The 113161-nt window shown below is 68.4% G+C and carries 110 protein-coding genes, 1 tRNA gene and 1 other RNA gene (2 of these 112 only partly in view); 57 read left to right on the top strand and 55 right to left on the bottom strand.

Annotated elements, in window-relative coordinates; genetic code table 11:
- The 3 genes in view from ACIOVG_RS13045 to ACIOVG_RS13035 are tightly spaced (at most 29 nt apart) and all read left to right on the top strand, a layout consistent with a single transcriptional unit that may run on beyond the window.
- A protein-coding gene (locus ACIOVG_RS13045; protein WP_400874016.1) for a biotin transporter BioY crosses the window boundary here: on the top strand, positions 1–92 show its final stretch. 496 nt of this gene lie to the left of the window's left edge; 92 of the gene's 588 nt are visible here — the last part of the coding sequence; its start codon lies beyond the left edge, outside the window; it ends in the stop codon at positions 90–92.
- Complete coding sequence (locus ACIOVG_RS13040) at positions 82–777, top strand: energy-coupling factor ABC transporter ATP-binding protein (RefSeq protein ID WP_400874013.1); 696 nt, start codon at positions 82–84, stop codon at positions 775–777. The genes ACIOVG_RS13045 and ACIOVG_RS13040 overlap by 11 nt, the downstream gene beginning before the upstream one ends.
- 29 nt (positions 778–806) lie before the next feature.
- A complete protein-coding gene (locus tag ACIOVG_RS13035; RefSeq protein WP_400874010.1) occupies positions 807–1367 on the top strand; it encodes a CbiQ family ECF transporter T component in 561 nt (186 codons plus the stop codon).
- An 11-nt stretch (positions 1368–1378) separates the two neighbouring features.
- On the opposite strand, the gene ACIOVG_RS13030 is transcribed toward ACIOVG_RS13035, so the two are convergent.
- The 4 genes from ACIOVG_RS13030 to ACIOVG_RS13015 form a co-directional block, all read right to left on the bottom strand.
- Entirely contained in the window at positions 1379–2674 is a 1296-nt protein-coding gene (locus ACIOVG_RS13030) for an acyltransferase (RefSeq protein WP_400874007.1), read from the bottom strand.
- A 98-nt stretch (positions 2675–2772) separates the two neighbouring features.
- Positions 2773–3444: a response regulator gene (locus ACIOVG_RS13025; RefSeq protein WP_400874005.1), complete on the bottom strand. Its 672-nt coding sequence runs from the start codon at positions 3442–3444 to the stop codon at positions 2773–2775.
- Positions 3441–4724 carry a sensor histidine kinase gene (locus tag ACIOVG_RS13020; protein WP_400874002.1) on the bottom strand — a complete coding sequence of 428 codons (1284 nt, stop codon included), beginning with the start codon at positions 4722–4724 and terminating at the stop codon, positions 3441–3443. Before ACIOVG_RS13020 ends, ACIOVG_RS13025 begins: the two co-directional genes overlap by 4 nt.
- Before the next feature lie 5 nt (positions 4725–4729).
- On the bottom strand, positions 4730–5347 hold the full coding sequence (locus tag ACIOVG_RS13015) for a DedA family protein (protein ID WP_400873999.1): 618 nt from the start codon (positions 5345–5347) through the stop codon (positions 4730–4732).
- 172 nt (positions 5348–5519) lie between these two features.
- Here ACIOVG_RS13015 and ACIOVG_RS13010 point away from each other — a divergent pair, with 172 nt between their 5' ends.
- Positions 5520–7118, top strand: a complete 1599-nt coding sequence (locus ACIOVG_RS13010) for an ABC-F family ATP-binding cassette domain-containing protein (protein WP_247630296.1) — start codon at positions 5520–5522, stop codon at positions 7116–7118.
- A 31-nt stretch (positions 7119–7149) separates the two neighbouring features.
- A complete protein-coding gene (locus ACIOVG_RS13005; RefSeq protein ID WP_400873995.1) occupies positions 7150–7734 on the top strand; it encodes a pyridoxamine 5'-phosphate oxidase family protein in 585 nt (194 codons plus the stop codon).
- Positions 7735–7758: 24 nt separating this feature from the next.
- On the opposite strand, the gene ACIOVG_RS13000 is transcribed toward ACIOVG_RS13005, so the two are convergent.
- The 4 genes from ACIOVG_RS13000 to ACIOVG_RS12985 are packed head-to-tail and all read right to left on the bottom strand — an operon-like array spanning position 7759 to position 9851.
- On the bottom strand, positions 7759–8574 hold the full coding sequence (locus ACIOVG_RS13000; protein ID WP_400873992.1) for an SURF1 family protein: 816 nt from the start codon (positions 8572–8574) through the stop codon (positions 7759–7761).
- Positions 8571–8765, bottom strand: a complete 195-nt coding sequence (locus ACIOVG_RS12995) for a hypothetical protein (protein WP_247630294.1) — start codon at positions 8763–8765, stop codon at positions 8571–8573. The genes ACIOVG_RS13000 and ACIOVG_RS12995 overlap by 4 nt, the downstream gene beginning before the upstream one ends.
- Positions 8762–9112 carry a DUF3099 domain-containing protein gene (locus tag ACIOVG_RS12990; protein WP_400873988.1) on the bottom strand — a complete coding sequence of 117 codons (351 nt, stop codon included), beginning with the start codon at positions 9110–9112 and terminating at the stop codon, positions 8762–8764. The genes ACIOVG_RS12995 and ACIOVG_RS12990 overlap by 4 nt, the downstream gene beginning before the upstream one ends.
- A gap of 52 nt (positions 9113–9164) precedes the next feature.
- The gene (locus tag ACIOVG_RS12985) at positions 9165–9851 is read right to left on the bottom strand and encodes a DUF4190 domain-containing protein (protein WP_400873985.1); all 687 of its coding nucleotides are present in this window, start codon (positions 9849–9851) and stop codon (positions 9165–9167) included.
- Positions 9852–9993: 142 nt separating this feature from the next.
- Here ACIOVG_RS12985 and ACIOVG_RS12980 point away from each other — a divergent pair, with 142 nt between their 5' ends.
- Positions 9994–10704: a beta-ketoacyl-ACP reductase gene (locus ACIOVG_RS12980; protein ID WP_400873982.1), complete on the top strand. Its 711-nt coding sequence runs from the start codon at positions 9994–9996 to the stop codon at positions 10702–10704.
- Positions 10705–10767: 63 nt separating this feature from the next.
- Here ACIOVG_RS12980 and ACIOVG_RS12975 read toward each other — a convergent pair whose 3' ends face one another.
- The 4 genes from ACIOVG_RS12975 to ACIOVG_RS12960 all read right to left on the bottom strand — a co-directional run bounded on the left by ACIOVG_RS12975 (position 10768) and on the right by ACIOVG_RS12960 (position 14418).
- Positions 10768–11463 carry an alpha/beta fold hydrolase gene (locus ACIOVG_RS12975; protein WP_400873980.1) on the bottom strand — a complete coding sequence of 232 codons (696 nt, stop codon included), beginning with the start codon at positions 11461–11463 and terminating at the stop codon, positions 10768–10770.
- A gap of 118 nt (positions 11464–11581) precedes the next feature.
- Positions 11582–12409, bottom strand: a complete 828-nt coding sequence (locus ACIOVG_RS12970) for a MerR family transcriptional regulator (RefSeq protein ID WP_400873977.1) — start codon at positions 12407–12409, stop codon at positions 11582–11584.
- 67 nt (positions 12410–12476) lie between these two features.
- Positions 12477–13112: a phosphoserine phosphatase SerB gene (serB, locus tag ACIOVG_RS12965; RefSeq protein ID WP_400873974.1), complete on the bottom strand. Its 636-nt coding sequence runs from the start codon at positions 13110–13112 to the stop codon at positions 12477–12479.
- Positions 13113–13176: 64 nt separating this feature from the next.
- Positions 13177–14418: a glucose-1-phosphate adenylyltransferase gene (locus ACIOVG_RS12960; protein ID WP_400873971.1), complete on the bottom strand. Its 1242-nt coding sequence runs from the start codon at positions 14416–14418 to the stop codon at positions 13177–13179.
- 46 nt (positions 14419–14464) lie between these two features.
- On the opposite strand from ACIOVG_RS12960, the gene glgA reads away from it, so the two are divergent.
- From glgA to ACIOVG_RS12945, 3 genes are all read left to right on the top strand, one after another.
- The gene (gene glgA, locus ACIOVG_RS12955) at positions 14465–15649 is read left to right on the top strand and encodes a glycogen synthase (RefSeq protein WP_400873968.1); all 1185 of its coding nucleotides are present in this window, start codon (positions 14465–14467) and stop codon (positions 15647–15649) included.
- Positions 15650–15666: 17 nt separating this feature from the next.
- Complete coding sequence (locus ACIOVG_RS12950; RefSeq protein ID WP_400873966.1) at positions 15667–16452, top strand: ABC transporter ATP-binding protein; 786 nt, start codon at positions 15667–15669, stop codon at positions 16450–16452.
- Positions 16453–16562: 110 nt separating this feature from the next.
- On the top strand, positions 16563–16820 hold the full coding sequence (locus ACIOVG_RS12945; protein ID WP_400873964.1) for a type B 50S ribosomal protein L31: 258 nt from the start codon (positions 16563–16565) through the stop codon (positions 16818–16820).
- 248 nt (positions 16821–17068) lie between these two features.
- Here the strand turns inward: ACIOVG_RS12945 and ACIOVG_RS12940 are convergent, their stop codons facing one another.
- From ACIOVG_RS12940 to ACIOVG_RS12930, 3 genes are read right to left on the bottom strand one after another with little or no spacing between them, the layout of a single operon-like run.
- Positions 17069–17353, bottom strand: coding sequence for a hypothetical protein (locus ACIOVG_RS12940; RefSeq protein WP_400873962.1), 285 nt, complete (start codon positions 17351–17353; stop codon positions 17069–17071).
- A gap of 56 nt (positions 17354–17409) precedes the next feature.
- On the bottom strand, positions 17410–18657 hold the full coding sequence (locus ACIOVG_RS12935) for an alpha/beta fold hydrolase (RefSeq protein ID WP_400873960.1): 1248 nt from the start codon (positions 18655–18657) through the stop codon (positions 17410–17412).
- A 46-nt stretch (positions 18658–18703) separates the two neighbouring features.
- Positions 18704–20716: a DUF262 domain-containing protein gene (locus ACIOVG_RS12930; RefSeq protein WP_400873958.1), complete on the bottom strand. Its 2013-nt coding sequence runs from the start codon at positions 20714–20716 to the stop codon at positions 18704–18706.
- Positions 20717–20891: 175 nt separating this feature from the next.
- On the opposite strand from ACIOVG_RS12930, the gene ACIOVG_RS12925 reads away from it, so the two are divergent.
- Together ACIOVG_RS12925 and ACIOVG_RS12920 are read left to right on the top strand one after the other, a co-directional pair.
- Positions 20892–21665, top strand: a complete 774-nt coding sequence (locus ACIOVG_RS12925; protein ID WP_400873955.1) for a hypothetical protein — start codon at positions 20892–20894, stop codon at positions 21663–21665.
- A 207-nt stretch (positions 21666–21872) separates the two neighbouring features.
- Positions 21873–22376, top strand: coding sequence for a DUF3145 domain-containing protein (locus tag ACIOVG_RS12920; RefSeq protein ID WP_400873952.1), 504 nt, complete (start codon positions 21873–21875; stop codon positions 22374–22376).
- 161 nt (positions 22377–22537) lie between these two features.
- Here ACIOVG_RS12920 and ACIOVG_RS12915 read toward each other — a convergent pair whose 3' ends face one another.
- Positions 22538–23941, bottom strand: a complete 1404-nt coding sequence (locus ACIOVG_RS12915; RefSeq protein WP_400873949.1) for a PLP-dependent aminotransferase family protein — start codon at positions 23939–23941, stop codon at positions 22538–22540.
- A 95-nt stretch (positions 23942–24036) separates the two neighbouring features.
- On the opposite strand from ACIOVG_RS12915, the gene ACIOVG_RS12910 reads away from it, so the two are divergent.
- A complete protein-coding gene (locus ACIOVG_RS12910) occupies positions 24037–24702 on the top strand; it encodes a YitT family protein (RefSeq protein ID WP_400873946.1) in 666 nt (221 codons plus the stop codon).
- A gap of 62 nt (positions 24703–24764) precedes the next feature.
- On the opposite strand, the gene ACIOVG_RS12905 is transcribed toward ACIOVG_RS12910, so the two are convergent.
- The 6 genes from ACIOVG_RS12905 to aceE all read right to left on the bottom strand — a co-directional run bounded on the left by ACIOVG_RS12905 (position 24765) and on the right by aceE (position 32391).
- Positions 24765–26003, bottom strand: coding sequence for a beta-ketoacyl-[acyl-carrier-protein] synthase family protein (locus tag ACIOVG_RS12905; RefSeq protein WP_400873943.1), 1239 nt, complete (start codon positions 26001–26003; stop codon positions 24765–24767).
- 94 nt (positions 26004–26097) lie between these two features.
- Positions 26098–26346, bottom strand: a complete 249-nt coding sequence (locus ACIOVG_RS12900) for an acyl carrier protein (protein ID WP_017830435.1) — start codon at positions 26344–26346, stop codon at positions 26098–26100.
- Positions 26347–26414: 68 nt separating this feature from the next.
- Complete coding sequence (locus ACIOVG_RS12895) at positions 26415–27416, bottom strand: beta-ketoacyl-ACP synthase III (protein ID WP_400873940.1); 1002 nt, start codon at positions 27414–27416, stop codon at positions 26415–26417.
- Positions 27413–28333, bottom strand: a complete 921-nt coding sequence (locus tag ACIOVG_RS12890) for an ACP S-malonyltransferase (RefSeq protein WP_400873937.1) — start codon at positions 28331–28333, stop codon at positions 27413–27415. The genes ACIOVG_RS12895 and ACIOVG_RS12890 overlap by 4 nt, the downstream gene beginning before the upstream one ends.
- A gap of 97 nt (positions 28334–28430) precedes the next feature.
- Positions 28431–29633: a PucR family transcriptional regulator gene (locus tag ACIOVG_RS12885; protein ID WP_400873934.1), complete on the bottom strand. Its 1203-nt coding sequence runs from the start codon at positions 29631–29633 to the stop codon at positions 28431–28433.
- Positions 29634–29664: 31 nt separating this feature from the next.
- Entirely contained in the window at positions 29665–32391 is a 2727-nt protein-coding gene (gene aceE, locus ACIOVG_RS12880; protein ID WP_400873931.1) for a pyruvate dehydrogenase (acetyl-transferring), homodimeric type, read from the bottom strand.
- Positions 32392–32545: 154 nt separating this feature from the next.
- Between aceE and ACIOVG_RS12875 the strand changes: the two genes are divergently transcribed.
- Positions 32546–32618, top strand: a tRNA-Val gene (locus ACIOVG_RS12875).
- A 43-nt stretch (positions 32619–32661) separates the two neighbouring features.
- Here ACIOVG_RS12875 and ACIOVG_RS12870 read toward each other — a convergent pair.
- The 6 genes from ACIOVG_RS12870 to ACIOVG_RS12845 form a co-directional block, all read right to left on the bottom strand.
- A complete protein-coding gene (locus tag ACIOVG_RS12870) occupies positions 32662–33324 on the bottom strand; it encodes a response regulator (protein ID WP_400873928.1) in 663 nt (220 codons plus the stop codon).
- The gene (locus ACIOVG_RS12865) at positions 33321–34514 is read right to left on the bottom strand and encodes a sensor histidine kinase (RefSeq protein ID WP_400873925.1); all 1194 of its coding nucleotides are present in this window, start codon (positions 34512–34514) and stop codon (positions 33321–33323) included. Before ACIOVG_RS12865 ends, ACIOVG_RS12870 begins: the two co-directional genes overlap by 4 nt.
- 16 nt (positions 34515–34530) lie before the next feature.
- On the bottom strand, positions 34531–35337 hold the full coding sequence (locus ACIOVG_RS12860) for an ABC transporter permease (RefSeq protein WP_400873922.1): 807 nt from the start codon (positions 35335–35337) through the stop codon (positions 34531–34533).
- Between the two features lie 22 nt (positions 35338–35359).
- Positions 35360–36268 carry an ABC transporter ATP-binding protein gene (locus ACIOVG_RS12855; protein WP_400873919.1) on the bottom strand — a complete coding sequence of 303 codons (909 nt, stop codon included), beginning with the start codon at positions 36266–36268 and terminating at the stop codon, positions 35360–35362.
- A gap of 128 nt (positions 36269–36396) precedes the next feature.
- Complete coding sequence (locus ACIOVG_RS12850) at positions 36397–37737, bottom strand: FtsX-like permease family protein (protein ID WP_400873916.1); 1341 nt, start codon at positions 37735–37737, stop codon at positions 36397–36399.
- A complete protein-coding gene (locus tag ACIOVG_RS12845; protein WP_400873913.1) occupies positions 37734–38465 on the bottom strand; it encodes an ABC transporter ATP-binding protein in 732 nt (243 codons plus the stop codon). Before ACIOVG_RS12845 ends, ACIOVG_RS12850 begins: the two co-directional genes overlap by 4 nt.
- A gap of 111 nt (positions 38466–38576) precedes the next feature.
- Here ACIOVG_RS12845 and ACIOVG_RS12840 point away from each other — a divergent pair, with 111 nt between their 5' ends.
- The 4 genes from ACIOVG_RS12840 (at position 38577) to ACIOVG_RS12825 (ending at position 41490) form a co-directional block, all read left to right on the top strand.
- Positions 38577–39002, top strand: a complete 426-nt coding sequence (locus ACIOVG_RS12840; protein WP_400874786.1) for a DUF1003 domain-containing protein — start codon at positions 38577–38579, stop codon at positions 39000–39002.
- Positions 38999–39715, top strand: a complete 717-nt coding sequence (locus ACIOVG_RS12835; RefSeq protein ID WP_400873910.1) for a VIT family protein — start codon at positions 38999–39001, stop codon at positions 39713–39715. Before ACIOVG_RS12840 ends, ACIOVG_RS12835 begins: the two co-directional genes overlap by 4 nt.
- 526 nt (positions 39716–40241) lie before the next feature.
- Entirely contained in the window at positions 40242–40487 is a 246-nt protein-coding gene (locus ACIOVG_RS12830; protein WP_400873907.1) for a hypothetical protein, read from the top strand.
- Between the two features lie 49 nt (positions 40488–40536).
- Complete coding sequence (locus ACIOVG_RS12825) at positions 40537–41490, top strand: L-lactate dehydrogenase (protein ID WP_400873904.1); 954 nt, start codon at positions 40537–40539, stop codon at positions 41488–41490.
- Positions 41491–41515: 25 nt separating this feature from the next.
- Here the strand turns inward: ACIOVG_RS12825 and ACIOVG_RS12820 are convergent, their stop codons facing one another.
- On the bottom strand, positions 41516–42280 hold the full coding sequence (locus ACIOVG_RS12820; RefSeq protein ID WP_400873901.1) for an SDR family oxidoreductase: 765 nt from the start codon (positions 42278–42280) through the stop codon (positions 41516–41518).
- A gap of 100 nt (positions 42281–42380) precedes the next feature.
- Between ACIOVG_RS12820 and ACIOVG_RS12815 the strand changes: the two genes are divergently transcribed.
- Complete coding sequence (locus ACIOVG_RS12815; RefSeq protein ID WP_400873898.1) at positions 42381–43217, top strand: helix-turn-helix transcriptional regulator; 837 nt, start codon at positions 42381–42383, stop codon at positions 43215–43217.
- A 12-nt stretch (positions 43218–43229) separates the two neighbouring features.
- Here the strand turns inward: ACIOVG_RS12815 and ACIOVG_RS12810 are convergent, their stop codons facing one another.
- Positions 43230–44078: an aldo/keto reductase gene (locus tag ACIOVG_RS12810; protein ID WP_400873895.1), complete on the bottom strand. Its 849-nt coding sequence runs from the start codon at positions 44076–44078 to the stop codon at positions 43230–43232.
- 41 nt (positions 44079–44119) lie between these two features.
- On the opposite strand from ACIOVG_RS12810, the gene ACIOVG_RS12805 reads away from it, so the two are divergent.
- From ACIOVG_RS12805 to ACIOVG_RS12785, 5 genes are all read left to right on the top strand, one after another.
- Positions 44120–44542, top strand: coding sequence for a YchJ family protein (locus tag ACIOVG_RS12805; protein WP_400873892.1), 423 nt, complete (start codon positions 44120–44122; stop codon positions 44540–44542).
- 35 nt (positions 44543–44577) lie between these two features.
- Entirely contained in the window at positions 44578–45315 is a 738-nt protein-coding gene (locus ACIOVG_RS12800) for a zinc ribbon domain-containing protein (RefSeq protein WP_400873889.1), read from the top strand.
- 22 nt (positions 45316–45337) lie between these two features.
- The gene (locus tag ACIOVG_RS12795; RefSeq protein ID WP_400873886.1) at positions 45338–47035 is read left to right on the top strand and encodes a bifunctional 3'-5' exonuclease/DNA polymerase; all 1698 of its coding nucleotides are present in this window, start codon (positions 45338–45340) and stop codon (positions 47033–47035) included.
- 25 nt (positions 47036–47060) lie between these two features.
- Positions 47061–47443, top strand: an RNA gene (gene rnpB, locus ACIOVG_RS12790) — RNase P RNA component class A.
- Between the two features lie 209 nt (positions 47444–47652).
- Complete coding sequence (locus ACIOVG_RS12785) at positions 47653–47880, top strand: hypothetical protein (RefSeq protein ID WP_400873883.1); 228 nt, start codon at positions 47653–47655, stop codon at positions 47878–47880.
- Between the two features lie 232 nt (positions 47881–48112).
- Here the strand turns inward: ACIOVG_RS12785 and ppgK are convergent, their stop codons facing one another.
- Positions 48113–48859, bottom strand: coding sequence for a polyphosphate--glucose phosphotransferase (gene ppgK, locus ACIOVG_RS12780; protein WP_400873880.1), 747 nt, complete (start codon positions 48857–48859; stop codon positions 48113–48115).
- Between the two features lie 69 nt (positions 48860–48928).
- Between ppgK and ACIOVG_RS12775 the strand changes: the two genes are divergently transcribed.
- The 4 genes from ACIOVG_RS12775 to ACIOVG_RS12760 are packed head-to-tail and all read left to right on the top strand — an operon-like array spanning position 48929 to position 54438.
- A complete protein-coding gene (locus ACIOVG_RS12775; RefSeq protein ID WP_400873877.1) occupies positions 48929–49141 on the top strand; it encodes an SPOR domain-containing protein in 213 nt (70 codons plus the stop codon).
- Positions 49142–49143: 2 nt separating this feature from the next.
- Positions 49144–50481 (top strand): type I glutamate--ammonia ligase, encoded by a 1338-nt coding sequence (glnA, locus tag ACIOVG_RS12770; RefSeq protein ID WP_400873874.1) that lies wholly within the window; start codon positions 49144–49146, stop codon positions 50479–50481.
- Positions 50482–50488: 7 nt separating this feature from the next.
- Positions 50489–53467, top strand: coding sequence for a bifunctional [glutamine synthetase] adenylyltransferase/[glutamine synthetase]-adenylyl-L-tyrosine phosphorylase (locus tag ACIOVG_RS12765; protein WP_400873871.1), 2979 nt, complete (start codon positions 50489–50491; stop codon positions 53465–53467).
- A gap of 50 nt (positions 53468–53517) precedes the next feature.
- Positions 53518–54438: a diacylglycerol/lipid kinase family protein gene (locus ACIOVG_RS12760; protein WP_400873869.1), complete on the top strand. Its 921-nt coding sequence runs from the start codon at positions 53518–53520 to the stop codon at positions 54436–54438.
- A gap of 19 nt (positions 54439–54457) precedes the next feature.
- Here ACIOVG_RS12760 and ACIOVG_RS12755 read toward each other — a convergent pair whose 3' ends face one another.
- Positions 54458–55606: an AI-2E family transporter gene (locus tag ACIOVG_RS12755; protein WP_400873866.1), complete on the bottom strand. Its 1149-nt coding sequence runs from the start codon at positions 55604–55606 to the stop codon at positions 54458–54460.
- A 289-nt stretch (positions 55607–55895) separates the two neighbouring features.
- Between ACIOVG_RS12755 and ACIOVG_RS12750 the strand changes: the two genes are divergently transcribed.
- Both ACIOVG_RS12750 and ACIOVG_RS12745 read left to right on the top strand, forming a co-directional pair.
- The gene (locus ACIOVG_RS12750) at positions 55896–56711 is read left to right on the top strand and encodes a helix-turn-helix domain-containing protein (protein ID WP_400873863.1); all 816 of its coding nucleotides are present in this window, start codon (positions 55896–55898) and stop codon (positions 56709–56711) included.
- Positions 56712–57011: 300 nt separating this feature from the next.
- Positions 57012–57614, top strand: coding sequence for a hypothetical protein (locus ACIOVG_RS12745; RefSeq protein WP_400873860.1), 603 nt, complete (start codon positions 57012–57014; stop codon positions 57612–57614).
- A gap of 74 nt (positions 57615–57688) precedes the next feature.
- On the opposite strand, the gene ACIOVG_RS12740 is transcribed toward ACIOVG_RS12745, so the two are convergent.
- The gene (locus tag ACIOVG_RS12740) at positions 57689–58177 is read right to left on the bottom strand and encodes a pyridoxamine 5'-phosphate oxidase family protein (RefSeq protein WP_400873857.1); all 489 of its coding nucleotides are present in this window, start codon (positions 58175–58177) and stop codon (positions 57689–57691) included.
- A 108-nt stretch (positions 58178–58285) separates the two neighbouring features.
- On the bottom strand, positions 58286–59764 hold the full coding sequence (locus tag ACIOVG_RS12735) for a LuxR C-terminal-related transcriptional regulator (protein WP_400873854.1): 1479 nt from the start codon (positions 59762–59764) through the stop codon (positions 58286–58288).
- A gap of 186 nt (positions 59765–59950) precedes the next feature.
- On the opposite strand from ACIOVG_RS12735, the gene ACIOVG_RS12730 reads away from it, so the two are divergent.
- The 8 genes from ACIOVG_RS12730 to ACIOVG_RS12695 all read left to right on the top strand — a co-directional run bounded on the left by ACIOVG_RS12730 (position 59951) and on the right by ACIOVG_RS12695 (position 66578).
- Complete coding sequence (locus ACIOVG_RS12730; RefSeq protein WP_400873851.1) at positions 59951–60325, top strand: PLDc N-terminal domain-containing protein; 375 nt, start codon at positions 59951–59953, stop codon at positions 60323–60325.
- Positions 60322–60759, top strand: coding sequence for a DUF6325 family protein (locus tag ACIOVG_RS12725; protein WP_400873848.1), 438 nt, complete (start codon positions 60322–60324; stop codon positions 60757–60759). Before ACIOVG_RS12730 ends, ACIOVG_RS12725 begins: the two co-directional genes overlap by 4 nt.
- A gap of 1 nt (position 60760) precedes the next feature.
- Positions 60761–61087, top strand: coding sequence for an SHOCT domain-containing protein (locus ACIOVG_RS12720; protein ID WP_400873845.1), 327 nt, complete (start codon positions 60761–60763; stop codon positions 61085–61087).
- Positions 61088–61128: 41 nt separating this feature from the next.
- Complete coding sequence (locus tag ACIOVG_RS12715; RefSeq protein ID WP_400873842.1) at positions 61129–62070, top strand: DUF1214 domain-containing protein; 942 nt, start codon at positions 61129–61131, stop codon at positions 62068–62070.
- Positions 62071–62075: 5 nt separating this feature from the next.
- A complete protein-coding gene (locus ACIOVG_RS12710) occupies positions 62076–63464 on the top strand; it encodes a hypothetical protein (protein WP_400873839.1) in 1389 nt (462 codons plus the stop codon).
- 89 nt (positions 63465–63553) lie between these two features.
- A complete protein-coding gene (locus tag ACIOVG_RS12705) occupies positions 63554–65245 on the top strand; it encodes a SulP family inorganic anion transporter (protein ID WP_400873836.1) in 1692 nt (563 codons plus the stop codon).
- Positions 65242–66054: a tyrosine-protein phosphatase gene (locus ACIOVG_RS12700; protein WP_400873834.1), complete on the top strand. Its 813-nt coding sequence runs from the start codon at positions 65242–65244 to the stop codon at positions 66052–66054. The genes ACIOVG_RS12705 and ACIOVG_RS12700 overlap by 4 nt, the downstream gene beginning before the upstream one ends.
- A gap of 95 nt (positions 66055–66149) precedes the next feature.
- Entirely contained in the window at positions 66150–66578 is a 429-nt protein-coding gene (locus tag ACIOVG_RS12695; protein ID WP_400873831.1) for a DUF6855 family protein, read from the top strand.
- A gap of 312 nt (positions 66579–66890) precedes the next feature.
- On the opposite strand, the gene glnA (ACIOVG_RS12690) is transcribed toward ACIOVG_RS12695, so the two are convergent.
- A complete protein-coding gene (gene glnA / locus ACIOVG_RS12690; protein ID WP_400873828.1) occupies positions 66891–68315 on the bottom strand; it encodes a type I glutamate--ammonia ligase in 1425 nt (474 codons plus the stop codon).
- 147 nt (positions 68316–68462) lie between these two features.
- Here glnA (ACIOVG_RS12690) and ACIOVG_RS12685 point away from each other — a divergent pair, with 147 nt between their 5' ends.
- Positions 68463–68873 carry an RDD family protein gene (locus ACIOVG_RS12685; RefSeq protein ID WP_400874783.1) on the top strand — a complete coding sequence of 137 codons (411 nt, stop codon included), beginning with the start codon at positions 68463–68465 and terminating at the stop codon, positions 68871–68873.
- A gap of 13 nt (positions 68874–68886) precedes the next feature.
- Here the strand turns inward: ACIOVG_RS12685 and ACIOVG_RS12680 are convergent, their stop codons facing one another.
- Positions 68887–69366, bottom strand: coding sequence for a RimK/LysX family protein (locus ACIOVG_RS12680; protein ID WP_308194300.1), 480 nt, complete (start codon positions 69364–69366; stop codon positions 68887–68889).
- A 25-nt stretch (positions 69367–69391) separates the two neighbouring features.
- On the opposite strand from ACIOVG_RS12680, the gene ACIOVG_RS12675 reads away from it, so the two are divergent.
- A complete protein-coding gene (locus ACIOVG_RS12675; RefSeq protein WP_247630245.1) occupies positions 69392–70579 on the top strand; it encodes a RimK family alpha-L-glutamate ligase in 1188 nt (395 codons plus the stop codon).
- 65 nt (positions 70580–70644) lie between these two features.
- Here ACIOVG_RS12675 and ACIOVG_RS12670 read toward each other — a convergent pair whose 3' ends face one another.
- Positions 70645–71355 (bottom strand): DUF4191 family protein, encoded by a 711-nt coding sequence (locus ACIOVG_RS12670; RefSeq protein ID WP_400873824.1) that lies wholly within the window; start codon positions 71353–71355, stop codon positions 70645–70647.
- A 175-nt stretch (positions 71356–71530) separates the two neighbouring features.
- On the opposite strand from ACIOVG_RS12670, the gene ACIOVG_RS12665 reads away from it, so the two are divergent.
- Entirely contained in the window at positions 71531–73030 is a 1500-nt protein-coding gene (locus tag ACIOVG_RS12665; RefSeq protein WP_400873821.1) for a hypothetical protein, read from the top strand.
- 9 nt (positions 73031–73039) lie between these two features.
- Here ACIOVG_RS12665 and sucB read toward each other — a convergent pair whose 3' ends face one another.
- The 3 genes from sucB to ACIOVG_RS12650 form a co-directional block, all read right to left on the bottom strand.
- Positions 73040–74755 carry a 2-oxoglutarate dehydrogenase, E2 component, dihydrolipoamide succinyltransferase gene (gene sucB, locus ACIOVG_RS12660; protein WP_400873818.1) on the bottom strand — a complete coding sequence of 572 codons (1716 nt, stop codon included), beginning with the start codon at positions 74753–74755 and terminating at the stop codon, positions 73040–73042.
- 67 nt (positions 74756–74822) lie between these two features.
- Complete coding sequence (lpdA, locus tag ACIOVG_RS12655; RefSeq protein ID WP_400873815.1) at positions 74823–76196, bottom strand: dihydrolipoyl dehydrogenase; 1374 nt, start codon at positions 76194–76196, stop codon at positions 74823–74825.
- Between the two features lie 3 nt (positions 76197–76199).
- Positions 76200–77672: a leucyl aminopeptidase gene (locus tag ACIOVG_RS12650; protein WP_400873813.1), complete on the bottom strand. Its 1473-nt coding sequence runs from the start codon at positions 77670–77672 to the stop codon at positions 76200–76202.
- A 113-nt stretch (positions 77673–77785) separates the two neighbouring features.
- On the opposite strand from ACIOVG_RS12650, the gene ACIOVG_RS12645 reads away from it, so the two are divergent.
- The 3 genes from ACIOVG_RS12645 to ACIOVG_RS12635 all read left to right on the top strand — a co-directional run bounded on the left by ACIOVG_RS12645 (position 77786) and on the right by ACIOVG_RS12635 (position 80827).
- Positions 77786–78727 (top strand): proteasome assembly chaperone family protein, encoded by a 942-nt coding sequence (locus ACIOVG_RS12645; RefSeq protein WP_400873811.1) that lies wholly within the window; start codon positions 77786–77788, stop codon positions 78725–78727.
- 166 nt (positions 78728–78893) lie between these two features.
- Positions 78894–80135, top strand: a complete 1242-nt coding sequence (locus ACIOVG_RS12640; RefSeq protein WP_400873808.1) for an RNA polymerase sigma factor — start codon at positions 78894–78896, stop codon at positions 80133–80135.
- Positions 80135–80827: a coenzyme F420-0:L-glutamate ligase gene (locus tag ACIOVG_RS12635; protein WP_400873805.1), complete on the top strand. Its 693-nt coding sequence runs from the start codon at positions 80135–80137 to the stop codon at positions 80825–80827. The genes ACIOVG_RS12640 and ACIOVG_RS12635 overlap by 1 nt, the downstream gene beginning before the upstream one ends.
- Positions 80828–80889: 62 nt before the next feature.
- On the opposite strand, the gene ACIOVG_RS12630 is transcribed toward ACIOVG_RS12635, so the two are convergent.
- Positions 80890–81906 carry a sugar-transfer associated ATP-grasp domain-containing protein gene (locus ACIOVG_RS12630; protein ID WP_400873802.1) on the bottom strand — a complete coding sequence of 339 codons (1017 nt, stop codon included), beginning with the start codon at positions 81904–81906 and terminating at the stop codon, positions 80890–80892.
- A gap of 83 nt (positions 81907–81989) precedes the next feature.
- Between ACIOVG_RS12630 and ACIOVG_RS12625 the strand changes: the two genes are divergently transcribed.
- Positions 81990–82694 (top strand): alanine racemase, encoded by a 705-nt coding sequence (locus ACIOVG_RS12625; RefSeq protein ID WP_400873799.1) that lies wholly within the window; start codon positions 81990–81992, stop codon positions 82692–82694.
- Positions 82691–83731 carry an alanine racemase gene (locus ACIOVG_RS12620; RefSeq protein WP_400873797.1) on the top strand — a complete coding sequence of 347 codons (1041 nt, stop codon included), beginning with the start codon at positions 82691–82693 and terminating at the stop codon, positions 83729–83731. Before ACIOVG_RS12625 ends, ACIOVG_RS12620 begins: the two co-directional genes overlap by 4 nt.
- Positions 83732–83805: 74 nt before the next feature.
- Here ACIOVG_RS12620 and ACIOVG_RS12615 read toward each other — a convergent pair whose 3' ends face one another.
- A complete protein-coding gene (locus ACIOVG_RS12615; protein WP_400873794.1) occupies positions 83806–84024 on the bottom strand; it encodes a hypothetical protein in 219 nt (72 codons plus the stop codon).
- A 181-nt stretch (positions 84025–84205) separates the two neighbouring features.
- Between ACIOVG_RS12615 and ACIOVG_RS12610 the strand changes: the two genes are divergently transcribed.
- Entirely contained in the window at positions 84206–86284 is a 2079-nt protein-coding gene (locus tag ACIOVG_RS12610) for a type IIA DNA topoisomerase subunit B (RefSeq protein ID WP_400873791.1), read from the top strand.
- Between the two features lie 69 nt (positions 86285–86353).
- Here ACIOVG_RS12610 and ACIOVG_RS12605 read toward each other — a convergent pair whose 3' ends face one another.
- Entirely contained in the window at positions 86354–88795 is a 2442-nt protein-coding gene (locus tag ACIOVG_RS12605; protein ID WP_400873788.1) for a DNA topoisomerase (ATP-hydrolyzing) subunit A, read from the bottom strand.
- 44 nt (positions 88796–88839) lie between these two features.
- Here ACIOVG_RS12605 and ACIOVG_RS12600 point away from each other — a divergent pair, with 44 nt between their 5' ends.
- Positions 88840–89961, top strand: a complete 1122-nt coding sequence (locus ACIOVG_RS12600; protein ID WP_400873785.1) for an alkaline phosphatase family protein — start codon at positions 88840–88842, stop codon at positions 89959–89961.
- 71 nt (positions 89962–90032) lie between these two features.
- On the opposite strand, the gene sepH is transcribed toward ACIOVG_RS12600, so the two are convergent.
- Positions 90033–91082 (bottom strand): septation protein SepH, encoded by a 1050-nt coding sequence (gene sepH / locus ACIOVG_RS12595; RefSeq protein ID WP_400873782.1) that lies wholly within the window; start codon positions 91080–91082, stop codon positions 90033–90035.
- 198 nt (positions 91083–91280) lie between these two features.
- Here sepH and ACIOVG_RS12590 point away from each other — a divergent pair, with 198 nt between their 5' ends.
- The gene (locus ACIOVG_RS12590; protein WP_141871913.1) at positions 91281–91574 is read left to right on the top strand and encodes a DUF4193 domain-containing protein; all 294 of its coding nucleotides are present in this window, start codon (positions 91281–91283) and stop codon (positions 91572–91574) included.
- 95 nt (positions 91575–91669) lie between these two features.
- On the opposite strand, the gene ACIOVG_RS12585 is transcribed toward ACIOVG_RS12590, so the two are convergent.
- Positions 91670–92134: a DUF3093 domain-containing protein gene (locus tag ACIOVG_RS12585; protein WP_400873779.1), complete on the bottom strand. Its 465-nt coding sequence runs from the start codon at positions 92132–92134 to the stop codon at positions 91670–91672.
- A 12-nt stretch (positions 92135–92146) separates the two neighbouring features.
- On the opposite strand from ACIOVG_RS12585, the gene dut reads away from it, so the two are divergent.
- The 5 genes from dut (at position 92147) to dxs (ending at position 98995) form a co-directional block, all read left to right on the top strand.
- Complete coding sequence (gene dut / locus ACIOVG_RS12580; protein WP_188895184.1) at positions 92147–92599, top strand: dUTP diphosphatase; 453 nt, start codon at positions 92147–92149, stop codon at positions 92597–92599.
- Positions 92592–93179, top strand: a complete 588-nt coding sequence (locus ACIOVG_RS12575) for a DUF3710 domain-containing protein (protein ID WP_400873776.1) — start codon at positions 92592–92594, stop codon at positions 93177–93179. Before dut ends, ACIOVG_RS12575 begins: the two co-directional genes overlap by 8 nt.
- On the top strand, positions 93176–93910 hold the full coding sequence (locus ACIOVG_RS12570) for a DUF3159 domain-containing protein (RefSeq protein ID WP_400873773.1): 735 nt from the start codon (positions 93176–93178) through the stop codon (positions 93908–93910). The genes ACIOVG_RS12575 and ACIOVG_RS12570 overlap by 4 nt, the downstream gene beginning before the upstream one ends.
- Before the next feature lie 153 nt (positions 93911–94063).
- On the top strand, positions 94064–96898 hold the full coding sequence (locus ACIOVG_RS12565; protein ID WP_400873770.1) for an aconitate hydratase: 2835 nt from the start codon (positions 94064–94066) through the stop codon (positions 96896–96898).
- 156 nt (positions 96899–97054) lie between these two features.
- Positions 97055–98995 carry a 1-deoxy-D-xylulose-5-phosphate synthase gene (gene dxs, locus ACIOVG_RS12560; protein WP_400873767.1) on the top strand — a complete coding sequence of 647 codons (1941 nt, stop codon included), beginning with the start codon at positions 97055–97057 and terminating at the stop codon, positions 98993–98995.
- Positions 98996–99001: 6 nt separating this feature from the next.
- Here the strand turns inward: dxs and ACIOVG_RS12555 are convergent, their stop codons facing one another.
- The 6 genes from ACIOVG_RS12555 to ACIOVG_RS12530 all read right to left on the bottom strand — a co-directional run bounded on the left by ACIOVG_RS12555 (position 99002) and on the right by ACIOVG_RS12530 (position 103649).
- Positions 99002–99493, bottom strand: coding sequence for a hypothetical protein (locus ACIOVG_RS12555; protein ID WP_400873764.1), 492 nt, complete (start codon positions 99491–99493; stop codon positions 99002–99004).
- Complete coding sequence (locus ACIOVG_RS12550; protein ID WP_400873761.1) at positions 99490–100080, bottom strand: hypothetical protein; 591 nt, start codon at positions 100078–100080, stop codon at positions 99490–99492. Before ACIOVG_RS12550 ends, ACIOVG_RS12555 begins: the two co-directional genes overlap by 4 nt.
- Positions 100077–100751: a TetR/AcrR family transcriptional regulator gene (locus tag ACIOVG_RS12545; RefSeq protein WP_400873758.1), complete on the bottom strand. Its 675-nt coding sequence runs from the start codon at positions 100749–100751 to the stop codon at positions 100077–100079. Before ACIOVG_RS12545 ends, ACIOVG_RS12550 begins: the two co-directional genes overlap by 4 nt.
- 45 nt (positions 100752–100796) lie before the next feature.
- A complete protein-coding gene (locus ACIOVG_RS12540; protein ID WP_400873755.1) occupies positions 100797–101492 on the bottom strand; it encodes an SPFH domain-containing protein in 696 nt (231 codons plus the stop codon).
- Between the two features lie 91 nt (positions 101493–101583).
- The gene (locus ACIOVG_RS12535; RefSeq protein WP_400873752.1) at positions 101584–103056 is read right to left on the bottom strand and encodes a glycerol-3-phosphate dehydrogenase/oxidase; all 1473 of its coding nucleotides are present in this window, start codon (positions 103054–103056) and stop codon (positions 101584–101586) included.
- Positions 103053–103649 carry a TetR/AcrR family transcriptional regulator gene (locus ACIOVG_RS12530; protein ID WP_400873750.1) on the bottom strand — a complete coding sequence of 199 codons (597 nt, stop codon included), beginning with the start codon at positions 103647–103649 and terminating at the stop codon, positions 103053–103055. The genes ACIOVG_RS12535 and ACIOVG_RS12530 overlap by 4 nt, the downstream gene beginning before the upstream one ends.
- 20 nt (positions 103650–103669) lie before the next feature.
- Between ACIOVG_RS12530 and ACIOVG_RS12525 the strand changes: the two genes are divergently transcribed.
- Genes ACIOVG_RS12525 through ACIOVG_RS12515 form a run of 3 tightly spaced genes read left to right on the top strand, consistent with a single transcriptional unit; the run spans position 103670 to position 107842 of the window.
- Positions 103670–105304: an FAD-binding oxidoreductase gene (locus tag ACIOVG_RS12525; protein ID WP_400873747.1), complete on the top strand. Its 1635-nt coding sequence runs from the start codon at positions 103670–103672 to the stop codon at positions 105302–105304.
- 1 nt (position 105305) lies between these two features.
- The gene (locus ACIOVG_RS12520) at positions 105306–106214 is read left to right on the top strand and encodes a diacylglycerol/lipid kinase family protein (protein WP_400873744.1); all 909 of its coding nucleotides are present in this window, start codon (positions 105306–105308) and stop codon (positions 106212–106214) included.
- Complete coding sequence (locus ACIOVG_RS12515; protein ID WP_400873742.1) at positions 106211–107842, top strand: FAD-dependent oxidoreductase; 1632 nt, start codon at positions 106211–106213, stop codon at positions 107840–107842. Before ACIOVG_RS12520 ends, ACIOVG_RS12515 begins: the two co-directional genes overlap by 4 nt.
- 63 nt (positions 107843–107905) lie before the next feature.
- On the opposite strand, the gene ACIOVG_RS12510 is transcribed toward ACIOVG_RS12515, so the two are convergent.
- The 4 genes from ACIOVG_RS12510 to ACIOVG_RS12495 form a co-directional block, all read right to left on the bottom strand.
- Complete coding sequence (locus ACIOVG_RS12510; RefSeq protein ID WP_400874780.1) at positions 107906–110050, bottom strand: 3-hydroxyacyl-CoA dehydrogenase NAD-binding domain-containing protein; 2145 nt, start codon at positions 110048–110050, stop codon at positions 107906–107908.
- Positions 110051–110058: 8 nt separating this feature from the next.
- Positions 110059–111264: a thiolase family protein gene (locus ACIOVG_RS12505; protein ID WP_400873739.1), complete on the bottom strand. Its 1206-nt coding sequence runs from the start codon at positions 111262–111264 to the stop codon at positions 110059–110061.
- Positions 111265–111337: 73 nt separating this feature from the next.
- On the bottom strand, positions 111338–112531 hold the full coding sequence (locus tag ACIOVG_RS12500; RefSeq protein ID WP_400873736.1) for a ribonuclease D: 1194 nt from the start codon (positions 112529–112531) through the stop codon (positions 111338–111340).
- Positions 112524–113105, bottom strand: coding sequence for a DUF3000 domain-containing protein (locus tag ACIOVG_RS12495; RefSeq protein ID WP_400873733.1), 582 nt, complete (start codon positions 113103–113105; stop codon positions 112524–112526). Before ACIOVG_RS12495 ends, ACIOVG_RS12500 begins: the two co-directional genes overlap by 8 nt.
- A 25-nt stretch (positions 113106–113130) precedes the next feature.
- Between ACIOVG_RS12495 and ACIOVG_RS12490 the strand changes: the two genes are divergently transcribed.
- Positions 113131–113161, top strand: the 5' portion of a protein-coding gene (locus ACIOVG_RS12490) for an alpha/beta hydrolase family protein (protein ID WP_400873730.1). 1124 nt of this gene lie beyond the right edge of the window; only the first 31 of its 1155 coding nucleotides appear in the window; its start codon is at positions 113131–113133; its stop codon lies off the right edge, out of view.

Genomic DNA, 113161 nt, shown 5'->3' with positions numbered 1-113161 from the left:
CCACCGCACTCACCCTCGCCCTGCGTCGCGCCTACCCGCCGGCATTCGGTGTGCGATCGGTCGCGGCGCAGCCCTCGGTCCGTGTCGGCTGACATCGAACGGCAGAGGTCGGTCTCGGTCGAGCGGGTGGGTGTGGAGATCGACGGCCGGACGATCCTGACCGACGTCTCCGTCGAGCTCACCGCAGCGCGCACGGCCGTGATCGGGGCCAACGGCTCGGGGAAGTCGACGTTCGCACGGCTGCTGAACGGCCTCACTGCGCCGACCGCAGGACGGGTGCGGGTGCACGGGCTCGACAGTGTGCGCGACCGCTCCGAGGTGCGACGGCGTGTGGGGTTCGTCTTCACTAATCCCGATGCGCAGATCCTGATGCCCACGCCCGCGGAGGACCTCGCGCTCTCGTTGCGGGGGCGTCCGAAGGCGGAGGCAGCCGCGAAGGTCGTGGAGACCCTGGCGGAGCACGGCCTGAGTGCGCATGCGGACGTGCCGGCGTCGACTCTCTCCGGCGGTCAGAAGCAGATGCTCGCACTGGCATCCGTGCTGATCACCGAACCGGACCTGGTGGTCGCCGATGAGCCCACGACGCTGCTCGACCTCGCGCACACGCGCAGAGTGGGGGAGCTGCTCCTGTCTCAGCCCGCGCAGGTCGTGCTGGTCACGCACGACCTCGAGCTCGCCGCCCGGTGCGATGTCGCGCTGCTGTTCGAGGCCGGGCGGCTGGTGCGGCAGGGCGAGCCTGCCGAGGTGATCGACGGCTATCGCCGCGGGTGTGCATGATCCAGCTCTATCGCCCAGGGGTGAGCGTCATGCACCGCATGCCCGCCGGGTTCAAGCTCGTGGCGCTGGCGATCTCGGCGTTGCTGCTCTCGCTCGTGCCGCAGACCGCGGCGACGATCGGCGTCGTGCTGATCGCTGTCGGCGTTCTCTACCTGACCGCGGGCTTCGGCGTGCGAGTGATCGCGACCGAACTGTGGCGTCTCCGCTGGCTCGCGCTGGTGCTCGGGGTGGCGCTGGCGGTGTTCATCTCGCCGCTGACGGCGTGGATCAGCACGGGTCGGGTAATGGCTCTGCTGCTGCTGGCGAGTCTGCTCACGTTCACCACACGTATGGCGGACCTGCTGGACGTCCTGCACCGGGTGCTGCGTCCCGCGCGCCGGCTCGGAGTCGACACCGATGCCGTGGCCATGACACTGTCGCTCACGATCACGATGATCCCCATCATCGCGGGGTTCGCCGGTCAGATCCGTGACGCACAGCGTGCCCGCGGCGTGCGCCTGGGGGTGCGGGCGGCCGTTCCGCTCCTGGTCCGTGCACTCCGTCACGCCGACGACGTGAGTGACGCGCTGCTCGCCCGCGGCCTCGGCTGACCGCAGGGCGGTCAGCCGACGGCGGAGCGCGCCGCCGAGGAGCGCGTCTGCGCGAGCCGAAGAGCCGGCAGCACCAGCGCGAGGGCGATCGCCGCGGTTGCGACTGACGTGCCGAGCACGAGCAGGAGGAGGACTCCGAGCAGACCCAGGAGCACCGCGGTCCCGACGCGGGCGGACGAGGTCGAGCAGTCGGGCGCGGGCAGCCTCTCGAAGCGCGCGGTGGACACGGCGACCAGCGCGGTCAGGCCCAGCGCGAGGGCCAGCCAGAGCGGGCGCGCGGCCCACCAGTCCAGGGTGCCGAGCGCCGGCAGGCCGTGGCCGCCGATCAACGCGGACATGGCGGTGATGCCCGCCATCACCAGCAGCACGGGCATGTGCCACAGATAGATGCTCATCGTGCGCGGCGTCACGAACGCGGTGAGTGCGGACGGCACCGGACGTCGGCTGATCCTCTCCAACCGGTCGCGCAGCAGGGACAGGGCACTCGTGTGCACGACACCGACCAGCAGCAGCGCGGCGGTCGGCGGGTTGATGTTCGCGATCAGGTCGGGGGAGTAGATGCCCGTGACGAACGTGAGGATGAGCACTCCGAGCGCGATGAGTCCTGCTACGGCGCGCGTGCGGCGTGACAGGGCATCGATCCGGCCGTCGGCGAGGAAGAAGCCGAGCTGCTGGAGCGCCATCCAGACGAAGGCGAGGTTCAGGAAGCCCACCGCATCGATGCCGATGGTCGCGCGGAGTCCGTCGACGGTGATCGCGGCGAAGGCGAGCAGCCCGATCGTGCGCAGCGGAGCGCGATCGTGCGCGGAGGCGAGGGCGGGGAGCAGCGCCTGGCACATCAGGAAGACAGCGAGGAACCAGAGCGGCTGCCCGTAGCGGAAGCCGGCGATGGCGAGCAGGTCGGCAGGAACGCCGAGCACGGTGAGCACCGCGAGCGCGAGGGCCACGACCCCGATCGTGACGGCGGCGGGGCGCAGCAGTCGATGCAGGCGGGCGGCGACGAACGATCGGGCGCTCCCGCCCCGCTCGCGCGCGCGGCGGTAGGCGATGAGCCCGGAGAAGCCGCCGATCACGAAGAACAACGGCATGACCTGCAGCGCCCAGCTGAGGGGCGTGATCCACGCGGAGCCTTCGCTGGCGTTCGCGAAGACCGGGCCTCCGTCGGTCACGGTGACCCCGACCATGATCGCGTGGAGGAGCACGACTCCGATCACGCAGAGCGCGCGGACGAAATCGATGCCGGTGTCGCGGATACCTCGCGACGGCGGTGACGGAGCGGCGGTGAACGGCGCCGGGGCGATGGTCATGAGTCCTCCTGGGGAACGGTGTCCCCGGAGACTATGGAGCCGGTGATGGTCGGGACATCACCCTCGGGTGCTGTCCCGACCCCCTACCGTGGAGGGAGTCAGGATGAGGGTTCGACCAGTCCGGTGTCGTAGGCCAAGATGACCGCGTGCACGCGATCGCGCAGCTGCAGCTTCGCGAGCACCTTGCCGACGTGCGTCTTCACGGTCTGCTCCGCGATGAACAGGTCGGCGGCGATCTCGGTGTTGGATCTGCCGCGTCCGATCAGCACCAGCACCTCGCGTTCGCGATCGGTCAGCTCGGCCAGGGCCGTGGTCGATCGGTTCCCCTGCGGGCGGCGTCCCGCGAACTGCTCGATCATCCGCCGGGTGACGCTCGGGGCAAGGAGCGCGTCACCTGCAGCGACGACACGCACCGCATGGACGAGCTCCTCCGGGAGTGCGTCCTTCAGCAGGAACCCGCTCGCGCCGGCCGCGAGGGCGTCGTACACGTAGTCGTCGATGTCGAAGGTCGTGAGCATCAGGATCCGGGGCACGTGGGCGGCCGGATACGACGGGCCGAGGATGCGGCGCGTCGCCTCGATGCCGTCCAGCTCCGGCATCCGCACATCCATCAGGATGACGTCGGGGTCGACGCGCGCTGAGAGCGTGACGGCCTCAGCGCCTGTCGCCGCCTGGCCGACGACGTGGATGCCCTCGTGGGCGTCGAGGAGTGCGGCGAAGCCTGCGCGCACCATGGCCTGGTCGTCGGCGATGAGGACGCTGATCGTCACGTGTTCTCCTTGTCGGTGGCGCGCAGGTCCGCCCCGGGGTCGTCTGGGAGGGGAGTCGAGGGAGCGGATGTCAGCGGGAGCACGGCATCGACGGTCCAGGCGCCATCGTGGTCGGGTCCCGCGCGGAGGCTGCCGCCGAGGAGCTCGGCTCGCTCCCGCATCCCGCGCAGGCCGTAACCGCCGCTCTGGTCGCTCGGAGTCTCCGGCGAGGCCTCGTTGTGCACACGGATGCGGATCGCGGCCGGATCGGCGTGCACCCGTACGGTGACGCGCGCACCCGGGGAATGCCTGACCGCATTGCTCAGCGCCTCCTGCACGATCCGGTAGGCGGCGATCTGCACGGCCGCATCGGCTCCGGCGACGGCATGGCCGCCCTCGATGGCGAGCCCGACGTCCACGCCGGCGCGACGGATGCTGTCGACCAGGCGGGGGATGTCATCGACACCGTGCTGCGGGGCGAGCTCCGCCGTCTGGTCCTCCGTGCGCAGCACACCCAGCATCCGTCGCATCTCGGCGAGCGAGGTGCGCGCCGTGGCAGCGATGTCGTCGAACTCGGACGCGGCCACGTCGCCGATCTCGGGCAGCCGATAGCGCGCCGTCGACGCCTGAACCTGGATCACGGACATGCTGTGGGCGACCACGTCGTGCAACTCGCGGGCGATGCGGGTGCGTTCCTCGACGAGGGCGCGACGGGACTCCTCGAGGGCGCTGTGCTCGCGCTCACGCGTCAGCTCGGCACCGAGGCGGATGCGTCCGGCCGCCAGCGCGGCGATCAGATACATGGCGACCGAGACCGAGGAGGTCACGATCAGATCGGCGGTCGCGCTCCCGGACGAGCCGGCGCCGGCGACCATGTCTGGACGCAGCAACGGGGCGATGAGGGAGGCGATCACGCCGATGATCAGCGTGTAGGCGCCGAGCCGTGCGCCGTGGATGAAGGTGACGACGCCGACCAGCAGCACGAACGTCAGCAGAGCCGGCACCGACCACGGCCAGGGAGCCGAGATCGCGAGAGAGGCGTCGACGGTCAACGGGAGCAGGAATGCAGCGACGCCAAACATCGCGACCGCCGTCCGTGGCCGGGTGAGCGAGAGCAGGGGCGCGGCGCACACGGCTGCGCCGAGGATGAAGGATAGCGGGAGCGGTGTGCCAGACAGCGTGGTCTGCAGCGGGACGAGCGTCGCGAACAGCGCGATCGTCACTGCGCACAGCGCGCCGAGTGCCGCGGTGCGTCGTGTGATCCACGGGGTGCGCGGTGCGCGCGGTCGGCGACGGGCCATGTCTGTCATCCTGCCAGTTGGAGGGCGGCGACGCGGCGGCGCCGAGCGGCGGCGACCCGGTCGATCACGAGACCGACGAGCAGCGCGATCGCGATGCCCAGTCCTGCGCTCAGCAGCGGCTGCCCCGTGGCCCAGGAGCCGGCGAGCAGCCCGATCGCCAGACTGAACGCGCTCCAGCTGAGGCCGCCGATGAGACTGAGCGGCACGAAGCGGCGCCACGCGAACCCGAGGGCGCCCGCCGACATGTTCACGGCCACGCGGCCGACCGGAATGTATCGGGCGCCCAGGATCAGCACGGCGCTGCGGTGCTGGAGCGCGCGCTGCGCCGAGTCGAACACCGTGACGACGCGCGGCCTACGCATCCAGGCGAAACGTGTCGTGCCCACGCTGCGGCCGATCAGGAACGCGATGTTGTCTCCGATCGCGGCGCCGAGAGCGGCGACGGCACCGAGCAGGAGGAGATCTGCGCCCCCGGTCGACGCCGCGACGGCGGCGGCCGCGACCAGGACGGTCTCACTCGGGACAGGAGGGAAGAAGCCGTCGAGGATCGTCACCCCGAACAGGACCAGGTACAGCCAGGGGGAGGCGACGGCCTGCATGATGAGCTCATTGATGACATCCACCCCTGAACGCTACGGAGAGGGCGCCGGACGGAGCATCCCTCTCGGGTATCGGCGTCCTCACTCTGCGGGTTGATCTTGCTGAGTGCACGGTCGGTCCGCGCCCAGCCCGACCCGCTTATACTGGGAGGCTGGCCCCTCGGCCGACTTCCACCCGAAAGAACGGACATCCGCTGTGCTCGCCGTGCACGACCTCGAGATCCGCGTGGGCGCACGCCTGCTCATGGAGAACGTCTCGTTCCGCGTCGCCGATGGCGACAAGATCGGGCTCGTCGGTCGCAACGGCGCCGGGAAGACGACTCTGACCAAGGTGCTCGCGGGAGACCTGCTCCCCGCAGACGGAACCGTCACGCGTTCGGGTGAGCTGGGGTACCTGCCGCAGGACCCGCGCTCCGGAAACCCGGAAGATCTCGCACGCACGCGCATCCTGGACGCCCGCGGCCTGGGCCAGCTGAACCTCGGCATGACCGAAGCCTCGCTCGACATGGGATCGGATGATCCCGCCGTCGCCGCGAAGGCGATGAAGCGTTACGCACAGCTGACCGAGCAGTTCGAGGCGCAGGGCGGATACGCCGCGGAGGCGCAGGCGGCCTCGATCGCGCACAACCTCTCGCTGCCCGACCGCATCCTCGATCAGCCGCTCTCCACTCTCTCGGGCGGGCAGCGTCGCCGAATCGAACTCGCGCGCATCCTGTTCTCGGACGCGCAGACGATGATCCTCGATGAGCCGACCAACCACCTCGACGCAGACAGCGTCGTGTGGCTGCGCGAGTTCCTGAAGGGCTACAAGGGTGGGCTGATCGTGATCAGCCACGATGTGGAGCTCGTCGGCGAGACCGTGAACCGTGTGTTCTACCTCGACGCCAACCGCCAGGTGATCGACACGTACAACATGAACTGGAAGAACTACCTGCGCCAGCGGGTGGCCGACGAAGAGCGGCGCAAGAAGGAGCGCGCCAACGTCGAGAAGAAGGCGACGACGCTGCAGCTGCAGGCCGCCCGCTTCGGCGCGAAGGCCTCGAAGGCGGCCGCCGCCCATCAGATGGTCGCCCGTGCCGAGAAGATGCTGGCCGGTCTCGATGACGTGCGTCAGGAGGATCGCGTCGCGAAGCTGCGGTTCCCGAAGCCCGCTCCCTGCGGCAAGACGCCGATGATGGCATCCGGTCTGTCGAAGTCCTACGGTTCGCTGGAGATCTTCACCGACGTCGACCTCGCGATCGACCGCGGATCCAAGGTCGTCGTGCTCGGACTCAACGGTGCCGGCAAGACCACGTTGCTGCGGATGCTCGCCGGCGTCGATCAGCCCGACACGGGGCAGCTCGAGCCGGGGCACGGCCTCAAGGTCGGCTACTACGCCCAGGAGCACGAGAACCTCGATGTGAACCGTTCGGTGCTGGAGAACATGGTCTCCGCCGCCCCGCACATCACCGAGACCGAGGCGCGCAAGGTGCTGGGGTCGTTCCTGTTCACCGGCGACGACGTGCTCAAGCCCGCCGGGGTGCTCTCCGGTGGGGAGAAGACGCGTCTGTCGCTCGCGACGCTGGTCGTCTCGTCCGCGAACCTGCTGCTCCTCGACGAGCCCACGAACAACCTCGACCCCGCGTCCCGCGAGGAGATCCTGGGCGCGCTGGCGCACTACGAGGGGGCCGTCGTCCTGGTCTCGCACGACCCGGGTGCCGTGCAGTCGCTCAACCCCGAGCGCGTGCTGATCCTGCCCGACGGTGTCGAGGACATCTGGAGCCAGGAGTACCAGGATCTGATCGAGCTCGCCTGACCCCTCATCCTCTCGTGGCATAGTCGAGAGGGTGACGCCTGACGAACCGAATCCCGCCGCTGTTCCGATCAACGACTGGTTGCGGGGGAGGCATGCCCTCACGGGCGTCGCCCCCGAGTGGGATCTCGACGCGCTGCCCGACGATCCCCGCGCATTGTTCGCGACGTGGGTGCAGGGCGCGGCGGACGCGGGCGTCGCGGAGCCGCATACCGTCACTCTGGCGACCGTGGATGCCGATGGCGTCCCCGATGCGCGCACGCTGATCCTGAAACGGGTCGACGACCAGGGGTGGGCGTTCGCGAGCACGAGGTCCTCCCGCAAGGGGCGGCAGCTGGCGGACGCACCGGCCGCAGCCCTGAACTTCTGGTGGCAGCCGCAGGTGCGTGCCGTGCGCGTGCGGGGGCGCGTAAGGGAAGCGCCGGCAGCGGAGAGCGCCGCTGACCTCGCCGCCCGCTCGGCTGCGGCGCGCGCGGACGTGGCCGACGGCGACTGGGTGCTGTGGCGTGTCGTCCCGAGCCGCATCGAGTTCTGGCAGGGGTCGCGGGATCGCCGCCACACGCGTGTGGTCTATGTGCCGCACGAGGACGGGTGGACGCCCACGATCAATCGCGACTGATCACCACGGCTGCTGCGGGGCGGATCAGACGTTCGCGTCGAGGAGTTCGTCCTCGACGTCGGCGTCCTTGTCGCGGCGACGCGACTTCTTCACCGGTGCCGGCACGCCCTCGACCTCTTCGCGATGCTTCACGATCTCGGTGCGGATGATGTACCCGATGAAGACGAAGCCCATGATGGCGAACAGGATCCACTGGATCGCGTACGACAGGTGAGGCCCCGGGTCGTCGGTGGGGGACGAGAAACCGCCCAGAGCGTTCGCCGCTGCGGGATCCTCACTGATCAGCTGTCCGTAGGCGCCGGTGATCACGTCGCCGTCGACGAGCTTCGCGACCGTCGGGAGGTTGATCGTGGGTACCTGGCCCTCAGGGGCACCCCGACCCGAAGCGGGGAGCTGCTCGCTCGGACGCAGCCGGACGATGACCTCCGCCTCGCCGGACGGGGGGCTCGCCACCGAGTCGGGGGAGTCGCCGTCGCCGGGTGGGACCCAGCCGCGGTCGACGATGAACACACGGCCGTCGGCGTCTCGGAAGGGAACCAGCACCTCGAAGGCGCTCGTTCCGCCGTGCGGCCGGTTGCGCACCAGGAGTTGCTGATCCGTCAGGTACTCGCCGCGAAGGATCACCGGGTGCCACTCGTCGCCGGGGGACAGCTCCCCGTCGGCCCCGATGAGATCGGCGAGGGGCACGGGATCGGCGTCGTAGTTCTGCTCCACGAGCGCGATCTGCTCGGAGCGCGTCTCGTTGCGGTCGAACTGCCAGTTCGACAGGAACACACACGCGATGGCGAAACCGATCGCGATGAGCACGTACACGCACCACCGCATCATCCGTCGACTCATGCAGGAACGCCTTCTCGTACGGCGACGGGGAAGTCTCGTGCGGCGAGGTAGTCATGCAGGAATGCGACATGCTCATCGCACGCGAGCCAGATCTTCTCGCGGTCGACAGGGTGGATGCGGGGGTTGCGCCACACGACATGGTGCGTCGCCGCGTTCCGGCAACCGGCACGCGAGCATTCGATCTCGGTCACGACTCGTCCCGCCGGCTCTCGTCGATGCGGAACACCGCGGGGCCCGCCTCATCGAGCGGCGCGACGACGGGGCGCGGCGCCTCGACCTCCCGCATGGGGGACTCCGCCGTCGTCTCGGTGCTGTCGCTGCCGGCATTCGCGAACACCACTGCGATGTAGGGGAGCACGGCCGCGGCGATCGCGAAGATCCAGGTATACCAGCCGTACGGCTGGACGAACACCATCAGTCCGAAGCAGATGATGCGGATCGTCATGGTGAGGGCGTAGCGGCGCACTCGATGGTCGCCCTCGGCCTGCGGCGACTGCGGCAGGGAGGTGACAGCGGGAACGGCGCGCTTGCTCTTCACGATGCCTCCAGCCTACGCCGGTGCCGGCCTCGCGGCGTGCCGATGAGGATGTTCAGGAGTTGTAGAGGAAGGGCAGTGTGAAAGCCCCGAAGGCCACGAAGCCGATGATCGTCATGACGACTCCCAGCGCGAGGAAGCCCAGCATGATGTAGCCGATGATGAGGCCGGCGAATGCCACGCCCCGGCCCCCGATCGCGGGGTTGTTCCTGGTCTGCTTCAGAGCCATGTGCCCGGTGATCACGGCGGCGATCGCGGCGAGCATCGGAAACGCGAGCCAGCTGAAGACGACGCTCACGATCGCGCAGATGAGCGAGGAGATTGCGAGTCCGCTCGTCGGGCGGGCAGGGGCGACCGGATATGCCGGTGACCCGTACGCCGGGTACGGGCCGGGCTGCGCGCCGGGTGCACTGTAGCCGGGCTGCGCGCCGGGTGCACTGTAGCCGGGCTGCTGCGGTGCGCTCGGGTACCCGGGAGCGGTCGGATAGGCGGCCGCGCCGTATGTCGGTGCGGCTGGGGCCTGTCCGTACGTGGGTGCGGCGCCGGGGTAGGCCTGGATGGGCGCGGGAGCGGCGGGCGGTGCTGTCGTCGGGTACACCGGCGCCGCAGCGGGAGTGGCGGGTGCCGCGGGATACGCGGGCGGTGCTGCCGGGTAGGCGGCGGGAGGCGCGGGCGGAGCAGGGGGAGCCGGCGGAGCGAGCGGCTGCTCGCCTGCGGAGGAGGGAGTGCTGTCGTCGCTCATGGTGGTGCCCTTTCGTCCCGTTCAGCGTTTCAGCACGGCACGTATCTGTCAAACCTCTCGCAGGGCACTGAGCGGGGGACGGGTGGATAGGATCGTTGTCGGCTCTTCCGCCGCCCCTCAAGCCAGATCAGGAGTGTCCCCCATGAGTGCTCAGCGCGTCGTCCTCGTCACCGGAGGCAACCGCGGCATCGGCCGCGCGATCGCGGAGCGCTTCGTGCGTGACGGCTACCGTGTCGCCGTCACGGCGCGCAGCGGCGAAGGGCCGGAGGGGACGCTGACCGTGCGCGCTGATGTCACAGACGCCGCCGCGCTCGATGCGGCGTTCACCGAGGTGGAGCAGCAGCTCGGCCCGGTCGAGATCGTGGTCGCGAACGCGGGAATCACCAAGGACACGCTCCTGCTCCGGATGACCGAGGACGACTTCGACAGCGTGGTCGCGACGAACCTGGGCGGTACGTTCCGTGTGGTCAAGCGTGCGTCGAAGGGCATGCTGCGCGCCCGTTTCGGACGTGTCATCCTCATCTCCAGCGTCGTCGGCCTCTACGGCTCCGCCGGTCAGGTCAACTACTCGGCCTCCAAGAGCGCTCTCGTCGGTTTCGCCCGCTCGCTGACCCGTGAGCTCGGCGGACGAGGGATCACCGCGAATGTCGTGGCCCCCGGATTCATCGAGACCGACATGACGGCGGAGCTGCCGGAAGAGACCCAGAAGCAGTACAAGGCCAACATCCCGGCTGGGCGTTTCGCCACTCCGGACGAGGTCGCGGGTGTCGTGACCTGGCTCGCCGGTGACGATGCCGGTTACATCTCCGGCGCGGTCATCCCCGTCGACGGTGGTCTCGGCATGGGACACTGACCCCGCGCCAGCGCCGTATCACCGCAGCCGGACACCGGCGTCTCAGCGCCGGAGAGCGGTGCCTCAGCGTGCGACAGCGGCGTTGAGGAGCTCGGTCAGCCGCGAGGGCACGGAGAACTGCGGCCAGTGCGCTGACCCGATGCGGACGACCTCCGCGTCGGTGATGGCATGGAACTCAGCCGCGAACGGTTCCCACTGATCGATCTCGGCTGTGAACGCGTCCTGATCGAGCCCGCCCATGAGCAGTGTCACCGGCACGTCGTAGCGTGCGCGGTTCTCCAGTGCGATCGGATCCGTCGGCACACGTGCGGGCACGCTGGACGTCAACGGTGCCGTACGCTCGCGGGTCTTGCGGTCGAGGTCGTGCACGTCTTCGTCGGGGAAGTGGTCCCAGCCGGGGAACGGGACGACACCGTCGTGCACGGGGAACTCGCTGATGTCGAACCCGGGAGGCGGAGGCGCCGTGTCGACGAAGATCACGCGCGCGACACGGTCGGGGCGTGCATCGGCGACGCCCCACGCCACGTTACCGCCGCCGCTGTGTCCGACCACGACACAGGCATCGGGCAGGGAGTCGACGACCTGAACCGCAGCATCGACCCAGTCGGCGATGCCGATGTCGGCGGACTCGGAAGCCGGGGCTCCGACGCCCGGCATCGTCAGAGGGTGCACGCGATGCCCCGCGGCTTCGAGCCCGGGGATCACCTCGTCCCAACTGGATGCGTCGAGCCAGAGTCCGGGGATCAGGATGATGTCCATGAGTAGACGGTAGCCCGGCCCTCCGACATTCGCGAGGGCGCGTGACGAGGGTCTGCGGGCCGACCGTCGCACGACGGCCGGCCCGCAGGAAGGCACCCGCTGAGCCGGGGAGCCGGCCTCAGGCGAGCGGCACGCAGACCTCGGTCAGCAGGCCGTCCTCATCGGCTTCCGAGGGAGTGACCAGATACCGGTTGAAGGCCTTGCCCGCGAGCGTCCCGTCGCTTCCTACGGACAGGCCATCGGCGATGAGACGGGCGCCGATCCTGTCGTGCGCCTCGGTGATCTGACCGTACGATCCCTCCACGCGAGCGACGAGGCAGTCGCGCTCGGGCAGCTCATGCACCTCGAGCGGCGACGCGGCAGGAGTTCCCGGCGCGACCGGGAAGAAGATCGACAGATCCACGTCGCGTTCGGTGAACTGCTCGTCGTGCTCGATCACGCCGCACGGGCCGAGGGGGGTGATCGAGCCGGTATCGAGCAGCGGCAGCATCCGGTCCCACAGCAGATGCTCATCGGCATAGGTCGGAACGGTGCCGCGGAGAGCGACGACGGTCATGGCGGGGATGGTGGTCCGGTGGATGGTGATCGACATGGTGTTGTCTCCTGGTTCGAGCAATCGATTGATGAGGGTTACCCGTCCCTGGGCTGCGCGCTGCTCCTCGACGAGGCTCTCGCGCTGCAGTCGCAACGCGTGGAGCCAAGCCGGGGTGCCGCGGGCGGCGAGGAGCGCGCCGATGGCGGAGACGCCGAACCCGACATCGCGGAGGTTGCGGATGTCGATCGCATCGACCAGCTGGTCCACGGAGTACCTGCGGTACCCGCTGGCGGGGTCGATGTCGGCGGGCACCAGCACGCCGTGCGCGTCGTAGTGGCGCAGCATCCGCACCGACAGTCGACTCAGGGAACTGAATCGACCGATCGTCATGAGGTTCCAGGTCTCGGCCATGAACCCATGCTCGCGCCTGACACCGTGTGAGAGTCAACTCCTGGTCGCGCGCGTCGCGCGACCAGGACTATGGCAGCAGCGGGATGACCTGCGACAGGTCCTGCGGACCGATGACGAGGCTTGCGGCCGCGCGCACGGCCGGCTTCGCGTTGAACGCGAGTCCCAGGCCGGCGACGGCCATCATGGCGAGGTCGTTCGCGCCGTCTCCGATCGCGATCGTGGCGTGGGCGGGGACGCCGAGCTCCGCCGCCCACTCCTGCAGCGATGCCGCCTTGGCCGCGCCGTCGACGATCGGTCCGTCGACCTCACCGCTCAGGGCGCCGTCCGCCACCTGCAGGCGATTCGCCCGCCATCGGTCGACGCCGAGATCGGGAGCGACGGAATCGAGGATCTCGTGGAACCCGCCCGACACAACGCCCACGACTCCGCCGCGTTCGTGCACAGCCGCCGTGAGCTCTCGCACGCCGGGGGTGGGTTCGATCCGGCCGAGCACCCGGGCGAACGCCTCCACCGGGACACCGCGCAGGGCGCCGACGCGCGAGCGCAGGCTGGTGGAGAAGTCGACCTCGCCGCGCATCGCCGCCTCCGTGGCGGCCTGCACCTCGTCGCGCCGTCCCGCCTCATCGGCGAGCAACTCGATCACCTCGTTGCGGATGAGGGTGGAATCGGCATCGAGGACGACGAGGAAGCGCGCAGCAGTCACGCGAATGAGCCTAGCGACCGCACCGGCCTGCGAGAGACCGCGTGACGCGCGAGCGCTCGAATCCTCAGCGCTCGATGAACACGCCCTTGCCGACCACCGTGATGCCCGACTCGGTGACGGTGAAGCCCCGGGCCAGATCACGTTCACGATCGACGCCGACGGTCGCCCCATCGGCCAGCACGACGTTCTTGTCGAGGATCGCCCTGTGCACGCGCGACCCTGCCCCCACCTGCACGTGATCGAAGACCACGGAGTCCGTGATCGTCGATCCGCCACCGGCGAGCGTCCAAGGGCCGACGACGCTGCGCTCCAGATGGGTGCCGGAGAGCACCGAGCCCAGCGACACGATGGAGTCGATCGCATTCCCTATGCGCCCGACCGAGTCGCGCACGAACTTCGCAGGCGGTGAGTTGACCGCCTGCGAGTGGATCGGCCACTCCATGTTGTAGAGGTTGAAGATCGGCAGGGTCGAGATCAGGTCGCGGTGCGCGTCGTAGAACGAATCGATCGTCCCCACGTCCCGCCAGTAGGAGCGATCGCGCGGGGACGAACCGGGGACCTCGTTCTGCTTCATGTCGTAGTAGCCGGCCTCACCGCGGTCGACGAAGTAGGGGACGATGTCGCCACCCATGTCATGACCGGATGTGGGGGACTCGCCGTCGGCCTCGACCGCGGCGATCAGCGCATCCGCGTCGAAGATGTAGTTACCCATCGAGGCGAGCACCTCGTGCGGCGAGTCCTCGAGTCCGGCGGCATCGGTCGGCTTCTCCAGGAACTGCTTGATGCGCCCGGTGCTGGGGTCTGCGTCGATCACGCCGAACTGCGAGGCGAGCGCGAGCGGCTGGCGGATGCCGGCCACCGTGGCCTTCGCTCCGGATGCGATGTGCGCCTCGAGCATCTGGCGGAAGTCCATGCGGTAGACGTGGTCGGCGCCGATCACGACGACGATGTCGGGCTTCTCATCGTTGATCAGGTTCATGCTCTGCAGGATCGCGTCGGCGGATCCGGAGAACCACCGCTTTCCGAGACGCTGCTGCGCCGGCACGGACGTCACATAGGAGTCGAGCAGGGCGGACATGCGCCAGGTCTGCGAGATGTGTCGGTCGAGGCTGTGCGACTTGTACTGCGTCAGCACGACGACCTGACGGAGGCCGGAGTTGATGAGGTTCGAGATGGCGAAATCGATCAATCGGTACTGTCCGCCGAACGGCACTGCCGGTTTGGCACGGTCGCCCGTGAGGGGCATGAGGCGCTTGCCCTCGCCACCGGCGAGGATGATCCCGAAGACCTTCTTTGGAGCGGACATGGCTCCACCATAGATGCGATCCGGCTCGCTGTACTAGCGTTCAGACATGCGAGTTGAAATGATCACGAAGGAGTATCCGCCGGAGATCTACGGTGGTGCCGGAGTGCACGTCGCGGAGCTCGTCACGGCGTTGCGCGAGAGCATCGACGTGCGTGTCCGCGCCTTCGGTGCACCCCGCGATGAGGAGGGCACCTTCGCGTATCGCGCACCTGCCGAACTCGCCTCGGCGAACGCAGCGCTGCAGACTCTGGGCACCGATCTGGAGATCGTCTCGGCGATCGCCGACGCGGACATCGTGCACAGCCACACCTGGTATGCGAACTTCGCCGGTCACCTGGCCTCGCAGCTGCACGGCATCCCGCACGTGCTCACGGCGCACAGCCTGGAACCGCTGCGGCCTTGGAAGGCGGAGCAGCTCGGCGGCGGCTACGCCGTCTCCAGCGGCATCGAGAAGCTCGCGTACGAGAACGCCGCCGCGGTGATCGCGGTCAGTGCCGGCATGCGCGCGGACATCCTGCGCAGCTACCCGCAGGTCGATCCGGCCAAGGTCCGCGTGATCCACAACGGCATCGATGTCGAGCGCTGGCGCCCGGTGCACGACGACGCCTTCCTGCAATCGGTGGGGATGGACCCGCAGCGGCCATCCGTCGTCTTCGTCGGGCGTATCACCCGGCAGAAGGGTCTGCCCTATCTGCTCCAGGCTGCGCGTCTGCTCCCACCCGAGGTCCAGCTCGTCCTGTGTGCCGGAGCTCCTGACACCCCGGAGATCATGGCAGAAGTGCAGGAGGGCGTGCGCCTTCTGCAGCAGACGCGCGACGGCGTCATCTGGATCGAGAGGATGCTGCCGCGTGATGAGCTGTCGGCGATCCTGACCGCAGCCACCACATTCGTCTGCCCGTCTGTCTACGAGCCGCTGGGCATCGTGAACCTCGAGGCCATGGCCTGCGGCGCCGCAGTCGTCGGTACCGCGACGGGCGGCATCCCCGAAGTCGTCGCCGACCATGTCACCGGTCGACTTGTCCCGATCGAGCAGGTGCAAGACGGCACCGGTACGCCGGTGGACCCCGAGCGATACGTCGCGGATCTCGCCGCCGTGATGACCGAGGTCACGTCCGATCCCGCGCGCGCCCGAGAGTACGGAGCAGCGGGTCGGGAGCGTGCACGGCAGGAGTTCAGCTGGGGTGCGATCGCCGACACGACGCGCGCGCTGTACGCGGAGCTCGCCAGCTGAGCCGATAGGCTGGAGGCATGTCGAGCGCCCTGGAATTCACCGACGTCGTCGTGCGCCGCGAGGGGCGCAACATCATCGATCACGTGACCTGGCAGGTCGCGGACGATCAGCGGTGGGTGATCCTCGGACCCAACGGTGCAGGAAAGACCACGCTGCTCCAGCTCGCCGACACACTCATGCATCCGACCGCCGGTACCGTCTCGGTGCTGGGGGAGGCCCTGGGGCGCACGGACGTCTTCGAGGTGCGCCCGCGCATCGGATTCGCGTCCTCCGCCATGGCCAAGCGCGTTCCCCGCGACGAAACCGTGCTGAACACGGTGCTCACCGCCGCCTACTCCGTGCTCGGACGCTGGAACGAGAGCTACGAGGACATCGACGAGCGCCGTGCGCTGCGCGTGCTCGGCGAATGGCGTCTTGCACACCTGGCCGAGCGCACCTTCGGCACCCTCAGCGACGGCGAGCAGAAGCGGGTGCAGATCGCCCGCGCCGTCATGACCGATCCCGAACTGCTGCTGCTGGACGAGCCGACCGCCTCGCTCGATCTGGGCTCACGGGAAGAGCTGCTCGCGCTGCTCAGCGGCTATGCGTCGGCGCCGACCACCCCGGCGATGCTCATGGTCACCCATCACGTGGAGGAGATCCCGGTGGGGTTCACGCACGTGATGCTGCTGCGCGAAGGCCGAGTGGTCGCCGCTGGTCCGATCGCGGAGACCCTGACGGCCGAGGCCCTCACCGAAGCCTTCGGCATGCCGATCGTGCTGAGCAGCGAAGACGGCCGCTACGCCGCTCGCGCCGCATCCTGACTCGGGTTACTGAGCGCGTCGAAGTACTGTTAGAATCGATCCTTGGTGCTCTCTGCACCGCAGACTTCCCTCGTCCCTGGCACAATCCAGGGCAGCAACTAAGGAATCCCATGAAGACTGACATCCACCCCGAGTACCGGGCCATCGTTTTCCGTGACCTCGGTTCGGGCGAGACCTTCCTCACCCGCTCCACCGTCACGAGCGACAAGACCATCGAGCTGGACGGCGTGGAGTACCCCGTCATCGATGTCGAGATCTCCTCTGCCTCGCACCCGTTCTACACGGGCAAGCAGCGCATCATGGACTCGGCCGGTCGCGTCGAGAAGTTCAACCAGCGCTTCAAGGGCTTCGGCGGCTCCTCCAGCTGAGGTCCGTCACACGAAGGCCCCGCACTCCTCGGAGTGCGGGGCCTTCGTCGTCTCTCGGCACGCATCGTGTGCTCGACGAGCACGCGTCGCATCCGGTCGCTTCCCGTCTGTCTATGCGACCATCTGCGTCCCCCGCGCATCGAAAGCCGTCAGGAATGGCTGCTTTGCCACGCCGGAGGCGGCAGTTCGCGACCACTGCATGCCGATGGACCGCTCAGGGCGGCCTCTGCCTCGTCGGAGTCGGGCCGTCAGAGGTCGAGGGTGATGCGCCCATCGGCGATCGGACTCGGCGGGTCGCCGGGGGCGGGCGCCGGCGCGGTGCGCTGCGTCTGGCGGTCTCGTTCCATCCCCGCTTCGTGCGCCGAAGGAGACCAGATGGCGTCGAAAGCGCCGCCGAGCCCGCCGGAGCTGAGCCCCTCGTACTTCTGCTCCACCGGTTTCCGCGAGAAGGTGTGCATCAGGCCGAAGATGAGCAGGCCGGGACCCGTGATCAGCACCCCGATCACGGTCGCCCAGCCCAGGACATCGCGCATGTGGCCAGGATAGGCCGCCGTTCTGCGCACGACATCCCCCTCGCGGGGGATCGTGGTCAGCGGATGCGGCGCCCCTGAGCGAGGTCGATCAGTCGGCTCAGCACCGGCCCGGAGCGGAGGCCGTTGTGCTCGTGTTCGCTGGTCACCCAGAGCTGAACCCCAGGGAGCAGACGGGCCGTCTCGAGAGAGAACTCCACCGGCACGTAGACGTCGTTGACGTAGACCGCAGCGGCGCCGGTGGCGCCGGATGCCGCGATGGCCGCCGCGTCGTAGATCTGCGGCCACTCGAACTCCGCCAGTTCGAGTGCGACCTCTCGCCAGGGCTGGAACGCCGGCACCGTCTCGGTCCATTCGCGGCGGATGTGCTCGCCGGTGAAGAGCGTGACGTCATCGCGGAAGTCCGCTGGTTCGGTGCGCTCTGCCGACCATCGCGTCGCGTGGCCGTCGGCGTAGCTGGACTCGTGGAACGCGAAGTACAGCGGATTGCGACCGTCGTAGGGCATCGCGTGCATGAGATCGTACCGGAACGCGTTCGAGGCCGGATCGCGCTCCAGCAGTGACCATACGGTCTGCCAGCCGTTGTCCGTGCCGAGCGCCGAGCCGACCGACCGCAGCCGCGAGGGTGACACGATCTCGCCGTCCGGAAGCACGATCTCGCCGGCATCCGCGAGGTCGACGAGGCCACGCATCACGTCCCGGTGCTCGGGGAAGCGCCGGTAGTACTGCTCCGACGCGCTGCGCATCTTGTCGTAGCAGAGGGCGTAGACGTCGTCCGGATGCCGGCCGACCGCACTGAGTCCACCCGTGATGTAGACGTCGGCGAGCGAGGAGCCGTCTGTGGAGAGGTAGGCGAGCGTCGTGAAGCCGCCGAACGACTGTCCGAGCACGCTCCACGTGTCGGCACCGAGGTGCGCACGCATCGCCTCGCAGTCGCGGACGATGGCATCGGCGCGCAGGTGGGTCAGGTGTTCGGCGACCGCGGCCGCACCGCGTTCCAGGTCGGTGTCGCCGACCGGCGTGGAGCGCCCGGTGCCGCGTTGGTCGAGCAGGACGAGGCGGTAGTGTGCGAGCGCCTCGTCGAGCCACGCCGGCGCCGTGGAGCGGTGGAACGGACGCGGCGCCTCGTGTCCTGGGCCTCCCTGCAGGAACACCAGGTAAGGGAGCGACTCCCCGCCCTCGCGCGAGACGACGGCGGCGAAGATGTCGATCGTGCGTCCATCCGAGGGATCACCCCAGACCAGGGGAACGGTGAGCGTGTGCTCTTCGACGGTCAGATCCAGCAGATGACGGACAACGGTGCTCACCCGTCGAGCCTAGCGTCCGAGCCGCCGCATCCGCAGGTCGCCTCGACTACATCACGTTGCCGATGTAGGAGTACTTGACGAACACCTCGGCGGCGATGCCCGATTCGTCCAGCACACCCTGCACGGCGTTCATCATGTAGTTGGAATCCCAGCCCATGTAGAGGAAGTGCGAGTCGTCCAGAGCATCCCACTGGCCCTTCCACGCCATCGCGTCGTAGATCGGCCCGCCATGCGTCGCGCAGTAGCTGACGGCGGCAGCACGTGTGTCGGTCCACGCGCGTCGGAACACGCGATTGAAGAGGTGCTTGACGTCGTACACCTCCCACCGTTCGCCGCGATACTCCACGTAGTCGAACTCGCGCTCCCACCCCGCCGGCCAGCCGCGTCTGCGCACGGCATCCAGGATCGGGGTCAGCCCATCGTCGTCGATCTCGGGGAGAGCCGGTCGCGCCCAGATCCGCAGCAGGTCTGCGGTGAGGCGCACGGTGCGGCTCGTGATGGCCGCGGTGTCCCACCGGGGGACGCTCTCGAGATCGCGGGTCGCTGGCACCCCGCTGCGCGCATACGCGTCCGCGCGCTTCTCCGGAAAGGAGGCGCCGAACACGCGCTCGGTGAGCGGCTGCTCGAGAAGCGTCAGGTTTCCCAGCGTCGGGGCCAGCGCGCGGTGGCTGTTCTGCTCATCGTCGCTGTACTCGCTCCACGTCCGTACGCCGTCGCCGGACCAGGCGTCGCCGGGAACCGGGGGGACGATGTGCTCGATGTCGAAGCCGTCAGTGTCATCCACGCCCTGCAGTCGGCTGAGCACATAAGCGGCGTGGGGTAGTTCGCTGTACTTCAGCACAGCGCTCACACGCTCGTCGGACGGGGTGATGCGGGCGAGTGCGCGCGCGAGCGCATCGCGACCCTGCTCCCGGGCTCGGCAGAGCCGTGCGATCAACCGCTCCGTGGGGAGGTTCACCAGTGTGCGGCGGAGGTAGAGCGCCTGGATCCAGTCGAGCGTCTCGATGAGCTCATCCCGCCCGACGATGCCGCGGGAGTAGTCGCTGTACACGCTCAGCACCAGCGGATAGGCCGCGCGCCCGAAGGTGTTGACGTACCGCAGCTGACGAGCGATCTCGGGATCTCGCTCCCGCGACGGATCGAGCAGGATGCCGTAGATCTCGGCATGGTGTCGCCAGATCTCGGCGTGCGCCTGGAGGTGGGCGACATCGACGTGCGGGAACGACTGTCGGAATGCGCTGTACACGCCGTGCTCGCCGTTCGCGGCCAGTTCGCGGCCCGTGGTCATGACGAGATAGTGGCGCCAGAAGGCGCCGATCGCCTCGCCGGTGTGCCGCTCGATCGGCAACCAGAACCGCGCCTCGACGTCGAGCTGCTCCGAGTGGGTGAGGCCCATCAGGATGTAGTTGTGGATCAGCTCGTGATCGCGCAGCGGTTCGCCCGTGGAGTTGAGGCTCTCGAAGATCTGCTGCGCGTTCGCCTCGGCGCCGAGCGTGATCGACACGTGCTCGAGCTTCTGCAGACCCCGCCAGACCGACGGCGCCTCCTCCGCGTGGATCTGGCTGCGGAAGAAGGCGTAGTTGTCGTCGAACCGCGATTCGCGATCCGCGTCCCCGCGGCGATCCAGCACCACGGACTCGTACAGCTCCGCCCAGGCGTCGTGCGGACGCAGCTTGGTGCGGGTCGGGTCGTCCTGTCGGACCAGCACACGTTCCAGGTCTGCCGCGAGCACGGGGTCTGAATCCCGCACGGCGTGATGCAGCGCGGCAATCAGGAGCATCAGGGTGGTGATGCGCTGCTGGCCGTCGATGAGGATCAGGTCGCTGTCGGGTGCTGAGCCGTCAGCCGAATCATGGGCGGAGAGGATCGAGCCGATGAAATGCCGGTGGGCATCGTCTTCCGCGGCTACGGCGCGCACATCCGAGAGCAGTCGTTCGCATCCGCCGATGTCCCAGCGATACTGACGCTGATACACGGGGACGACGATGGTGGTGGAACCTGCTGCGAGCCACTCGATCGTGTTGACTGCTGTCGCCTCGACGTTGGTGGCGGTGCTCATGCTGGTGTCTCGTCCTCCCGTAGCGCCGGCACCGAGGACTCGCCGGGCGCCCGATTCAGTCTATTCGGTTATTCACGGCGGCCCTCGGAGGGGCGCACAGGGGGCGCTGTTAGGCTTGCCTTATCAGGGCCTGTTAAAACGTGCTGGCCCCCGATGAAAGGACATGACCTAGATCATGGGATACATCAAATCCGCTGCACTCGAGGAAAAGGGCTTCGTCGTCCTCGACAGCTACGACCAGGAGCTCGACCCCAAGGAGTGGCTCGACATCGAGTACAACGACTGGAAGTCGTCGGGTGACACCCGGTTCGCTCCGCTCGCCAGTGCCTTCGGCGACATCGAGTGCAACGGCTTCTGGAACCACAAGCCGCCGCGCACCGACAAGGACGGCGTCTGGATCGACTCGCAGACCGAGAAGGCCCCGAATCTGACGCGTCGCGCGCAGGAGCCAGGCGCGAACGTCGGCCGCTGCCGTGTGATCGAGCTGCAGCCCACGCCCTATGGCGACTGCCTCTACAACCTCCACCAGGACGACAACAACCGTCTGAACCCGGACGGCACCGGTTGGGTCGTGCGCGGGTTCTTCAACCTGACCGACGACAAGGACAGCTACTTCGTCCTGCGTGAGAACCGCACCGACCCGAGCATCGAGTACCGCATCGCGCTTCCGGCCGGAGCCCAGCTCATCGTCGACACCCAGCGTCTGTGGCACGCCGCGACCCACAACGGTGACGAGCCGCGCTACTGCCTCATCACCTCGTGGACCTCCGGTCCCGAGCTCGACGCCTACATCGAGAAGTACCACGGCACCGATGACGTCCCCAACTACGAGGTCGCTCAGGACGTGCTGGAGCACGGCTACGCCGAGCAGGCCCGCAAGGACGCCGCACGCGCCGCCTACTACGCGGCCAAGGGCCAGCAGGTGAAGCAGGCGATGAGCGAGGCCTGAGCCGCACCGAATCGTCTGCTCCGACCGTTTGGCCGCTGAGCACACCGCAGTACGAAGGCCCCGGTCCCGCGACCGGGGCCTTCGTCGTCGGAACTACATGCTTGTGATTTCCTCGTGAGTGGGCGAGAATGGGCCCACAACCGCATATTCTCGCCACTTCGTGGTTCAGGTCGTTGGGGAAGACGCACCTGATGAAACGGAGAGATCATGGCGACGGCTTACGCACGCGGAGTGGTGTACATCCACTCTGCGCCTCGCGCGCTCTGCCCGCACCTTGAGTGGGCGGTGGGTCGCGCTATCGGGCGTGCGGTGAACTTCGACTGGACTGACCAGCCGGTGCTCGACGGTGCTCGCCGTGCGGAGTTCTACTGGGATGGTCCGGTCGGCACCGGCGCAGCTCTCGCCACCGCGATCCGCGGGTGGGAGCACCTCCGATTCGAGGTGACGGAGGATCCGACGCCGCGCAGCGACGGCGGACGCTGGCTGCACACCCCGGATCTCGGCATCCACTATGCGCAGACCGATGCGGCCGGCAACATCGTGATCGGCGAGGACCGCATCCGCTACGCGATGGAGATCGCGGCGGGGAGCGCCGTCGAGCTGCAGCGCGAGCTGGACATCGCCCTCGGTTCCGCCTGGGACGAAGAGCTCGAGCCCTTCCGCCACGCCAGCGACGATGCGCGTGTCGTCTGGCTCCACAAGGTCGGCTAGTTCGCGACCACGACACAGACCTGGAGCGGGGGAGGCGTGAGTATCGGATGCCGGTGATTCATCCCGGACGCTGAGAAGACGTTTCCCCGCTCCACATGACGAGGACCCCGCCCCTGGAGACAGCGACGGGGTCCTCGTCTGCGCGGAGGCAGCGCATCGCCTCAGATCACCGCCGTCCGCGAAAGCTCCTCCGGTCGAGGGACGGCTCCGCCGTGGAGGTCGTCCCAGGCGAGCCGCAGCCGGTCCATCGCCGCGGCCGTACGGTCGGGCGGCAGGGTGATCGGGATCCGCAGTCGCCGTTCCAGGACGCCGCCCGTGGTGAAGCGCGGCCCTGGCGGTAGAAGGAGATCGCGATCGCGCGCCGCGAGCGAGAGTCGTGTCGACACCGGCGCGCCGAGGTCGACCCAGACGGACAGCCCGCCTGCGGTCTGCGGCATCCGGACGCCGTCGATACCCTCGAGTCCGGTGGCGACGGCGGCTCGGCCCGCGCGAAGGCGCTCGCGGACGTGAGTGGTGAGCGCCGGCATCTCCGACAGCAGCTCCACGGCGATGCACTGCTCCAGGAGCGCCGTGCCGAGTTCGAAGCTGGGCCGGATCGCGAGCAGTCGCGTGATGAGCGAGGCCTCCGCGCGGATCCAACCGAGGCGCATGCCGCCCCAGGCGATCTTCGACATCGATCCGACGGTGATCACGTGCGGGCTGTACGCCGCCATCGGCCGCGGAGCCCACCCCCGATCGATGTCGAGTTCCGCGGTCGTCTCGTCCACGATCAGGAGCGTGCCGACGCTGCGAGCCGTGGTCGCGATGCGCTCGCGCTCGAGGTCCGGCAGTGTCGCGCCCGTGGGGTTGTGGAAGTCGGGGATCAGGTACGCCAGCTGCGGCCGGTCGGCGAGCAGGACCCCCGTCAGGTGTCGTGCGTCCCATCCGTCGACGTCGACCGGCGTGGGCAGCATCCGATAGCCGTGGCGGTGCAGCGCCTCCAGTGCATGCGGGAAGGTCGGCTGTTCGACGAGTGCGCGCTCTCCGCGTCGTCCGATCGTGGCGAGCACGAGGTTGAGGGCGTTCAGGGCGCCGGAGGTGATGATGATCTCATCGGCCGAGGTCTCCACACCTCGCTGCGTGAATCGTCGGGCCACGGCGTCGCGCAGTTCGGGGAGGCCGCGCAGCGAGTAGCCGCTGGTGCCCCGCAGCGCGGCCAGGCGCGGCAGCGACCGCACGGTGGCGTCGTACAGGCCAGGGGTCGAGTCCATCGAGGCGATCGACAGGTCGATCGCGGACTCCTGCTCCGGCGCGTCCGGCTCCAGCGGGGTGCGGGGGAGCGTCACACGGGTGCTGCCACCGTGCAGACGGGTCACGTAGCCGTCCGATTCGAGGATCCCGTACACGCGGGTGATCGTGGACCTCGATCGGCGCAGCTCGAGAGCCAGTGACCGCTCGCTGGGCAGCCGCTCTCCGACCGTGAGGCGGCCGTCGAGGATCAGGGCGCGGATGTGGCCGGCCAGTGCCGTCGCCGTCGCACCGGCGACGTTCTGCGCTCCGAGGTGTGCGACGAGTCGAGAGGTCATGTCTCCAGGATGCCGCAAAGTGGACTGGCTCAGCGAGGCCACTTCTCGCAGAGTGGACTGGGGTGCGACCCGTGCTCGGCAGCCACCATGGAGGGATGCACCTTCGTTCCCTCTTCCTGCCCATCGTCGCGACCAGCCGCCGGGACCTGGCCGAGCGCGCCGTGCAGCTCATCCTGGGGTTGCTCCTGTACGGGGTCGCGATGGGCCTGATGGTTCGCGGCGGCATCGGCGTCTCGCCCTGGGACGTGCTCGCACTCGGCGTCGCAGGGCAGTCCGGGCTCGGCTACGGGATGGTGACGAATCTCGTGGCGGTCGTGGTGCTGCTGCTGTGGATCCCGCTGCGTCAGCGTGTCGGACTCGGCACACTCCTCAATGCGCTGCTGATCGGTCCGAGCGCCGACCTGACCCTCGCCGTCATCCCCGCGCCGCCGTCGCTCTGGGTGGGTGCTCCGATGTTCCTGCTCGGACTGGTGCTGCTGGCCTTTGCGACCGGCCTCTACATCGCGGCGAACTTCGGACCGGGACCGCGGGACGGGCTGATGACGGGTCTGGTACGTCGCACCGGATGGCCGGTCTGGTTCGTGCGCACCCTCATCGAGGGCAGCGTGCTCGTCGTCGGTTTCGTGCTCGGCGGCCCGGTGGGCGTCGGCACCGTGCTCTTCGCGCTGGGAGTCGGGCCCCTGGTCGGATGGTTCCTGCCGCGGATCACGAAGCTCCGCGAGGCGCGTTCGCATCGGCTCGAGCGCACGCCGGTGGCGTAGCGTTCGGCACCACGGAAGAGGCCCCCGGAGCAGCAGCTCCGAGGGCCTCTTCCGTGTGATCGTCAGTCGACGCTGGCGAACGCGACGACGGCGTTGTGCCCGCCGAAGCCGAACGAGTTGCTGATCGCGATCTGCGGTCCGTCGCCGAGCGGCGTGGGCTCGCCCGAGAGGCGGAACGGCACGGCGGGATCGGGTTCGGTCATGTTGATCGTCGGCGGGGCGACGCGGTCGCGCAGCGCGAGGATCGAGAAGATCGCTTCGAGCGCGCCGGTGCCTCCCAGCAGATGGCCGGTGGAGGCCTTGGTCGCCGACACGGGGATCTCGCTGAGACGCTCGCCGAACACGCGCTTGAGGGCGACGTACTCGTTCGGGTCGCCCACCGGGGTCGACGTGGCGTGCGCGTTGATGTGCGTGACCTGGTCGGGGGTGACCCCGGCTTCCTCGAGGGCCTGCGTCACCGCACGTGCGGCTCCTGTGCCCTCGGGGTCGTTCCCGGTGATGTGGTATGAGTCGGCGGTGATGCCGCCGCCGATCAGGTAGGCGTAGATCTTCGCGCCGCGCGCCTTGGCGTGCTCCTCGGTCTCGAGGATGAGTGCGGCGGCGCCTTCACCCATGACGAAGCCGTCACGGTCGATCGCGCCGGGGCGGGACGCCGTGGCCGGGTCGTCGTTGCGACGCGACAGCGCCTGCGCCGAGGAGAACGAGGCCATCGTGATGGGGTGGATCGCGGACTCCGTGCCACCGGCGATCACGACATCGGCGAGGCCGTCCTGCAGGTGGTGGAAAGCGTGGATGAGCGACTCGGTGCTCGAGGCGCAGGCGCTCACGACGGTCTGCGCGTAGGCGCGGGCCTGGAACTGGAGCGACAGGTTGCCGGCGGCGGCGTTGGCCATCAGCATCGGCACGGTCAGCGGCATGACGCGGCGCGGACCCTTCTCGCGCAGGGTGTCCCACGCGTCGAGGAGCGTCCAGAGTCCGCCGATCCCGGTGGCGAAGTCGACGCCGAGGCGCTCGGGCTCGACTTCGGGGGAGCCGGCATCCGCCCACGCTTCGCGCGCGGCGATGAGGGCGAACTGCGACGAGGGGTCGAGCCGCTTCGCCTCGTGGCGCGGCAGGACCTCTTCGGGGCGCACGATGGCCTCGGCGGCGAAGGTGACGGGCAGCTCATACTGCTGCACCCAGTCGTGCTCGAGTGTGCGGGTTCCGGACATGCCTGCGAGCAGGTTGGCCCAGTTCTCCGGAGCGGTACCGCCGATGGCGGAAGTGGCGCCGATGCCGGTGACGACGATGCGCTTGGTCATGGTGTGGTTCCTTGTCGAGCGGTGATTCGAGCGGGTGGCGGGCAAGGCGGAGGATGCCACGCCCCGCAGATGCGGGGGTGGCATCCTGCGTGGATTACTCCTGGCCTGCGACGATGAAGCTGACGGCGTCGCCGACGGTCTTCAGGTTCTTGACCTCGTCGTCGGGGATGGTGACGCCGAACTTCTCCTCGGCGTTGACGACGATGGTCATCATCGAGATCGAGTCGATGTCGAGGTCGTCCGTGAACGACTTCTCGAGGGCGACCTCGGAAGCGTTGATGCCGGTCTCGTCGGTGATCAGCTCTGCGAGGCCTGCGAGGACCTCATCGTTGGTGAAAGCCATGTGGTCTTCCTCTTTCTTGCGGGTTGTATTCGGAACCGTGGAACAGTCTAGGGAAGGTCGGGTCGTTCTCAGGGGAGGACGACGACCTGAGCGGCGAACACGAGACCCGCGCCGAAGCCGATCTGCAGTGCCAGGCCGCCCGAGAGCTCGGGGTGCTCGGCCATCAGGCGGTGGCTGGCGAGCGGGATCGAGGCGGCTGAGGTGTTGCCGGTCGTCTCGATGTCACGCGCGATCACGGTGGTCTCTGGCAGCTTGAGCTGTTTGGCGAACTCGTCGATGATGCGCATGTTCGCCTGGTGCGGGATGAACGCGGCGATGTCGGTCGGCTCGACGCCGGCCTTGTCGAGAGCCTCACGGGCGACTTTCGCCATCTCCCACACCGCCCAGCGGAACACGGTCTGACCCTCCTGTCGGAGCGTCGGCCACGGCACCTCGCCGTCGCGGAACTGCGTCAGGGTCCCGTTCATACCCACCGCGTCGGCCTTCGAGCCGTCGGATCCCCACACAGCAGGGGAGATGCCGGGCGTGTCGCTCGGGCCGATCACGGCTGCACCGGCGCCGTCGCCGAGGAGGAAGGAGATGCTCCGGTCGGCGGGGTCGACCACGTCGGACAGCTTCTCCGCGCCGATCACGAGCGCGTAGCGGGCCGCTCCGGCACGGATCAGCGCATCCGCCTGGGCGACAGCGTAGGAGTATCCGGCGCACGCGGCGTTGACGTCGTATGCGGCTGCGGGGTTGGCGCCCACGCGGTCGGCGACGATCGCCGAGACCGACGGGGACTGCTTCGGGTTGCTGATGGTGGCCACGATCACCAGATCGATCTGGTCGGCGGGGACGCCGGACTTCTCGATGGCCTCTGCGCCGGCGATGGCGGCGAGGTCGATCGCGTCGGTGTCCTTGTCGGCGCGGACCCGGGTGATGATGCCCGTGCGCTGACGGATCCACTCGTCGCTCGAGTCGATCGGGCCGATCAGATCGTCGTTCGGCACGAAGTTCTCGCCCCGCGCCGCGCCATAGGAGTAGATGCGCGTGTAGGCGGGGCCCGTGATCTGGGTCAGGGTGGCGCTCATGCGGCTTCTCCGTTCAGCAGCGCGACGGCTGCGTCGAGGTCTTCGGGGGTTTTGACGGCGACGGTCGGGACGCCGCGCAGGCCGCGCTTGGCGAGACCGGTCAGCGCGCCGGCCGGAGCCAGCTCGATGAGGCCGGTGATGCCGTGCTCGGCGAACGACGACATGCACTTGTCCCAGCGCACGGGTGAGGAGACCTGGTCGACCAGGTACGAGAGCGCCTGTGCGCCGTCGGAGACGACGGAGCCGTCGCGATTCGTCCACAGGGTGATCTGCGGGTCGGCAGGAGTCACGGAGGCGACCGCGTCGCGCAGGGCGGCGACGGCGGAGGCCATGTAGCCGGTGTGGAATGCGCCGGCGACCTGCAGGGGGATCACGCGCGAGCCCTTGACCGGTTCCTCGGCCAGCGCGGCCAGCGCGGGGAGGGAACCTGCGACGACGAGCTGGCCGCCGCCGTTGTAGTTGGCCGGCGAGAGTTCGAGCTCGGCGAGGCGGGCCAGGATGAGCTCCTCGTCACCGCCCAGGACCGCGCTCATGCCCGTGGGGGTCTGCGCCGCGGCATCGGCCATCGCGCGTCCGCGGATGCCGACGAGGCGCATTCCGGTCTCGGCGTCGATGACACCGCTGCCGACCAGGGCCGCGATCTCACCCACCGAGTGGCCTGCGATGCCGTCAGCAGTGCGGCCGCCGCGCGCGCGGATGGCGTCTGCGGCGATGAGCGACGCGGCGACGATCAACGGCTGAGCGACACGTGTGTCGCGGATCGTGTCGGCATCCGAGACGGTGCCGTGCGCGTGGAGATCGACCTCCGCGGCCTCGGAGTACGCGGCGAGGCGATCAGCCACACCGTCGAGCTCCAGCCAAGGGGAGAGGAAACCGGGGGTCTGCGAGCCCTGACCAGGGCAGACGACGACAATCACCAGTCCAGTCTGCCAACGATTGCGCGTGAGTGGTGGATGATCCATCACAAGATTGCGTGAAACCCTTGTGTGTGGCGCACAGCGCCCGTGTGCGGACTCAGCGGGTCGGGCGCCGCAGAGCCGGGCGTCGACGCCCCTGTTCCGCAGCGCCGATCGATCCGAGGATCAGCGCGGTCTGCAGGATGAGCGCTTCGCGCGGTCCGGTGGCGTCCCAGCCGATGACCTCGCTGACCCGCTTGAGCCGGTAGCGCACCGTGTTGGGGTGCACGAACAGCTCGCGAGCGGTGGCCTCCAGGGAGCGGCCATTGTCGAGGTAGCTCCACAGCGTGGTCACCAGATCGGTCGAGTGGGCCTGCAGAGGGCGGAAGATCCGCTCGATCAGCGTCTGCTTCGCCAACGGGTCTCCGGCGAGAGCGCGCTCGGGCAGCAGATCGTCGGCCTCGACCGGACGCGGAGCACTGCGCCAGGCGCGGGCGACAGCGAAGCCGGCCAGTGCCGCACGCGCACTCTGGCTCGCATCGACCAGCGCGGCGACCGCTGGGCCGAGCACGACGTATCCGGGCCCGAAGGACGGCTCGAGGCGCGTGGCGATCTCGAGGAAGCCGAGCTCGTCCTCGTCTTCCTCGTCTTCCTGTCCGGCGATCCTGGCGCGTCCGAGGACCAGCACCAGGCGGGAGCCCTGCACGCCGATCAGCACGTCGACCGCGAGCTTGCGGGCCGTGCGGCGCACCTGATCGACGTCGAACTGCGGGGGAGTCGTGCCGACCAGCACCGCGACCTCGCCGTGGCCGTGCCAGCCGAGGGCGGCGATGCGGCTGGGGAGTTCCTCGTCGGCTTCGCCGGTGAGGATCGAGTCGACGACGAGCGCTTCCAGCCGGGCGTCCCAGAGCCCGCGGGCTTCGGCGGCTCGGGCGTAGACGTCGGCGGCGGCGAAGGCGACGTCGCGCGAGTAGAGCAGTATCGCCTCGCGGAGGTCGTCGCCTCGTCCGGCGACGCGCTCCTCCGTGACCTCGACCGTCACGCGGATCAGCTGCAGCGTCTGCTGCAGGCTGACGCTGCGCAACAGTTCCCGAGGAGCCGCGGCGAAGATGTCCGCCGCGATCCACGGGGTCGAGGTGGGGTCTTCGTACCACTGGATGAACGACGTGATGCCGGCCTGAGCCACCAGCCCGACGGCGGAGCGTCGGGCCGGTGGCATGTCGGCGTACCAGGGGAGAGTGTCCTCCAACCGCTTGATCGTCACCGAGGCGATGTCACCGGAGATCCGGCGCAACCAGGTGAGCGTCGCGGTCTTGTCCATTCCGCGAGGAGAAGAACCTGTCACCGAGGACTCAGCTTTCGCCACCTGCGTTGCCGCTGGTGCCGGCGTTCACGTCGTGCAGACGGTACTTCTCGATCGCCTGCGCTGCGAGCGAACGGTCGACGACGCCATCCTCGGCGAGCGACTGCAGGGTGCGCACGACGACCGAGGGGCCGTCGATCTTGAAGAAGCGACGCGCCGCCGCACGGGTGTCGGAGAAGCCGAAGCCGTCCGCGCCCAGCGTGGCGAAGCGCTGCGGCACCCACGGACGGATCTGGTCCTGCACGGCGTGCATGTAGTCGCTGACGGCGATGACCGGTCCCTCGGCGCCCTGCAGCTTCTGCGTCAGGTACGCCGTGCGCGGCTCTGCCTCGGGGTGCAGGAAGTTGTGCTCGTCGGCAGCCAGGCCGTCGCGGCGCAGCTCGGTCCATGAGGTCACGGACCACACGTCGGCCACCACGCCCCAGTCGTCCTTCAGCAGCTGCTGGGCCTCGAGGACCCACGGCACACCGACTCCGGACGAGAAGAGCTGAGCCCGGGGACCCTCGCCCTCGCCGACCGAGATGCGGTGGATGCCGCGGACGATGCCGTCGACGTCGACATCCGCCGGCTCTGCGGGCATCACGATGGGCTCGTTGTAGAGCGTGATGTAGTACATCACGTTCGGGTCCTCGTGCTCTCCGCCGTACATGCGCTCGAGACCCGAACGCACGATGTGCGCGATCTCGTAGCCGTAGGCCGGGTCGTACGAGACCGTCGCCGGGTTGGTGGCGGCGAGCAGGTGCGAGTGTCCGTCGGCGTGCTGCAGGCCCTCACCCGTGAGGGTGGTGCGACCGGCGGTGGCGCCCATGATGAACCCGCGGGCCATCTGGTCGCCGGCGGCCCACTGGGCGTCGCCGGTGCGCTGGAAGCCGAACATCGAGTAGAAGATGTAGATCGGGATCAGCGGCTCGCCGTGCGTGGCATAAGACGTGCCGGCAGCCGTGAAGGCCGCGAGGGCGCCGGCCTCGTTGATGCCGACGTGCACGATCTGACCCTGAGGGCTCTCCTTGTAGGCGAGGAGGAGCTCACGGTCGACCGACGTGTAGTGCTGGCCGTTCGGGTTGTAGATCTTCGCCGTCGGGAAGTACGCGTCCATGCCGAACGTGCGCGCCTCGTCGGGGATGATCGGCACGATGCGGTGGCCGAAGTCCTTGGTGCGCAGCAGATCCTTCAGCAGACGGACGAACGCCATGGTCGTGGCGATCTCCTGCGTGCCGGAGCCCTTCTTGGGCAGCGCGTAGGCCGCGTCATCCGGCAGCGAGAGGCCCACGTGCGTCGAGCGGCGCTCCGGGAGGAAGCCGCCCAGAGCCTGGCGACGCTCGAGCATGTACTGGATGGTCTCGTCCTGAGGGCCCGGGTTGTAGTACGGGGGCAGGTACGGGTTCTCCTCGAGCTGCGCATCCGTGATCGGGATGTGCATCGCGTCGCGGAACGTCTTGAGGTTGTCCAGCGTCATCTTCTTCATCTGGTGGGTCGCGTTGCGGCCCTCGAAGTGCGGACCGAGGCCGTAGCCCTTGACGGTCTTCGCGAGGATGACGGTGGGCTTGCCCTTGTGCTCGGTCGCGGCCTTGAATGCGGCGTAGACCTTGCGGTAGTCGTGGCCACCGCGCTTGAGGTTCCAGATGTCGTCGTCGGAGAAGTCCTTGACCAGTGCTGCGGCGCGCTCGTCGCGACCGAAGAAGTGCTCGCGGATGTATGCGCCGGACTCGGCCTTGTATGTCTGGAAGTCGCCGTCGGGCGTGACGTTCATGAGGTTGAGCAGTGCACCCTCGGTGTCGCGCGTGAGCAGGTCGTCCCACTCGCGACCCCAGATCACCTTGATGACGTTCCAGCCGGCGCCCCGGAAGAAGGACTCGAGCTCCTGGACGATCTTGCCGTTCCCGCGCACAGGGCCGTCGAGGCGCTGCAGGTTGCAGTTGACGACGAAGGTGAGGTTGTCGAGCCCCTCGTTGGCTGCGACCTGGAGCTGTCCGCGGCTCTCGACCTCGTCCATCTCGCCATCGCCGAGGAAGGCCCAGACATGAGAGGCAGACGTGTCCTTGATGCCGCGGTTCTCGACGTACTTGTTCGACATCGCCTGGTAGATGGCGTTGATCGGGCCGAGGCCCATCGACACGGTCGGGAACTGCCAGTAGTCCGGCATGAGACGCGGGTGCGGGTACGAGGGGATCCCGTGCGGCGCGTGCGACTTCTCCTGGCGGAAGCCGTCGAGCTCGTTCTCGCTCAGGCGTCCTTCGAGGAAGGAGCGTGCGTAGGTGCCGGGGGAGGCGTGGCCCTGGATGAAGATCTGGTCGCCACCGCCCGGGTGGTCCGCGCCCTTGAAGAAGTGGTTGAAGCCGACCTCGTACAGGGCAGCCGAAGACGCGTAGGTGGAGATGTGTCCGCCGACGCCGATGCCGGGGCGCTGCGCACGGTGGACCGTGATCGCGGCGTTCCAGCGGATCCACGCCCGGTAACGGCGCTCGACCTCTTCATCGCCGGGGAACTCGGGCTCGTTCTCGGCCGCGATCGTGTTGATGTAGTCCGTCGTCGGGACCATCGGCACGCCCAGGTGCAGCTCCTTGGAGCGCTTGAGCAGGCTGAGCATGATCTCGCGGCCACGGCCGTGGCCCTTGGCATCCACCAGCTCATCGAGCGACTGCTGCCACTCGCCGGTCTCTTCCGGATCGCTGTCTTGGGGGCCCTGGGAATACGGATCCTGGTCGTGCACAGTCACGGGGGAGCCTTTCGTCAAGCTGGCAGGTCATGCCAATGAAACGGGAAGCGACGCGGGCAGCCTTGTCGGCTGTGCACAACGCGTGCCTCCCTCACCCTATCCCTGTTCCACGACTCCGTCGCGCACCGGCGGCGCGATAGACTGTCGGCTACCAGGGCCTTTAGCTCAGCTGGTAGAGCGCCACGTTTACACCGTGGATGTCGTCGGTTCGATCCCGGCAGGGCCCACCGTTACTTCTCCACCCGCATGCTCCGCGCCGGACGAGCACCGTCAGACGATCTCGAGCGTGTAGGCCAGGATGACCGCGTGGACGCGATCCCGCACGCCGAGCTTCGCGAAGATGCGGTTGACGTGCGTCTTCACCGTCGCCGGCGTGAGGTGCAGCTGCGCGCTGATCTCGGGGTTGGAGAGTCCCGAGGCGATCGCCAGGAACACGTCGTGCTCGCGTGGAGTGAGACGGTCCAGCGGCGGAGGCCGATGGTCGCCCCCGGACGCGGGGGCGCGTTGTGCGTAGTGATCGATGAGCCGCTTGGTGATGCGCGGCTCGACGACCCCGTCTCCGGAGGCGACCGTGCGGACGGCGGCGGTGAGCGCCGCGGGAGTGCTGCTCTTGAGGAGGAAGGCGCTCGCACCCGCCTGGAGGCCGCCGAAGGCGTACTCGTCGATGTCGAAGGTGGTGAGGATGATGACCCTGATGTCGGGATGTGCGGCGGTGATCGCTCGGGTGGCGGCGATGCCTCCGATGCCCGGCATGCGCACGTCCATGAGCACGACGTCGGGCCTGCACATCTTCGCCATGGCGATGCCCTCTTCACCGCTGCCGGCTTCTGCGACCACCTCGATATCGTCGGCGCTGTCGAGGACGAGCGCGTTGCCCATGCGCACGAGGGGCTGGTCGTCGACCACGAGCACGCGCACCGGAGTCGGACTCATGAGGGTTCCGTCTCGCTTTCGTCGTCGAGCCGCAGGGTGGCCGTGGTGCGCCACCCGCCCGTGGCGAGCGGTCCGCTGCTGCTGGCTCCCGCGAACGCGGCTGCGCGCTCAGCGATGCCCTGCAGCCCTCTGCCGCTGCCCTGGGGCAGTGCATCCGAGGCTGTCGCGTGTCCGTCGTCGGTGACCGTGAGCGAGACCGTGTCCCCGTCGGACTCGATCCGCACGTCGACCCGGGTGGCTCCCGCTGCGTATCGCAGGGCATTCGTGAGAGCTTCCTGGGTGATGCGGAAGATCGTGGTGCTCAGCGTCGGGTCGTCCGGGATCGCCGTGCCGACGCGGATCACGTGGACCGGGAGTCCGGCGCTGCGGAAGACGTCGACGAGCTCGTCCAGGCGGGGGAGGTTGTGACCGGAATGGTGCAGCGCCTCTGCGAGGTCTGTGTCGCTGTCGCGGAGCAGATGGAGGATGCGCCGCATGTCGGTGAGGGCCGTCCGTCCCACCCCGCTCAGATTCCGGAGCGCGGTCGCGGAGCGTTCCGGATGCTTCTCCCACCCGGTCGAGGCGCCGTCGGCAAGGGCGATCATGACAGTGAGGGAGTGAGCGACGGCGTCGTGCATCTCGGCGGCGATCCGATTGCGTTCGACGGCCCGCGCGTTCTCCATCTGCTGCTCGACGAGCGCTGTCAGCGCTTCGCGGCGCTGTCGGCGGTTCTGCACGGCCAGCCCGAGCGACAGGGCGACGAGTGCGAACGGGTCGAGAAGCAGCGGGGAGAAGGTGCGCCCCTCTGCGAACCACATGCCGAGGGCACTCAGTGCGGGGAACGTGACGCCGATCACGTAGCCGGATGCGGCGCGGGGGAACGAGCGGCGGGCGGCGAGCGCGTACAGCGCAAAGGCGAACGGGAGGCTCTGCGCTCCGACTTCGGGTGAGATCCCGCTTCCGACGGCGCCGATCAGCGCTGTGCCGCAGACGGTGAGGAAGGGTGCTCGACGGCGCCAGAACAACAGCGCGGACGCGGCGCAGGTGGTCAGGATGCCCGGCCAGAGGGGGCGCTGGTCGGTCAACGCGAGCGGAAGCGCGGAAAGGCAGAGGCTGGCGACGACCATCAGTACGTCGACGATGAGCGGATGCGTCCGGAACCAGCGCATCACGTCGTTCTGCGGCCTACCGAGGTCGCCGGCGTCGATCACCGTGCCACCCTATCGGTCATGCGTCTCGTCGTTTGAGGGTGATCGCGGCTGCGGTGAACAGGGTGATCGTCCATGCCGCGAGTACGAGATATCCGCCCCATGGTCCCATCGGATCCGTCCCGTGCGGTGCCAGAAGGAACGACCCTGCCTGGATCGGGAAGAAGCGGGTGATCTCTGTGCCGTATTCCGAGAACATCTGCGGGATCACCGGGGCGACGACCAGGAACACGATCGTCGTCAGGACCGATGCGACCACGTTTCTGATGAGCGAGCCGATCGCGATGCCGATGATGCTCAGGGTGGCCAGGTAGAGCCCGGAGCTCCCGATCAACCGGAGAGCGTCGGGCGCCTCCAGCTGGTAGCTGTATCCGCCCCCGGTGAGGATCGTCGGTGCGACGGCGAATCCGATGAGCGAGCTGATCACACCGATGACGAAGGACACCGCGGCGATGATCGTCGCCTTCGACATCAGAGCCGGAACGCGAGAGGGGATCGACAGCAGCGTCGTCCTGATCTGACCGGACCGGTACTCGTTGGTCACCAGAAGGACAGCGAGAACGGCGAGGACGACACCGACATAGCCGGTCTTGTCGACGATCATCTCCGCGTACGCGTCGTAGTCGGCCTGAGGTGAACCGCGATCGCGGAACACGTACGCCCACGGCATCGCGACGCCGTTCGCGATGAGCAGCAACAGCGCGAATCCGGCGAGTGCGATGTTCGAGGTGAGTCCTCGGAACTTGATCCATTCGGAGTGGATCGTCCCGATGAGGTCGACCCGTGCTCCTGTGCCCTGTGCCGACGTGGTGAGAGCGGTCATCATGGTCCTTTCTACGGTCCTGATCTCAATGCCCGGTGGAGGCGTACTCGACGGCGTCGTGTGTCAGGGCGTTGTAGGCGTCCTCCAGGGTCTGGTGGAGAGGTGTCAACTCCGTCAGAAGGATGTCCGCCTCCTGCGCCGCGCGAGCGATCTGCTCGGTGGTGAGTCCGTCGATCTCCAGCAGCTCTCTCTCCGACGACGTGATCGCCACTCCCGGCGTCGCGAGCCGGTTGCTCAATGCGGTCGTGTCGGTCGTGCGGACGCGGACTCTGCTCTGGCCACCGGTGGTGAGTGCGTCGAGCGGCGAGTCGGCGAGGATCTCGCCGCGTCCGATGATGACGACGTGATCCGCGATCAGTGCGAGCTCGCTGAGCAGGTGCGACGACAGGAAGACGGTGCGCCCCTCGGTCGCGAGCGCATCCAACAGGGTGCGCACCCAGGTCACGCCCTCCGGGTCGAGACCGTTCACCGGCTCGTCGAGGATCAGCGTCGACGGATCGCCCAGGAGCGCCGCGGCGATGCCGAGTCGCTGGCCCATGCCCAGCGAGAACCCGCCCACCTTCTTCCTCGCCACCGAGGTCAGTCCGGTCGCATCGAGCACCTCATCGACTCGCGATCTCGGGATGTGGTGGGTGGCCGCGATGGAGGTGAGGTAGTTCCAGGCCGTGCGTGATCTGTGGGCCGCCTTCGCGTCGAGGAGCGCACCCACCTGCTGCAGGGGATCCTGGTAGGAGGCGTACGACCTTCCATCGATGAGCGCCTGACCGGCGGTCGGTCGGTCGAGGCCGACGATCGCGCGCATCGTCGTCGACTTCCCCGCGCCGTTGGGACCGAGGAAACCCGTGACCTTGCCGGGCAGCACGGTGAACGACAGGTCTCGGACGGCGTAGCGGTCGCCGTACCGTTTGCTGAGATTGCGAACCTCGATCGTCATGGGGACTCCTTCGATCTGCCGTGTCTGATGGGCGTGCTTCCACGCTAGAAAGCCGCGGAGTCCGCTCCCACCACCCACGGGTTGATGTTTCCGGTGCGAGACCGGATGCCGGCCGCGCGAGGGAAGCCCTAGAGCGCGCGGTCCGGTTCCCGGAGAACGCGCCGCAGAACCGGACTCGTCGCCGTGAGTCCGAGCAGCACGAGCAGGACGCCGAGCACGATGCACGCGATGACGGTCACGATGAACAACGGCGCGGTGAACGTCGACACCGCCACCACGGGGGCGAACAGCACCGACGCGGTCGCGGCGGGGAGAATCGCGGCGACGAGCAGCGGAGAGGCGACGGCCGACCGGCGGGACCGTTCCATCACCCGTCTGGGCATGCCCACTCGGTCGAGAGCGACGTACAGGCGCCGGCGTTCGAGCACGGACGCAGCGTGGGTCACGCCGACGGAGCATGCCACCAGCAGGTAGGATACGGCGACCGCGGCGACGACGACCGTTCGGATGTCGCCGAAGAACACGAGTTGTTCCGGCGCCAGCACCGTGGACCCGTTCTGCACCATGTGCAGGAAGCCGAGCACCGACCCGGTCGGCACGGCGATGAACGTCGCCAGCGCCACGCCGGACACCTGCCGCCAGGCCGCCGCGGGAGACTCGAGCACGCTGCGCGCGGCGATCAGGTCCTCAGCTGTCCGGGCACGAGCGAGCCGTCGCTGCGCGACCACTCCGGTCAGGAACGGCCCGACGACGTTCAGCGCGGCCATCACCGCCACCAGCACGACCACGATCGCCACGGTGATCCCGACAGCGCCCCAGCTCGCGGACGAGAGCTGCAGCAGGATGATCCCGCCGGCGAAGACCGCGACGCCCACCAGAAGCCGGGCCCGATGTAGCCGAGGGGCGTTCGCCCGCATCCGGACACCCAGCGGCGAGACGATCACCCGGCGCAACCCCGCCGCGGCGCTGAGCGTCGACACGCCTGTCAGCGCGACGAGCATCAGGCAGAGCACCCACACCGGAAGCCAGATCTCCGCCAGCGGAGCGGACCTCCCGCCGACCGCGATGAAGGTGAGGGTGGGAGCCAGCGCTGCGTATCCGAGAAGCCCCGCGATCGCCCCCACCAGAGCGAGCAGAGATGCTTCGATCATGGTGATGCCGCGCACCCACCCCGACGATGCGCCGAGCAGACGGAGCACCGCCAGCCGGTCTTCCCTGCGGCGCACGGACAGGCGGGCCGCCGAGGATCCCATGGTCGCTGCCGGCACCACGAGCACGGCCAGGAGACCTGCTGCGAGGATCTTGTACTGCCCGAACCCGTCGTCGGGCGCGACCCAGAACAGTCTGGCCAACGCGACCGCGAAGTACGTCACCGTCCCGACCATCGCCGACGCGAGGATGGGCAGCACCAGCGTGAACGCATCACCGGGTGAGGGGCGAAGCAGCACCGAGAGCACCCTCCACCTCATCGCGCCGCCTCGTCGCCATCGATCCGACCGTCGCGCAGACGGAGCACCCGATCGCACCGCGCTGCCACGTCCTCGTCGTGCGTCACCACGACCAACGAGCACCCGCGCTCCGCGGTGGCGGCGAGAAGCGCACCGAGAACGTCGGACGCCGTGCGCGAATCGAGCGCGCCGGTCGGCTCATCAGCGAAGATCACCCGCGCCTGCGTCGCCCGCGCTCTCGCGATGGCCACACGCTGCGCCTGCCCACCGGAGAGCTGCCCGATCCGTCGTCCGCTGATCCCGTGAAGTCCCAGCTCGTCGAGGAGGTTCTCGGCTGTGTGAGCGGCTTCCGTCCTGCGCGCGCCGTTCAACAGCAACGGCAGAGCGACGTTCTCGGCAGCCGTCAGTTCCGGAATGAGCATCCCCTGTTGGAAGACGAAGCCGAACTCCGTCAACCTCAGCGCGGACCGCTCGCGATCCTTCATCGTCGCGATATCCACTGTGCCTCGTGCTGTGCGCAGCATCACCGTGCCGGCGTCAGGCCGAACGATCCCGGCGAGCACGTGAAGCAGCGTGCTCTTACCGGAACCGGATGGTCCCATGATGGCCACCGACTCGCCGTCCCGGATCGACACGGCGACAGCATCCAGGGCAACGGTCGAACCGTAGCGATGCGTCAGGTCGATGCCCGCGATTCGCGCCTCGCCACCGCACGCGCGGCCGGTACTTCTCCCGCTGATTCTCGCCATGCTGTCAACGGTAGAAACGGTCCAGATCGTCCACCACCACCCACGGGTTGATGTGGGGGCACGACCCGGCAGAGATGCCGGGCGAGGCCCCGGGCGTACTCTGGCCCGATGATGACCCGACCTCTCACGAACTGGCATTCCGCACAGGCAGAGCAGCTCACTCGCGGCGAGCGGGCGGCTGACCGGCTCCGAAACGGCATGGGCTCGTGGTTGTTCATCGGCGGGTTCCTGCTGTTCATGATCGCGTGGGCCGCGATCAACATCACCGCGGTGAGGTGGGATCCGTATCCGTACATCCTGCTCAACCTGTTCCTCAGCATGCTCGCCGGTCTTCAGGGTGCGATCCTGCTGATCGCAGCGAAGCGCCAGGATGCCATCGCGGCGGCCCTCGCCCAGCATGACTACGAGACGAACCTCGCGGCGAAGAAGGAGATCGAGGAACTGATGGAGATCAACAGGATGCAACTGACCCTGCTCCAGGAGCTTCGCAGGGAGCTTCCCTCGCGCGCCGCGCGCGGGCAGGGGGCGGACGCATGACATCGACGACGCATCCCGGTGAACCGCATCGTGGCGATCTCGCCGGGCGGCTGAACTGGCTCAGGGCGGGCGTGCTGGGCGCGAATGACGGCATCGTGTCGGTCGCGTCGCTCGTGGTGGGCGTCGCCGGCGCGACGACCGATTCCGCACCGTTGCTCGCCGCGGGCGTGGCCGGGCTCGTGGGCGGTGCGATCTCGATGGCGCTGGGGGAGTACGTGTCGGTGAGCAGCCAACGGGACAGCCAGCAGGCGCTGATCGAGAAAGAGCGCGGTGAGCTGGCATCCGACCCGGCGACCGAGCTGGACGAGCTGACGGGGATCTATGAGGCGAAAGGTCTTCGACCGGAGACTGCACGGCTCGTGGCGGAGGAACTCACCGCGCACGATCCACTGACCGCGCATCTCGAAGCAGAGCTGGGCATCACCGAGGATCACATCGTCAGCCCGTGGGCAGCGGCCGGTTCGTCGGCACTGGCGTTCGCGCTCGGAGCTCTGCTTCCGCTGCTGGCGATCCTGTTGCCGCCTCCGGAGGTTCGCGTGCAGGTCGCGTTCGCCGTCGTGCTGGTGGCGCTGGCGCTGACCGGCTTCATCAGCGCCAGAATCGGGGGGAACTCACCGCTCAGGCCGACGATCCGAGTAGTGATCGGCGGGGCGCTGGCGCTGGGGGTCACGTTCGCGATCGGCACGTTGCTGGGGACGAGCGGCGTCGCCTGACACCGGGCGAGGTCACCGACGACACCGTGCTGAGGTTCTCCGCGGCGCGGGAGGTGGACCGACGGGTCAAGGGCGACGACTGACCGTGGAGGGCGGAGAGTCGTCGACATCGCAGGGTGAGGATCCGGCAGGAAGTACCCTGTTCCGACCACCTCAAGGATCCCTCAAGACGAACTTCTTGCTGGTCTCAGACACTTTCTTGACGTACGCTTTTTCCGCGGAGACTCTGCACAGAGGGTCGAAGCCATGTAGCTGCATGTCTGGGGAGCGTCGTCGAATCGCGGAGCTCTGCGTCTGTTCTCGCTCTCATGAGCGGTCGGAACGCGGAGCATCGCTGTCGCCTCGACTCCGAACGACCTGGAATGCGCGCGGCGGAGGGGTCGCGTCATTCTCGGAGCGCTACTCGGTGTGCCATCGCGACATGTAGTTGCGGTGGCATGCGATCGACAGAACAGCACGATGCGTGGATCAGGGGCCAGGTCCGATGAATGAGTCCTGCCCCTGAACACGAAGTTGGTAAACACAAGTGCACGACGACGACATCCGCGCCATCAAGGCGGAGGTTCTCCGCACCGCGGCCGATGAGTTCCGTCGCGCGGCGGCGGCCGGTCGCGACCCGCAGTCGAACCTTCTGGCGGCTGCGCTGCTGGAGCGGCGGGCCGCACGCATAGAGGTGGGCGAGGGTGACCACTCGCAGGTCCCGGCAGCGGAGATCTCGGCAAAGACGCGCCTGCCGCGCGAGCGGCCGGACGGAGAGACGATCGCCGACTGATCCGGGCTGGTGCTGGAGTCGGAGCGTCGCCGGCTGCGAGACTGTCGGCATGGAGATCATCGAGAACTCGAAGCTCACCGTCGTCGGCGCGGGGAGCGTGGGGTCCAGCGTCGCCTACGCCGCCCTCATCCGCGGTTCCGCCCGACACGTCGCGCTCTACGACATCGCGACCGAGAAGGTGGAGGCCGAGGTTCTCGATCTCGCCCACGGCACGCAGTTCACCGGAACGAGCGACATCGTCGGCGGCAGTGACATCTCGGTGGTGGCCGGCTCCCACGTCGTCGTGATCACGGCCGGCGCGAAGCAGCGCCCTGGGCAGACGCGCATCGAGCTGGCGGAGGTCAATGCCGGCATCATCCGCACGATGATGCCTCAGCTGCTCGAGGTCGCGCCGCACGCCGTGTACGTGATCGTCACGAATCCCTGTGACGTGCTGACGGTGTTGGCCCAGGAGGAGACCGGGCTTCCGCCCGAGCGGATCTTCGCCTCCGGAACAGTGCTCGACACCTCCCGGCTGCGGTGGAAGCTCGCCGAGCGCGCGGGTGTGTCCACGGCGAGCGTGCATGCGCACATCATCGGCGAGCACGGCGACACCGAGTTCCCGCTGTGGTCGCGCGCCACGATCGGAACCGTGCCGATCCTGGACTGGGAGATGCCGGGGTATCCGCGGATCAGCCGCGAGGAGCTCGACGCGATCGCGATCGACGTGCGCGACGCCGCCTACAAGGTGATCCAGGGCAAGGGCGCGACCAACTATGCGATCGGACTGTCGAGCGCGCGCATCGTCGAGGCGATCCTGCGCGACGAGCATGCCGTGATGCCCGTCAGCACGGTGCTGCGCGACTTCCACGGGCTCGACGGCGTGGCGCTGTCGGTGCCCTCGATCGTGAGTGCGACCGGCGCCATCCCGATCCGGAACACGACCTTCTCCGACGAGGAGCTCGGTCTCCTGCGCCATTCCGCCGACGCTCTCGCCGGCGTCGCCGCGTCACTGCGCGGCTGAGTCCGACCAGGGCGCGGCGGCCCGGTCATCTCCCGTGCGGGTCGAGGTGGTTCAGTGTCGCCACCACCTGCGCATAGTCGCCGCGGGCTTCTCCGTATCGGAGGAACTTGACGTTCTCGACCTGGATCTCGGTCGCCTCGGGGTGCGTCTCGATCAACTCGACGACCTCGCTGACGAAGTCGTCGAGCGGCATCGCGAACGCACTCTCCTCCTGACCCGGCATCAACGACGTCCGCACGGCCGGCGGTTCCAGCTCGACCACCTTCACGCTGGAACCGGCGAGCTGCAGACGGAGCGATTCGCTCAGCATGTGGATCGCGGCCTTGCTGGCGTTGTACGTCGGCGTCGCGCGCAGCGGGGTGAAGGCGAGGCCGGAGGAGACGGTCATGATCGTGGCATCCGGCACGCTGCGCAGATGCTCGATGAAGGCGCCGATGAGCCGGATCGGCCCCAGGACGTTGGTGGTGACGGTCTGCTCCGCCGTCTCCAGGAAACCGGACGGTGTCGACCAGTCCTCGACGTGCATGATGCCCGCCATCGTGATGATCACGTTCAGGTCCGGATGCGCGTCGATCACCGCGCGGGCGGCTGTCGCGATGCTGGCGGCATCGGTCGTGTCGATCGGCACCGTGTGCAGGCCGGACCCGTCCGCGGCGATCGCGTCGAGCAGCGCGGTGCGCCGGCCGCCGACGATCACCGTGTTGCCCTTGGCGCGGAGCTGGTGAGCGAGTGCGAGTCCGATGCCACTGGTCGCCCCGGGGATGAAGATGGTGTTTCCGCTGATGTTCATGACTCCACTCTCCAGCCGGGGCCCTGATCGCTCCAGAGAGCGTCGATCCAGGGATCGGCCGTCCCTGGATGCGGTCAGCGGTGCGGGGGATACTGCAGGGATGGATCGAGATGCACTGGCCGAGTTCCTGCTGCGGCGGCGCGAGGCCCTGAGCCCGTCCGACGTGGGCCTGAGCGCAGGGGTGCGACGCCGTACCGTCGGGCTGCGCCGCGAAGAGGTGGCGCAGCTGGCTGCGATGTCGACGGACTACTACACGCGTCTCGAGCAGCGACGCGGTCCGCAGCCGAGCGCCCAGATCCTGGCTTCACTCGCTCGCGCATTGCGATTGACGTCGGACGAGCGCGACTACCTGTACCGCGTCTGCGGTCACAGCGCACCTGACAGGGTGGGTGCCACCGACTACGTGCGTCCCGGCATCCTGCGCGTGCTCGACCGTCTGCACGACACCCCCGCCTTCGTAGTCTCGGTGCTCGATGAAGTACTGGTGCAGAACGAGACCGCCCGTGCCCTGCTCGGCGATGCGAGTGCGCTGACCGGCCTCGACCGCAGCGGCATCTACCGCTGGTTCGCGCGCCCGGAGGAGGAACGTCGGCGGTATCCCGAAGAGGCTCACGCGCGCCAGAGTCGTGCGCTCGTCGCCTCGTTGCGCGCGGCGCACGGTGTGCTGGGCACACGCTCCCGCGCGGCCGACATCGCCAAGGAGCTCGTCGAGCGCAGCGCGGAGTTCGCAGAGCTCTGGAGCATCCACGAGGTCGGGCGTCGCTTCGAGCAGCACAAGGTGCTGATCCACCCGGAGCTCGGAGCGATCGAGGTGGATTGCCAGGCGCTGTTCACCGAAGACGAGTCCCAGGCGCTCATCGTGCTCACCGCCGCCCCAGGGAGCGAAGCGGCGAGCAAGCTCGAGCTCCTCCGCGTGATCGGCACCCAGGTCGTCTGAGCGCGACCCGTCTCAGGACTCTTTGTGCGTGCGGGGGTCGGCGCCGAACAGGCGTCCGTCCGCGCGACCGAGGGCGGTGATCGCCGCGACCTCTGCGTCGTCGAGCACCACTTCGGCGGAGGCCAGGTTGGAGATCTGGTGCTCGAGCGACGACGCCTTCGGGATCGAGACGGTGCCGCGGGCGACATGCCAGGCGAGCACGGTCTGCGCGGGGGTGATGTCGTGCGCCGCCGCGACATCGATGACGGCCTGTTCCTCCAGGAGCGCGCGGGCCCGACCGAGCGGGCTCCAGGCCTCGGTGAGGATGCCGTGCTCGCGGTGATACGCGATCTGCTCCTCCTGCGGGAAGAAGGGGTGGACCTCGATCTGGTTCACGACCGGTCTCACACCGGTCTCCTTCTCGATGCGCTCCAGGTGCTCGGGGAGGAAGTTCGAGACGCCGATCTGCCGCACGACGCCGCGGGCCTGTGCGTCGACCAGCGCGGCCCATGCCTGCACGTACTCGTCCTGGCTGGGGTTCGGCCAGTGGATCAGGTGCAGATCTGTGACGTCGAGGCCGAGTCGTGAACGGCTCTCCTCGATGCTCGTGCGTGCCTTCTCGGAGGGATGGTGGCGACCGGGCAGCTTGGTCGTCACGATGATCTCGTCACGGGCGACGTCGGACTCGGCGACGCCGCGCCCGACGGAGCCCTCGTTCTCGTAGTTGAAGGCGGAATCGATCAGTCGGTATCCCGCGCCGATCGCGCCGGCGACGGCTGCCGCTCCGGCATCGCCGTTCAGGGCGTAGGTGCCCAGACCGATCGCCGGCAGGGCGAAGCCGTTGTGTGCGGTGAACGAGGGGATGACGGGCTGAGTGCTCACGATGCTCCTTCTGACGTGTGCCCTCAGCGTACGCTGGGGCGGTGACGACGACGGGCCGCGTTGCGGCACATGACGAGGCGCCGGACGACTCCGCGCGCTGCCCCTGCAACTCGGGCGATCTGTTCGGGGCCTGCTGCGCTCCACTGCTGCGCGGTGCTGCCGCGCCGACCGCGGAGCGGTTGATGCGTTCGCGTTACACGGCATTCGTGGTGGCGGACGTGGAGCATCTGAGCGCCACCTGGCATCCCTCGACGCGGCCGCGGACGCTCGAGATCGAGCCCGACCTCGAATGGCGACGGCTGGTGATCCTTGCCCGCGACGGTGGCGGCCCCTTCGACCACGAAGGCGTCGTGGAGTTCGAGGCGTACTGGCGCCAGGGCGAGGCTCGCGGGTCCTTGCGTGAACGCAGCCGCTTCGTGCGGGAGGACCGCCGATGGCTCTACCTCGACGGCGATGTGCGGTGATGGGCGAGAGTCATCCCAGAGGATAGATTGGGACAGTGAACTCCAGCCCTGAGAAACAGCGCATCCTGCTCGACATCGCCGACCTGGATCGGCGGATCGCGCAGGCGGAGCGTGCCCGCACCACGCCGCCGCAGGGTCCGCGCATCACGGAACTCGTGGCCCAGCGCCAGGAGCAGCTCCGCGAGCTGACCGCGCTGACCGGAACGCGCGACGATGCGCGCACCGAGCTCACGCGCCTCGAGTCCGACGTCTCGCTCGTCGAACAGCGTCGAGCGCGCGATGCCGGACGCCTCGCTACCGCGACCAATGCGAAGGAGGCGCAGGCCCTCGAGCATGAGCTGGCGAGCCTGGCGCGCCGTCAAAGCGACCTGGAAGACGCTGAGCTCGACATCATGGGCCGCCTGGAGGAGGCGGAGGCCGCCGTCGCCGCACAGCAGGCGCTGATCGACACGACCACGGCCGAGGGCACAGCGCTCACGACGCAGGCCAAGGCCGATGTCGCCGCCGCGACCGACCTCATCGCGCAGCTCGGACGAGACCGCGCCGCCATCAGCGCGGGTGTCCCCGAAGACCTGTTCGCCGAGTACACCCGCCGTGTGGCCAACAGTGCCGGCGCTGCACTGCTCACCCGGGGCACCTGCGAGGGCTGCCGCATCGTGCTGCCCGGCACCGACTTGAACGCCATCCGCCGCGCCGCCGACGACGCGGTCCTGTTCTGCCCGGAGTGCGGCTGCATCCTGGTGCGCACCGAGGAGTCCGGCATCTCCGCATGAGCGGGGCGCCTGTGCGGCGACGATGAGCGCACCGTCGCCCGCTGAACGGCGGATCGCCCTGATCGCGGTCGGCGGAAGCCGCTACGTCGCGGTCGAGGTCGACGACGCCGACGAGGAGCAGTCCAGGGTCGTCCTCACCGCGGCCGAACTGGCTGCGTGGGTGCGGGATGCGGAGGCAGCCGATTCCCCGCGGTGGATCATCCGGAGCGCCAGAGACGTCTATCCCGCGCTGCTCGCGGCCGACGTGCGCATCGCGCGCTCGCACGATCTGCTTTTGTGCCACGCGATCCTGCGCGACACCGCCGCAGTCACCTCGCCACTGGCCGCATCCGCCGCCTGGGAGCGGAAGGAGCCGACCGATGCGGCGCCGGCACTGTTCGACGTGCTGGACGACGAGCGGGGAGAGGATCCGGTCGTGGAGGTGCTCGAGCAGTTCCGGTCGCAGCGACGTGTGATGAGTGCGGCCGCGGACGGACGGCTCACGCTGCTGTGCGCTGCGGAGTCCGCCGGCGGGCTGATCGCGGAGGAGATGCGGGTCGCCGGACTCCCGTGGAACGAGCAGGTGCACGATCGGATCCTGACCGACACCCTCGGCACGCGCCCGATAGCCGGGGGCCTCCCGAGCCGCATGGTGGAACTCGGCGATCAGGTGAGGGCGATCCTCGGAGACGCCAATCTGCACCTCGACAGCCAGCAGAAGCTGCTGCGGGCGCTTCATCGCGTCGGAGTGCACGTCGAATCCACGAGCAAGTGGGAGCTGGCCCAGCACGAGCATCCGGTCGTCGAGCCGCTGCTCGCCTACAAGAAACTGTCACGACTGCTGAGTGCGAACGGGTGGGCATGGTTGGCGGAGTGGGTGCACGACGGTCGTTTCCGCCCTGTGTACATTCCCGGCGGAGTCGTCACCGGGCGCTGGGCCTCGGCGGGAGGGGGAGCGCTGCAACTGCCGCGCAGTCTTCGCCCGGCCGTGCGCGCGGACCAGGGCTGGACGCTGGTGGTCGCGGACGTCGCGCAGCTCGAGCCGCGCATGCTCGCCGCCATGGCGGCGGACGAAGCCATGGCCCGTGCCGCTCGGGGTCGCGATCTCTACGCCGGGGTGGTGGAGTCCGGAGCCGTCGGCACGCGCGAGGAGGCGAAGTACGCGGTCCTCGGCGCGATGTACGGAGCGACCACCGGCGACAGCGGACGCCTGGTGCCGCGGCTGCGCAAGGTCTATCCACGGGCCATGGCGCTCGTCGATGCCGCCGCGCGCACGGGCGAGGACGGCGGGATCGTGTCGACCTGGCTGGGGCGCTCGTCGCCGCGCCCGTCCGACGAGTGGATGCGATTGCAGTCCGAGGCGACTTCCGCGGATGCCGACCCTGCAGTGGTCGCCCTCGCACGTCGGCGCGCCCGCGATTGGGGGAGGTTCACGCGCAATTTCGTGGTGCAGGGGACTGCGGCGGAGTGGTCGCTCATCTGGTTGGCGGAGATCCGACATCGGCTGTCGCAGTTCGAGGAGACCTTCGCCGCCGCTGAACCGTCCGGGCCGTTCTCGCGGATGCCGCATCTCGCCTTCTTCCTCCACGACGAGGTGATCCTGCATGTGCCGGAGCAGCATGCGGAGGAAGCGGCCGCCGCAGTGCAGGAGGCCGCCGTCACCGCGACGCGACGACTGTTCGGCAACTTCCCGATCGACGTCCCGCTCGATCTGCGCATCGCGATGTCCGCCGACAAGTAGCAGCGCCGTAGACTGGACATGCGAATGGGTCGGCTGGACGGTCGCGTGGCGGGAGACCGCACCGAGGAACGTCCGGGCTCCACAGGGCAGGGCGGTGGGTAACACCCACCCGGAGCAATCCGCGAGACAGTGCCACAGAGAGTAGACCGCCCTTCGGTTCCCTGAGCTTGTCGAAGGGCCCGAAGGGTAAGGGTGAAAGGGTGGTGTAAGAGACCACCGGGGGTCATGGTGACATGGCCCGCCAGGTAAACCTCGCCCGGAGCAAGGTCAGACAGAGGATGTTGACGCGGCTCGCCGAGTCCTCGGGTAGACCGCTGGAGCGGCACGGCAACGTGTCGCCGAGAGAGATGGCCGTCGAAGGGGCGAAGAACCCCGGAACAGAACCCGGCGTACAGGTCGGCCCATTCGCATACACCGACCTGACCGGGTTCTTCCCCGGACCGTCTGAGTTCGCGCGCCCGAAGACCATCGGGAGGCGATCATCGGGAGAGTGTGCGGGCGCACGTCAGCCTCGCGCTATGTCGCTCGCGGCCGCCACTTCGCTAATATGAGGGGTAACTAGGCAAACTAGGGATTTTGCGTCGACAGCGTCGCTATTCGATCCGGGGGCAACACGCATGGCTCACGTCGATCGGGCGGCCGACAAGGCGCGGATACTCCGCGACTCGGCGAAGGAGTTTCGCCAGCGTGTCGACGGCGGGATCGATTCTGCCCTCAACTCCGTCGCGGCCGACCTGCTCGAGCGACGGGCGGCGCGCATCGCCGCCGGCGAGGACGATCACTCTCTCGTGGAGCTTCGAGACACCGCCGCGGACAGCACTCATCCCGAGGCGTCGCTGGATTAGCGGCCTCACGCATCTCCTCGTGGGCTTCGGAACAAGACTCCGGGCCGCGAGAGTTCCAGGTCGGGCTTCGGCCGCGGCAGTCAGCTGGTGGCGCGCCATGAGACGCGCGAACCGCGGCGCCGGACGACCGGCCCATGCGCCTCAGACATCGAGGACCCGACGACTGCACAGTCGTCGGGTCCTCGTCCTGTCTGGAGCCCTCGGTCCGGGGACGGGACCGAGCGGGTGTCGGTCAGTCGCCGGCGAGTGACGCCGCGCCGATGATGCCCGAGTTGTTGCGGTGGATCGCCGGGACGATCGGAGTCTTGAGTTCGAGCAGCGGGAGGAAGTCGCCGGCGTTCTTCGACACGCCGCCGCCCACAACGAACAGGTCAGGGCTGAACAGGAACTCGATGTGCGAGTAGAACGCCTGCAGGCGCTCGGCCCACTCCGCCCAGCTGAGGCCCTCGCGCTCGCGCGCCGACGTCGCTGCCCACTGCTCGACGGACTCGTAGTCGCCGAAGTGCAGGTGGCCGAGTTCGGTATTGGGGATCAGCACGCCGTCGAAGAGGAATGCCGAGCCGATACCGGTGCCGAGGGTGGTCAGCAGCGTGAGTCCGCGGACATCCCTGGCCGCGCCGTGGCGGGCCTCCGCGACGCCGGCGGCATCCGCATCGTTGACGAAGACGATGTTGCGGCCGAGGCCGTCACGGAAGAAGCGCTCCGCGTCGAAGTCCACCCAGTCCTTCGAGACGTTCGCCGCCGACAGCGTCTTGCCCCGCTTGACGATCGCCGGGAAGGCGACGCCGAGCGGCAGCGTCGATTCGTGCACATCGAGAGTCTTGAGCACCGTCTGCACGGCCTCGAGGACGTCCTGAGGGGATGCGCCCGTCGGGGTGGGGACACGCACACGATCCGATTCCATCGTGCCGTGCGTGAGGTCGACGATTCCAGCCTTGATTCCCGTGCCGCCGATATCGACGCCGATCGCTTTTGCCATGGGCGATAGCTTAGCGACCGCCGCGTACGCCAGTAGGATCGGAGTCACCACGTGAAGGAGGGACGGAACATGTCTGACGGTGATGACAAGTACTGGTACAACTCGGAGACCGGGCAGGTCGAGTTCGGCATGATCTCGCCGTCCGCCGATCGAGTCGGACCGTTCGACACGGCCGCCGAGGCCGCCCGTGCGCCCGAGGTCCTCAAGGAGCGTGCGCGCGCCTGGGCGGAAGAAGAAGCAGTCGAGCAGGGCTGGGACGCGAAGGGCCAGGGCGCAGAGTAGCCATGGACAAGCAGAGGGATTTCGTCCTCCGGACGATCGAAGAGCGCGGCGTCAAGTTCGTGCGACTGTGGTTCACCGATGTGATCGGAACCCTCAAATCGGTCGCCATCGCGCCCGCCGAGGTCGAAGGGGCCTTCGCCGAGGGCATCGGCTTCGACGGCTCGGCGATCGAGGGCCTGACGCGCAGCTACGAGTCGGATCTGTTGGCGCAGCCCGATCCCACGACGTTCCAGACGTTGCCCTGGCGCGGTGAGATCGATCCGACCGCGCGCATGTTCTGCGATCTGACGACACCCGACGGCCAGCCCGCGGTCGCTGACCCGCGCCACGTGCTCAAGCGAACGCTGGCCAAGGCGGCAGATGCCGGGTTCACGTTCTACACGCACCCCGAGATCGAGTTCTACCTCCTGAAGTCCTCGTCGTACGGGCCCGAGGGGCCGATCCCGGTGGACTCCGCCGGCTACTTCGACAACGTCCCCGGCGGCACCGCCCACGACTTCCGTCGGCGCTCGGTGCGGATGCTGGAAGACCTCGGCATCTCGGTCGAGTTCAGTCACCACGAGGGTGGTCCGGGTCAGAACGAGATCGATCTGCGCTACGCCGACGCCCTGACGACGGCGGACAACGTGATGACGTTCCGCACCGTCATCAAGGAGGTGGCGATCGAGCAGGGCGTGTATGCGACGTTCATGCCGAAGCCGCTCAGCGATCACCCCGGCAGCGGGATGCACACGCACATGTCTCTCTTCGAGGGCGACCAGAACGCCTTCTACGAGGAGGGCGCCAAGTACCAGCTCTCCAAGACCGGTCGGCATTTCATCGCGGGGCTGCTCAGGCACGCCAACGAGATCTCGGCGGTGACGAACCAGTTCGTCAACTCCTACAAGCGTCTCTGGGGCGGCGACGAGGCCCCGAGCTTCGTCACCTGGGGTCACAACAACCGGTCGGCGCTCGTGCGGGTGCCGATGTACAAGCCGAACAAGGGACAGTCCTCGCGTGTCGAGTACCGCGCCCTGGACTCCGCGGCCAATCCCTACCTCGCCTACGCGCTCATGCTCGCCGCCGGACTCAAGGGCATCGAGGAGGGCTACGAGCTTCCGCCCGAGGCCGAGGACAACGTGTGGTCCCTGAGCGACGCGGAACGTCGCGCTCTCGGGTACTCCTCGCTGCCGGCGAGCCTCGACCACGCCCTCGAGTACATGGAGGACTCGGAGCTCGTCGCCGAGACGCTGGGGGAGCAGGTGTTCAACTACGTGCTGCTCAACAAGCGCAAGGAGTGGGAGGCCTACCGTGGTCAGGTCACCCCGCTGGAGCTGAAGAACAACCTCGAGCTGCTCTGAGTCGCGCATGGCTCGTCCGGACGATTCCGTCTCGCTCTCCGCGCTGGCCAGGCTCGGTTTCGCGGAGCTGAGCGAAGCGGCCGCCGAGCTCGCCGAGCTCTCCACGATCCTCGGCGTCTCGCGCGCCGAGATCCTGGACGGCGCGGCGGGGGCGCCGGATGCCGACGCGGCGGTGCGCGGGATGCTCCGGGTCGCGCGACGCGATCCCGGCCCCCTGACGCAGCTGCTGAGCGAAGAGCAGGAACGTCGACGGGTGTGGCGAGTGCTCGGAGCATCGGAGGGGCTGGCGGACTTCTTCCTGCGCCATCCCGACCGGCTCTCGGTGCTCAGCGGCCCGATCGACGCGCTGCCCACGTCCGAGGAACTGCGGGACAGCATGCTGTCGTCGGTCGGTACGGTCGACGGGTTCGCGGCATCCGGGGAGGACTCCGCTGTCGTCGCGTTGCGCATCGCCTACCGGGCGAGTCTGGCGAGGATCGCGGCGTTCGACCTGACCCATCCGACACCGACGACTGTCGTCGGCGCGGTGGCTGCGGCGCTCGCGGACGCGGCTGGTGCGGCGCTCGAGGCCTCTCTCGCGGTCGCGCGCACTCGACTCGAGGGCTCCGTTCCTCGGGAGCTGATCGCGGCGACCCGTCTCGCGATCATCGGCATGGGCAAGTCCGGTGCCCGCGAACTGAACTACGTGAGCGATGTCGACGTCATCTTCGTCGGTGGCACGGACGATGAAGAGGTGGTCAGCGAGGCGCGGGCGATCGACATCGCGACCAGGCTCGCCCGCGAGACCATGCGCGGACTCAGCGGGATCGAGGTCGAGCCGCCGCTGTGGGAGGTCGATGCGGCGCTCCGGCCGGAGGGCAAGCAGGGCGCGCTGGTGCGTTCGCTCGCCTCGCACCTGGCCTATTACGACCGCTGGGCGAAGAGCTGGGAGTTCCAGGCCCTGCTGAAGGCGCGGCCGCTCGCCGGTGACGCGGAACTCGGCGACGACTACATCGCCGCGGTACAGCCGAAGATCTGGTCCAGCGCCGCCAGGAAGGACTTCGTCGACAGCGTCCAGCGTATGCGGGAGCGCGTGATGGAGCACATCGACCCCGAGGACGTCCCGTATCAGATCAAGCTCGGGGCCGGCGGCATCCGCGACATCGAGTTCACCGTGCAGCTGCTGCAGCTCGTGCACGGTCTCACCGATCCCACACTGCGCACCCGTGGCACGCTGGAGAGCCTCGATGCGCTGGTCGCGGGCGGCTACATCGGTCGCGTGGAGGCTGCAGCTTTCGCGCAGGACTACTGCATCCTGCGTCTGATGGAGCACCGGCTGCAACTCCGCGAGCTCAGCAGGACCCACCTGATGCCGCGCACCCCCGCCGGGCTTCGGGCGCTCGCGCGCAGCACCGGCCTGGCAGACACCGGCGACGGGATCTGGGCGCGTTGGGAGACGGTGCGTCGCGAGGTGCGCGAGATCCACACCCGCCTCTTCTACCGTCCGCTGCTCAGCGCCGTGGCCGCGCTGCCCGAGGAGGAGCGCACGCTCTCGGCCGCCCAGGCGCACGACCGTCTGGCGGCGATCGGATTCCGTGACCCGGCGGGTGCCCTCCGCCACATCGGCGCGCTCACCACCGGCCTCAGCCGCAAGGCGACGATCCAGCGGCACCTGATGCCGATCATGGTGCGCTGGTTCGCGGACGGCAGCGACCCCGACTACGGGCTGATCGCCTTCCGCCGCATCAGCGAGCGCCTCGGCGACACGCCCTGGTTCCTCCGCATGCTGCGCGACTCCTCCGGAGCCGCCGAGAGCCTGACGCGTCTGCTGTCGTCCTCGCGCTACATCGGCGAGCTGATGGAGTGGATACCGGAATCCGTGGCCTGGTTGGACAGCACAGAGCTCCTCCGACCACGCGGCGGGGTCGCACTCGACGAGGAGGCGCGGGCGATCCAGACCCGGCACGAGACCGTGGGAGACGCGCTCCGGGCGGTCAGGGCCAACCGGCGCCGTGAGCTGCTCCGCACCGCGATGGGGGCCGTGCTCGACGTGGTGACGATCGAGGAGATCGCCACGGCGCTCACCGAGATCACCGAGACGACGATCCAGGCGGCGCTGCGGGCGGTGTTCCGCGAGGTCGTCCCGCCCGAGGACGAGGCGCTGGACTTCGCCGTGATCGGCATGGGCCGGTTCGGAGGCGCCGAGCTCGGGTTCGGATCGGATGCCGACATCCTCTACGTCTACGATGCGAACGGCGTGGAGCCGCAGCGCGCGCAGACGCTCGCCACTCAGATCGTCACGCGCCTCCGGGAGCATCTGACGGATCATCGTCTGCCGCTCGACCTCGACGCCGATCTGCGACCGGAAGGACGCAGCGGGCCCATCGTGCGATCCATCGAGGCGTACACCGCGTACTACCGTCGATGGTCGCTGTCCTGGGAGGCGCAGGCGCTGCTGCGGGGGCGCGGTGTGGCAGGCAGCGCCAAGCTGATCGAGAAGTTCACGGAGCTCGCCGATTCGATCCGCTACCCCGAGACCGTCGACCAGCAGGGGCTGCGCGAGATCAAGCGCATCAAGGCACGGGTCGAGGGGGAGCGGTTGCCCCAGGGCGCGGATCCGAGACGGCATCTGAAGCTCGGGCCGGGAACGCTGAGCGATGTCGAATGGCTGGTCCAGCTGCTGCAGCTGCAGCATGCGCACCGCATCCCGGGGATGCGGACGACCTCCACGATCGCGGCACTGGATGCCGCGGTGGCCGCAGAGCTGGTCGACGAGGCCTCCGCGGAACGGCTGCGTGAGGCGTGGCGGTTGGCGAGCAGACTGCGGTCCGCGATCACCCTGCTCACGGGGCAGACGACGGATGTGCTGCCCGCGGACCGCCGAGAGCTCGACGCGATCGGCCGCCTCCTGGGCTACCCGGACCGCTCCGCGACAGAACTCGAAGAGGACTACCTCGGGGTCACGCGACGGGCGCGCAAGGCGTTCGAGCACCTGTTCTACGGCTGACCCGTGCGGGTCGAGTTGCAGTATCGGTCGCCGTCGCTCAAGCTGGCGCTATGACCCACGCACGCATCGGCATCGTCTGGAACCCCTCCAAGGTCGAGCAGGAGGTTCTGCAGAGCGCCGTCAGCGGTGTCTTCGGCGACGAGCAGGACATCCGCTGGTGGGAGACCACCCCGGAGGACCCGGGCCGCGGCATGGCCGGTGAAGCGCGGGATGACGGACGGGACATCGTGATCGCGGTGGGCGGCGATGGAACGGTCCGTGCGGTGGCGGAGTCGCTCGCCGGTTCGGATGTCGCCCTCGGCATCGTGCCGCAGGGCACGGGCAACCTGCTCGCCCGCAACCTGGAGGTGCCGCTGAACGATGTCACGGCGGCGCTCGAACGCGTGCGCGATGGGGAGCCGCGGCGGATCGACCTGGGGTGGGTGTCGTACGACGGCACCGAGCACGCCTTCGCCGTGATGGTGGGGTTCGGGATCGACGCGCAGATGCTGGTCGAGACCGATGACGATCTGAAGTCCAAGGCCGGCTGGCTCGCCTATGTCGAGGCGATGGGTCGCGCGTTGGCCGGCACGGAGATGACCGACATCACGGTCTCGGTCGACGGGGAGAATCCGGTCGCGGTGCGCGGTCACACCATGCTGATCGGCAACTGCGGCATGGTGCAGGGCGGTATCCGTCTGCTGCCGGACGCCGTACTCGACGACGGCAAGCTCGATGTGCTGATGGTGAGCGCCGACGGCCCGCTGCAGTGGCTCGACACCTTCCGCTCCTTCGTCTGGGACAACGGCATCCGTCGGTTCTTCGCCGGCGACGATGAGGCGGTCAGCACGGAGTCCGCGCAGCACATCGCTCTCGAGACGATCTCCGTCGAACTGGAGACTCCGCTCGTGTTCGAGATCGACGGCGAGGAGATGGGTGAGGTCACCTCGTTCGACGTGCGCGTCGAGGCCGGCGCACTGCTCGTGCGCTGATCCTCCCGGTCCGGCTCCCTCAGGGGGCGCTGAGCACCGGGGGAGCCGTCTTGCGGTCCTGGGCGGGGAAGAGCACCTTCTGGACGATGATGATGATGCTCGCTGCGACCGGAATGGCGACCAGCGCGCCGAGGATCCCGCCGAGCGCTCCGCCGGCGACGGCCGCGATGACGACGAGCGCGCCGGGAACCGCGACGGCCTTGCTCATGATGCGCGGTGACAGGACGTACGCCTCGATCTGCATGTAGACCAGGTAGTAGATGATCGCGATCAGTGCGGTCACCGGACTGACGAAGAGGCAGATCAGCGAGTTGATGATCGACGCCGAGAGGGTTCCCACCAGCGGGATCATCGACCCGATGAAGGCGATCAAGGCGAGCAGCGCCGGCACCGGCGCGCCGATGATGCTGAGCACGATCAAGCTCAGCACGCCGTTGATCAGGGCCAGGCTGGCCTGTCCGATCACGTAGCGTCCGACGGCGCCCGAGACATCCTCCAGCAGCTCGCTGAACGTGTCGCGCTGGTACGCGGGCACGAAGCGTGCTGCGGTGCGCTTGATGCCGTGCAGCGATGCCATGAAGTAGAGCGTGAGGATCAGGACGATCGTGACCCCGGTGAACCCACCGGCGATCCCGGCGCCCACCGCGAACACCCCTCCGCCGATGTCGGCCAGGTTGCCCGGGTCCTTCAGGAAGGAGAGGATGCCGTTCGCCGCGTCGTCGAACGTCGAGCCGAACTGGTTGTTCAGGTCCTTGAACCATCCGGATGCCTGGATGTCCTTGACCATCTGCGGCCCGTCCTCGATCAGGTTGGTGACCTGCTGCACCAGGATCGGGACGATCGCGAGGATGATGCCGGCGAATGCCAGAACCACACCGGTCACGACGATCGCGACGGCGGCAGGGCGGGGGAGCTTGCGCTCGATGAATCTCACGATGGGGTCGAGTCCGAGTGCCAGGAAGATCGCGACGCCGATGTAGACGAGGACCGTGGCGAGTTGATCGATGATCCCGCCGATCACGAGGGCCACCAGCACGCCGAGGGCGCCGAGGAGACCGAGCATGAACGGATTGGCCCGTGCGAGAGAGGCGACGGCCGCGGAGGGGCGGGAGGGCGAGGGGGCAGGCTTCACCGGTTCGGCGTGCTCGTTGTTCGACTTCCGACGCATGATGTCCCCCACTCGACTGTCCGACCCCTCAGTTGATCACCCGCGTGCGGCGTGGTCAAGCGAGCCGCGCCGTGCGGTCACTCTGGGCATCAACTGCATTCCGTTGAATGTTCTTAATCTGCGGATTCTCGCCCCCTAGGTACCCCTAGTATTGGGGGTGTGTCCCCCCTTTGGGGGACACGGCCACGGCAGGGAACCGTGGGGATCCGTAGGGGAAGGGTCGTATGAGGGGTGTTCGAGCACGCGCCGAGCGCGTATTCGCACGCACCGGTTCGGGGGGCCCGTGCCGGTGACCAAAGCACGCACACTGGCTGTGTTCGGCAGTGTGCGCATCCGTGAATTCGTCAAGAGCCGGGATGAGGGGAAGTCCCGTCTCGAACGCGTCGCCGGTCTCATCGGCCTCCACAGCGTCAGAGCAGGCGGAATGGACATCGGTTCCGCGGCCGGCACACTTCGCCTCCGGACGAACGACGCATTCCTGTCGAGCCATGACGCACCGCTGCTCGCATCGCCGCGGGATGACCTGCGCCTGCTGTCCATCGTCATCCCCGCTGAGGCGCTGACCGGCTACACGGCGCCAGGGCCGGGTGAGGTGCGCCCGATCGCTTCGGCGAGCGCGCTTCTCGATCCTGCGGTCGCCTTCGCCGAACGCGCCGCGGCAGCCGACGCCGAGCCCGTCAGCGGATTCGGCAACTACTACTTCGAGAGGCTGCTCCAGGAGATGGTGCTCGGCGTGGCGGTGGAAGGAACCCGTTCGCCCCGCGTGGGGCCCGCGTCGGACGTGTATCGGGATGCGATGAGCACGATCCTCGCTCAGCGCTCGGATCCGAACCTCACCCCCCGCGGCATCGCAGACCAGTTGAAGGTGTCGCTGCGACAGCTGCAGCGTGCATTCCGCTCGCGTGAGATGACGCCGGAGCGCGCTATCCGTCGCTCGCGCGTCGAGCATGCTCTCGATCTGCTCACCGATCGGACCTACGACGGGCTGAGCATCGCCGAGATCGGGCAGTACTCCGGGTTCTCAGGTGGTTCGAGCCTGGCCAGGGCGATGGCGCAGGAGGGGCGCCCTTCGCCCTCGGTCGTGCGTCGTTCGCTCGCCGCCTGACGGTATTCCTCCTGACAGGCGCGGCGATACCCAGAGCGACAATCGATGAGCCGCTGGCGACAAGATCTCCGTCTGGGCGCGGCGGGAGGGTGCGCTGGCGACAGCATGGCAGGTGCAGGTCGAGCCACCCGGCGCGCGACCTGTCGCCTGCAGCGTGGAGTCCGTCCGCCTGCAGCACGCCCGCGCTGATGCGTTTCGGCACCCCGCACGTCTCGTGCGGATCGCCGCCGTGTCCGCAGCCGTCATTCGGGGTGTGCGTCGCCATCGTGCCGGGACTCGACCCCAGAGGAGTACATCGCAATGAGCACCATCGACAAGGAGAACGGTGCCGGTATCAACCGTCGCAGCGTGATCAAGGCCGCAGCGTGGTCCGCGCCGGTCATCGCCGTCGCTGTCGCGACGCCGCTCGCCGCCGCGAGCGTCAACACCCCGCAGCCTGCTCCGGCTGGCGGATTGTCCGAATGGCAGGGCAGCACGTCGGTGGGGACGTGGACGGTCACGCAGCCGAACCGCGTGCAGATCAACACCGGCCAGAGCGTCGGATTCAATGTCCTGAACCCCGACACGGGTGACATCGAGCCGGCAGGACTCTACTCGTCCGGTGCCGTGACGGTGACGGTCCAGTGGGGAGCCGGTAACGGTGTCACGACGCCGACCAGCTATCGTCTCGAGGAGCGCACGCTCAACGGCTGGGTTCGTGTGGGCGCGCTTCCCGAGGCCGGCACGACCGGCTCTGTCCAGTACGTCTACACGGGCATCCTCAACGGAGCGTCGAACATCGTCTCTCTGCCGGTCGTCTGGCTCTACCCGACCGCGGGCGGCGCGCTGACCCCGAGCTACGTCAACACGACGCTCTCCTCGGAGTACCTGAGCGAGAAGACGTCGGGCGCGAAGGTTCCGTAAGCTCCCTCCTCGCATCCGCAAGGAGCCCGTGCTCGATCATCGAGCACGGGCTCCTTCCGCGTCTGCGGTACACGTCAGTCGCGGGGGAGCTCCACCTTCTCGTTCTCGGCGTCGTACGGCTCTCCCGTGACCTTGGCCTTGACGAAGCTGAAGAGGGAGGCGATCTTTCCTCCGGGGCTGTCCCAGTACTCGGCGGATTCGGCGGAGAACCTGAGGAGTCCCACATCGGGGTCGTCGGGGCCATCCGTGAACCATGCCTCGACGGTCGGGCTCCACAGCTCCCGGACCTTGGCAGGGTCGTCCACCAGCTCGGCTGTGCCGGAGAGCGAGACCCACGAGTCGTTGGAGCTGAGCGAGACGCCGACGCGGTCGTCTCGTCGGAGGTCGTCCACGAACGACGCGCTCCGGGACACGAGGAACCAGAGGTCGCCATCGAACTCCGCCTCCTGCACGGTGAGCGGGTGTGCGACCAGCCGGCCCTCTGCGGCGCGCGTGGTGAGCATCGCGAAGCGGAAGTCCTTGATCAGCTCCGCGACGCGCTGGGTGGGGGTGGTGTCGGTCATGAGGGTCGTCCCTTTCGCGCAGGCCCGTGTCCGGGCGGAGATCCCATCATCACGGTGCGACAGGCGGCCGCCGAGGGGGTTGCGCTTCTGCAGCACCCGCGTTACGGGCTAGCGCGCGTCGATCGCATGGACGGCCGCCCGCCGACTGCTCACGCCGAGCTTGCGATAGACGGACCGGATGTGCGTCTTCACGGTCGGGTAGGTGATGCCCAGGTGCGATGCGATCTCCTCCGCCGTCATCTCGGTGCGCAGGCAGGCGAGGATCTCGTTCTCGCGCCGGGTGAGGACGCCGCCGAGCAGGCTCGTGAGATGCCCACGGCGCTCCAGGACGCTCTGCAGGAGCACGTGGTGGCGGGAGCCCCGGTGCGCGTGGGCGCCGAGAAGGTCGCCGACCACCTCGTCGTCCGCCAGGAAGGGCGCGAGGACCCGCTCCGCCGTCGCCGCTTCCAGTGCGCGGTCGAGTTGCTCATGCGCCTGGCGCCCGCGGCCGGCTTCCGCGTTGAGCGCCGCGGAGGTGACGAGCGTGTTGACCAGTGCGTAGCGGGGAAGTGCGACGGTGTTCGCGAGCCGGAGCGCCTGAGTGGCGAGCGCGGGTTCCCCCAGCACGCGATAGAGCTCGGCGAGTCGGGCGTGTGCCACGGGAGCCCCCGTTCCGCTCGCGAGCACCGGCGCTGCGAGGCCGAGCGCGCGATCGGCCTTACCCTCGGCATGCGACAGCCAGGCGGAGACGACTCGGCGGAGGGTATCCCACGGGACTCCGTGCTTGTCAGCCCTGCTCACGCCCTGAAGGAGTGCGCTCGCGTTGTAGTAGCGGTCCTGGCGCCCGAGGGCGATCAGGCTCATCGCGAGGTAGAGGCGGGCGAGCGCCTCGAAGTTGTTGCCGGGTGCTCCGTCGGCGATGACCGCGTCGAGATGGACGATCGCCTCTTCGAAGTCGCCCCTCCAGTAGGCGATGCATCCGCGGTTCGCCTGCGGCAGACCGCCCTCGAAGCGATCCCAGTCGGAGGGAGAAGCGGACACGGGGAGCGCATCGAGGATCTGCTCGGCCTCGGTGAAGAATCCGGCGTGGGTGAGGGCGAAGGCGAGGTTGGACTGTGCGAGGCGGAGCGTCTCGGCGTGTCCACGCAGACGCGCCTCGTCGGCGGCGGACCGGAGCAGTCCGATCGCGCCGGCAGGATCCCGGCGGAGTCGGACCTCGGTCCACCCCAGCAGGAACAGGGCAGAGGGGTAGTCGTCGTCCGGTCCGCACTGTGAGAGGGCTTCCCGTGCGCGGTCGGCGAGTGCGGCTTTGGTCGGTGTGTCCGGTGCGAGCAGCAGTTCCGTGAAACAGGCGACGAAGTCGTCGGACGCCACTCGCATCCCCTGTCCGCGCAGGAAGGTCGCACCGAACGAGTCGCCCAGCAGGTCGCGGCAGCAGGCCCGGATCAGCAGGACATGCGCATCGTGCGGATCGGGGGCGTCGAGGCAGAGCTGCTCGAGCTCGGCGGTGTGGGATTCGAGGATCAGGCGGAGCCAGTTGCGCTGCAGGGCGCGCCGGGCCTGCTCCGGATCGCCGGATGCGAGCTCCTGGCGTACGGCTTCGATCACGGCTCCAGAATATCGGCGCGCTGCCGGGCCGGGTCCTCTCCTTACGCCCGAAGTCATCCGCGGAGGATGAGGTCGCCGTCCCGGCGGATCCGGACTCGCCAGACTGTCAGCGATATGCCTCTCGCCGGACCGGATCCGGGCGCCGTACCTCGCGGCAGAGCAACGAAAGAAATGGAACACACCGACATGCTCTTCTGGGAAATCCTCGGCTGGATGCTCTGGGCGACGGTCTTCATCGGCTATCTGTTCGCGCTGTTCGCGATCATCACGGACCTGTTCCGCGATCGTGAGCTCAACGGCTGGTGGAAGGCACTCTGGGTCGTCTTCCTGATCTTCCTCCCGTTCCTCACCGCCCTGATCTATCTGATCGCGCGAGGACAGGGAATGGCGGAACGAAGTGGTCGCGCCGCCCGGGAAGCAGAGGATGCCGCGCAGACCTACATCCGTGAGGTCGCGGGATCGTCGCCGAGCGAGGAGATCGCTGCGGCTGCCGCCCTTCTCGAAGCCGGATCCATCAGCACAGCGGAGTTCGAGCAGCTGAAGGCCAAGGCACTGTCGTGACGCTGGCCGGTTACGGACCGGTCGATCTCTACCTGGTCGGGCTCCCCGACGGTCAGCCCGACCATACGGCACTGCAGGCTCTTCTCGACCTCGTCGAGACCGACGTCCTGCGGCTGCTCGACCTCGTCCACATCTCGCGGTCGCTCAACGGGGAGATCGCGGTCACGGAGGTGGATGATCTCTCTCCCGCCTATGGGGTCGAGGCGCACCAGCTCGGCGTAGCCGGCCTCGCGGGTCATGAGGACATCGCTGCATTCGCCGCGGCCGTTCCCGTCGGCACTGCGGCGCTTCTCGTCGCCGTCGAGCTCGTCTACCGGCGCGAGCTGGTGGCACGGACGGTCCAGGCCGGCGCGGTGCTCCTCGGTCACGAGCGCATCCCCGCGCAGGTCGTCAACGCCCTGATGGATTCCCCACTCCCGAGAACGGAGGCCTGACATGCCTTTCATCCCGAGGATCGGCCGTCCCGGCCTGCTGGGCCTCGCCGCGCGCACGGCGGTCGTCGCGGGCACGGCGACCGCGGTGAGCGGTGCCGTAGCCGCGCATCGCCAGAACAGGGAGCAGACGCAGTACGAGGCAGCACAGTACGAAGCGCTCGACCTCCGCGAGGCAGCACCGCCGCCCGCCGCGGCCGCCGAAGCTCTCTCCCCGGCACCAGCCTCCGCCGGTCTCGTCGCCCAGCTGCAGAACCTCGGGCAGCTCCGGTCGCAGGGGCTGCTGACCGATGCCGAGTTCGCGGCCGCGAAAGCGCGGCTGCTCTCGTGAGCACCGGGCGATCCCGTCCGCCCCAGACCCCAAGGAACCTCATGTCTGCAACGAAAGTCACCTTCCTCAACTTCGCGCGCGCGGAGTCCGACCTGATGTTCTCGCGGCTCAGCGCCGCGACAGGGATCGGGGAGTGGAATCACACCAGAGGCCTGAAGGGTCTCGACGATCAGCCGGTGATCCGTCAGAACCGCGACACGCTGTACAGCAGCGCGATCATCGACGTCCGTGAGGGGGTCACGCTCACGCTGCCGGAGACGGGGGCGCGCTACATCTCGGCGCACGTGATCAATCAGGATCACTACACGGCCTTCCTCCTCAACGAGCCCGGTGAGCACGTGCTCACCCGCGAGCTGGTCGGCAGCGACCATGCGGCGGTCCTGGTGCGGATTCTGGCCGACCCGAACGATGCGGCTGATGTCGCGGAGGTGAATCGGCTCCAGGACGGGCTCCTCCTCTCCGGCGGGGGCTCCGGCGCATTCCCGCTCCCCGAGTACGACCCGTCCTCGCAGACCGAGACGCGCGATGCGCTCCTCACACTCGGACGAGGAGTGTCGACCTACGACCACGCCTTCGGCACGCGTGCCGAGGTCGATCCCGTGATGCACCTGCTGGGAACCGCGGGCGGCTGGGGCGGTCTGCCCGAGTACGAGGCCACGTACATGAGCGTCGACGAGGGGTTGCCGGTCGCCGACTACCGACTGCACCTGCGCGACGTGCCGGTGGACGCGTTCTGGTCGGTATCGCTGTACAACGCCGCCGGATACTTCGAGCCCAATGAGCTCCGGGTCAACAGCATCAATAGCCTCACGGCGGTGCGTGAGGCCGACGAGAGCGTCACCATCCGATTCAGCGAGCATCCGGACGGGTCTCCGAACACGCTCCTCATCATGCCGGGCTGGAACTACACGCTGCGGCTCTACCGTCCCCGCCGCCCGATCCTCGACGGCACGTGGATTGCCCCGCGCCCGGAGAGGATCTGACGCGGATGCCATCGCAGACGACCGAACAGCTGCAGGCGGAGCTCGCGCGGCTCACGTCCGAGAAGGAGGAGCTCACCCGCCAGCTGAGGGCCGCACGTGAGGGCGCAGAGCACGCCACCGACTCGGCGTCGGCCACCGCCCGGCGCCGTCGACGCGCGTGGGGCTGGACGATCCTCAGCACCGCGCTGGTGACGATCGGCGCCGTGCTGACCCCCGTGGCGATCGTCTCCACGTGGGCTCATCGCGAGCTCACCGATACGTCCTACTTCGTCGCGACGTTCACGCCGCTCGCCGATGATCCGGCCGTGCAGGACTTCGTGGCGGATCAGAGCGTCGCGGCGATCGAGTCGGCGATCGACATCGACCGCATCGCCGATGACCTCTTCGCCGGCCTCGAAGGTCTGGAACTCACCCCGCGGGCGAGCGAAGCGCTCGGTCTGCTCAAGGCACCGGCGGTCGCGGGAGTGAAGGGGCTGATCGAGAACACGGTGACCGAGTTCGTGGGCTCAGATGTCTTCGCCGTCATCTGGAAGGACGCGCTGACCGTCACACACCGGCAGCTCGTCAACACCGCCACGGGTCAGAGCGATGCCGCCGTGACGGTCGGACAGAACCAGGAGGTCAGTCTGCAGCTCGGTCCGATCATCCGAGCCGTGAAGGAGCAACTGGTCGCCGAAGGCTTCGCCCTCGCTGCGGAGATCCCGGAGATCGATCGCTCGATCGTGATCGCGGAGTCCAGTGCCGTCAGCATCTCCCTCACGATCTATCAGGTCGTCGTGGCGCTCGGGATCTGGATGCCGTGGGTGGCGTTGCTGTTCCTGGCCACCGGAGTGCTGATCGCCCGCAGACGCGCGGTCGCTCTGATCTGGACTTCCGGTGCGGTGCTGCTCACGATGCTGCTCATGGGCGCGGGGATCGGCGTGGGCACCGGCGTCTTCGCCCTCGCGGTCGCGGACATCATCCCGCAGGATGCGGCGGTCGCACTGTACTCGGGCATCCTCGGCTTCGTGTCGAGCATCGTGCTGGTGATGGGGGTTCTCGCCGCGACCGTGCTGGTCGTGACGGCGTTCGCCGGGCCGTGGACCTGGGCGCGAGGTCTGCGGGGACAGGTCGCCGCGGCTTTCGCGGCGCTCCGCGACGCGGCTGAACAGCGCGGTATCACGACGGGCGTCGTCGGAGAGCAGCTGTACCGGTGGCGCATCCCGCTGCGCATCGTCGTCGGGCTGGGCTGCTTCTTCGTGCTGCTCGTCTCCCGACCATTGTCTCCGGGCACGATCGTCTGGACCGCGGTGGTCGGCGTGCTCGTCATCGGTCTGCTCGAGCTGGCCGCCCGTCCGCTCGTGACGGCGGAGGGTGCACCCGACGCCGCGCCGGTCGGGGGCTCGGCCGCATGACGCAGGAGTCGGATCAGCGAGCGGGAGGTGCCTTTCCGGCGCACGCCGTCGCCTCCGCGCGCCCTTCATCCCGCGGGGTGAGGTCTCTGGTGCCGGTCTCCCTGCGCGGCTATCGCCTCGCCTGGCTGGGACCGGACATCGTGGCAGGTCTCACGCTGTCCGCCGTGGCGATCCCCGAGGTGATGGGGTACACCTCCATCACTCAGACCCCGATCGTCACCGGTCTCTATACGCTCCTGCTTCCCCTGGTCGCGTTCGTGCTGATCGGCTCGTCCCGGCTGCTCGTGGTGGGCGGAGACTCCGCGGCGGCGGCGATTCTCGCTGCGGGCCTCGTCGTCGCCGCAGTCCCCGGTGTCGTCACCGGATCGAGTCGCTGGGTCGCCCTGTGCGCGCTCACCGCATTGCTCACGGGTGTGCTGCTCGTGGTCGCCCGGTTGTTCCGGTTAGGGTTCCTCGGCGACTTCCTCTCGGCATCCGTCCTGATCGGCTTCCTCAGCGGCATCGGCATCAAGGTCGCCAGCGACCAGATCCCCGACATCCTCGGCGTGGACAAGGGCACGGGGAACTGGTTCGAGAAGCAGTGGGCGTGGATGTCCGCGCTGGGCGACGTATCCCTGCCGACGCTCGCCTATGGGCTCGGCACCGTCGGCATCATCGTGTTCTGCAAGGTCGTCATCCCGAGGGTGCCCGGCGCGATGCTCGCGATCGTCTGGCTGCTCGTGCTGGCCACGCTCACCGATGCTGCCGGCCGGGGAGTGGACGTCGTCGGACCCATCCAAGGCGGTCTCCCGCACCTCGGGCTGCCCGAGGGCATCGCCTTCGCCGAAGTCGGAGCGGTCGCCTCCACTGCGCTGTCCTGCTTCTTCATCGTGATCGCGCAGAGTGCCGCGACCTCGCGCAGCTTCGCGATGAAGCACGGCGACCGCGTCGACGTGAACCGCGACATCCTGGGACTTGCCGTGGCGAACATCGCGGCAGGTGTGAGCGGAACGGTCGTCGTGAACGGCTCGCCGACGAAGACGCAGATCCTGGACGATGCGAAGGGGCGCACACAGGTGGCGAACCTCGTCGTGGTGGTGATCACACTCGTGGTGCTGCTGTTCCTCACCGACCTCCTCGCCGACCTCCCGCTCGCGGTCCTCGGGGGAGTCGTGCTCGTCATCGCGATCGGACTCGTCGACGTGAGGGGGCTGTGGCGGATCGCCCGTCGACGTCGGGTGGAGTTCTTCGTCGCGCTGCTCACGATGTTCGCTGTGTTCACGGTCGGCATCATCGAGGGAATCGTCCTGGCCATCGCGCTCTCGCTGCTCGACGTCATCTCGCGTCAGTACGCCGCGCCGGCCTTCGTGCTGGCGGTGGGGGACCATGACTACGACTACCTTCCCGCAGAGCCCGGCGCCCAGTCGAGCCCCGGGCTGATCGTCTACCGCTTCGACAGCCAGCTGTTCTTCGCGAACTCCACCGGATACTCCGACCGGCTGGAGAGGGTCATCGCCGCCGCGCCGGATCCCGTGCGCTGGGTGATTCTCGACTGCGCCGGGATCGCCGATGTGGACTACTCCGCGGGGCAGAGCCTCGCGGATCTGATCACGTCGCTCCATGCGCGCGATATCCACGTCGTGCTCGCACGTCCGGAACCCGCATTGCTCGAGACGCTGCGTCGGTACGCGCTGATGTCGCGCATCGACCCTGCCCACATCTACAGCGACCTCGATGTCGCGATCGCAGCGTTCGACGGAAACCCCCGAGCCACCCCGACCGATGAGGAGAAGACCAGATGACCGGTTCGATCGACAGGCGCGTGCCCCTGCGCAGCGCCCCCAACCTCCGGGACCTCGGAGGTCTCGCCACTGCGGAGGGCCCGGTCCGGACGGGCGCAGTCTATCGCTCTGCGACCCTTGCGCGGCTTCAGGGCGACGATGTCCCCGCTTTCGCCGGTCTGGGCATCGCGACCGTGTACGACCTGCGCACCGCGGCGGAGCGCGCAGCCTCGCCCGATCAGCTGCCCGCGGGCGTGAACATCCTGGGGCTGGACGTGCTCGCCGACAGCACGGCCGACGTCGCCGCCAGCGTCGGCCAACTCGTCACCGACCCCGCAGGACTGGCCGCGACGCTGGGGGAGGGACGCGCCGAGGCTCTCATGCAGGAGTCGTACCGCAACATCGTCAGTCTCCCCTCGGCGCTGGCGGCGTACCGCTCGTTCTACCTCGACCTCATCGATCCTGCGCGTACCGGTGCCGCACTTTTCCACTGCACGACCGGCAAGGATCGCACGGGCTGGGCCGCGGCGTCGCTGCTCCTCCTGCTCGGCGTCACGGAGGACGACGTTCACGCCGACTACCTGGAGACGAACACCGATCTCCTGCCCGCGCTGCAGCCGATCCTGGACGCGGCGGCTGCGAAGGGCGTCGACACTGCGCTGCTCCTTCCCGTGCTCGGAGTGCGCAGCGAATACCTCGACGCGGCTCTCGAGGAGGCCCGTGCCCACTTCGGCAGTATCGAGGGGTATGCCCGCGAGGGCCTCGGGCTCACGCCGGAAAATCTCCGGCTGCTGCGGGACCGTTTCGTCGACACCTCTTCGCACCGCTGACCCCGGCCCGTTCCGGCCTGTCCAGGGCGGGTGTCGGGCGCGTATGCTCGCCGCAGAGCGACCGTCGGACTGGTCGCGACAGAGGGAGCAGGGTGATGGGCGAACAGCACTGGTCAGGGGCGGGCACTCAGGCGGACCCGTGGGTTCTGAAGACGGCGCCCCTGTCGTCCGAGTACACGATGCACCGGGATGAAGACAGCGATCCGCCTCTCCTGGTCTGCCAGGTCGGCGCGACCAGGCTCACCTATCTCGCCCGCGCGGTCGACGATCTCCACGCGGAACTCGTGCGACGAGGAGACTGGGTGCTCTTGGGAGCATCGGACGAGAAGAAGGATCCACCCCCGGAGTCGGTGGAGGCATGGGGGCGAGCTTCGGACAACCCCGTCGGCGGGTGGTACGGCCAGCGGAACGGGTATCGAGGCCGCTTCGGCATGTACCTTCCCCCGCTTCTCGAAGCCCTGGGTCTCGTCGAGCTCGAGCACAATCCTCGCAACAACCGCGTCAGGGCGATCACACCCGCATGAGGTGATCCCTCGGATGCGTCGAGAGATCCCGCACGCTCCCTCGTCGGAGGCACCAGAACGCCGCCTCCGAGCATCCGAAGCAACCATTCGCGACCACTCGCCACGGTGAGACGTCGCAGAACGCCGCTTCACGACGATGCGGGCGACCATTCGCGACCGCCGGTGCATCCGCGAACCCGAGCACGAGGTGCTCGCGCGCGGAGGATACGCGCAGCCCAGGAACCGCGAAGAGCCCGTCACGGCGGACCGTGACGGGCTCTTCCGATTCAGCGGCTCTCCCGCGGTCAGCCGCAGGGAATCGCCGGGATCAGGTCAGACGCCGTAGTACAGCTCGAACTCGAACGGGTGCGGGCGCTGGGCCATCGGCAGGATCTCGTTCTCGTACTTGTAGGAGATCCAGGTCTCGATGAGCTCCTCGGTGAACACGCCGCCCTCGAGGAGGAAGGCGTGGTCCTCGCGCAGGGCCTCCAGCGAGTCCAGCAGCGAGTTCGGCACCTGCGGGATGTTCTTGGCCTCCTCGGGCGGGAGCTCGTAGAGGTCCTTGTCGACGGGCTCGTGCGGCTCGATGCGGTTCTTGATGCCGTCGAGGCCGGCCATGAGCTGCGCGGCGAAGGCGAGGTACGGGTTGCCCGAGGCGTCGGGCGCACGGAACTCGATGCGCTTCGCCTTCGGGTTGGAGCCCGTGATCGGGATACGGATCGCGGCCGAGCGGTTTCCGGCCGAGTAGACCAGGTTGACCGGAGCCTCGAAGCCCTTGACCAGACGGTGGTAGCTGTTCAGGGTCGGGTTGGTGAAGGCGAGCAGCGCCGGAGCGTGCGCCAGGATGCCGCCGATGTACCAGCGGGCGATGTCGCTGAGCTGGCCGTAGCCGGCCTCGTCGTAGAAGAGCGGCTTGCCGTCGCTCCACAGCGACTGGTGGGTGTGCATGCCCGAGCCGTTGTCGCCGAAGAGCGGCTTCGGCATGAACGTCGCGGTCTTGCCCCACTGGTCGGCGGTGTTCTTGACGATGTACTTGAACTTCAGGATGTCGTCTGCCGCGTGCACCATGGTGTCGAAGCGGTAGTTGATCTCCTGCTGACCGGCGGTGCCCACCTCGTGGTGCGAGCGCTCGAGGATGAACCCGGCCTCGATGAGCTTGAGGGTGATGTCGTCGCGGAGGTCGGCCGTCTTGTCGACGGGGGAGACGGGGAAGTAGCCGCCCTTGTACGGCGTCTTGTTGCCGAGGTTGCCGCCCTCTTCCTCACGGCCGGTGTTCCACGCGGCCTCTTCGGAGTCGACCTTGTAGAAGCTCTCGCCCGCGGTGACGGAGTAGCGGACCTCGTCGAAGATATAGAACTCGGCCTCGGGAGCGAAGAACGCGGTGTCGGCGATGCCGGTCGACGCGAGGTACTTCTCGGCGTTCTTGGCGACCTGACGCGGGTCCTTCGAGTAGATCTCTCCGGTGCGGGGGTTGTAGATGTCGAAGACCATGACGAGCGTGCTCGCCTCGCGGAACGGGTCGACGTAGGCCGTCGTCACGTCCGGGATGAGCTGCATGTCGGACTCGTGGATGCTGGCGAAGCCACGGATCGAGGAGCCGTCGAACAGCTGTCCCTCCGTGAAGAATGCCTCGTCGACCGTTGACGCAGGAATGTTGAAGTGCTGCTGCACACCCGGGAGATCGGTGAAACGGATGTCAAGGAACTTGACGTCGTTCTCCTTGATGTAGCTCAGCACCTCGGACGAATCTTTGAACATGTACGACTCCTGTGTAGCGGATCGATGGCTTACGGCCATTCTGCACAGTACGGCTGGGGGATTTCTTCAGAGTGTCCGCTTTGTTTCGGGCTTGTTACAGCGCCCGGAACGCATCGGTAGGCTGGGGAGGTGACGGATGCGGCGAACATGTACCCCGGTGAGCGACTCGGACTCCCGGACTCAGGATCTCGGAGCATCGGACGCATCGGGCGTCGAATCGGAGCCCTCCTGATCGACTACACCGCCGCGACGATCATCGCGACCGGCTTCCTCGGCTTCAACCAGTTCGCCCTTCCGACCGAGGCCGGGCTCACGCAGTTCGCCCCGCTGCTGGTCTTCGCGCTGCTCCAGGTCATCTTCATCCCCGTCGTCGGCGGCAGCCCCGGCCATCGCATCGTGGGCCTGCGTCTCGTGCGGATGGACGGTGGATGGATCGGAGTGTGGCGCCCCATCGTGCGCACTCTGCTGCTGATCGTCGTGATCCCGGCTGTGATCTGGGACGCCGATCAGCGCGGCCTGCACGATAAGGCCGTCGGCACGGTCCTGATCCGCGCCTGACGTCGCCCGGCGCTCAGGCCTTGCCGCGGTTGCGACGCCGCGCCTCGCGCGGCGCACGCCCGCCCAGGAACGACCGTGCAGGATCGACGGTGTATCCGCGTCGCAGCGCCTCTCGGCCGATGAGCATGCGGAAGCCCATCTCGTCACGGTTGCTCAGGGTGACCTCGGCCAGCACCTCGCGGTCGACCAGGCGGATCAGCAGCATGACGACCAAGCGCTCCTGGGCATGCCCCGACGAGCTGCGTACGGCGCGTCGATCGTGCACGGGGGTCTCGACCACCACCGTGTCCTCCTGGCTGTCCTGCCAGGGCTTGACGCGGAATCTCACCCAGGACTCGCCCTCGCGGTCGAACTCCTGGATGTCGAATGCGTGCAGCGACGAGGTGCGCGCGCCGGTATCGATCTTGGCTTTGATCCAGTCGACGCCGAGATCGGGCAACGCAACCCATTCTCGCCACCCTGTAAGAGTGTTTGAATGGGATGTCTTAGTCACCCGACCATCCTGGCAGGAATTCTCCGTGAAGATCGCAGTGCTCTCCCGTGCGCCTCAGGCGTACTCCACCCAGCGACTGCGTGCGGCTGCCCTCCAGCGCGGCCACAACGTCAAGGTGCTCAACACCCTGCGCTTCGCGATCGACCTCACCGCGGATGAACCGGACCTGCACTACCGCGGCAGACAGCTCAGCGACTACGACGCGATCCTGCCGCGCATCGGCAACTCGATCACCTACTTCGGCACGGCCGTGGTGCGCCAGTTCGAGCAGATGGACGTCTACACGCCGAACACGGCGAACGGCATCTCCAGCGCGCGCGACAAGCTCCGCGCCAACCAGATCCTGTCCCGTCACAATATCGCGATGCCGCCGACTGCCTTCGTGCGCAATCGGGCCGACGTGCGCCCGGCGATCGAGCGGGTGGGAGGCGCGCCGGTCGTGATCAAGCTGCTCGAGGGCACTCAGGGCATCGGCGTGATCCTCGCCCCGCAGGTGAAGGTCGCGGAGGCGATCATCGAGACGCTGCACTCGACGAAGCAGAACGTGCTGATCCAGAAGTTCATCGCGGAGAGCCGCGGGCGCGATATCCGTGCACTCGTGGTGGGCGATCGCGTGGTCGCCGCGATGCGGCGCTCGGCGGCGGGCGACGAGTTCCGCTCGAACGTGCACCGCGGCGGTTCGGTGGAGGCGATCGAACTCGATCCGGTGTACGAGCGGGCCGCAGTGCGCTCCGCGCAGATCATGGGTCTGCGCGTCGCCGGCGTCGACATGCTCGAGGGCGACGATGGTCCGCTCGTCATGGAGGTGAACTCCTCGCCCGGACTCCAGGGCATCGAGACCGCGACGAAGCTCGACGTCGCCGGCGCGATCATCGACTACATCGCGGGGCAGGTGGCGTTCCCCGAGATCGATGTGCGGCAGCGCTTGACGGTGTCCACGGGATACGGCGTGGCGGAGCTGATGGTGCACGGGGCGGTCGACCTCGTGGGCAAGACCCTGGGCGAGGCCGGTCTCTGGGAGCGCGACATCACGGTGCTGACGCTGCACCGTGGTGCCAGCGTGATCCCCAACCCGCGCAAGCACGTCGTGCTCGAGGCCGAGGATCGGCTGTTCTGCTTCGGGAAGCTCGACGAGATGCGCTCGATGATCCCGGAGCGCCGTCGCCGGCGCGCCAAGGTGCGACGCCTCCCTCGGCAGCCGCTCTCGGAGTGAGATGACAGAAGCACGGCCGCACCTCCGAGGAGGTGCGGCCGTGCTTCGTCCAGCGAGACTGCGGGTCAGCGCGGGCGCTGCGCGCGGACCTTCGTCGGGTCGATCCCCTTCGGGATCGGCAGCGAGGAGAGCGACTGCGACACCGACTCGATGCGGCGGATGACAGCGGCGAGAGTCGCCTTGTCGATCGCCTTCGGAAGCTTCTTGATGGTCTTGGCGAGGTCGGCGATGGTCACTTCGTCTTCGCCGTGTCCGACGTAGAGCACCGTCACAGGGACGCCGTTCGCGACCCGCTGCACCTTGCTGCGCTCTTCGTTGACGAGACGGGTGAGGCGACCGCGCGCACCTTCGCCGACGATCACGACGCCGCCGCGACCGACAGTGCGGTAGACCGCCTCCTGCGTCTTCGGGTTGATGCCGACGGGCGTCTCAGATGCCTGCCAGCGACGACCGAGGCTGGTGCTGAGCACGTGGCCGGTGGCTCCGGGCATGCCGTCGATCTTCGAGTACATCGCCGACGTGGAGAGGCGCGTCATGAGGAACATCGCACCGAGCACACCGAACATCAGTCCGCTGATGGCCCAGAGGACGAGCGTCCAGATCTGGAACGGAGGGATGAGGTAGCCGGCGATGAGTCCGAGCAGGACGCCGCCGATCAGGATCCCGATCTGTGCCCACGGCAGCCAGGCATATGCCTCACGGGTGAACCGGAAGAGGGACTTGATCTGGGAGAAGAACCCAGGACGCTTTTCGGGTTCGGGAGCACGCTTTGCCATGCGCACCAGCCTACCGAGTCCGGAGGCCGTGATTGACGGCGTTCGCGTCCAGCGGAGCGTCCGCGGCGTCGGCGGGGCCATCGACGGCTCCTGCACAGGCCGTCGCTCGCAGAGGATTCCTCCACATCGGCTCGGATCGGCTCCGCACTGCGCTCCGTTCGGCTCTGATGGAGACATGCCAGCCGCCGCCATCGATGTCCCTGCACCCCCGCTCGTCCCGGGGGCGCATCGCGTGATCCGGGTGATCGAGTCGGAGGAGGGGCCGTTCGCCGGGGTCCTGGTCACACGAGGGGACGCGGTGGCGGTCAGGGTCGATGCGGCGGCGCTGGCCGGCTGGGACGGGTGGCACTTCGGGGGCTCCGAACACGTGGTCGGGCCCCTCGACATCGTGCGCCGGGCGAAGGGGCACGATGTGCTGCTTCCCTGGTGCACGCAGCGGGTGTCGACGTTCGTGGGGCGCCGCACGGCGGCGGGCGAAGGGCTGTCGCCGGGGGAGTGCGGCACCCTGTTGGTGAGTCTGTTCCGAGCTTTGGGGGAACTCGGCCGCGCGGACGCCGTCGTGGGGACGACGGGTGCGTGGTGGTTGACCGATGACGGGAGGCCGGTCTTCGTGGGGGGAGAGGGGGATGAGGCGCGCAGAGGGGTCGCGGAGCTGGTCGCGCAGCTCGGAGGGAGCTGTGACGACAAGACGCTGGGGCGTCTACTGCGCGTCGTGGAGGAGGGACTGCGCACGAACCTCGAGCAGCACCGCCGTGTGCCGCAGCTGCTGCTCGAGAAATGGGAGCGGGAGGTGCTCGACGTCGCCGCACCGCGGGCGCTTCGTCGGGAGCAGGTCGCGTCAGACGTGGCGCCGGGAGCCGTGCACACGGCGCCACGGAGGGAGTTCCCGTCGACGCGGTCGCCGGCGCGTCGCGACACCCGCGCCCCGGCGTCGCGCTTCGCCGTTCTGGCCGTGCGCACCGTGACGCGGGTCGTCGAGCACGTCGGCGTCCTTCGCGCGCGACGGGCGCGGAGAAGGGCTGCGTCGGGGAGGAGTGCTCTCCGCCCCCGTCGTCCACTCCTGGTGGCGGCGGGTGCGGCTGCCGCGGTGCTGCTGATCGGGCTCCTGTGGCCCAGCGGTGCGACGAGCGAGGTGGTGGATGGAGCGGACGGGCCGGCCGAGGTATCGCAGGCATCGGATCCGAAGGGAGGGAGCGCGGCTGATCGCTCTTCTGCCGCAGCGTCGCGCGGCGGGACGGCGGGTGCGACGCCAGCGGCCCGGCCCTCGCCCTCCGCTGCAGTGTCGAGACCGGCGGCCGACGATCCCGCGGGCGCGGCCTCCTGGCTGCTGAGGGAGATCGCGATGTGCGCCGATACCGGCGATGCGGTCTGTGCGGAGGCGGTCGCAGACGGATCGTCGGACGTGATCGCAGCGCTCGTCGGCGACGGCAGCGACGTCGGCGACGGCGGCGACGGCGGCGATGCCGGTGCAGCGGGCGGAGCCGATTCCTCGAGCGTCGAGCTCATCGACGAATACGGGGATGCCGCTGTCGTTCGGTTCACTCCGCGGGAGAAAGGGAGTGCGGACACCTCGGGGGAGGCGGAGCCAGGGGAGGGACAGATCCTGGTGCTGGTGCGGATCAACGAAAAATGGCTGGTCCGCGACGTGTATGACGTCGCGGACCAGCCAGAATGATGCGTCGGATCAGGCGCCGAGCTGTGCGGCGAACTGAGCGGCCTCGAGGCGGGCCTTGACCGCGCCGAGGAAGCGGGCGGCGTCTGCGCCGTCGATGATCCGGTGGTCGTACGAGAGTGCGAGGTACACGTACGAGCGGATCGCGATCGCGTCCGAGCCGCCGACCTTCACGAGGCCGGGGCGCTTGACGACCGTGCCGGTGCCGAGGATCGCGGACTGCGGCAGGAACACCACGGGCGTGTCGAACAGCGCGCCACGCGAACCGGTGTTGGTCAGCGTGAACGTGCCGCCGGCGAGCTCGTCGGGCTTCAGCTTGTTGTCACGCGTGCGTGCCGCCAGGTCAGCGATCTCGTGCGCGATCTGAGCGATGTTCTTCGACGCCGCGTCGCGCAGGACCGGCGTGAGCAGGCCGCGCTCGGTGTCGACCGCGATCGACACGTTCTCGGTGGCCGGGTAGACGATCTGGTCGTCCTTCACCGTCGCGTTGACGATCGGGAACGCCTGCAGCGCCTCGGCCGTCGCGAGCGCGAAGAACGGGAGGAAGGAGAGCTTGTCGCCCGTCTTCTCCAGGAACGATCCCTTGACGCTGTCGCGGTAGTTCGCGAGATCCGTGACATCGACCTCGACGACCGTGGTCAGCTGAGCCGTCTGCTGCATCGATGCGACCGCGCGCTCGGCGAGCACCTTGCGCAGACGGGACATCGGCTGCGTCGTGCCGCGCAGCGGAGAGACTTCGAGCGGAGCAGGAGCGGCGGCTGCCGGAGCGCCCGCAGCCGGGGCGGCCGCAGCCGTCTCAGCGGCCTTGAGCACGTCTTCCTTGCGGATGCGTCCACCGACACCGGTGCCGGTGACGGAAGCGAGGTCGACGCCCTGCTGTGACGCGAGGCGACGCACCAGCGGGGTCACGTACAGGTTGTCGCTCTCGGTCGGCAGTGCCAGTGCGGGAGCGGCGGGTGCTGGGGCGGCAGCGGGTGCCGGAGCAGCTGCGGGTGCCGGAGCAGCTGCGGGTGCCGGAGCAGCTGCGGGTGCCGGAGCAGCAGCGGGGGCCGGGGCGGCAGCGGGTGCCGGCGCCTCTGCAGCGGGCGCGGGCGCAGCCGGAGCGGCACCGGAGCCGACACGTGCCAGCACAGCGCCGACGGCGACGGTCTCGTCCTCGGCGGCGACGATCTCCTGCAGCACACCGGCGACGGGAGACGGGATCTCGGTGTCGACCTTGTCGGTCGAGATCTCGAGGAGCGCCTCGTCCACGGCGACCGTGTCGCCGATCTGCTTGAGCCAACGGGTGACGGTGCCCTCGGTCACGCTCTCGCCGAGTTCCGGGAGGACGATGTCGGTCGCGTCACCGGCGGGCGCGGCAGCCGGAGCCGCCTCCGCTGCGGGGGCGGCTTCCGCGGCGGGCGCCGGGGCTGCTTCCGCGGCGGGCGCGGGGGCCGCTTCTGCCGCGGGCTCAGCAGCGGCCGGAGCATCCGCAGCGGGTGCTGCAGCGCTTCCGTCGCCGATGCGAGCGAGCAGAGCTCCGACCTCGACGGTCTCATCCTCGGCGACGAGGATCTCCTCGATAACGCCGCTGACGGGGGAGGGGATCTCGGTGTCGACCTTGTCGGTCGAGATCTCCAGCAGGCCCTCGTCCGCCTGTACGGTGTCGCCCACCTGCTTGAGCCAGCGGGTGACCGTACCCTCTGTGACGCTCTCACCGAGAGCGGGGAGGATGACGGATGTGCTCATGACGGAGTCTCCTTCAGGAAGTGTGTTGACGCTTGTCTAGCTTAGTGACTCAGGCACCGGTTGGTGCTCAGAGGGCGTGCAGGGGCTTTCCGGACAGAGCGAGGAAGGCCTCGCCGAGAGCCTCACTCTGGGTGGGATGCGCGTGGATCAGCGGCGCGATGTCCTCGGGGTGGGCCTCCCAGGCGACAGCGAGCTGCCCCTCGGTGATGAGCTCGCCGACCCGATCACCCAGCAGGTGAACACCGATCACGGGCCCGTCCTTGAGTCGCACGACCTTCACGAGTCCGCCGGTTCCGATGATCTCGCTCTTGCCGTTGCCGGCGAGGTTGTACTCGTAGGCCGAGACAGCGTCTGCGCCGTGCTCCGCGATCGCTGCGGCCTCGGTCACCCCGACCGAGGCGACCTCCGGGCTCGAGTAGGTGACCTTGGGGATCTGCAGGTCAAGGACGTTCACCGGCGTGAGACCCGCGATCCGCTCCGCGACCGCGATGCCCTGCTGGAACCCGCGGTGCGCGAGCTGCAGGCCGGGAACGATGTCGCCGACGGCCCAGAGGCCGGGGACACCCGTGCGCAGATCGTCGTCCACCGTCACGAACCCGCGGTCGAGCTTCACTCCGGCCTCCTCGAAACCGAGGTCCGCGGTGACCGGTCCACGTCCGACAGCGACCAGCAGGCAGTCCGCTGCGAACTCCTTGCCGTCCTCGAGGGTGACGGTCACCGAGGAATCGTCCTGGACCGCGCTCTGGAAGCGGACACCGAGGGAGTACTGGATGCCGCGGCGGCGGAAGGCCCGCTCGAGGCCCTTGCTGAGGGCGATGTCCTCGTTCGGGACGAGATGCGGGAGTGCCTCGATGATCGTGACCTCGGAGCCGAAGGAACGCCAGACGCTGGCGAACTCGACGCCGATCACGCCACCTCCGAGGATGAGCACGCGCTCAGGGATCACGTCGAGGGCGAGGGCCTGCTCGCTCGTGATGATCCGTCCGCCGATCTCGAGGCCGGGGAGCGTGCGGCTGTACGACCCCGTCGCCAGCACGACGTCCGTGCCGGCGTAGACGTCGTCGCCGACGCTCACCGTCCGGTCGGCGTTGAGGCGTCCGGTGCCTGCGACGGTGGTGATGCCGCGTGCCTTGACCAGGCCTTCGAGGCCCTTGAACTTCTTCGCGACGATTCCCTCACGGTATGCGCGGACGCCGACGGGGTCGATGCCCGTGAGCGTGGCCGTGACGCCGACCGCCGCGGCATCACGCACGTGCTCGGCGACCTCGGCCGCATGCAGCAGCGCCTTCGTCGGGATGCAGCCGCGGTGCAGGCAGGTGCCGCCGACCTTGTCCTTCTCGATCAGGGCGACGGACTTGCCGAGCTCGCTAGCCCGGAGAGCGGCGGCGTATCCTCCGCTGCCGCCACCGAGGACGACGATGTCGAAGGTGTGTGTGGTCATAGGTCATGCCTCCGTGTGGGATGCGTGGGCGAAGGCGACGATCGATCGAACCATCGCCCCGGTGGGGCCCTTCTCGGTGAAGCCGTAGGGTGCACTGCCGTGCTCGCCGGATCCGGCGATGTCGAGGTGCACCCACGGGATGCGCGGAGCGTCATCCGCGTCGGACACCCGTCCGACGAACCGTCGGAGGAAGAGCCCGGCGAAGGACGCGCCACCGGCGCGGTCGCTCATGTTGGCGTTGATGAGGTCGGCGATCGGCGAGTCGAGGCTGTCTTCCATGTACTCGGGCAGCGGCATGTGCCAGGCGAGTTCGTCTGCCGAGTCCGCGGCAGCGAGGAACTGGGCGACGGTCTCGTCGTCGCCCATCACCCCGGTGTGGCGGTGACCGAGTGCCAGGATGATCGCTCCGGTCAGGGTGGCGACGTCGATGATCACGTCCGGGTGCTCCCGGCTCGCGGCGACGAGCCCGTCGGCGAGCACGAGGCGGCCTTCGGCATCGGTGTTGAGCACCTCGACGGTCGTGCCGTCGAGCATCCGCAGCACATCGCCCGGTCGCGTCGCACGGCCGGACGGCATGTTGTCCGCGATGCAGAGCCATGCCGTGACGCGGACCGGCAGCCCCAGGGTCGCGATGGCGCGCAGCGCGGCGAGGCTGGTGGCCGCGCCCGCCATGTCGAACTTCATGCCGACCATGGACGCGGCGGGCTTGAGAGACAGGCCACCGGTGTCGAAGGTGATGCCCTTGCCCACCAGCGCGATGTGGCGCGTGGCGTCGGCGGGGGAGTAGTCGAGGCGCACCAGGCGGGGCGGGCGATCGGACCCCTGCCCGACGCCCAGGATCCCTCCGAAGCCCTGCTCCGCGAGGGCGACCTCATCCAGGATCTCGACCGTGACGTCGAGGTCGGCGACGCTGTCGGCCGCGCTCTGCGCCAGTTGCGCGGGGCTCTGCCACTCGGCGGGGACCTGCACGAGATCCTTGATGAGGGCGACCGCGTCGCCGATCGCCTGGGCGTGCGCCACGGCCGCGTCGTCGGTCCGGGTGTGCAGGATCACTGAGGACGCGCGCTTCTTGCCCTTCTCCGAGCGGTAGCCCTCGAACCGGTGTCCGCCGAGGACGGCGCCTTCGGCTGCGGCATCCGCGAAGGATTCGAGCCCCGGCGCGAGTGCGAGGGAGATCGTCTCGAAGCCCGTGAACACCCGCAGTGCGGACCCGGCAGCGTTGCGGACGGATACCGCTGTGGGAGAGGATCCCGCGCCGACGACGGCGAAGGGCACGGACGACACGTCCGGCGCGTACACGCGCGCGAATGCGGATGCGGAGCCGGTGAATCCGATACCGGCGAGGATGTCGGCGAGACCGGGATAGCCGTCGAGCGCCGAGGCGGACTCCGAGATGTCGGGGATGACGAGCACTGCGGCATCTGCAGCGCTTCCGGGGAACTGATCAGTGGTGTGCGAGAGCACGGGAAGCGTCATGCTTCCATCCTAGGGATCACGACGGCGGGCCGGGCGCGAGCGGGCCTGCGCGTGTTCGCTCTCAGCATGACGCCGCCCACCCTCGTGGCGGGAGCGGCTCGTAGCATGGACACATGCCCTTCTCCGGACCCATCCATGAACGAGTAGCGAACGCGCCAGCCGTGCCGCGCGGGTTGCCCCTGGTGGTGCTGCTGACCGGGTTCACCGACGCGGGCAGTGCCGTCTCCGGCCTCATCGACCACCTGCGCGAGACGACGTCGCCGCAGACTGTCGTGGTGTTCGACAACGACGTGCTCCTCGACTACCGCGCTCGTCGCCCGGTGATCTCCTTCGATCAGGATCACCTGACGGAGTTCCGTCCGCAGCGGCTCGAGCTATCGCTGGCCACCGACGCGCTCGGACAGCCTTTCCTGCTGCTCGCGGGCTACGAGCCGGATTTCGCCTGGAACGCCTTCGCGAGCACGGTCCTCGAGCTGGCCGCCGAGTTCGAGGTCTCCGGCCTCAACTGGGTGCACTCGATCGCGATGCCCGTTCCGCACACGCGCCCGATCGGCACGACCGTCAGCGGCAACCGTCGCGAGTTGAACGTCGTCCACTCCGTGTGGCGTCCGCGCACGCAGGTGCCGGCGACGGCCGGTCACCTCCTGGAGTTCCGCTTCGCCGAGCGCGGCGACCGTGCCGTGGGTTTCGTGCTGCTCGTGCCTCACTACCTCGCCGAGACCGAAAACCCCGACGCCGTGATCACCGCTGCCGAGCGTCTGATGGCGTCGACCGGTCTCGTGCTGGTGCTCGACGCGGTGCAGGAGCGCCGGGACGACTATCTCGCGCGCGTCGACGAGCAGGTGCTCGGCAACGATGAGCTGCAGCAGATGGTGCACAACCTGGAGCGCCGCTACGACGCCTACATGGCGGGCCGCAATCCCGATGACGGCTCCTACGACGAGGGAGGGTTCAGCGAACGCGACCTTCCCAGCGCCGATGAACTGGCCGCCGAGCTAGAACGGTACCTGGCATCCCGCCCCTCGGGTGACGAGGACAAACCAGGAAGGGTGTGACTCGATTCGGGTGAACTTCGCCGGAATGCGTCCGCATCGCCACACGTGTGCGATACTAGGAGTCTGACCCGTTGTCAATCGCTCCTTTTCCGGAGCGGACTTGACAAGGGTCTTACTAGTGTCCGAAATGTCCCGGGGCGGTCCGCAGCCCCGTGAAAGGCGAAACGTGACTCCTGCCACGACAAACAAATCCCGGACGACGAAGAAGGCCGCTGACGAGACTGCGACCGAGGCTCCGGTCGAGGCGAAGGATGCGGCTGAGAAGCCTGCGCCGCTGAGCGCAGCGAAGCGCGCAGCTGCCAAGCGCGCGCCCGCCAAGAAGAAGAAGGCCGACGACATCGTCGAAGACGATGAGGCGCCCGTCGCCGAGGCGGCCGACGAAGACGACGAAGACAGCAAGCCGAAGTTCACCGAGCCGCTTCCGACCGGTGCGATCGTCATCACGTCGAGCGACGAGGACGACGTTCCCGTCTACTCCTCGCAGATCACCGGCGCGACGGCCGACCCGGTCAAGGACTACCTGAAGCAGATCGGTAAGGTCGCTCTGCTGAACGCGGCCGAAGAGGTCGAGCTCGCGATGCGCATCGAGGCAGGCCTTTTCGCCGAGGAGAAGCTGTCGACGATGACCGCCGCCGAGAAGGCCGGCCAGCTCGGTCTCGACCTGCAGTGGGTCGCCCGTGACGGCCAGCGCGCCAAGAGCCACCTGCTCGGTGCGAACCTCCGCCTCGTCGTGTCGCTCGCGAAGCGCTACACGGGTCGTGGCATGCAGTTCCTCGACCTCATCCAGGAGGGAAACCTGGGTCTCATCCGTGCGGTCGAGAAGTTCGACTACACCAAGGGATTCAAGTTCTCCACCTATGCGACATGGTGGATCCGCCAGGCGATCACCCGCGCCATGGCCGACCAGGCCCGCACGATCCGCATCCCGGTGCACATGGTCGAGGTCATCAACAAGCTCGCCCGCGTGCAGCGTCAGATGCTCCAGGATCTGGGCCGCGAACCCACGCCCGAAGAGCTCAGCCGCGAACTCGACATGACGCCTGAGAAGGTCGTCGAGGTGCAGAAGTACGGTCGCGAGCCGATCTCCCTGCACACCCCGCTCGGTGAAGATGGAGACAGCGAGTTCGGTGACCTCATCGAGGACACCGAGGCCGTCGTCCCCGCCGACGCCGTGGGTTTCACGATGCTGCAGCGTCAGCTCGAGCAGCTGCTCGACTCGCTCTCCGAGCGCGAGGCCGGCGTGATCCGCATGCGCTTCGGACTCGGTGACGGTCAGCCCAAGACGCTCGATCAGATCGGCGACACCTTCGGCGTGACCCGCGAGCGGATCCGTCAGATCGAGTCCAAGACGATGGCCAAGCTGCGCCACCCGAGCCGTTCGCAGTCGCTGCGGGACTACCTCGAGTGATGCAGGCGAACGAGGGCAAGGCGCTCGAGACCAGCGTCGACGGAAAGAACTACGCACGGATCCCGCTGCGCACGCGTGTCGTGATGCCGGATGACGACCTCGATGCCGTCATCACGGAGTACGCGAAGGACGCCGTGCAGCCGGGTGACCTGCTGTTCGTGACCGAGAAGATCGTGGCGATCACGCAGGGACGGTCGTACCGTCTCGACGAGATCACGCCGCGCAAGCTCGCTCTGTTCCTCTCCAAGTACGTCACCCGCACGCCGTACGGCATCGGGCTCGGCATGCCGGAGACGATGGAGATGGCTCTGCGGGAGTGCGGAACGCCGCGCATCCTGTTCGCGTCCGCCGTCGCGGCGGTGACCAAGGCGTTCGGTCGTCGTGGTGACTTCTACCGCATCGCGGGGGACAAGGCGCGCGCCATCGACGGCCCGACCAAGCACACCATCCCTCCGTACAACGAGGCGGTCGTGCTCGGACCCAAGGACCCCGACGGCGTCGCGGCACGTGTGAAGAAGCTCATCGGCGGCCAGGCCGAGGTGGCAGTGGTCGACATCAACGACCTCGGTGGCAACATCCTCGGGTCGACGCTCGACAAGGACGGCGAGCGTCGTCTCGTCAAGATCCTCGGCGACAACCCGCTCGGTCAGGGCCTCGAGTCCACGCCGCTCGGCATCGTCCGCGCGATCTGACCCGTTCACAGCAGAGAAGAAGGCCCCGGATGCTCTCGCATCCGGGGCCTTCTCCGTCGGTGTCAGAAGCCGATGACCTCGCGGTAGCGCGGCTTGTGTCCGGTGCGGATGCCGGTGACGCTCGGCTTGTTCTCGTACACGCCCGCGCCCCAGTTGCCCTCGACCAGCACAGGGCCGTCGGGGGACACGACGATGTCCCACCCCACGTACTGCACCTGCGGGACGACGCGGGCGACCTGATCGATGAACGCGCGGACCTCGTCCATGTAGGGGAGCTGGAAGTCGGCGATCGGGAAACCGGTGTCGGGGTGCTTCTCGTGCACGTGGCCGTGAGAGTCGTATCCGGCGCCCACGGAGCGGCCGTTCTCATCGAGCATCGTGTAGAAGCCGCCGAAGGTCATCTGGTCGCTGACCGCGCCGCGTCCGAACTTCTGGGCCATCGCCAGGATGTGCGCCTTCTCACCGTCGAAGAAAGCGGTGATGCGCGTCGTGTTGACCGTTCCGGGGCAGACCGCGGCGAGGGCGTCGTGCTGACGGATGACCTCTTCGATCAGCAGCTCGCCGCGGGCGAGGAGTCCGCGGTGGAAGTCGTCCCAGTCCTCGACGTCTGCCGCGTGGTACCGGTGCACGCCGGTGCCGGCCTGCCCGACCGGCTCCTTGGTCACGATCGTTCCGAGGCGCTGGGCGAACTCGCGCACGGCCTCGGCGTTGCCCTCCTCGACGACCATCCACTCCCGGTGGAGGTGCACCGAGAACTGCTTGTCGAACTCCACCTTGTCCTGGAAGATCCAGCGGAAGTCCGGGTGGTCGTACCGCTGCGAGAGCTGGTTCGAGACCGGGTGGGTCATGTAGGTCTCACGCTCAGCGCGCGTGAGCATCGCGAAGTCGTAGTCGATGTAGTCCTGGAAGCCGACGTTGTGGCGCGCTGCGGACCAGAGCATGTCGACGACGATGGCCGGCACCGCCTTGTGGTGCTGCTCGGAGGCCTCTTTGGCGCGCTCCACGACCGATCCGACATCGATGCGGCGTGCCCGTCCGATCAGGTAGCGGACGCGGGGCGCGAGGGAAAGACGTGACATTGTGCTCCGAAGGTTGGGGATCCCATCCAGTCTACGGGGGGCTTCGCAGGGAACCTGAGCGCACGGAAGCTAGGGTGGAAGACGTGTCCGACACGACTTCCAGCGCCCGAACGCACGCGGTGATCTCACGCTCCGCACTGGCGGCGGCAGCGGATTCCGCTGTTCAGCGGGGAGGATCGGTCGCTGATCTTCGTCGCGATGCGTGGGGTCACGGTGTCCTCGCCGTCGCGCACGCCGTCACGGCGGCCGGAGCGAGCCGCGTGCTGGTCGACTCCGCCGGCGAGATCGCTGCGCTCACGCTCGAAGGCATCGTCGGAACCACCGAAGCGGTCGCCGACATCGACCCCGTGCTGCTCTACGGCCTGCCGGCGGGGGGAGACGCCGTCCCCCTGCGTCCGGTGATGAGGCTGGCGGGGAGAGTGCTCTCCACGAAGCGCCTGCGCGCCGGTGACGCGGTCTCCTATGGCTACACCCACCGTGCCCCCGTGGACACGAACGTCGCGCTCGTCACGGGCGGATACGCGCAGGGGATCGTGCGGGCGCTCGGCAATCGCGCGCACGTCGAGATCGACGGCGAGCTGCGCCCCATCATCGGTCGCGTCGCGATGGACGTGTGCGTCGTCGATCTCGAAGGCGCGGATGCCTCTGTCGGCGCCGAGGTCACCTTCTTCGGCGGGGAGGGCCCAGCAGCGCACAACCTCTCGCACTGGGCCGAGGTGACCGGCCTGTCCGTGGCTGAGCTCATCGCGGTCGCCGGCGCACACGCCGTGAGGGAGTGGGAAGCATGAGTCGTCCCGAGCTGCGCATCAGCGCGCCCCTGTTCCGCGGGAACATCGCGGCCGTGCGGGAGCGGATCGCCCCTTCAGCGCTCATGCTGGTCGTCAAGGACGATGCGTACGGGCATGGGCTGCCGTGGGTCGTGGAGACCGCGGATGCCGTCGGCGTCGAGTGGTTCGGCAGCTACGACGTGCACAGTGCGCTCGACGTCCGCCGCGTCGCGGGGGGTGCCGCGCGGGTATTCGCCTGGGCGACGTCCACGGATGCCGAGATCGACGATGCGCTCGTGCAGAGCATCGACCTGGGGGTCGGCACGGCGGAGTACCTGCGCCGGATCATCGCACGCGCCGCTGCTGTCGGCGTGGTCGCGCGGGTGCACCTCAAGATCGACACCGGACTGCACCGCAACGGGGTGCTCCGCGAGGACTGGGATGGCGTGGTCGCCGAGGCTCGCGCGGCCGAGAGAGCAGGACTGCTGGAACTCGTCGGAGTCTGGAGTCATATCGCCGAGGCCAGCGATGCCGAGGATGACGAGGCTCAGGCCGTCTTCCTGGACGCCGTGCGCGTGGTGGGCGAGAGCAGGTCCGCTCCGGTGCTCCAGCATCTGACGGCATCCGCGGCGTCGTGGTGGCGTCCGGAGCTGCGAGGCAGCCTGTCGCGGATCGGTGCCTTCTGCTACGGCGTCCGCTCCGCCGATGGGCCGGAGCTCGACGGCATCCGCCCGATCGCCGCGCTCGTCGCATCTGTGAGCGCGGTCTCCGAGGGAGAAGCGGTCATCGGCATCGGCAGCTTCGACGGCGTGCCCTCGAGCCTCGCGGGAGCGCCTGTGGGAACCCCCGCCGGCACGCGGGAGCTGCGTCGGATCGATCACACGACGTCGGTCGTGCAGGGCTGGCCCGGAATGGCCATCGGCGATGAGGTGCACCTGTTCGGTGCGGGCGATCACGGCGAGGTCAGTGCGACGACTCTCGCGGAGCGCATCGACACGGTCGGCGAGGAGATCCTCACGCGGCTCAGTGTCCGTGTGCGACGGGTCGTCGTCGACTGATGTCGGGCGGCGACCCGTCGTCGGTCATGCGTGAGACGGATGACGTCGGAGGGATCCGCTGAGCGGATCGGACCTCAGACCGCGTCGACCAGTCGAGCGGTCTCGTCGTGCCAGCTGGTCGCGATGGCGCGGAGCTTCTCTTCGTACTTGCGGCCGTGGTGGGCACAGAAGAGGAGCTCGGAACCGTTGACCTCGGCTGCGATGTACGCCTGAGCGCCGCAGGAGTCGCAACGGTCTGCTGCGGTCAAGCGGAACTCGACGGTAGAGGTCTCACGTTCGGTTGTTGCGTTCATCTCGGTGCCTCCTCGGGTGTCGGGTTCGCTGTGGAGCGTGCTCAATACAACCACGGGGATGCTGGGCACATGCCCGGATCACCGCGTGTTTCGCTCAGCGCGTACGAGAACGGCCTGGATGGGCGGCTGCCGGGGAGTGTCGGCGGAGTATGGAGGCTCCACGAGAATAGACTCGGAGATTGTGACCGCCGAGTATTCCGCCCATCATCTCCAGGTGCTCGAAGGACTCGAAGCCGTCCGCAAGCGGCCCGGTATGTACATCGGGTCGAACGGATCGCCCGGGCTCATGCACTGCCTCTGGGAGATCATCGATAACGCCGTCGACGAGGCGGTCGCCGGCAACGGCAAGAAGATCGACATCATCCTGCACTCCGACGGCAGCGTGGAGGTGCACGACCTCGGTCGCGGCATCCCCGTCGACGTCGAGCCGCGCACCGGGTTGACCGGCGTCGAGGTGGTCTTCACCAAGCTGCACGCCGGGGGAAAATTCGGTGGCGGCTCCTACGCCGCATCCGGTGGATTGCACGGTGTGGGTGCCTCGGTCGTGAACGCCCTTTCCGAGCGTCTCGACGTGGAGGTCGATCGCGGAGGCAAGACCTACGCGATGTCGTTCCACCGCGGTGAGCCCGGCCGCTTCGCCGACTCGGGGGAGAAGCGCCCTGATGCGCCCTTCGCCCCCTTCGAGGACGGCAGCGAGCTCCGGATCGTCGGCAAGGCGCCACGGGGCGTGACCGGAACGCGCGTGCGCTACTGGGCTGACCGACAGATCTTCACAAAGGACGCCGCGTTCCAACTCGGCGAACTGGAGAACCGCGCGCGTCAGACCGCCTTCCTCGTGCCTGGGCTCGAGATCGTGATCCGTGACAACCGTGCCGAGGAGCCGATCGAGACTTCGTATCGCTACGAAGGCGGAATCTCCGAGTTCGTCGACTACCTCGCGAACGACCCGCCCGTGACCGACAACTGGCGCATCCAGGGAGAGGGCACCTTCAAGGAGACCGTCCCGGTCCTGCAGGCCGACGGCCACATGATCGCCACCGAGGTCGAGCGCGTCTGCCAGGTCGATATCGCGCTGCGGTGGGGGACCGGCTACGAGACGACCATGCGCTCGTTCGTCAACATCATCGCGACGCCCAAAGGCGGAACGCACCAGCAGGGTTTCGAGCAGGAGATGCTGAAGGTGCTCCGGGCGCAGGTCGAGCAGAACGCACGTCGACTCAAGGTCGGGAACGACAAGCTCGAGAAGGACGACGTCCTGGCCGGCCTCACCGCCGTGCTCACCGTGAACGTCCCCGAACCGCAGTTCGAGGGTCAGACGAAGGAAGTGCTCGGCACACCGGCCGTACGCCAGATCGTCGCCCAGGTCATCCGCAAGGATCTCGGAATCCGCTTCAGCTCGACCAAGCGTGATGACAAGAGCCAGACCACGCAACTGCTGGACAAGATCGTCGCGGAGATGAAGGCGCGCGTCTCGGCACGCGCGCACAAGGAGACCCAGCGTCGCAAGAACGCGCTCGAGTCCTCCACCCTCCCCACGAAGCTCGTCGACTGCCGCACGAACGAGGTGGAGCGCAGCGAGCTGTTCATCGTCGAGGGAGACTCCGCGCTCGGCACCGCGAAGAACGCGCGCAACAGCGAGTTCCAGGCCCTGCTGCCCATCCGCGGCAAGATCCTGAACGTGCAGAAGGCATCGATCGGCGACATGCTCTCGAACGCCGAATGCGCCTCGATCATCCAGGTGATCGGCGCCGGGTCCGGCCGCTCGTTCGACATCGATGCGGCTCGGTACGGCAAGGTGATCCTGATGAGCGACGCGGATGTCGACGGCGCCCACATCCGGACCCTGCTCCTGACGCTGTTCTTCCGCTACATGCGTCCGCTGATCGAGCACGGCCGGGTGTTCGCCGCCGTTCCTCCGCTGCATCGAGTGATCGTGATGAACCCGGGTTCGAAGCCGAACGAGACGATCTACACGTACAGCGAGCAGGAGATGCACGCACTGCTGACCAAGCTCCGCAAGGCCGGCAAGCGCTGGCACGAGCCGATCCAGCGGTACAAGGGTCTCGGCGAGATGGATGCCGAGCAGCTCGCGACCACCACGATGGACCGCTCGGGTCGTCTGCTGCGACGCGTGCGCATGGAGGACGCAGAGGCCGCGGGGCGCGTCTTCGAGCTCCTGATGGGCAACGAGGTCGCGCCGCGTCGGGAGTTCATCATCGACTCGTCCGACCGACTGTCTCGCGAGTCCATCGACGCCTGAACGTCGTCGACTGCGAAGAAGGCGGGCTTCCCTCGGCGAATCCGAGAGAAGCCCGCCTTCTCTATGGAGTCAGGCGAGGGTGCGGCCGATGCTGCCGATCACCCCGTCGATCGGCTGACCGGATGCATCACGGCGCGCGCCGGGCTCGGGGAGCTTGCGGACGGCTCCCGTGGGGTCGACGGCCTGTGCGGGGTTCGGTCCCACCCACGCGACCGTGAGGCGATCCTCGCCCTTCAGGAAGGCGTGCGCGCGCACTCCACCGGTCGCTCGTCCCTTGGCGGGGTACTCCGCGAAGGCGGTGACCTTGGCGCGACCCGGTTCGGTGCCGGGGAGGATGCCCTCGGTGCCGGAGACGGTGGCGACCACGGCGTCCGCGTCTGCGTCCACGACCCCGAAGAACAGCACGGCAGCACCGTCTCCCAGTTTGATACCGGCCATGCCGCCGGCGGGAGCACCCTGCGGGCGCACCATCGATGCGGAGAAGTGGAGGAGCTGCGCATCGGTCGTGACGAAGACGAGCTCGGCGTCGTCCGGCGCCTCTGCTGCTCCGACGACCGAATCGCCGGGCTTCATCGCGATCACCTCGATCTCGGGGCGCACGGGAATGGCGGAGGGGATGATCCTCTTCACGGTTCCCTGGGCCGTGCCGAGCGCGATCGGGGTGTCGCTGTCGAAGCGCACGAAACCGAGGATCCGCTCACCACGAGCCGTGATGCCGAGATAGTCCTTGAGCGGAGTGCCAGCGGCGAGCTGCACGGACGTGGACGGGACGGATGGCAGGTCGACCGGAGAGAACCGCACGACGCGACCCGCACTGGTCAGCGCCCCCAGCTCGGCGCGGACCGTGACCTCGAGCGTTGTCAGGATCGCGTCGTGCTTGCTGCGTCTGGCGGGAACCGTGAGCTCCTGGCCCTCGCTCAGGTCGACGCGCACGGCGCGGCCGGTCGTGGACAGCACGAGCACGGTCGGGGCATCTGCGATCTGGAGATCGACGGCACCCTTGGTCGCGCGCGGCTTGGGCGGTGCGGCGTTCATGAGCAGCGTGCGGCGCGGGGTGCCGTAGGCGTCTGCGGCGGCATCGAGCTCGGTGGCGACCGCGGCGCGGAGCAGCGCAGGGCTGGCGAGCAGTTCACGCAGCGCGGCGATCTCGGCCTGCAACGCATCGCGCTCCGCCTCGAGCTCGATGCGGGAGAACTTGGTGAGGCGGCGCAGGCGCAGCTCGAGGATGTACTCCGCCTGCAGTTCGCTGAGGTCGAAGACGGAGCGCAGGCGCGAGCGCGCCTGTTCCGAGTCGTCCGAGGAGCGGATGACCTGGATGACCTCGTCGATGTCGAGGATCGCGATGAGCAGTCCCTCGACGAGGTGCAGGCGCTCCTCGCGCCGGGCGAGGCGATAACGGCTGCGCCGGGTGATGACCTCGAGGCGGTGCGCCACGTAGACGCTCAGCATCTCCTTGAGGCCCAGCGTGCGGGGCTGGCCATCGACGAGCGCCACGTTGTTGATGCTGAACGAGTCCTCCAGCGGTGTCAGCCGGTACAGCTGTTCCAGCACCGCGTTCGGGTCGAAGCCGGTCTTGATGCCGATCGCGACCCGCAGGCCGTGATTGCGGTCGGTGAGGTCGGTGACATCGCTGATGCCCTGCAGCTTCTTCGACTGCACGGCGTCGCGGATCTTCTCGATCAGGCGCTCGGGGCCGACCATGTAGGGCAGTTCGGAGACGATGATCCCTGTGCGTCTCGGTCCGAGCGGCTCGATCGAGACCTTACCGCGCACCTTGAGCGCGCCGCGGCCGTTGGCGTAGGCGTCTTTGACCCCGTCGAGGCCCATGATCACGCCGCCGGCCGGGAAGTCCGGGCCGGGAACGAACTCCATGAGGTCTTCCGTGGTCGCGTCTGGGTTCTCGAGCAGGTGCGTGGCAGCGGCGACGACCTCGATGAGGTTGTGCGGTGCCATGTTCGTGGCCATGCCGACCGCGATGCCGCTCGCACCGTTGACGAGCAGGTTCGGGAACGCGGCGGGCAGCACGGCGGGCTGCTGGAACTGTCCGTCGTAGTTCGGGATGAAGTCGACGACGTCTTCGTCGAGGTTCTCCGTGAGCGCCAGCGCGGCGGCGGCGAGACGGGCTTCGGTGTATCGCGCGGCGGCAGGACCGTCGTCGAGCGAGCCGAAGTTGCCGTGCCCGTCGACGAGGGGCACGCGCAGCGCCCACTCCTGGGCCAGGCGCACGAGCGCGTCATAGATGGCGGTGTCGCCGTGCGGGTGGAGCTTTCCCATCACCTCGCCGACGACGCGGGCGCTCTTCACGTGACCGCGGTCGGGCCGGAGCCCCATCTCCGCCATCTGGTAGAGGATGCGTCGCTGCACGGGCTTGAGACCGTCGCGGGCGTCGGGCAGAGCGCGCGAGTAGATCACCGAATACGCGTACTCGAGGAACGAGCCCTGCATCTCTGCGGACAGATCGATGTCCTGGATGCGCTCCTCGACGGGCTCGGGCGGCGGAGTTTTCGGCATGGGCTTCCTGAGGGCGTGCGGGAGCCTGTGTCAGACTGGCTCGGATGTCCCTCATGCTACCGTCCGAGTCGCCATCAGCCCGGAGCGTCGTCGGGGTGGCGGGCGACCTCTTCGCGTCCTTGCGCGCCGAGTCCGATGTACTGCCTCCCGCGGAGTCCGTCGTGCTGGTCGTGATCGACGGGCTCGGCGCCATCAGCCTCCGCGGTCACGCCGGTCACGCCAGGGCGCTGACGGCGAGCATGACCAAGCGCGACACCGCGCAGACGGTGTTCCCATCGACCACGGCGGCGGCCCTCACCAGCATCCTGACCGGGGTGTGGCCGGGCGAGCACGGCCTCGTCGGCTATCGCGTGCTCGACGCCCGGCGCGACGTGCTCGTGAACCAGCTCACCGGTTGGGAATCGGAAGGGCTCGATCCCCTCACCTGGCAACCTGCGCCGACCATCTTCGAGCAGGCCGTCGCTGCGGCGCGACCCGCGTTCGCGGTCGGCGTCGCCGCCTACGAGCACAGCGGATTCACCCGCGCGACGCTGCGCGGTGCGCAGTTCGTGGCGGCGAGCACCGCGTCTGAGCGGGTGGAGGCCGCCTACGGTCTCGCGGAGCAGAATCCTGGCGCTCTCGTCTACTGCTACCTTCCCGAGGTCGACAAGGCCGGGCACAAGCACGGAGTCGCCTCCGCGGAGTGGGTGGCGGCGCTGGAGGACATCGACGCGGCCCTGTCCGCCCGGGTCCCCACCGGCGTCGGCGTGCTCGTCACCTCCGATCACGGGATGGTCGACGTACCCGCGCGGCGGCAGGCCGTGCTCGACGTCTCGCATCTGGCCGGGGTCCGCCATGTCGGGGGAGAGCCGCGCATGCTCCACGTGCATCTGGAGGCGGACGCCGTGGGCGAGGATGTGCTCGCCCGGTGGCGCGCCGATCTGGAGGGTGTCGCCGATGTCGTCACGCGGGACGAGGCCATCGCGGGAGGGCTCTTCGGACCGCATGTCACGGAGGCCGCGCGGACCAGGGTGGGTGACCTGCTGGTCATCGCTCGTGGGGTCTGGGCGGTGTACGACGGAACCGCGGCTGATCAGCGCGGACGCGGGATGATCGGCCAGCACGGCGGGCTCACGCCGGAAGAGCGAACAGTCCCCGTGCTCAGGCTCGGCGCCTTCTCCCGCTGACCGCCGGGCGTGGCGTCGCTGCTGTTCTCCGGGCCGCTGTCACTCGTCGGTGCTGTTACTCGTCGGTGCTGTTACTCGTCGGTGCGTGCTCCGAAGACGATCTCGTCCCAGGAGGGCATCGCGTTTCGGCGACGACGGCGAGCACCGCTGTCGGATGAGTCGCTGGACGTCGTCGTGGGCGGCTCCGCGGCGGGTTCGGGCTCGTCCGCCTCCGGTTCGAACGCGGCGTCGAAGAGCGCGATCGGATTCGTCTCGGAGTGCTGATCCTCGACGTCGTCGATCAGGGGAGCCGTCTCGCGCTGACCGCGGCGGCGGCGGAGAGCCTCGAGCAGGTCGGCGGTCTCCGGGCTGGTCGTGGAGGATTCGGGTGCACGCTTGGTCGCCGCTTCCTGCGCTGCGGCGTTCGAGCGCTCGGGAAGCGACGGCTCCTCGATGTCGGCCTCGGGTGTCGGCAGGAGTCGCGGTCCGAAGGCGCCGGAGTCGAATCGACTCTCGTCCTTGTACGGCGAGCCGGCGCGCTCCGCATCGACTGCGCGCAGACGGGGGATGAGTCCTTCCGGGAGGGAACCCTGGCGGGAGAGCTGGGTCGCGTCGGCGTTGAGCGGAGACAGTGCGCTGCGCCGCGGATCGAAGCTCCACCGAGCGTCGTGCTCGACGTCGCTCGCGGTGAACTCGAGCTTGACGATCCAGCCGGTCTCGTCCTTCCAGCTCGCCCACCGCTCGTCCGATGCCTCGACGTCGGCGAGCTTGGCGCGGACGGCGGCTCCGAAGGTCGGCTGGGCGTCGGGCTCGACCTCGCTGCCGATGAGCACGGGAACGGCCAGAGCCTGCCCGATGATGTGCTCGCGCTCCGCGAGCACAGGACCTTCGAACCGGGCGACATCCTCGACACTGATCCCGAGCAGCTCGGACACCTCGACCGCAGTGAGGCCGGCGCGGATCTGCGCCTGGATGTCGCGGGGACTGGCGGCCAGACGCTGTGCGGTCGGCTCGGCCAGGCGGGTGGCGCGGCGGATCTCCCGCTGCAGGACATCGTCGATGGGCAGCGCGAACCGCTCGCCCGACTCGGTCGCGAGTACGAGGACTCCTGATTCTGTGCCGACGATGGTGACGTTTTCCATGCGAATGCCCCTCTGGTGGGTGTGCGTTCATGGTGTCACGCGAGTGCCCTCCCGGCCGGGAATACTCTGGGCGTGCCGCGAGTTTGCTCTGTCGCACACTCCGGCATTTGCTTATTGCTCTGAGGTCGTGCAAACTATGGCCGCCGAATACCCGACGGCGAACCACCCACTCGTACCATGAAAGTGGAGATCTACCGCATGGCAACCGATTACGACGCTCCCCGAAAGAGTGAAGACGACTCCGAGTCGATCGAAGCGCTCAAGGAGCGTGTGCCGGACAAGCTCTCCGGCTCCAGCGGGGACGAGGATTCCGACAACCCGTCGAGCTTCGACCTCCCGGGTGCCGATCTGTCCGACCTCGAGCTCGATGTCGTCGTGCTGCCTGCGCAGCAGGACGAGTTCACCTGCATGAGCTGCTTCCTCGTGAAGCACCGCTCGCAGCTCGACCACGAGGACGCTTCCGGCCCCATCTGCAAGGAGTGCGCTGCCTGAGCACGCGCAAGCGAACCGCAACGCGCCCCCGACCTTCCGGTCAGGGGCGCGTCGTCATTTCCAGCTTCGGTCGCGCGGTGACCGTGGTCGTCCGGTCAGGACCGGGACGCGCGGATCGCGGCGGCGAGGCGGTCAGGGGTGCGTGAGGAGATCGTCCAGGAGACCACGGGGTCGGCCGGATCGATGTTCGGCACGACCACGACGCCGTCGATCCCACCGCGGATGAGGTGCCATCCTCGCGCAGGAAGCCCGGGGCCGCGGGCTTCGCGCGCTTCTTCCGCCGTCAGCACGATGGGGTCGCCGAGGTACGTCGTATCGATGTGCGCCCTGCCGGCTCGCAACACCGATCCCTCGACGGACACGACCGGGGTCGCCACCACGAAGAGGATGACCAGCACGGCGGAGACCGCGGCGCCGACCACGAGCGCGACCGTGGATCCGACGGGGACGAAGATCAGCGACACCATCGGTCCCGCCAGGGCGACCGTGACCAGGAGCCGCAGGCTCGGGGCGAGTCGTTCGCGATAGTGCGTACGTGCGTCTGTCGTGGGGTTCTGCATTAGCCTCATGGGGTGACCGATTCCGTTGATGTCCCCATTATCGCCTCTGTGGTCCCCGGATACGCCCACCCGGGCGATGCCGGTGCCGACCTGGTCGCGGCGGAGGCCGTGCATCTCGCACCGGGCGAGCGGGCGCTGGTGGCGACCGGCGTGCGCATCGCGCTGCCGGAGGGATACGCCGCCTTCGTCGTCCCGCGCAGCGGTCTGGCCGCCAAGCACGGCATCTCGATCGTCAACTCTCCGGGGACCGTCGACGCCGGTTACCGCGGAGAGATCAAGGTGAGTCTGATCAACACCGACATCCACAGCGCGTACGATGTGGCCGTCGGCGACCGCATCGCTCAGCTGATCGTCATGCCCGTGACACGAGCCACGTTCATCCCGGTCGAAGAGCTGCCGGACAGCGTGCGCGGCGAAGGTGGATTCGGATCCACCGGCTATCAGGCAGGGAAGAACAATGACTGACAACACCCCCAACCCCCCGAAGTCCGCACCGCTGAACCGTGCGACCGACGGCCCCTTCGACGATTCCGAGGCGAACCCGGTCCGTCCGTACATCGATCTCGGCGGCATCAAGATCCTGCCGCGTGAGGGACTCAACCTCCGTCTCGAGGTCGAGGAGCAGTCCAAGCGCATCGTGGCCGTCGGCCTCGACTACGCGGACTCGTCGCTCCAGGTGCAGCCCTTCGCCGCGCCGCGGTCCGGTGGCCTGTGGGACGAGACCCGCGTGCAGCTGCGCGATCAGGTGCGCGCTCAGGGCGGCCGTGTCGAAGAGCGCGAAGGCACCCTCGGCAAGGAACTGCTCGCCGAGGTGCCGGCCACGGCGAGTGAGGGCTCAGGGCTGCGGCTGGCACGGTTCATCGGCATCGACGGTCCCCGCTGGTTCCTGCGTGGCGTGATCGGCGGCGCCGCAGCATCCGACCCCGATGCCGCGGAGAAGGTCGAGGACCTGTTTCGATCGATCGTCGTGGTGCGCGGTGGTTCGCCGATGCCGCCACGCGATCTGATTCCTCTGAAGATGCCGGCCACGCCGGGATCCGCGTGAGCGCGCCCGAGCCGGGCGCCGAACGAGAGCAGAGCGCGTCCGAGATCTTCGGGGCGGCGCTCGGGGGTGTGGCACGGCGCGCCGGTCTCGACCCCGCCGACGAGGGGCGCACGCACAAGGTCGTCTGGTCGGCCATCGGCGGCTGGCGCGGGATCCTCGAGTCGGTCCTGCCGAGCCTCGCGTTCGTCGTGCTGTTCACGCTGCAGCCGAAGCCCCTCATCCTCGCCCTCGGGGTCTCGGTGGGGCTGGCCGCGGTCTTCACGATCATCCGTCTGATCCAGAAGTCCCCGCCCTCGGCTGCACTCGGCGGACTGGTGGCCGCCGCGGCCGCTGCCGGCCTGGCGCTGTGGACCGGGCGCGGCGAGGACAATTTCGTGCCCGGGCTCGTGACGAACGCCGTCTACGGCTCCGCCCTGCTCATCTCCGCGCTGGTCGGCTGGTCCCTGATCGGCCTCGCAGCGGGCTTCCTGATGGGGGAGGGCACCGCCTGGCGGCAGGATCGGCGCAAGCGCCGGGCGTTCTTCTGGCTCGGCATCGCCTGGGCATCGCTGTTCTTCGCGCGTCTCGCCGTGCAGTTCCCGCTGTACCTGGCCGGAGACGTCACCGCACTCGGAACCCTGAAGCTGATCATGGGGCTTCCCCTGTTCGCTCCGCTGATCGCGGTCACGTGGTTGGTCGTGCGCGCGTTGTATCCCCGCGCGCCTGCGCACGAGGATGCTCCTGCGGCGTGATAGATTTATCTTGATATCAAGATAAATCGCAGGCTTCTGCCGCGGGCTGGGAAGGCGCAGACTGGTTAGGTCCGCCTTGCTAGCCGCAGGACCTCCGCGGCGAGCAAGATGGAACCGCCTGTCGCTTCCATCAGATCAGAAGGAGACGGAATCGTGTCCACGGTGAACAGCTTCGGTGCCAAGAGCACCCTGACAGTCGGCAGCACCGACTATGAGATCTTCCGCATCGACACGGTGCCCGGTTTCGAGAAGCTCCCCTTCAGCCTCAAGGTGCTGCTGGAGAATCTCCTTCGCACCGAGGACGGCGCGAATGTGACGAAGGCGCAGATCGAGGCCCTCGGGTCGTGGGATGCGTCGGCGGAACCGAACACCGAGATCCAGTTCACGCCGGCGCGCGTGGTCATGCAGGACTTCACCGGTGTGCCCTGCATCGTCGACCTCGCCACCATGCGCGAGGCCGTCACCGCTCTCGGCGGCGATGCCAACAAGATCAACCCGCTCTCGCCCGCTGAGATGGTCATCGACCACTCGGTGATCGCCGACCTCTTCGGCTCGGAGAACGCACTCGAGCGCAACGTCGAGATCGAGTACGAGCGCAACGGCGAGCGGTACCAGTTCCTGCGTTGGGGTCAGACCGCCTTCAGCGACTTCAAGGTCGTTCCTCCGGGAACCGGCATCGTGCACCAGGTGAACATCGAGCACCTGGCCAAGGTCATCTACGACCGCGACGTGAACGGCGTGCTGCGCGCATACCCCGACACCTGCGTCGGCACCGACTCGCACACCACCATGGTCAACGGCCTCGGCGTGCTGGGCTGGGGCGTCGGCGGCATCGAGGCGGAGGCGGCCATGCTCGGCCAGCCCGTGTCGATGCTCATCCCGCGCGTCGTCGGCTTCAAGCTGAGCGGCGAGATCCCCGCCGGCGTCACGGCGACCGACGTCGTCCTCACCATCACCGACCTGCTGCGCAAGCACGGCGTCGTCGGCAAGTTCGTCGAGTTCTACGGCGAGGGCGTCGCCTCGGTGCCGCTCGCAAACCGTGCCACGATCGGCAACATGAGCCCCGAGTTCGGTTCGACGGCGGCGATCTTCCCGATCGACGATGTCACCCTCGACTATCTGCGTCTCACGGGTCGCAGCGAAGAGGCCGTCGCACTCGTCGAGTCGTACGCCAAGGAGCAGAAGCTCTGGCACGACGCCGCACACGAGCCCACGTTCAGCGAGTACCTCGAGCTCGACCTGGGCACCGTCGTACCGTCGATCGCCGGCCCGAAGCGCCCGCAGGACCGCATCCTCCTCTCCGAGGCGAAGACGCAGTTCGAGCAGGACATCCTCAGCTACGCCACCGCGTCCACCTCGGACTCGATCGTCGACCTGGAGTCGAAGCACTCCTTCCCGGCCTCCGACCCCGGTCAGGCGCCCGGCGACGAGGAGCCGACCACGCGCCCCGTGCACATCAACAGCGGGGCTCCGGCGAACGCGTCCAAGCCGGTACCGGTCACCACCCCTTCGGGCGAGAAGTACATCCTCGATAACGGGGCCGTCACGCTCGCTGCCATCACCTCGTGCACCAACACGTCCAACCCGTCGGTGATGATCGCCGCCGGTCTCGTGGCACGCAAGGCGCTGCAGAAGGGCCTGAAGCAGAAGCCGTGGGTCAAGACCACGCTCGGCCCCGGCTCGAAGGTCGTCACGGACTACTACGAGAAGTCCGGGCTCGACAAGGACCTCGAGGGTCTCGGGTTCTACACGGTCGGCTACGGCTGCACGATCTGCATCGGCAACTCGGGTCCGCTGATCGAAGAGGTCTCCGCGGCCATCAACGATCACGACCTCGCCGTGACGGCGGTGCTCTCCGGAAACCGCAACTTCGAGGGTCGTATCAGCCCCGACGTGAAGATGAACTACCTCGCCAGCCCGCCGCTGGTGATCGCCTACGCCCTGGCCGGCTCGATGCACTTCGACTTCGAGAACGATGCGCTGGGCAAGGGCACCGATGGCGAGGACGTTTTCCTGAAGGACATCTGGCCGACGCCTGCCGAGGTGCAGGAGCTGGTCGACTCCTCGATCTCCCGCGAGCAGTTCATCAAGCAGTACGCGACCGTCTTCGACGGTGACGAGCGCTGGAAGAGCCTGCCGACCCCGGACGACGCGATCTTCCAGTGGGACGAGAACTCGACCTACGTGCGCAAGGCCCCGTACTTCGACGGCATGACGATGGAGCTCACCCCGGTGCGCGACATCGAGGGTGCCCGCGTGATGGCGACGCTCGGCGACTCGGTCACCACCGACCACATCTCGCCGGCCGGTAACATCAAGCCGGGCACGCCCGCGGCGCAGTACCTCACCGAGCACGGTGTGGACCGCAAGGACTTCAACTCCTTCGGTTCGCGCCGAGGCAACCACGAGGTCATGATCCGCGGAACGTTCGCGAACATCCGTCTGAAGAACGCCATGGTCGCAGCCGTCAACGACGGCCAGGTCGTCGAGGGTGGCTTCACCCGCGACTTCACGTTGCCGGGCGGTCCGCAGTCGTACATCTACGACGCAAGCATGAACTACCAGGAGCAGGGCACGCCCCTCGTCATCTTCGGTGGCAAGGAGTACGGCTCCGGCTCGTCGCGCGACTGGGCAGCCAAGGGCACGAGCCTGCTGGGCGTCAAGGCGGTCATCACCGAGAGCTTCGAGCGCATCCACCGCTCCAACCTGATCGGAATGGGTGTCGTCCCGCTGCAGTTCCCCGCCGGTCAGAGCTGGGAGTCGCTGGGTCTCGACGGCACCGAGGTCGTCTCGATCTCCGGCCTCGAGGAGCTCAACAACGGTGTCACGCCGAAGACGGTCCGCGTGACGGCGGCTCCGAGTGAGCACTCGCCCGAGGGCAAGCAGGTCGTGGAGTTCGACGCGGTCGTCCGCATCGACACCCCCGGTGAGGCGGACTACTACCGCAACGGCGGCATCCTGCAGTACGTGCTGCGCTCGCTGGTCTGATGCAACGCTCGAATGGGGCTCGGGACATGATCCCGGGCCCCTTTCGTCGTGTCAAGGGTGCCGCACTCTCCGAGGATTCACGGGGGAGCGCGATAGGATCGTCACGGCGTCCGCACCTCGCGCGAGCGCATCTACGGAGCCTGTGAGGAGGCGCAGATGCCCATTCTTCCGAGCATCTCAGGACCCCGTGATCTGGACGCCCTGTCCGCGGATCAGCTGGTGGAGCTCGCCGCAGAGATCCGCGACTTCCTCGTGGAGAACGTGTCTCGCACCGGCGGTCACCTCGGCCCCAATCTCGGCGTGGTCGAGCTCACGATCGCGCTGCACCGGGTCTTCTCCTCGCCGGACGACCCCTTCATCTTCGACACCGGCCACCAGTCCTACGTGCACAAGCTCCTGACGGGGCGACAGGACTTCTCCGACCTGCGCGTCCGCGGTGGTCTCGCCGGCTACCCGCAGCGCAGCGAGAGCCCCCACGACGTGGTCGAGTCGTCCCACGCCTCCAGCTCCCTGAGCTGGGCTGACGGCGTCTCGCGCGCACTCACCGCCACCGGGCGGGCGGACCGCCATGTGGTCGCCGTCGTCGGCGACGGCGCCCTCACCGGCGGCATGACGTGGGAGGCGCTGAACAACATCTCCGATGACAACGATCGAAACCTCGTCATCGTCGTCAACGACAACGGACGCTCCTACGCGCCGACGATCGGCGGCATGTCCAGGTACCTGAACCGGGTGCGCACAGCGGCCGCCTACAAGGACCTGCACCACAAGTCCGACCGTCTGTTCCGCGCGTTCGGTCCCGTGGGGCGTGCGGTCTTCCGCGGTGTGCGTGGCGGCACGCACGGCTTCCTCTCGCGCTTCACCAACAACGAAGCCCTGTACTCCAACCTCGACATCAAGTACCTCGGCCCGGTCGACGGGCATGATCTCCCCGCACTCCTCGAGACGCTCGAGCTCGCGAAGTCGTACGGGGCGCCGGTCATCGTGCACGCGATCACCGAGAAGGGCCGCGGCTACCAGCCGGCTCGCGACGATGACGCGGATCAGTTCCACGCGGTCGGACGCATCGACCCGGTCACGGGGGAGACCCTGTCTTCGGGCGGTCGTGGCTGGACCGATGTGTTCTCGGATGCGCTCGTGGACGTCGGAGGACGTCGCGATGACGTGATCGCGATGACGGCGGCCATGCTGCGTCCGACCGGCCTCGCGCGCTTCGCCGAGCGGTTCCCTGACCGGGTGTACGACGTGGGAATCGCCGAGCAGCACGCGGTGGCCTCGGCCGCCGGTCTCGCGTTCGGGGGGCTGCACCCCATCGTCGCGGTCTACGCGACGTTCATGGGTCGCGCGTTCGACCAGGTGCTGATGGATGTCGCTCTGCACCGTGCTGGCGTGACCTTCGTGCTGGACCGTGCCGGAGTGACCGGGCCGGACGGCCCGAGCCACCACGGCATGTGGGACCTCGCCATGCTGCAGATCGTCCCGCACATCCGCATCGCCGCTCCGCGTGATGGTGCGCGCCTGACCGAAGCGCTGGACGAGGCTGTCGCCGTCGACGATGCGCCGACCGTGATCCGTTTCCCCAAGGGCGCTGTCGCCGAGGATCTGCCCGCGATCGAGCGGCTTCACGATGGCGTCGACGTTCTCGCGCGCGGCGAGTCCGAGGATGTGCTGATCGTCGCCATCGGGCCGTTCGCGACGTTGGCCGTGGATGTGGCCGAGCGCCTGCGGGCGCAGGGCATCGGCGCGACCGTGATCGACCCGCGGTGGGCGATCCCTGTGCAGCCATCGGTCACGGAGCTGGCTGCACGGCACCGCCTGGTGATCACGCTCGAAGACGGCATCCGTGTCGGCGGCATCGGCACGCGCGTGCGTCAGGTCCTCCGCGAAGCGGGAATCGACACGGCGGTGGACGAGCTCGGGCTGCCGGATGAGTTCATCGACCACGCATCGCGGGAGCAGATCCTCGAGGATGCCGGTCTGACGGCGCCGAAGATCGCGCAGGACATCGTGGCCCAGGTGCTGGGCACGCGCATCCCGTTCGCCCGGAATGCGGGGGAGACCGGAGCGATCGACCTCCCTCTTCACGAACGCCGCTGAACCGCATCACGCGACGTGGCGAGGCCACTCCTCGCGCCGTGAGCGCCGGAACGTCCCGTACCAGCCGCCGGCGACGGCGAGTGCGCAGGCGATGCTGACGACAGCGACGTATGGCGCGGGCGGTTGCCCGATGATCCCGGTTCCCACCACCGCGGCACCGATGCCGGCTCCCAGCCCGGCGAAGGCGAGCAGGTGAACGACGATGTGATCGGTCGCAGCGAGCAGGCGGCCGAGCCCCCAGGCGAGCGGTGAACCCGCCAGCATCACGAGCAGCGACACCAGTCCGCCGAACGGGATGCCGTATACGAGGAAGAGCAGCACCGACGAGAGCGCATCGCCCCAGGGGTAGCCCGACTGGATGATGCCCGTGGCGACCAGCCCACTGGTGAGGATGATCATGAAGATCGCCCACGCGCTCCATGCACCGCGCCAGAACTCCCGGCGGGTGAAGCGCATGCGTGTCTCCGGTGTCGAGGCCACCGCGGGATCGTGCGTCATGATCCCCTCGAGACGCCGCCGAGGCCGGTATCTGCCGCTCGGTCCTCGTATGCGGCGTCTGGATCCGGACGCGGCGGGCGCGGCGTGATGAGGCCGGCGTCGATCCGGAGCGCGCGCCGGGCGGTCCACCACCACGCGAGCGGGATGGCGACCGCGAATGATCCGGCGGGAACGATGAAGAACCACGCCACGGGGTTATCCGACGGTGCGGCGGCGATGCTCGCCCCGCTGATTCCCATGCTGAATGCGGCGTATACGGCGAGGTGGATGCTCATGGCGCGGATTCCACGCATCGCACGAGCGATCAACATCACGATGAGAATGCCGATCGGCGTCACGAATGCCGCGACGATTCCCGCGCACAGTGCGTAGATGACCAGGGCGGGCACCGCAGCGACGAAGGCGTCCAGGGTGGCGGGGACGTGTTCGCCGCGGAGCCTGAGGACCGTGAGGTGCACCGCTTCTCCGCACACCAGCACCACCATGAACACCAGCCAGGCGGTGATGCCGCCGCGCAGGAGTTCGTCGCTCGTGAAGGCCATCGGCTTGTCGGGGGTGCGCACCAGCGGGGACGCGAGAGCGCTCATGAGCGCACCTCCGTGACGAGGCGAAGGAGTTCGCGTGTCGTCGCGTGCACCCCCGGCATCCGGACGAAGGGCAATGCGATCGCGAGCAGGCGGAGTCCGGCGTCCAGCATCCGGCTGGTCTTCTCCTGATCCGGAGAACCGTCGTATGTCCAGCGCAGCACGAGCGCGAGGTACGACACGAACAGCGCCTCGGGGAGCAGATCGGCGACATCGGCGGGAAGGCGGTGCTGCGCCCCGTCCACGGCCTCGCGGAACAACCCGACGGTCATGTCGCGTGCCGGCTCAGACTCTGCCGACAACGGGTTGATCGGGGAGTCGGGTGCGATCATCGCCGTGAGGAAACCCGGGGCGCTGCGCTGATAGGGGCCGAGTGCCGCCAGGCCGGTCTCGAACACGATGCGCAGTCGGTCGACGAGGCCGCGCTGTTCCGCGAGAAGCCCGTGGGCGGCGTCGGCGTGCTCGCGCTGCACGCGTACGTACAGGTCCTGCACCAGGTGGTTCTTGGAGGGGAAGTAGTAATACGCGTTGCCGACCGACACCTCGGCCTTCTCGGCGATGAGGCGCATCGTCGTGTCGGCGTACCCTCGCTCGATGAACGACTCGATCGCTGCCGCGCTGATCCGCGCGCGCGTGCGGGCGCTCTTGGACTCGGGGGCATCAGTTTCGAACATGTTCAAAACAGTACACCCGTGCCGCGCGAAGCGGCAGGTCGCGTCTCAGTTCAGCGCGTGCAGTGCCGCCACGGCCTGGGGCGCGGAGTCGGAGGCCCGCAGCGCCTGAGAGAGCAGGTATCCGTCTGTCAGGGCGTCTCCGGTGATCATCACGGTGACCACCTCGACGCCGCACGCGGCGATGACCTTCTCGTTGCACGCGGCGAGGACCTGCAGGCCGAGCACATCGTTGTGGGGAAGCTCGGCGCCCTCCAGTGAGCGGACGACGTCCCGCAGCGATGCCGAGATGATGTTCGCGGCCCTCTCGGTGACGTTGACGACGTCGAGCTCGAACACCCGCAGATCACGCCCCGAAGCCAGCGGGCGCCACTCGAATGAGGCGTGCACGAGGTGCTGGTGACCGCTGGCGCTCGTGAGCTGCCGTGCGGGGAGATCCGTGGCCCGACACCGCACATCGATCAGCTTGTACCAGTAGAAGAGCGGGAAGGCTCCGTGGGATCCGGGCGCCAGTACGACGACCTCGCCGACACCGGGCGCACCGGGCTTGCCGAGACGGGCGCGGCGGATGATGGGCTTGCCGTTGCGGGTGCGGATCGCCGCCCATCCCTCATCCACTGTGATGATGAAGAGCTTCAGGAGCGCCGGTATCACCAGCAGGACGGTGAGCACCGCCGTCCCCGTCTTGACCAGACCGCCCATCGCGCCGCCGCCGAACATGCTGAAGATCGCGTCCACGCTCATACTCTGCACCGCGGAAGGCGGCCCGGAGGTCCGGGAAGGACTCGTCGCACCGGATGTTCACCCGGATTTCGCGCGCGGTTCCCGCGGGACGTCAGCGCAGACCATCCAGCGTCTCCGCCACGATCTCCTCGACGATCGGCGTGGCCCGTTCGCGGTCGGCCGGGACGAGGCCGATCCGCGTACGCCGATCCAGCACGTCCTCTGCGGTCAGAGCGAGCTCCTCGCGCACGGCGAACTCGACGGCTGCGCGGGTCACGGGGATGCCGTCTGCCACGAACGTGCTTCCGTCGGCGCGGCGTGATCGGCCGACCACGTCGCCGTCGCGCACCAGGGGGAGTGTCGTCGTGGTGCTCGCGGGGGCGGAGATGCCACGCCCGGTCACGATGTGATCGACGGCGTCTTCGGCCATGCGCCGATACGTCGTCAGCTTGCCGCCGAGCACGGTCACGAACCCCGCTTCGGACGTCGCGACGAGATGACGACGAGACACATCCGCCGTCGACGCGGCGCCGCTGTCGACCAGCGGTCGAAGTCCCGCGAACGCGCCCCGCACCTGCTCGCGCCGGATCGGAGCCGCCAGAACGCGGTTGAGGTTGGCGAGGAGGAACCCGATCTCGTCCTCTGTCGGCGCGGCGACGCGAGGGATGGGGCCGGGAGCGTCCTCGTCCGTGATCCCGACGATCACGCGGCCGAGTTGTTGCGGCAGCGCGAAGATGTAGCGGCTGATCGACCCCTCCAGGGGGATCGTGAGTGCCGCACGCGGATCGCCGAGGTCGGCGGCATCCAGCACGATGTGCGTGCCTCGGCTGGGTCGAACGGTGATCGTTCGGTCGAGGGAGCCCGCCCACACACCGGTCGCGTTCACCACGCCGCGCGCCCGGATGTCCCACCGCTCGCCCGTGATGGCATCCGCGACCGCTGCGCCATCGGCGTGGAGTGAGAGGGCGCGCACGCGCGTCAGGATGCGGGCGCCCAGGGCCGCGGCGGTCCTGGCGACCGAGACGACCAGGCGCGCATCATCGACCAGCTGTCCGTCGTACGAGAGCATCCCCCCGCGGAGCCCCTGCGGAGTCACGGCGGGCGCGAGGCCGAGCACGGTGCGGGAGGACACGGGATGCGGCCCCGGGAGCACGCTGCGGCGGGTGCGCGCGTGCACGCGCAGCAGATCGCCGATCGCCATGCCCACAGCCCCCGCGGTGCGTTGCCTGATGCTCACGCCCGGGCTGAAGGGGAGCACCTGGGCCAGCGGATGGATGAGGTGAGGGGCGATCGTGGTCATCAGGTGATGGCGCTCGATCGCGCTCTCTCGCGCGGTGGCGACATCGCCCGTCGCGAGATAGCGCAGGCCGCCGTGCACGAGCTTGGAGCTGAATCGGCTCGTGCCGAACGCGAGGTCCTCCGACTCGACCAGGGTCACTCGCAGCCCGCGAGCGGCGGCGTCGAGCGCGACCCCGGCACCGGTGACCCCTCCTCCGATGACAAGGACGTCGACGGTCTCCTCGGCCGATCGTGCGATCTCGATGCGCCTCCGCTCGGCATTGAGCGCGGCCCCGGTTCCGGTCATGGCCGGAGAAGTCCGTCTATCGCGGCGCGGAGTTCGCGCTCCCATGCGGCGTCGTCGATGAGTTCGGCGACGGTCGCGTGCGAGAGGACCGCGGACTGGGCGATCAGGAGGAGCATGACGGCCATGTGCGCGGAATCACCACGGCGGACCGAACCATCGCGCTGCGCAGCGTCGATGGCCGCGCCGAGCCACTGCAGGATCAGTCGCTGGCTGGAGCCCACGCGCTGCAGCGTGTACCGCGTGAACGCCTCGGGCTCGTCGTCGAGGAGCCGGGCGTAGACGGCATCCTTGCGGAACACGGTGGTGAAGCGCAACACGTCGTCGACCAGCCGCGAGCGCGTCGTGGCGGGCTCGGGGAACCCCTCGAGGATCCGCGAGACGCGACGCAGCAGTGCGGACCTCACCACGTCGTCGGCATCGCTCCAGCTGCGGTAGATCGTGGGACGGCTGAGCGACGAGCGCCGGGCGAGCGCGGCGATCGTCACGCCATGGATGCCCAGGCGCTGGATCAGTGCGTCCGCCGCGTCCAGGATCCTCTCCCGCGTGGCGTCGGTCTGTCCGCTCGCAGAATCCAACAGTTGACGTTCTTCCATGATCTGTCACACTGTAACGCATGGACCGAGAAAGCGGCAGGGTCGATGGTGATCAGCCGATGAGATGGAACGGATGGGGAGACCCCGCGAAGGCGAAGGATCTCCCGCTGGCCGTGCGCACTCTCCTGCCGCTGCTGTTGGGCAGGACGCGACGCCCGGCCGAGGCCGTCGCTCTCCTCGACGTCGCTGTCAGCCCCTCGGCTCTCACTCCGGATGATCTCGAGGCCCTCGGTCGCGCCGTCGGACCTGACCACGTCGATGTGACGCATGAGGCCCGCGTCCGCCACGGTGGCGGTCGTTCGACGCCCGACCTGCTGCGGAAACGGGCAGCAGGGCAGCGGGTGCCCGATGCCGTGCTCAGGCCCGGTACGCACGATGAGGTCGGTGCGGTGCTGAGGGTGGCTGCGGAACTGGGTGTCGCTGTCATCCCCTTCGGCGGCGGCACGAGCGTGGTCGGTGCGCTCGACCCCGACAGGGGACCGCACCGCGGCGTGGTGAGCCTCGACCTGCGGCGGCTGTCCGGGCTGCTCCGCCTCGATCCGGTGAGCGGAGATGCCGTGCTCGCCGCCGGCACGACGGGGCCGGAGGCTGAGGAGCTCCTCTCCGCGCAGGGGTTCGAGCTCGGTCACTACCCGCAGAGCTTCCGCTACGCCACGATCGGCGGGTTCGCCGCTGCGCGCTCATCCGGACAGAACTCCGCGGGCTACGGCCGCTTCGACACCATGGTCACCGGCATCCGCGTCGCGACGCCGACCGGTGACCTCGAACTGGGGCGTTCTCCCGGATCTGCGGCCGGACCGGACCTGATCCGCGTGTTCCTCGGCTCGGAGGGCATCTTCGGTGTGATCACGGAGGTCAGAGTCCGCGTGCACCCCGTGCCCTCGCAGCGGATCCTCGAATCCTGGTCGATCCCTGATTTCACGACCGGCGCGGAGGCTCTGCGACGGATCGCGCAGTCCGCGACCGGCCCGACAGTGATCCGTCTCTCCGATGAGGCGGAGACCGCCGTGAGCCTGGCGCAGCTGGGCAGGATCGGCAAGGTGCTCGCGAAGGGAGCGAGTATCGTCACCGTGTACGAGGGCGACGACATCGAGCACCGGCGTTCACGCACGGCCGAGATCCTCCGCGCTCTCGGCGGGACGTCATCGGGTGAGAGCGATGCTGCGGCCTGGCTCGAAGGGCGATTCGACGGCCCGTATCTGCGCGACTCGCTTCTCGACGCCGGCGTCTTCTGCGAGACGCTCGAGACGGCGACGGTGTGGTCTGCACTCGCCGGACTGCGTGATGCGGTGACGCGCATGATCACGGAGAGCTTCGCGGCGGAGGCCGGCGCGAGGTCCTCCGTGATGTGCCACATCTCACACGTCTATCCCACGGGCGCCTCGCTGTACTTCACGATCCTCGCCGGGGTGCGCGGCGATCAGCTCGCCGTCTGGCAGAAGGTCAAAGCGAGGGTGAACGATGCGATCCTCGCGGCGGGCGGCACGATCAGTCATCACCATGCGGTCGGACGTGATCACGCCCCGTGGCTGGCGCAGGAGATCGGCGAGACGGGTGTGCGCATTCTCTCAGCGATCAAGCGCGAGTTGGATCCTCGGGGAATCCTCAACCCGGGCGCCGTGATCGCGACGGACGCTGCCGGACGAGCGGACTGACGTGGGCACGCACATCGCGGTGCTGTCGAATCCGTTCGCCGGCAAAGGGCGCGGCGCGCGCGCAGCCGCCCTCGCGATCGCCCGTCTTCGTCACGAAGGCCTGCAGGTCCGCAGCTACGCGGGATCGTCGGCGGCGCAGACGGCGGAGCTGGCGGTGCAGGCACTCCGAGAGGAGCCGACCGCCCTGGTCGTCGTCGGCGGCGACGGCACGCTGGCTGGAATCCTCACCGCGGTGACGGGGCAATCGGTGCCGCTCGTGCTCGTGGCGGCAGGGACCGGCAACGACCTCGCGCGCGCCCTGCACCTGCCGCGCCACGATCCGGGTGAGGCCGCGGCGCTCGCCCTGCACGGGAGGCCGCGGGTGGTCGACGTCGGGGAGGTGCACAGTGAGCTCGGCGCTCGGCTGTTCCTGACCGTCGCAGCACTGGGCTTCGACGCGAAAGTGAGTGATCGCACCAACCGGCTGCGGTGGCCGCGCGGTGTGCTGCGCTACTACCTGGCGCTGGTGATCGAGCTCCTCCGACTGCAGCCGGTGGCGTTTCAGGTGTCGGTGGACGGCGAGACCCTGCACGACGCACCGGGCACGCTGATCGCGGTCGGCAACACCCAGAGCTACGGCGGCGGGATGCCGGTGTGCGCCGGCGCCGCCGCGGACGACGGGATGCTCGACCTCGTGCACGTGCGGCCCCTGAGCCGGTTGCGACTGATCCGCCTCTTCCCCCTGCTGCTGCAGGGGCGCCACCTCTCCCGGCCTGAGGTGACCCATCGACGCGCGCGGCACGTGACGGTGTCCGCACCGGATCTCGTCGTCTATGCGGATGGCGAGCGGGTGGCTGCGGGGTCCTGCACGATCGGAGTGCGTGCGGGTGCTCTCACCGTGATGGTGCCGACGGAAGGAGATCGATCATGACGGAGTTCGACGAGGATGTCGTGATCGTGGGCTCCGGCTTCGGCGGCTCCGTCGCCGCTCTCCGCTTGCGCGAGAAGGGCTATCGCGTGCGGGTGTACGAGGCCGGACGGCGATTCGCCGACGAGGATTTCGCTCGGACCAGCTGGAACGTGCGCCGGTACCTGTGGGCGCCGGCGCTGGGATGCTTCGGCGTGCAGCGCATCCACCGTCTCCCGCACGTCATGATCCTGGCGGGTGCCGGTGTCGGCGGCGGATCGCTCAACTATGCCAACACGCTCTACCAGCCGGGGCCGGCGTTCTTCGAAGACCCGCAGTGGCACGGGATCGCCGAGTGGGAGGACGAGCTCGCACCCCACTATGCGACGGCCAAGCGGATGCTCGGGGTCGTCGAGCACTATCCGCACACCGGGCCCGTCGAGCGCATCATGGCGGGTGCTGCTTCTGATCTCGGCGTCGGAGACACGTTCCGGCACGCGCCGGTCGGTGTCTGGTTCGGCCGGCCGGGGGAGCGCGTCGCGGACCCGTTCTTCGGGGGAGAGGGGCCGGAGCGCACGGGCTGCACACTGTGCGGGAACTGCATGGTCGGCTGCCGTGTCGGGGCGAAGAACACTCTGATGAAGAACTATCTCGCTCTCGCCGAGCGGCGCGGTGCCGTGATCGAAGCGCTCCGGACCGTGACCGAGGTGCGTGAACTCGTCGGCGGAGGCTTCGCGATCACGACGCGGCGCAGCGGCGCCTGGTTCCGCCATGGCCGGAGGACGGTGACGGCCCGTGAGGTGGTCCTGGCTGCCGGTACCTGGGGCACGCAGCAGCTGCTGCATCGGATGAAGCACGAGGGGCTCCTGCCGCGCGTCTCCGAGACTCTCGGACGTCTCACGCGCACCAACTCCGAGGCGCTCGACGGCGCTGTCGCGACCACTGTGCCCGACTCGCTCGAACTCGCTCGTGGAGTGGCGATCACGACATCGTTCCACGTCGACGAACGGACCCACGTCGAGAATGTCCGCTACGGCCCCGGCTCCAATCTGATGGGCGCGCTCGCGACCGTGATGGTGCCGGGGGATCGCGGCCTGGGGCGACGGCTGGGCAGCGTGATCGCCCAGACGCTGCGCGCGCCGATCCGGCAGCTGCGCCTCGGATCGCTGCGGCGCTGGAGCGAGCGCGGCATCATCGCACTCGTGATGCAGACCGCCGACAACTCGCTCACGCTGTCGCTGCGCCGTCGCTTCGGGCGGTTGACCCTGACGAGCGCACAGGGGCACGGCGAGCCGAATCCGAGCCATCTGCCGCAGGCCCATCGCGCGGCGGCGGCGATCGCGGCCCGGATGCAGGCGGACGGCGGGGTTCCCGCCGCTGCCCGAGGGTCGTGGCCCGAGGTGTTCGGCATCCCGTTGACCGCGCATTTCCTCGGCGGTGCGGTGATCTCGTCGTCGGCGAGGAGCGGCGTGATCGACCGCTACCACCGAGTGTGGGGGCATCCCGGCCTGCACGTCGTCGACGGCGCCGCGGTACCGGCGAATCCGGGGGTGAATCCGTCGCTGACCATCACTGCACTCGCGGAGCGCGCGCTGTCGTATTGGCCGCATGCCGGTGCAGAGGATCAGCGTCCAGAGCAGCAATCGCTCTGACGCCACGAAGAAGCCGGAGGGGGCGTGTCCTGACGCGGTCCCTCCGGCTTCCTGCCGCGATGGTCAGCGGCTCTCGACTCCCCGGATCTGCGGAGTGTGGAACGATCCGCCAAACGCCCGCTCTGATGCGCCCTCACGGTCGAGGTACGGCGAGGCGCCACCGTCGATGAACGGCCAGCCGGCGCCGAGGATCAGGCAGAGATCGATGTCCTCGACCTCCGGCACCACACCCTCGTCGAGCATGAGCTTGATCTCCTGAGCCAGACCGTCCTGCACGCGTCCGAGGATCGTGCTCGCCGATGCGGGGGCGGAGCCCACTGCCGGCTTGAGCAGCTTCTCGGCCTGCTTGGTCCAGCCCGTCACGCGTCCGCCCTTGTCCTTCTCCACGACGGCGTCCAGCGCAGCCAGCGCGTGGAAGTTCTCGTTCGCGTAGAAGCGGTCGGGGAAGGCGTGCACCATCGTGTCCTGCACGTGAGCGGCGACCTTCCACCCGACCAGATCGATCAGCTGGAACGGTCCCATCGGCAGTCCGAGCGGGCCGAACGCCTTCTCGACGTCGGCGATCGGTGTGCCCTCGTACACGGCGCGCGCGGCTTCGCCCATGACCTTGGCGAGCAGACGGTTCACCACGAATCCGGGGGCGTCGGCCGTGAGCACCGCGTTCTTGCCCAGATTGCGCGCCACGACGAACGCCGTGGAGAGCGCAGCATCCGATGTGGTCGGGGTGCGGACGATCTCGATCAGCGGCATCACGGCGACCGGGTTGAAGAAATGGAAGCCGACCAGTCGCTCGGGATGAGCGAGCTTCGAGCCGATCTCCTCGACCGACAGAGACGAGGTGTTCGTCGCCAGGATCGCGTCCTCCGCGATGATCTTCTCGATCTCACCGAACACCTGCTGCTTGACGCCGACCTCTTCGAACACGGCCTCGATCACGAAGTCGCAGTCGGCGTAGAGGCTCTTATCGGTGGTGCCGGTGACGAGCGCGCGCAGCTTGTTGGCGGAGTCGGCATCCAGCCGCCCCTTGGCCTCGAGCTTTCCGATCTCCTCGTGGATGTAGGCCACGCCCTTGTCGACGCGGGCCTGGTCGAGGTCGGTGATCAGCACGGGGACCTGGAGCTTGCGCACGAAGAGCAGCGCGAACTGGCTGGCCATGAGACCGGCGCCGATGATCCCGACCTTGGTGACCTTCTTCGCGAGCGCCTTGTCAGGCGCGCCGACGGGCCGCTTGGCGCGCTTCTGCACCAGATCGAACGCGTACATCGACGCGGCGAACTGGTCGCCGGTCACGAGCTCGGCGAGCGCCTCGTCCTCGCGGGCGAAGCCCTCGGCCTTGGTGCCGCTCTTCGCCTTGTCGAGCAGTTCGAGCGCCGCATACGGGGACTTCGGGACCGTGCCGATCTTGGATTCGAGCATGCCGCGCGCCATCTTGATCGCGATCGGCCACTTGGTGAGCCTCTCGATCTTGCCCGGCTCGTTCTTGCGCTCGACCTTCTTGCCGCCGAGCACCGCATCGGCCCAGGCCAGCGAGTTCTCGAGGTAGTTCGCCGCCGGGAAGATCGCATCGAAGATGCCGAGGTCGAACGCCTGCTGCGGCTTGAGCATGCGGTTCTGCTTGAGCGGGTTCGAGATGACGACCTCGAGTGCGTTCTCGATGCCGATCAGGTTCGGCAGCAGGTACGCGCCGCCCCAGCCCGGGATGATCCCCAGGAAGACCTCGGGCAGCGCGACGGCCGCCGCCGACGCATCGACGGTGCGGTAGGTCGAGTTCAGCGCGATCTCGAGCCCGCCACCGAGGGCGAGGCCGTTGACGAACGCGAACGAGGGGACGCCGAGCTCGGAGAACCTTCCGAGCACCTTGTGCCCCAGCTGCGCGATGAGGCGGGCGTTGTCGCGCGAGCCGACCTTGCTGATGTCGGACAGGTCCGCGCCGGCGGCGAGGATGTACTGCTTGCCGGTGATGCCGACCGCCTGGATCTCGCCGGATGCCGCGCGCGCCTTCAGCCCGTCGAGGGTCTCACCGAGCTGTGTGAGCGTGGCGGGTCCGAGCGTGTTCGGGCGGGTGTGGTCGCGACCGTTGTCGAGAGTGATGAGCGCGAGCACCTTGCCGGAGGCGAGACGGATGTCGCGCACGGGGGAGTGCGTGATGACCTCGCCCTCGGTGAGCGCCTGAATCGGGGAGAAGTCGATGGCTTCGTAGTTCGTCACGTGCGCGCTCACTTCTTCTTCTTGCCGTTGTAGTGCGGGTTCTCCCAGATGACGGAGCCGCCCTGGCCGAGACCCACGCACATGGCCGTCAGGCCGTAGCGCACGTCGGGGCGCTCGGCGAACTGCGCTGCGAGCTGGATCATCAGGCGCACACCCGAGGCGGCCAACGGGTGACCGAGCGCGATCGCTCCGCCCCACTGGTTCACACGGGGGTCGTCGTCGGCGATGCCGAAGTGGTCGAGAAGCGAGATGACCTGGATCGCGAAGGCCTCGTTCAGCTCGAACAGACCGATGTCGTCGATCGTCAGACCGGCCTTCTTGAGCGCCTTCTCGGTCGACGGGATCGGGCCGATCCCCATGATCTCGGGCTGCACGCCGGCGAAGGCGAACGAGACCATGCGCATCTTCGGGGTGAGGCCGAACTCCTTCACCGCGCCGCCGCCGGCGAGGAGCGACATCGTCGCACCGTCGGTGAGCGGAGAGGAGGTGCCGGCCGTGACGCGACCGTGCGGACGGAACGGCGTCTTGAGAGACGCAAGATCCTCCATCGTCGTCTGAGGGCGGCGTCCCTCGTCTTCGGACGCGAGACCCCAGGCGCCGTCTGCATCTTTGATCGCGACGGACACGAGGTCCGGCTGGATCTTGCCAGCGTCGTACGCGGCCTGCACCTTGTGCTGGCTGAGCATGCCGTAGCGGTCGGAGCGCTCCTTGGTGAGGTGCGGGAACCGGTCGAAGATGCGCTCCGCTGTGACGCCCATGTTGAGCGCGCCGGGATCGACCATCTTCTCGGCCACGAAGCGGGGGTTCGGGTCGGCGTTCGCGCCGATCGGGTGGTGGCCCATGTGCTCGACGCCACCCGCGAGAGCGAAGTCATACATGCCGACGCCGATCGAGGCGCCCATGGTCGTGACGCTCGTCATCGCGCCGGCGCACATGCGCTCGACGGCGAGGCCGGGGACCGTCTGCGGCAGGCCCGCGAGGATCGCCACGGAGCGGCCGAGCGTGAGGCCCTGATCTCCGGTCTGCGACGTCGCGGCGATCGCGACGTCATCGATGCGGTCGGCCGGGACGGCCGCATTCCGCTCCAACAGGCCGATGGTCGCCTTGACGGCGAGGTCATCTGCGCGGGTGTTCCAGTACATGCCCTTTTCGCCGGCGCGCCCGAAGGGGGTGCGCACTCCATCGACGAAGAAGACGTCCGAGATCTCGGCCACTCTGCCTCCAAGTTTGTGCGGTGCCCTCAGTCTATGAAGGCCTCGAAACCGGGAGGAATCGGTTGGATCGAACCTACGAAGCGGGCGTGGAGGCTTCGTCCGGCGTTTGCCGTGCTTCTACAAAGGCGTCCGCGATCTTCTGTGCAGTCTGTTCAATCTGCCAGGGGCGTGCCCCGAGTGCCGCGAGGGCATCGCCGATGTCCTCTGCGCTCTCGCCAGGCAGATCCCACGCGACGCGGCGCAGGTACTCGGGCGTCAGGAGGTTCTCCGTCGGCATGGACAACTCTTCGGCGATCGCCTCGACCACGGGACGAGCGGCCTTCAGACGGGCGTCGGCCTCCGGGTTCCGATCCACCCAGGCGCGCGGAGGCGGAAGGGCGTCGCTGGGCACCCGCTCACGAGGAAGCTCCTCCGTCGCACGGCCGTCGACGAACGCCTGCCACCAGCGATCCAGCTGTGTGCGGCTCGCGCGCCCCTGGAACTCCTTGGTGCCGGCAAGCGCCTGCTTGCTCTGAGGGTTCGCCATGACCGCGGCGACCAGTGACCTGTCGGGTACCAGCCGGCCGGGGGAGACGTCCTGCTCCTGGGCGAAGGACTCGCGCGCCTGCCAGAGCGCCCGGGCCACAGCCAGGTTGCGCGCTCCGCGCACCTGGTGGAGGCCGCTCAGCCGGCGCCAGGGGTCTTCACGAGGCGGCTTGGGGGCCCGGGCGAGCGTCGCCGCGAACTCCTCTTCGGCAAAGGACGTCTTGTTCTGCGCGACCAGCTCCTCCGCGAGTGCATCGCGGACGTCGACCAGGTGCAGCACATCGAGCGCGGCGTAGTCGAGCCACGAGTCGGGAAGCGGGCGCGTGGACCAGTCCGCGGCGGAGTGCTCCTTCTTCAGGGTGATGCCCAGGGTGTGCTCGACCACGGCTGCGAGCCCGACCCGTTCGAGCCCCAGCAGCCGCGAGGCGAGCTCGGTGTCGAAGATCGTCAGGGGCTCGAGGTGCAGCTCGCGCAGCGAGGGGAGGTCCTGACTCGCGGCGTGGAGAACCCACTCGACAGAGCCGATGGCTTCCTGCAGCGGGGCGAAGTCGCCGATCGCCGGCGGGTCGAACAGGAAGACGCCGGCATCGCGGCGGAAGACCTGCACGAGGTAGGCGCGCTGGGAGTAGCGGAAACCGGATGCGCGCTCCACATCCACCGCGACCGGACCGGTGCCTCGGGCGAGTGCGGCGCACGCCGCACGGAACTCTTCGGCATCCGAGATCACGGAGTATTCAGTCACGTACAGCCTTTCGCGCGCCGAGAACGGCGATGCCCTCGGAACCAGGCGGAAGACCCGCCAGCATTCCGACCAGCTCGGCCCATGCTTCGACGTGGGGTCGGAACGGGCCTTCCGGAGTCCAGGACGCCCGCAATTCTATCTGGGCGCCGTCGCCTTCGACGGCGAGACCCCCGAATCCCTTCGAGAGTGTCTTCGTCGAGGTCCCGGACGCAGCGTGGTAGACCGCGTCACGCGAGTCGAGGGCATCAACGAGCCAGGACCAGGTGACGTCGGCCAGCAACGGGTCCGTCCCGATCTCGGTCTCCAGCGGCGCCTGGGCGAAGATGACGATCCGCCACGCTCCGCCCCAGGCATCAGGCGCCTCTGGGTCGTGCAGCAGCACGAACCGTCCGGTGCCGTAGACGGACTCTCCGTCGGCCTCCGGCCGCACGTCGGCGGCGAGCGCGATGGCGAACGGGGCGAGCCCTTGCGGGGTGCCGATCTCGCGAACGACGATGTCGTCGCGGAACGCGGTCTCGCGCAGTTCAGCTATGGCGTTGTCGAAGAGCGACCCGGCGTCGGGGTGTGCGGTCACGGCAACAGGCTAGAGTCAGGAGGCGATGAAGAGTCTCAGGCACGCCGTTGCACTCC

The sequence above is a fragment of the Microbacterium sp. NPDC087591 genome (assembly GCF_044743625.1).
Classification (GTDB): Bacteria; Actinomycetota; Actinomycetes; order Actinomycetales; family Microbacteriaceae; genus Microbacterium.
The sequence above is the reverse complement of the archived record's forward strand: the minus strand, read 5'-3'. Positions and strand labels throughout refer to the sequence as shown.

Bases quoted from the DNA above. Each gene is read 5' to 3' on its own strand.
- ACIOVG_RS13035 (WP_400874010.1), top strand. From the start codon at position 807: ATGCACCGCATGCCCGCCGGGTTCAAGCTCGTGGCGCTGGCGATCTCG.
- ACIOVG_RS13030 (WP_400874007.1), bottom strand. From the start codon at position 2,674: ATGACCATCGCCCCGGCGCCGTTCACCGCCGCTCCGTCACCGCCGTCG.
- ACIOVG_RS13020 (WP_400874002.1), bottom strand. From the start codon at position 4,724: ATGGCCCGTCGCCGACCGCGCGCACCGCGCACCCCGTGGATCACACGA.
- ACIOVG_RS13000 (WP_400873992.1), bottom strand. From the start codon at position 8,574: ATGAGTCGACGGATGATGCGGTGGTGCGTGTACGTGCTCATCGCGATC.
- ACIOVG_RS12985 (WP_400873985.1), bottom strand. From the start codon at position 9,851: ATGAGCGACGACAGCACTCCCTCCTCCGCAGGCGAGCAGCCGCTCGCT.
- ACIOVG_RS12980 (WP_400873982.1), top strand. From the start codon at position 9,994: ATGAGTGCTCAGCGCGTCGTCCTCGTCACCGGAGGCAACCGCGGCATC.
- ACIOVG_RS12975 (WP_400873980.1), bottom strand. From the start codon at position 11,463: ATGGACATCATCCTGATCCCCGGACTCTGGCTCGACGCATCCAGTTGG.
- ACIOVG_RS12970 (WP_400873977.1), bottom strand. From the start codon at position 12,409: ATGGCCGAGACCTGGAACCTCATGACGATCGGTCGATTCAGTTCCCTG.
- ACIOVG_RS12960 (WP_400873971.1), bottom strand. From the start codon at position 14,418: ATGTCCGCTCCAAAGAAGGTCTTCGGGATCATCCTCGCCGGTGGCGAG.
- glgA (WP_400873968.1), top strand. From the start codon at position 14,465: ATGCGAGTTGAAATGATCACGAAGGAGTATCCGCCGGAGATCTACGGT.
- ACIOVG_RS12950 (WP_400873966.1), top strand. From the start codon at position 15,667: ATGTCGAGCGCCCTGGAATTCACCGACGTCGTCGTGCGCCGCGAGGGG.
- ACIOVG_RS12945 (WP_400873964.1), top strand. From the start codon at position 16,563: ATGAAGACTGACATCCACCCCGAGTACCGGGCCATCGTTTTCCGTGAC.
- ACIOVG_RS12940 (WP_400873962.1), bottom strand. From the start codon at position 17,353: ATGCGCGATGTCCTGGGCTGGGCGACCGTGATCGGGGTGCTGATCACG.
- ACIOVG_RS12930 (WP_400873958.1), bottom strand. From the start codon at position 20,716: ATGAGCACCGCCACCAACGTCGAGGCGACAGCAGTCAACACGATCGAG.
- ACIOVG_RS12925 (WP_400873955.1), top strand. From the start codon at position 20,892: ATGGGATACATCAAATCCGCTGCACTCGAGGAAAAGGGCTTCGTCGTC.
- ACIOVG_RS12920 (WP_400873952.1), top strand. From the start codon at position 21,873: ATGGCGACGGCTTACGCACGCGGAGTGGTGTACATCCACTCTGCGCCT.
- ACIOVG_RS12915 (WP_400873949.1), bottom strand. From the start codon at position 23,941: ATGACCTCTCGACTCGTCGCACACCTCGGAGCGCAGAACGTCGCCGGT.
- ACIOVG_RS12910 (WP_400873946.1), top strand. From the start codon at position 24,037: ATGCACCTTCGTTCCCTCTTCCTGCCCATCGTCGCGACCAGCCGCCGG.
- ACIOVG_RS12905 (WP_400873943.1), bottom strand. From the start codon at position 26,003: ATGACCAAGCGCATCGTCGTCACCGGCATCGGCGCCACTTCCGCCATC.
- ACIOVG_RS12900 (WP_017830435.1), bottom strand. From the start codon at position 26,346: ATGGCTTTCACCAACGATGAGGTCCTCGCAGGCCTCGCAGAGCTGATC.
- ACIOVG_RS12895 (WP_400873940.1), bottom strand. From the start codon at position 27,416: ATGAGCGCCACCCTGACCCAGATCACGGGCCCCGCCTACACGCGCATC.
- ACIOVG_RS12885 (WP_400873934.1), bottom strand. From the start codon at position 29,633: ATGGACAAGACCGCGACGCTCACCTGGTTGCGCCGGATCTCCGGTGAC.
- ACIOVG_RS12870 (WP_400873928.1), bottom strand. From the start codon at position 33,324: ATGAGTCCGACTCCGGTGCGCGTGCTCGTGGTCGACGACCAGCCCCTC.
- ACIOVG_RS12860 (WP_400873922.1), bottom strand. From the start codon at position 35,337: ATGATGACCGCTCTCACCACGTCGGCACAGGGCACAGGAGCACGGGTC.
- ACIOVG_RS12855 (WP_400873919.1), bottom strand. From the start codon at position 36,268: ATGACGATCGAGGTTCGCAATCTCAGCAAACGGTACGGCGACCGCTAC.
- ACIOVG_RS12850 (WP_400873916.1), bottom strand. From the start codon at position 37,737: ATGAGGTGGAGGGTGCTCTCGGTGCTGCTTCGCCCCTCACCCGGTGAT.
- ACIOVG_RS12845 (WP_400873913.1), bottom strand. From the start codon at position 38,465: ATGGCGAGAATCAGCGGGAGAAGTACCGGCCGCGCGTGCGGTGGCGAG.
- ACIOVG_RS12840 (WP_400874786.1), top strand. From the start codon at position 38,577: ATGACCCGACCTCTCACGAACTGGCATTCCGCACAGGCAGAGCAGCTC.
- ACIOVG_RS12835 (WP_400873910.1), top strand. From the start codon at position 38,999: ATGACATCGACGACGCATCCCGGTGAACCGCATCGTGGCGATCTCGCC.
- ACIOVG_RS12825 (WP_400873904.1), top strand. From the start codon at position 40,537: ATGGAGATCATCGAGAACTCGAAGCTCACCGTCGTCGGCGCGGGGAGC.
- ACIOVG_RS12820 (WP_400873901.1), bottom strand. From the start codon at position 42,280: ATGAACATCAGCGGAAACACCATCTTCATCCCCGGGGCGACCAGTGGC.
- ACIOVG_RS12815 (WP_400873898.1), top strand. From the start codon at position 42,381: ATGGATCGAGATGCACTGGCCGAGTTCCTGCTGCGGCGGCGCGAGGCC.
- ACIOVG_RS12795 (WP_400873886.1), top strand. From the start codon at position 45,338: ATGAGCGCACCGTCGCCCGCTGAACGGCGGATCGCCCTGATCGCGGTC.
- ACIOVG_RS12785 (WP_400873883.1), top strand. From the start codon at position 47,653: ATGGCTCACGTCGATCGGGCGGCCGACAAGGCGCGGATACTCCGCGAC.
- ppgK (WP_400873880.1), bottom strand. From the start codon at position 48,859: ATGGCAAAAGCGATCGGCGTCGATATCGGCGGCACGGGAATCAAGGCT.
- ACIOVG_RS12775 (WP_400873877.1), top strand. From the start codon at position 48,929: ATGTCTGACGGTGATGACAAGTACTGGTACAACTCGGAGACCGGGCAG.
- glnA (WP_400873874.1), top strand. From the start codon at position 49,144: ATGGACAAGCAGAGGGATTTCGTCCTCCGGACGATCGAAGAGCGCGGC.
- ACIOVG_RS12765 (WP_400873871.1), top strand. From the start codon at position 50,489: ATGGCTCGTCCGGACGATTCCGTCTCGCTCTCCGCGCTGGCCAGGCTC.
- ACIOVG_RS12760 (WP_400873869.1), top strand. From the start codon at position 53,518: ATGACCCACGCACGCATCGGCATCGTCTGGAACCCCTCCAAGGTCGAG.
- ACIOVG_RS12755 (WP_400873866.1), bottom strand. From the start codon at position 55,606: ATGCGTCGGAAGTCGAACAACGAGCACGCCGAACCGGTGAAGCCTGCC.
- ACIOVG_RS12745 (WP_400873860.1), top strand. From the start codon at position 57,012: ATGAGCACCATCGACAAGGAGAACGGTGCCGGTATCAACCGTCGCAGC.
- ACIOVG_RS12740 (WP_400873857.1), bottom strand. From the start codon at position 58,177: ATGACCGACACCACCCCCACCCAGCGCGTCGCGGAGCTGATCAAGGAC.
- ACIOVG_RS12730 (WP_400873851.1), top strand. From the start codon at position 59,951: ATGCTCTTCTGGGAAATCCTCGGCTGGATGCTCTGGGCGACGGTCTTC.
- ACIOVG_RS12720 (WP_400873845.1), top strand. From the start codon at position 60,761: ATGCCTTTCATCCCGAGGATCGGCCGTCCCGGCCTGCTGGGCCTCGCC.
- ACIOVG_RS12715 (WP_400873842.1), top strand. From the start codon at position 61,129: ATGTCTGCAACGAAAGTCACCTTCCTCAACTTCGCGCGCGCGGAGTCC.
- ACIOVG_RS12710 (WP_400873839.1), top strand. From the start codon at position 62,076: ATGCCATCGCAGACGACCGAACAGCTGCAGGCGGAGCTCGCGCGGCTC.
- ACIOVG_RS12700 (WP_400873834.1), top strand. From the start codon at position 65,242: ATGACCGGTTCGATCGACAGGCGCGTGCCCCTGCGCAGCGCCCCCAAC.
- ACIOVG_RS12695 (WP_400873831.1), top strand. From the start codon at position 66,150: ATGGGCGAACAGCACTGGTCAGGGGCGGGCACTCAGGCGGACCCGTGG.
- glnA (WP_400873828.1), bottom strand. From the start codon at position 68,315: ATGTTCAAAGATTCGTCCGAGGTGCTGAGCTACATCAAGGAGAACGAC.
- ACIOVG_RS12685 (WP_400874783.1), top strand. From the start codon at position 68,463: ATGTACCCCGGTGAGCGACTCGGACTCCCGGACTCAGGATCTCGGAGC.
- ACIOVG_RS12670 (WP_400873824.1), bottom strand. From the start codon at position 71,355: ATGGCAAAGCGTGCTCCCGAACCCGAAAAGCGTCCTGGGTTCTTCTCC.
- ACIOVG_RS12665 (WP_400873821.1), top strand. From the start codon at position 71,531: ATGCCAGCCGCCGCCATCGATGTCCCTGCACCCCCGCTCGTCCCGGGG.
- sucB (WP_400873818.1), bottom strand. From the start codon at position 74,755: ATGAGCACATCCGTCATCCTCCCCGCTCTCGGTGAGAGCGTCACAGAG.
- lpdA (WP_400873815.1), bottom strand. From the start codon at position 76,196: ATGACCACACACACCTTCGACATCGTCGTCCTCGGTGGCGGCAGCGGA.
- ACIOVG_RS12650 (WP_400873813.1), bottom strand. From the start codon at position 77,672: ATGACGCTTCCCGTGCTCTCGCACACCACTGATCAGTTCCCCGGAAGC.
- ACIOVG_RS12645 (WP_400873811.1), top strand. From the start codon at position 77,786: ATGCCCTTCTCCGGACCCATCCATGAACGAGTAGCGAACGCGCCAGCC.
- ACIOVG_RS12635 (WP_400873805.1), top strand. From the start codon at position 80,135: ATGCAGGCGAACGAGGGCAAGGCGCTCGAGACCAGCGTCGACGGAAAG.
- ACIOVG_RS12630 (WP_400873802.1), bottom strand. From the start codon at position 81,906: ATGTCACGTCTTTCCCTCGCGCCCCGCGTCCGCTACCTGATCGGACGG.
- ACIOVG_RS12620 (WP_400873797.1), top strand. From the start codon at position 82,691: ATGAGTCGTCCCGAGCTGCGCATCAGCGCGCCCCTGTTCCGCGGGAAC.
- ACIOVG_RS12615 (WP_400873794.1), bottom strand. From the start codon at position 84,024: ATGAACGCAACAACCGAACGTGAGACCTCTACCGTCGAGTTCCGCTTG.
- ACIOVG_RS12605 (WP_400873788.1), bottom strand. From the start codon at position 88,795: ATGCCGAAAACTCCGCCGCCCGAGCCCGTCGAGGAGCGCATCCAGGAC.
- ACIOVG_RS12600 (WP_400873785.1), top strand. From the start codon at position 88,840: ATGTCCCTCATGCTACCGTCCGAGTCGCCATCAGCCCGGAGCGTCGTC.
- sepH (WP_400873782.1), bottom strand. From the start codon at position 91,082: ATGGAAAACGTCACCATCGTCGGCACAGAATCAGGAGTCCTCGTACTC.
- ACIOVG_RS12590 (WP_141871913.1), top strand. From the start codon at position 91,281: ATGGCAACCGATTACGACGCTCCCCGAAAGAGTGAAGACGACTCCGAG.
- ACIOVG_RS12585 (WP_400873779.1), bottom strand. From the start codon at position 92,134: ATGCAGAACCCCACGACAGACGCACGTACGCACTATCGCGAACGACTC.
- ACIOVG_RS12575 (WP_400873776.1), top strand. From the start codon at position 92,592: ATGACTGACAACACCCCCAACCCCCCGAAGTCCGCACCGCTGAACCGT.
- dxs (WP_400873767.1), top strand. From the start codon at position 97,055: ATGCCCATTCTTCCGAGCATCTCAGGACCCCGTGATCTGGACGCCCTG.
- ACIOVG_RS12555 (WP_400873764.1), bottom strand. From the start codon at position 99,493: ATGACGCACGATCCCGCGGTGGCCTCGACACCGGAGACACGCATGCGC.
- ACIOVG_RS12550 (WP_400873761.1), bottom strand. From the start codon at position 100,080: ATGAGCGCTCTCGCGTCCCCGCTGGTGCGCACCCCCGACAAGCCGATG.
- ACIOVG_RS12545 (WP_400873758.1), bottom strand. From the start codon at position 100,751: ATGTTCGAAACTGATGCCCCCGAGTCCAAGAGCGCCCGCACGCGCGCG.
- ACIOVG_RS12540 (WP_400873755.1), bottom strand. From the start codon at position 101,492: ATGAGCGTGGACGCGATCTTCAGCATGTTCGGCGGCGGCGCGATGGGC.
- ACIOVG_RS12535 (WP_400873752.1), bottom strand. From the start codon at position 103,056: ATGACCGGAACCGGGGCCGCGCTCAATGCCGAGCGGAGGCGCATCGAG.
- ACIOVG_RS12530 (WP_400873750.1), bottom strand. From the start codon at position 103,649: ATGGAAGAACGTCAACTGTTGGATTCTGCGAGCGGACAGACCGACGCC.
- ACIOVG_RS12525 (WP_400873747.1), top strand. From the start codon at position 103,670: ATGGACCGAGAAAGCGGCAGGGTCGATGGTGATCAGCCGATGAGATGG.
- ACIOVG_RS12515 (WP_400873742.1), top strand. From the start codon at position 106,211: ATGACGGAGTTCGACGAGGATGTCGTGATCGTGGGCTCCGGCTTCGGC.